We start from the raw sequence: 112,936 nt of genomic DNA, 5'->3' as shown, positions 1-112,936 counted from the left end.
TGCGCAGCGGCAAGACCTCGACCCAAGCCTTGGGCGCGGTTTGCGCCCAGGCCACACCGCCACCAGCCACCAGCAGGGCTGACCAAACCAGCGCTTTCTGAATGGAAACGCGGGGCATGGGGTCAGGGCTTCAATGCAAATTGCAAGCTAATCAGATTGGCTTTAGTGCATTCGTTGCCAACTGTGGATAAATTTGGAGTACCTCCTGAAGACTTGACTGATACGGAGGATGCGGTAATACCAGATCCGCTGGTGGGAGCTGGCGTCACGGTGTTGATGAAAACTTGATCAGCCAAAGTTGATAAACTTGTTATCAAGTCTGGACACGAAGCCTTGGGAATATTGGTTAACGTGTAAATTGCTCCAGTGTTTGCAGTAATGCCATGAGTTGTCGCGTCAGCGTTTGTCGACACGATTTCAGATCCACCGAAAGCATTTGCGACTACTTGACTCGGTTGAGTTCCTGTGACCCTTGTGCCAGTGAACAAACCCAAACCAACCCCTGCATTTGTATTCAGGCTCGGGGTACTTGCAGTTGAAGAAACAAAAGCTTGTAATTTCGCCAATGTTCTCCCAGAGTCTTCAATTTGGGAGTTGGCTTTGCTGCTGACAAGTAAAGAATTGACCCCTGCCAAGCCGGCAACAATCAAAATCCCGATGATGGTCAGGGCAATGCTCAGTTCGACGATGGTGTAACCGCCTTGGGTGTTGGATTGAGGGGATGCGGGGATGGTTTGCATGGATCACTCCTTTGGGTTGATAAAATTGAAAATCAACAAATTAGTGAAAACCAATTAATTAATTAATTGAAAATGTACACCAAAAAGTTTGATATTTCATGCATTTAGAACGCTTTGTTGTTATAAAAAAACAATTTGTAACCTCGTGATTGAGATAAATAGCGCTTTGATCAGAATTGATGGGTCCTGATTGACGTTTACGTCAACGTCAACTAAAGTCGCCGCTTTGACTTTGACGGCCTGATATGTCGGTTCTCACCTCTGCCTTGTCCCCCCGCGCTGCTGACTTTGTGGCCAATGCCCAGACCATGCAGGCGGCGGTGGCCGATTTGCGTGTGCAGTTGCAGGCCAGCGCCTTGGGTGGTGGCGAGGCGGCGCGGGCCAAGCAGCTGGCGCGGGGCAAGCTGCCGCCGCGTGAGCGGGTGGCTTTGTTGCTCGACCCTGGTACGCCTTTTCTGGAGTTATCGCCCCTGGCCGCACTGGCCATGTACCCAGACCGCGACGGCAGCGACAGCGCACCCTGCGCTGGCCTGATCGCCGGCATTGGCCGCGTGAGTGGTGTGGACTGCATGGTGGTGTGCAACGACGCCACGGTGAAGGGCGGCACCTATTACCCGATGACGGTGAAAAAACACCTGCGTGCCCAAGAGGTGGCCCAGCAAAACCAATTGCCCTGTATTTATTTGGTGGACTCGGGCGGCGCCAACCTGCCCAACCAAGACGATGTGTTCCCCGACAAAGAGCACTTTGGCCGCATCTTCTTCAACCAAGCCAATATGAGCGCCCAAGGCATTGCGCAAATCGCGGTGGTCATGGGCAGTTGCACCGCGGGCGGCGCGTATGTGCCGGCCATGAGCGACGAGACCATCATCGTGAAAAACCAAGGCACCATTTTCTTGGGCGGCCCGCCCTTGGTGAAGGCCGCCATTGGCGAAATCGTCAGCGCCGAAGACTTAGGGGGAGGCGATGTGCACACCCGCCTGTCGGGCGTGGCCGACCACTTGGCAGACAACGACGCCCATGCCATCGCGCTGGCGCGAGAAGCGGTGGCGCGGTTGAACCACCGCAAAGAGGTGCAACTGGCCGTGCGTGAAGCCCGTGCTCCCTTGTACGACCCGCAAGAGTTGTATGGCGTGATTCCCACCGACACCAAAAAGCCCTATGACGTGCGCGAAATCATCGCCCGCATCGTCGATGGCTCGGAGATGCATGAGTTCAAGCCGCGTTTTGGTGCCACCTTGGTCTGCGGTTTTGCCCATGTGGAAGGCATGCCGGTGGGCATCATCGCCAACAACGGCGTGCTGTTTTCCGAGTCGGCACAAAAGGGGGCGCACTTCATCGAGCTGTGTTGCCAGCGCAAAATTCCGCTGGTGTTTTTGCAAAACATCACCGGCTTCATGGTGGGGCGCAAGTATGAAAACGAGGGCATTGCCCGCCACGGCGCCAAGATGGTCACGGCTGTGGCCACCGCCTGTGTTCCGAAGTTCACCTTCATCATTGGCGGCAGCTACGGCGCGGGCAACTACGGCATGTGTGGCCGCGCTTTCAACCCACGGTTTTTGTGGATGTGGCCCAACGCCCGCATTTGCGTCATGGGCGGCGAGCAAGCCGCCAGCGTGCTGGCCACGGTGCGCCGCGACGGCATCGAGGCCAAAGGCGGCAGCTGGAGCGCCGATGAAGAGGCCAAGTTCAAGCAGCCGCTGCTGGACCAATTCGCCCACCAATCCCACCCCTATTACGCCAGTGCCCGCCTGTGGGACGACGGCGTGATCGACCCCGCCGACACCCGCCGTGTGCTGGCGCTGGGCTTGTCTGCAGCACTGAATGCGCCAATTCCCGAGACACGCTTTGGCGTGTTTCGCATGTAATTTTTTGAACCTTTGAGCAAACCATGAACCACATCTACCACCTCCCCGAACACCAAACCCTGCGCGACCAAATGCAGCGCTTTCTTGAGCGTGAGGTCGAGCCTTTCGGCATGGAATGGGAAAAGGCCGGCAAAGTGCCGCGTGAAGTGTTGCGCAAAATGGGCGAAGCTGGCTTTTTTGGCCTGATGTACAGCAGCGAATACGGCGGCGCCGAGGCCGATGCGTTGACCAACCTGGTGTTTGCCGAAGCGCTGTCGCAGTCCACGTTTGCCGGCTTCATCGTGAGCGTGTTGGTGCACACCGACATGGCCAGCCCGCATTTGCACCATGCGGGCACCGCCGCGCAAAAAGCCAAGTACATGCCCAGCATCATTGCTGGTGACACCATCAGTGCCGTCGCCATGACCGAGCCCGGTGCGGGTTCTGACCTGTCTGGCATGAAAAGCACCGCCAAGCGCGACGGCGACGGCTGGGTGCTCAACGGCACCAAGATGTTCATCACCAACGGCGTGCATGCCAATGTGTATTTCGTTGCCGCCAAAACCGGCCCTGGCAAACACCAAATGTCGATGTTCATTGTGGAAAAGGGCACGCCCGGTTTCAGCGTGGGCCGTTCTTTAGACAAAACCGGCTGGCTGTGTTCAGACACGGCCGAGTTGGTGCTCGACAACGTGCGTTTGGGCCCCGAGGCCTTGCTGGGCGAGCAAGACAAAGGCTTTTACGCGCTGATGCGCAACTTGCAAACCGAGCGCATCGCTTTGGCGGCCATGGCGGTGGGCCACTGCCAACGCGCCATTGAGCTGACCTTGGATTATGTGCGCCAACGCCAAGCCTTTGGCAAAGCGCTGTGGGACATGCAGCACATTCGCCAGCGCATCGCCATGCTCGACGCCAAAACCCGCGCAGCGCGGCAACTGATGTACCACTGCGCCTGGTCGGTCACGCAAGAGCACGACATCGTGCAAGAGGTGTCCATGCTCAAAGCCCTGACGGGCGATTTGGTCAACGAAGTGGTGGGCGGCTGCCTGCAGTTTTGGGGCGGCATGGGCTATATGCGTGAAGCGCCCATCGAGCGCCTGTGGCGCGACGCCCGGGTGCTCGCCATCGGTGGCGGCGCCACCGAGGTGATGTTGGAAGAAGTGGCCAAGCGCTACTGATCCCGCCCCTGTGCTGGCGGCCCTGTGTGGCTGCCAGACTTTTTCGCAACCACTGAAACAAGCCATTCATGAGCACCACCTGCATCGAAGTCCGTCACCCCAGCCCTGAGCGCACCGAGGTGTGGCTGAACCGGCCAGAGGTGCGCAATGCGTTCAACGACGCCATGATTGCCGAATTGACCCAGGCTTTTGCCGACATTGCGCGCGATACCCAGGTGCGGGTGGTGCTGCTAACCGGGCACGGCAAAGCGTTTTGTGCGGGCGCCGACCTCAACTGGATGCGCGCCATGGCCGATTACAGCTGGGACCAAAACCGCGCCGATGCCCAAGGCCTGGCCGACATGTTGTGGACGCTGGACCAATGCCCGGTGCCCATCGTCGGCCGCTTGCAGGGCGATTGCTATGCCGGTGGCATGGGTTTGGCGTCGGTGTGCGATGTGCGCTTGGCCAGCGCGTCCATGCAGTTTTGTTTGTCCGAAGCGCGCCTGGGTTTGATGCCGGCCACCATCAGCCCGTATGTGGTGCGGGCCATGGGCGCGTCGGCGGCGCGCCGCTACTTTGTCACCGCCGAGCGTTTCACGGCGACCCAGGCCCAAGCCATGGGCCTGGTGCACGAGGTGTGCGCGCCCGATGCGCTCGACGCCAGCGTGGAAGCCATGCTCGAGACAGTGGTGCAAAACGGCCCTGCCGCCGTGCGCCTGTGCAAGCAGTTGGTGCGCGATGTGGAAAGCCGCCCCATTGACGCCGACCTGCGCGCCGAAACCGCCCGCCGCATTGCCGACATCCGCGCCAGCGACGAGGGCAAAGAGGGTTTGCAATCGTTTTTGAACAAACGCCCGCCCAATTGGTTGATCCCCAGGGCATGACCCTGTTTCACCCAAACGACACCGCCGCCACAGCCGAGGAAGAGCCCATGTTTGCCAAAATTTTGATCGCCAACCGGGGTGAAATTGCCTGCCGTGTGGCCGCCACAGCGCGCCGCCTGGGTGTGGCCACGGTGGCGGTGTACTCCGACGCCGATGCCCATGCCGCCCATGTGCAGGCCTGCGACCAAGCGCTGCACATTGGTGGGGCCGAAGCCAAAGACAGTTACTTGCAATGGCAGCGCATCATCGACGCCGCGCGCCAAACCGGCGCTCAGGCCATCCACCCGGGCTATGGATTTTTGAGCGAGAACGCCGACTTCGCCCAGGCCTGCGCAGATGCGGGCTTGGTCTTCATTGGCCCGCCGCCCGCCGCCATTCGTGCCATGGGGTTGAAGGCCGCGTCCAAGCAGTTGATGGGCCAAGCCGGTGTGCCCCTGGTGCCCGGCTACCACGGGGTTGACCAAGACCCCGCTTTACTGGCCCGCGAGGCCGAAAAAATCGGTTACCCGGTGTTGATCAAGGCCAGCGCAGGCGGTGGCGGCAAGGGCATGCGCGTGGTGCGCAGCGCCGATGCCTTTGCCAGTGCCTTGGCCTCGTGCCAGCGCGAGGCGCAAAACAGTTTTGGCGATGCAGCGGTGCTGATTGAAAAGTATGTGCAGCGCCCGCGCCACATCGAGATGCAGGTGTTTGCCGACAGCCAGGGGCATTGCATCCATTTGTTCGAGCGCGATTGCTCGGTGCAGCGCCGTCACCAAAAGGTGTTGGAAGAAGCCCCCGCGCCGGGCATGACCTCAGAGCTGCGCCAACGCATGGGCCAAGCGGCGGTGGCCGCCGCCCAAGCCGTGGGCTATGTGGGGGCGGGCACGGTGGAGTTCATCGTTGAGCAAAGCGAGCGCGGCATGGACTTCTTCTTCATGGAGATGAACACCCGCTTGCAAGTGGAACACCCGGTCACCGAGGCCATCACCGGCCTGGACTTGGTCGAGTGGCAGTTGCGCGTGGCCTGTGGCGAGCCCTTGCCCATGTCGCAGGACCAGGTGCACATCCAAGGCCATGCCATCGAAGCGCGCATTTGCGCCGAAAACCCCGAGCGCGACTTTTTGCCCGCCACCGGCCCCTTGGCGGTGTACCGCACGCCGCCCGCGCAACTGTTCACCCCAGGGGCGGTGCGCATCGACAGCGGTGTGCGCGAGGGCGACACCATCAGCCCGTTTTACGACCCGATGATTGCCAAGCTCATCGTGCATGCGCCCACGCGCGCGGCCGCGCTGGCCCAACTCGACAGGGCTTTGGCGCAGTTGCACATCGTGGGCTTGAGCCACAACGTGGGGTTTTTGCGCCAAGTGGTGCGCAGCCCATCCTTTGCCAACGCGGTGCTTGACACCGCTTTGATCGAGCGCGAAAGCGCCGTTTTGTTTGGTCAAACGCCGGTGCCCGCTCAGGTGTGTGCGGCTTTTGCCCTGGCCCAACATGTCCATGCCTTGGCCCTGGCGGAGCAGCCCCAGGCCCATGCTTGGGTCGACCCCTGGGGCCGCCGCGATGCCTGGGCGCCCCATGGTGTGCGCCGCTGGCAAGCCCAAGGCGAGTGGCAGGGCCAAACCATGCAGGTCAGCAGCCTGGGCATGCCCGGCCAGGAGACGCAGTTGCGCGTTCAAGGCGAGGGTGTGGACTGGCAAGGCGCTTGGCGTTGGCAAGCCAGCGATGCCGGCCTCACCGTGTGGCTGGCCGGGCAACGCTGGACAGCCCAGGTGCACACCCATGGCGGCGTGATGCATGTGTTCACCCCCGAGGGCGCAGCCGCGTGGCGCTGGATCGACCCGCTGGCGCACCAAGCCGATGCCTCTGCCACCCAAGGCAATTTGAACGCGCCCATGCCGGGCAAGGTGCTTTCGTTTGCGGTGCAGGTCGGCCAGGTGGTGAGCGCGGGCCAGGCCTTGGCGGTGCTCGAAGCCATGAAGATGGAGCACACCATCGCCGCGCCCATCGACGGCACGGTGGCCGAGTTGCTGTACGCGCCGGGCGATCAGGTCAACGAAGGTGCGCCTTTGTTGCGCTTGGAAAGCACCGCCGCATGAAGATTCACGTCTACCTCACCCACACCCAGCCCGCGCCGTGGGTCGATGGCCTGCAAGCGGCCTTGCCCGAACACACCGTGGCTTTGTGGTCGCCCGGCGCGGGCCCAGCCGATGCCGCCGTGGTGTGGGCCCCGTCTCAAGACTTTTTGGATGCGCAACCGGGCCTGAAGGTGATCTTCAACACCGGTGCCGGGGTGGACGCCTTGTTGCCCTTGCGCTGGCCGGCGCAGTCGGTGTTGGTGCGGCTGGAAGACGCGGGCATGTCGGTGCAAATGGCCGAATACGTGCTGCATGCCCTGGTGCGCCACTTTCGCGAATTCGACGCCTATGACAAAGCCCAACCCGAAGCACGTTGGGCGTTTCGCAAACCGCGCCAGCGCAGCGACTTTCCGGTCGGTGTGATGGGCCTGGGCGTGCTGGGCGAGCGGGTGGCACGGGCGCTGCAAGGGTTTGAGTTTCCGGTCAATGGCTGGAGCCGCAGCCCCAAAAGTTTGCCTGGTGTGCGCTGCTTCAGCGGAGACGCGCAATGGGGCGAGTTTTTGGCGGCCTCCAAGGTGTTGGTGAATTTGCTGCCGCTCACCCCCCAAACCGAAAACATTTTGAACCGCGCCAACCTGTCGCAATTGCAAGCCGGTGGCTATGTGATCAATGTGGCACGGGGCGGCCATGTGGTGGATGCCGATTTGATCGACTTGCTCGACAGCGGCCACTTGGCCGGGGCCACCCTGGATGTGTTTCGCCAAGAGCCCTTGCCCCCAGAGCACCCGTTTTGGCGCCACCCCCAAATCACCGTCACGCCACACACCTCGGCGCGCACCTTGCGCGACGAGACCATTGCGCAAATCGCCCACAAGGTGCGCTTGTGGGCCAGCGGTACGCCACCGGCTCAACTGCCCGGCGCCATCGACCGCCAGCGGGGTTATTGACCATGAGCACCCCAGCGCCCATTGAGCATGTGCACCAAGCGCTGCGCGAGCGCTCTACCCAGGTGCTGGCCCAGCCTGCGGCGCAGGCCGTGCCTTCGCCGTGCGTGGCGGTGTGCCAAATGCAAGCCGACACCGCTTGGTGCTGGGGTTGTCGGCGCACGCTCAACGAGATTGGCCAGTGGTCCAACCTGGACAACGCGGGCAAGCGTGGGGTGTGGCAGGCCATCAGCGATCGACTGCACGGCTGAAAGAACACGATAAAAAATAATGCTGCCCGCCAGGGTGGCCGCAAAAAAAAACCCACCTTGCGGTGGGTTTAAAAAAGCTTTTCAGTTCAATCAGGTGGCATGCTGATGCGTATCACCGGGAATGTTCGGGTAGCGCACATGTTCAACCAATTGCTGGATTTCTTGGCGGGGTGGTGCCGTCAAGAGGCTGACAATGATGATCAGCGCAAAGCCCAGTGGCACACCAAAGACACCGGCTGAGATGGGCAGAATGCCCCACCACAACTCAATGGGTGATGTCACACCAAACACGCCCCGCAACCAAGGTTGCGTCGTCACCATGTAGTAGAAGGTGATGCCCAATCCACCCAACATGCCAATGACCGCTCCCCATTTGTTGGCGCGCTTCCAGAAAATACCCAGGCTCAGGGCCGGGAAGAAAGAAGCCGCAGCAAACGAGAAGGCCGCCGACACCAGGAACAAGATGTCCGCTGGTTTTTGGGCTGCCACATAGGCCGCTGCCAAGGCGACGACCAGCAACAAGACTTTGGAGATCGTCACCCGCCGTGAAGTTGAGGCATTGGGGTCAATCATCTTGTAGTACAGGTCATGTGACAAGGCGTTGGCAATGGTCAACAGCAGACCGTCTGCGGTTGACAAAGCGGCCGCCAAGCCACCCGCTGCCACCATGCCAGAGATGACATAGGGCAGTCCGCCAATTTCAGGGGTTGCCAAAACCACGATGTCGCCACCGATTTTGAGTTCGCCCAATTGCAGCAAGCCATCTTTGTTGATGTCAATGATGGACAGCAGGTTGGGGTCGACGACGGCCCATTGCGACACCCAGGCTGGTAGCTTGTCAAACGGAGTACCCACCAAGACGGTGAACACCTCGTACTTGACCAACACCGCCAAAGCGGGTGCCGTGAAATACAACAAGAAGATGAAGAACAGTGACCAGGTCACCGAACTGCGGGCTTGCTTGACCGAAGGTGTGGTGTAGTAGCGCATCAGGATGTGCGGCAATGCGGCGGTACCCACCATCAAACAAAACACCAGGGCCAAAAAGTTGCGCCGCGAGGTGTCAAAGGTGTCCTTGGCTTTGGCGTCACCGTTGGGGTCACCCGCAAATTGCGTCGCATGTCGAGGCATGCCACCCAAGGGCTTGGCCCTCGCTTCGTTGTCACTCTTGCCTTTGGTCCAAGCCTTTTTCGCGGCATCCTCATCTTTGGGAATGGCTGCCAGGGCTTTCTCTGCGGCAGCCATTTGGGCTGGCTCGGCATTGGCTTCCTTGAGCTCCGCAATCTTCTTCTCGGCAGCTTCTTTGTCAGCGGCCAGTGAGCCTTTCACATCCTTGAGCTTTTCAGCAAAGACGTCAGCTTGTGCCTTGAAGGCCGCGATGACTTCCTTCTCTTTGGGGTCATCGATCAGCTCTTTTTCCTTGGCGGTCACTTTTTCAAGTTGATAGCCATAGATCGCTTGCGGAATGGGAATGCCGGTTTGTTTGACCGACAACCACACCACAGGGATCAAATAAGCAATGATCAAGATGATGTACTGTGCCACTTGGGTCCAGGTCACAGCGCGCATGCCGCCCAGGAAAGAGCACACCAAAATGCCGCCCAGTCCCAAGAAGATGCCCAATTCAAACGCCACGCCGGTCAGTCGTGTGGTGATCAAGCCAACGCCATAAATTTGTGCGACAACATAAACAAATGAGCACAAGATGGCGGCCATGATGCCAATGAACCGGGGCAAATTGCCGCCGTATCGCGCACCCAAAAAGTCTGGCACCGTGAATTGACCGAACTTGCGCAAGTAAGGCGCCAAGAACAAGGCCACCAAGCAATAGCCACCGGTCCATCCCATGATGAAGGCCAAGCCGCCATAGCCAGTCAGGTACAGCGTGCCGGCCATGCCAATGAAGGATGCCGCCGACATCCAGTCAGCGCCAGTGGCCATGCCGTTGTAAATGGCGGGAACGCGTCGACCTGCCACGTAATACTCGGCCGCATCATTGGTTCGGCTCATGACCCCAATGCCGGCGTACAAGAAGACCGTTGCGGCCAAAAACAAATAACCGATCCAATTTCTTGGAAGGCCCATTTGCTCCAGGATGGCCAAAGCCACCACAAATAGCAGGAATCCGCCGGTGTACCAGGCGTACACCTTGTTCAGTTGCTGCTTGAAGGCAGCGTTGCTGGAAGCGCTGAAAACGCCGCCTGTGTTTTCTGATGTCATTCCGCTCATATCAGTCCTCCTCAACTTCGGCCAGGCCGTGTTCTTGGTCCAATTGGTTCATATAGCGGGCATAGAACCAAATGATGACCACATAGACGATCAATGAGCCTTGGGAGGCAGCCCAAAAGCTAAAAGGCCATCCAAAAAAAGTGAAATTCAAATCACGCGCAAAGTAGGCGATGACAAAAGTCACCACAAACCACACGCCCATCAAGATGGCGGTGATGTTGAGGTTTTTTTGCCAGTATGCCCGTTGGTTTTCGGTAACTTCCACAGGTGTCTCCTCTTCAAAATCCGCCTTTGACAGCGGTTGATCCACTACCCCTTGAGGACTTTCGTCCCCGCGTTACAACCGGGTGTGGGCGATGACCTCAGCTCAGCTTGATGCCCGTCTCGCGCTCGAGTTGAGCGGCGACTTTAGGCTCAAAGCTTTGCAGATGACGCATGATCTTCTCTGCTTGCTCTGCTTCGCTTCGGTCCATGTGTACGCGGGCCAGTTGGTACCAGCCATGCGGACTCATGGGTTGTAATTCCGTGTTGTGGCGCAAGGCCACGATGGCCTCATCACTGCGCCTGAGTTGGATCAGCACCAGACCCAGCCCATACCAAGCCCTGTCGAGTTGAGGGTCTAAATCGCACGCTTTTTGAAAGCATTCAAGCGCTTGATCCAGGCGACCCAATTGTTCAAGCACAAAACCTTTGTTGAACCACACGGAAGCGCTGGCTTGGCCAGTCGCCGTCAAACGATCGTAATCCGATAGGGCCGCCCACCAATCGCTCTGCGCCGCCAGGATGTGGGCCCGACTGGACAAGGCATAAATGTCATCTGGATAAGTGCGCAAGATTTGCTCAAAGCGGTTCATGGCTGCTTCTTTCAAGCCAAAAGCCAACTGAAGCACGGCCGACCATTTGAGGAAGTGGTAGTTCAAGTCCATCAGCGACAACCTTGCATGGCCACATCCACACAATGCTCGATCTTGGCCAAGGTGACGGCGAGGTAAGTCACGCCCATGGCGAAAAAAGCCACAAAAGGAACCTGGTGGTCTGCCACCTTTGAAGGCGAAATGCGCCGAGCCAACCAAACCCAAGGCTTATTCAGAATTTGAAACAACTGGTAGAACATATTCGAATCGCGACCTTGGCCACTGATCAAATACAAAAAGCCCTGACCGACCAGCGCAAGCAAGCCAATGTAGAGCAGGAGTTGGAGCACGTTCAGAAGTGTGAGCAAGATGAATCCAAAGTTCAAACCTCACTGTTGAATCGCCCCCTTACCGCTAACTTACTCGCCATCGGGTTGTAGGGGCTTGCAAGGGCAAACCCTAGTGCATAGATGCGATTCGATGGCAAGGGGTGAGCTATTTTCACTCGCAAAGAGCACTTGACCAGGGGCTCATGTGATGGTTGATGCGCGTGAGTTTGGCCTCCATGGATCGCTGGGTTCAGTAAGTTGGCCATAAGTTATGCGTCAGAGCAGGGTCAGTTGCGTGACGGATAGTTCGACAGTGCAAAACACATAACACCAACACTGGAGAAACACATCAAATGAGCACATTAGACGTCAACCGACCCATGTCGGGCGAGGAAAAGAAGGTCATCTTCGCTTCCTCACTCGGTACCGTTTTCGAGTGGTACGACTTTTACCTGTACGGTTCACTCGCAGCGATCATCGCCAAGCAGTTTTTCAGCGGATTGGACGCCGGTTCGGCCTTCATCTTCGCGCTGCTGGCGTTTGCGGCTGGTTTCATCGTTCGACCCTTTGGCGCCATCTTCTTTGGCCGCTTGGGCGACATGATTGGCCGCAAGTACACCTTCTTGGTGACCATCCTGATCATGGGCTTGTCGACCTTCATCGTCGGCATCCTGCCCAACTACGCCAGCATTGGCGTGGCCGCACCGATCATCTTGATCGGCTTGCGCTTGCTGCAAGGCTTGGCGTTGGGCGGTGAGTACGGTGGCGCTGCCACCTACGTGGCCGAGCATGCACCGCACGACAAGCGCGGCGCTTACACCTCGTGGATTCAAACCACCGCCACGCTGGGCCTGTTCCTGTCGCTGATGGTGATTTTGGGCACCCGCACCTGGGTCGGCGAAGAGGCCTTTGCCGATTGGGGCTGGCGCGTGCCGTTCATTGTGTCGATCGCTTTGTTGGCCGTGTCGGTCTACATCCGTTTGTCGATGAACGAGTCACCGGCTTTCGCCAAGATGAAGTCCGAGGGCAAAACCTCCAAAGCACCGCTGACCGAATCCTTCGGTCAATGGAAAAACCTGAAGATCGTGATCTTGGCCTTGATCGGCCTGACCGCCGGCCAAGCCGTGGTCTGGTATTCAGGCCAGTTCTATGCGCTGTTCTTCTTGACCCAGTCGCTCAAAGTGGATGGTGCCACCGCCAACTTGTTCGTGGCCGCATCGTTGATCATCGGCACCCCGTTCTTCATCATCTTCGGCTCGCTGTCCGACAAAATTGGCCGCAAGCCCATCATCATGGCCGGTTGCTTGTTGGCCGTGTTGACCTACTTCCCGGTGTTTGAGGCGCTGACCAAGGCCGCCAACCCTGACTTGCACGCTGCTCAGCAAAAGAGCCAAGTGGTGGTGGTGGCCGATCCTGGTGAGTGCTCGTTCCAGTTCAACCCCACCGGCACGGTCAAGTTCACCTCGTCTTGCGACGTAGGCAAACAACGTCTGGCCGCTGGCTCGGTGAGCTATGTCAACGAAGTGGCACCCAAGGGCACCCCTGCGGTGATCAAAGTGGGTGACAAGGTCATCAACGTGTTCCCCACACCGGAAGAAATCGCCGCAGCCAAAACCGCCGCTGAAACCAAGTTGGAAGGCCTCAAAGCCGCCAGCCCGGTGGACGAAAAAGCAGTGGCCGCCGCTGAGACCGCCATCAAGAACTTGTCTGACGAGAAGAAGAACAAGGACGCCGTGTTCAGCGCCAACTTGAGTGGCGCTTTGAAAGAGGCCGGATACCCCACCAAGGCCGATCCGGCCAAGGTGAACAAGGTGATGGTCATCATCATCCTCTCTTACTTGGTGTTGTTGGTGACCATGGTTTATGGCCCCATCGCCGCCATGTTGGTCGAGATGTTCCCCACCCGCATCCGTTACACATCCATGTCTTTGCCCTATCACATCGGCAACGGTTGGTTTGGCGGGTTGCTGCCCACCACTGCCTTTGCCATCGTGGCGCAGACGGGCAACATGTACAACGGCTTGTGGTATCCGATCATCGTGGCCGGCATGACGTTTGTCATCGGCATGTTGTTCGTGAAAGAAACCAAAGACGTGGACATTTACGCCAACGACTGATGGTTTTGTAAGCTGCCCGAGGGAACTCGGGTGCTACATTCAAGCCCTCCTCTGCGGAGGGCTTTTTCATTTGGAGACTCGAGTCATGTGGAAGATTTTTTTGGGCTTTGTGGTGTTTGCGGCGTTGGCCATGTATGTGATTTTCAAAGGCGGCGACAACCTGGACATGGGCGGCGAAAAGCATGGCGCTGAAGCGGTGCATGCCCCTGAGCCGGCCAAACCCGCCGACGCTGCGACGCCCGCTGCCGCACCAGCGGCGAGCGACGCCTCCGCACCGGCAGCCACCAGCAAGTGAGCCTGTTGGCCCCAGCCACCAGCCCTTGCGGAGGGTGGCGGGGGGCTTTCTATGCCTACGCAGGTGTGCCAACCTTGCGCTGGCTTGGGCGTGGTGAGGTCACCATGGGCAACAGCCCTGCTGACGGCCACTGATTTGCTGACCTTGCAAAGAGGGAAGCGGTACTCTCTCTAGAATGACGGCCCACCCCCCAACAAAGCCGTTATGTCCCAGGGTCTCATCCGCATCCGTGGTGCTCGTCAGCACAACCTCAAAAACCTCGACATCGACATCCGCACCGGCGAGCTGACGGTGGTCACCGGGCCCAGCGGTTCGGGCAAGTCCAGCTTGGTGTTTGACACCTTGTTTGCAGAAGGTCAGCGCCGTTATGTGGAGACCTTCAGCGCCTATGCGCGCCAGTTCCTGGACCGCATGGACCGCCCGGCGGTGGACAAGGTGGAGGGCGTGCCGCCAGCGATCGCCATCGACCAAACCAACCCAGTGCGCAGCTCGCGCTCCACCGTGGGCACGATGACCGAGCTCAACGACCACTTGAAGCTGATGTTTGCCCGCACGGCGCAGTTGTTTGACCGCCAAACCGCACAAGCGGTGCGCCACGACTCCCCCGAAACCATTTACGCCGAGATGCTGCGCCGCAGTGCTGAACTGCCCGGTCAGCCCCGGGTGGTGGTCACTTTCCCCATCGAATTGCCCGCCCACACCACGGCCGATGAGGTGCAGCAGTGGTTGCTGGCCAGTGGCTTCAGCCGCATCCACGCCGAGCGCGAGGTGGCCAGTGTGACGGGAACGCGCAAATTGCTCGACGTGGTGGCCGATCGCTTTCGCCTGGCCACGGTGGAAAAATCGCGTGCCATGGAGGCGCTGGAGACCGCGCTCAAACGCGGCGCCGGTCGCGTGCAAGTGCATGTGCAAGCCGAACCCGCAGCCCCATCCGCCACTGACGTCAGCACGGGCCAAACAGTGCCTGCGGTCGATGCCGCCGCTGAAACGGTATGGCGCTTTTCCAGCGGTTTGCATTGCCCCGACAGCGATTTGCGTTACAGCGAGCCCACGCCGTCGATGTTTTCTTTCAACTCGGCGCTGGGCGCGTGCGAAACCTGCCGGGGCTTTGGCCGCGTCATTGGCGTTGACTTTGGTTTGGTCATCCCCAACGACAAACTCACCCTGCGCGCCGGGGCCATCAAGCCGATGCAAACCCCGGCCTGGAAAGAGTGCCAAGACGATTTGATGCGCCACGCCGAGACGGCGGGCATCCCGCGCGACACCGCTTGGTACAAGCTCACCCCCGAGCAGCAGCACTGGGTGATCGAAGGTTCGCCGCAATGGAAGGGCGTCTGGAACAAGCAGTGGTATGGGGTGCGGCGCTTTTTTGCCTACCTGGAGACCAAGTCCTACAAGATGCACATCCGGGTGCTGCTTTCCAAGTACCGCAGCTACACCAGTTGCCCGAATTGTTTGGGTGCGCGCCTGAAAACCGACAGCTTGTTGTGGCGCGTGGGCAGCGCGGCCGATGCCGCGGGGGTGCTGCCGGCGGCGCAGCGCTTCATGCCGGCGGGCGTGGGTTGGACGCGCGCACAACTCGAGGCCTTGCCGGGTTTGAGCCTGCACGACTTGATGCTCATGCCGATTGACCGCTTGCGGGTGTTTTTTGACGGTGTGCAAGCCCAATCGGCGGGCGCCGACGCCCAGGCCTTGGCTTTGTTGCTGGGCGAGATCCGCACTCGCTTGCGCTACCTGTGCGATGTGGGCATTGGCTACCTCACGCTGGACCGGCAAAGCCGCAGCCTGAGCGGCGGCGAGGTGCAGCGCATCAACCTCACCACCGCCTTGGGCACCTCCTTGGTCAACACCTTGTTTGTGCTCGATGAGCCCAGCATTGGCCTGCACCCGCGCGACATGGGTCGCATCACCGAAGCCATGAAGCGCTTGCGCGACGCGGGCAACACCTTGGTGGTGGTCGAACACGACCCGGCGGTGATGTTGGCCGCTGATCGCATTTTGGACATGGGCCCGGGTCCCGGCGAGCGCGGTGGCCAAGTGGTGTTTGACGGCCCACCGGCCGCACTGCAACAGGCCGACACCATGACCGGCGCTTATTTGGGCGGTCGCAAGCAAGTGGGCTTGGGCCTCAAGCGCTTGGTCACCGATGCCACGCCGCGCTTGGTGCTCGAAGGCGCGCGCGAGCACAACCTGAAAAACGTCCACCTCGAGCTGCCCTTGCAACGCCTGGTGTGCGTCACCGGTGTCAGTGGTTCGGGCAAATCCACCCTGGTGCAAGACGTGTTGGCCCCGGCTTTGCTGCGCCACTTTGGCAAGGCCACCGAAACGCCGGGCGCGCACGACCGCTTGCTGGGCATGGACCACTTGAGCGATGTGGTGTTTGTCGACCAATCCCCGATTGGCAAAACCGCGCGCTCCAACCCCGCCAGTTATGTGGGCGCTTGGGACCCGCTGCGCGAGCTGTTGGCCACCGCCAGCTTGTCACGCCAGCGCGGCTACACCGCATCGAAGTTCAGCGCCAACAGCGGCGACGGGCGTTGCCCCACTTGCGGCGGCTCGGGCTTTGAGCATGTGGAGATGCAGTTTTTGAGCGACGTTTATTTGCGTTGCCCCGACTGCAATGGCGAGCGTTTTCGGCCCGAGGTGTTGGAGGTCAAGATCGAGCGCGGTGGGCGCTTTTTGAATGTGTCCGACCTCCTCAACCTGACGGTGAGTGAAGCCGTCGAGCTGTTCTCCCAAGACCGCGATGTGCTGCGCGCTTTGCAGCCGATCGTGGAAGTCGGTTTGGAATATGTGCGCTTGGGCCAACCCGTGCCCACCCTGAGCGGTGGCGAGGCGCAGCGCCTGAAGCTGGCTGGGTTTTTGGCCGAGGCCGCCAAATCGGCCAGCCAAAGCCGGCAAAGCCTGGCGCGCAAAGGCACCTTGTTTTTGTTTGACGAGCCCACCACCGGCTTGCACTTTGACGACATCGCCAAACTGATGCGCGCCTTGCGCCGCTTGCTAGAAGCCGGGCATTCGCTGATCGTCATCGAACACAACCTGGACGTGATCCGCGCCAGCGACTGGCTGATTGACCTGGGGCCCGAGGGCGGTGACGCTGGCGGTTGCGTGGTGGTCGAGGGCCACCCCGAAGAGGTGCGCCAGCATCCCAGCTCGCACACCGCGCGCGCCTTGCGCGAATACGCACAAGCCATGGGCGAGGTGTTCGCCCCTGGCGCAGATTCCCCCGTCTTGGCCAACCCCTACACCGCGCCCGCACCCCGCAGCTTGGCCCTGGGTTTGGTGCAAGAGCCATCGGCCAAATACCTGGGCCAAGCGTTGAAAGAAAGCATCCGCATCGTCAACGCCCGCGAGCACAACCTGCGCAACCTGAGCGTGGACATCCCGCGTGGGCAGTTCAACGTCATCACCGGCGTGAGTGGCTCGGGCAAATCCACTTTGGCGTTTGACATTTTGTTCAACGAAGGCCAGCGCCGCTATTTGGAAAGCCTGAACGCTTATGCGCGCAGCATCGTGCAACCCGCTGGCCGCCCCGAGGTGGACGCGGTGTATGGCATCCCGCCCACGGTGGCCATCGAGCAGCGCCTGTCGCGCGGCGGGCGCAAAAGCACGGTGGGCACCACCACCGAGGTGTGGCATTTCTTGCGCTTGCTCTACGTCAAGCTGGGCACCCAGCACTGCGTGCACGACGGCGCGGCGGTGCAGCCGCAAACGCCCGAGAGCATCGTTGCCCAGTTGATGAAAACCTACCGGGGTCAGCACATTGGCCTGCTCAGTCCCCTGGTGGTCAACCGCAAAGGCGTCTACACCGAGTTGGCCGATTGGGCGCGCCCGCGGGGCTACACCCATTTGCGGGTGGACGGCAACTTTTTGCCCACCACCGGTTTTCCGCGCATCGACCGCTTCAAAGAGCACACGATCGAGTTGCCCATCGCCAGCCTGGAGGTCAAGCCCAGCAACGAGGCCGCGTTGCGCCAACACCTGGCCTTGGCGTTGGAGCATGGCAAAGGCGTGGTGCATGTGCTCAGCGGTTTGGACGGTTTGCGCGAAGCCATGGCCAGCGCGGCCGCCACCCAAGGCATTGGCCAGGTGGAGGTGTTCTCCACCCAGCGCGCGTGCCCGGTGTGCGCCACGTCCTACAGCGAACTGGACCCGCGTTTGTTCTCGTACAACAGCAAGCACGGTTGGTGCCCCGACTGTGTCGGCACCGGCTTGAAGCTGACCCGTGACCAGCGCAAGGCGCTGGACGACTCGGTGCGCGACGACGACCAAAAAGGGCGCGAACAAAGTTTTGCCGAACCCGAGGTGGAAGACCTCACCGACACTGCTTGCCCGGCGTGCGCAGGCACCCGCTTGAACACCACGGCGCGTGCCGTGCGCTTCCAGGACCAAGCCATCACCGACATTGCCCGCCTGAGCGTGGGCCGCGTGCGTCAGTGGGTGGCGGGCTTGGCCCTGAGCGGCCGCTCGGCCGACATTGCCCGCGACCTGGTGCCTGAAATCGCAGGGCGTTTGGCGTTTTTGGAAGAGGTGGGCCTGGGTTACCTGACCTTGGACCGGGGCGCGCCCACTTTGAGTGGCGGCGAGGCCCAGCGCATCCGCTTGGCGGCCCAATTGGGCAGCCAGTTGCAAGGCGTTTGCTATGTGCTCGACGAACCCACCATTGGCCTGCATGCGCGCGACAACCAAATCTTGCTCAAGGCCCTCAAAACCCTGAGCGACAAGGGCAACACCTTGGTGGTGGTCGAGCACGACGAAGAAACCATTCGCCACGCCGACCACATCATCGACATTGGCCCCAGCGCCGGCAAGCGCGGTGGCCGTTTGGTCGCGCAAGGCACGGCCGCTGACATCAGCGCCCAGGCCGATTCGCAAACCGGGCGCTACCTCTTGCATGCCATGCGCCACCCGATGCAAGCGCGCCGCAGCGTGGGCGCGGCCGAGTTGGCGCTGCTGTCGGCGGCCAGCGCAGTGGCGGCCACCACCGAGAAACCCAAACGCCAAAGCGCGGCCAGCAAAAAAGCCCAAGCCGACGCTTTGCGCGCCGCCCACATGGGCACGCCCAGCGGGCCCGCCGCACCGGTGGCGTCAGGCAGTTTGCATGTGCACGGCGCTTTTTTGCACAACCTGCGCCAGGTCGATGTGCAAGTCCCCTTGCGCCGCTTGGTGGCCATCACTGGCGTCAGCGGTTCGGGCAAATCCACTTTGGCGCGCGACGTGCTGCTGCACAACGTGGCGGCGGCGGTGGGCCAACGATCCAGCCAGGCCGGGCGCAAGGCCGACGAAGCTGGCAAGCACCCGGCCTGGGTCGGTTGTGTGGGCGTGCAAGGCTATGCCAGCATCGACCGGGTGCTGGAGGTGGACCAAACCCCAATTGGCAAAACCCCACGCAGTTGCCCCGCCACCTACATTGGTTTTTGGGACACCATCCGCAAGCTGTTTGCCGACACCTTGGAGGCCAAGGCGCGCGGCTACGGCCCGGGGCGTTTTAGTTTCAACACCGGCGAGGGCCGCTGCCCCGGTTGCGAAGGCCAAGGCATGCGCACCATCGAAATGAACTTTTTGCCTGACGTGAAAGTGTTGTGCGAGGTCTGCCACGGCAGCCGCTTCAACCCTGAAACGCAGGCGGTGAGCTGGCGCGGCAAACACATTGGCGAGGTGTTGCACATGGAGGTGGACGAGGCGGTGGACTTCTTCGCCGCCATGCCGACCATCAGCCACCCCTTGCAACTGCTCAAAGACGTGGGCCTGGGTTATCTGACCCTGGGGCAACCCTCGCCCACGCTGAGTGGCGGCGAGGCGCAGCGCATCAAGCTGGTCACCGAGTTGTCCAAGGTGCGCGACGACGTCACCCGCCGCGGCAACAAAGCGCCACACACCTTGTATGTGCTGGACGAACCCACGGTGGGCTTGCACATGGCCGATGTGGACAAGCTCATCAGCGTGTTGCACCGCTTGGTCGATGCCGGGCACAGCGTGGTGGTGATCGAGCACGATTTGGACGTCATTGCCGAGGCCGATTGGGTCATCGACCTGGGGCCTGACGGTGGCGACGGCGGTGGCCAAGTGGTGGCCGCCAACACCCCCGAAGCCTTGGTGCGCCAAGGCACCCACACCGGGCGCGCTTTGGCCCCCGTGCTGGCGCGCGTGTGAGGGGCATCTGGCCCGCTAAAATCGCCGCCACGCACGCGGTTCGCCACGTCTCAGCCCAACCGCACCACTCCCCATGAACATCCGCACCCAACGCCTGATCGACGCCGTGGTCGGCCAGGCTTTATGCGCTGTGCTGTCGCTGTGGGCGCGCTGCTGGGCGCGGCCGCAACCGCCGGTGTCCGAGCAACCGCTGCGCCAGGTGCTGGTCATCATGCTCTCAGAGATGGGCTCGATGGTGCTGGCCGGTCCGATGTTTGCCCGCATCCGCCAGCAACACCCGCAAGCGCAAATCCACATCTTGCAGTTGGCCCGCAACCAACAGGTGGCGCGCATGCTGCAACTTGCCCCCAACACCCATTTGCATGGCTTGGACGACAGCTCCATGTTCCGGCTGCTGGCCGACATCTGGCGCGTGATGCGCCAGTTGCGCCATCTGCGCCTGGACGCGGTCATCGACTGCGAACTGTTCTCGCGCATCAGCGCCTTGCTGGCCTATGCCTGTGGGGCGCGTTGGCGCGCTGGTTTCACGCCGCACACCCAAGAGGGCTTGTACCGGGGCTCGTTCATGAACGCGGCCATACCCTACAACCCGTATCGCCACATCAGCCAGCAGTTTTTGGCCTTGGTCGATGCCATTGGCGCGTGCGATGCGCCGCGCAGCAAACGCGTGCCCATGCACCCGATGGCCACCGACAGCGGTTTGTCGCTGGTGTTTGCGCCCAGCCAGTTGAGCGACTATGCCCAAGCCCTGCGCCGCGACCACCCGGCCTTGATGGCCGCGCCGCAGCGGGTGCTGATGTACGCCGGTGGCGGCTTGCTGCCCATCCGCGCTTGGCCGGCGGCGCATTACGCCGAATTGGCCCGCGCTTTGTGCGACCAAGGCCACGCCGTGGCGGTGATTGGCCTGCCCGAAGACCAGCCGCTGGCCCAAGACATCTTGCGCATGTGCGGCCACCCGCTGTGCCACAGCCTGGTGGGCTATACACGCAGCTTGCAAGAGTTGCTGATGCTGTTTCACCACTGCGATGTGCTGGTCACCAACGACGGCGGGCCGGGCCACTTTGCCAGCTTGACGCCCATCCGCACCCTGATGTTTTTTGGCCCCGAAACCAGCCGCTTGTATGGCCCTTTGACGCCCCGCGCCACGGTGATCGAACTGGGCTTGCCTTGCTCCCCATGCTTGAGCGCTTACAACCACCGCGACACCCCCTGCAACGGCGACAACCAGTGCTTGAAGCAAATTGACGTGGCCCAGGTGCTGCGCCTGACCCAAACCCAACTGGCGCTGGCGGCCAGCCCTGGCCCCTGAGCATGCAGGCTTCACCCTTTTCTCACTGGCCGCTGATCGGGCCCTTGGCCGATCGCTTGTGGCCCTTGGTGATGTGGTTTTTGCGCTGGCGCTATGCCCGCTTTGCCGTGGTGGGTGCCAGCGGCACGGTGGTCAATATGCTGGTGTTGTATGTGTTGCAAGAGTGGTTGCTGCGCGGCATCGAGCCCGCTCAACAACGCTTGTATTTGTCGCTGGCCGGGGCGATTGCCTTGGCCACGGTGAACAACTTTTGCTGGAACAGTTGGTGGACGTGGTCGGACCGTTTGGACGCAGACCAAGCCGTGTTGGCACTGGACCGCGCCACCGCCACGCGCTTTGTCACCTATGCCTTGGCTTCGTGGTTGGGCATTGGCATTCAGTATGGGCTGACGCTGTGGCTGTCGGGCCACATGTACTACCTGTTGGCCAACCTGATCGCCATTGTGGTGGCCAGCATCAGCAACTTTGTGGCCAACGACCGGTGGACCTTCCGCCGCCGCCCACCGCCGTGAAATACCTGCCACGCCCCACCCCCATGCCCTGGCTGTGGGCGCTGTTGGTGTTGGCCGTGTTTTTGTACTTGTGGGGCCTGGGTGGCAACCACATGATGCGCAATGGCGATGAAATGGTTTACGCCCACATCGCCCGCATCACCGCCGAAGCCGGGCAGTGGCTGCCCTTGCAGTCTGAGTTGCCGGGCATGCGCAACACCAAGCCGCCGTTGTTGTTTTGGCAGGCCTTGGTGGCGGGCGATTGGGGCCGCGACTGGAGCTTGTGGCAACTGCGCTTGCCCAGCGTGATCTACACCTTGGCGGTGTGCGCCCTGATGGCCGCCACCCTGCGCCGTTTGCGTGTCAGCGCCGCCACCACGCTGTGGGCGGTGCTGATTTATCTGGCCTTCATCGGCACTTTTCGCTACGGCCGCCCCTACCTGACCAGCGCGGCCGAAACCTTTTGGTTTGGCTTGCCCATGTGGTGGCTGCTGTGGCACATCCAACCCGCCCAGCCCGGGGCCCCTCGTTTAGAGCAAGCTTGGGTGTTGCGCCAACCGGGTTCGGTGGCGGTGTGGGTGTTGTTGGGTGTGGCCGTGGGTTTGGGCTTGGCCTACAAATCGTTCGCCCTCATCGCGCCCGTGGCCGCCAGCGTGGCCGTGTGGTGCTTGTGGTGGTCGCCCACGCTGCATGCCGCTGCCTGGTGGTCGGCTGCTTGGCGCACCGCGCTGATGTCGGTGGTGGCGCTGGCCGTGATCGCCAGTTGGTTGTGGCTGGACCCCGACCCGCAAGCCGTGTGGCAAGAATTTGTTTTGGGCGAAAACGCCGGCAAGATGGCCAGCGCCCAGGGCTATTGGCAAAGCCTGTTCAGCTTTTCAGGCTTGGGCAGTTACGCTTTATCGCCTTTGCTGAATGCCGGGTTTTTGGCGCCCTGGGTGCTGGCCGCGCTGTGGTGGGGCACCCGTGCACCTTGGCGGCGCGGCAGTGTGGTGGGGGCTTTGGTGTTGTGGATGTTGGTGTGGTGGTGCGTGTTTTTGTTGCCCAGCCAGCGGTCGGCGCGCTACCTGATTCCCACCTTGCCGGCTTTGGCCATCTGCTTGGCTTTGGTGTTGCCGCGCTTGGGGCGTTGGGCCCATGCGGCCGTGGCGTTGCTGGTGCTGCCCGCCTTGCTGTGGTTGGGCCGGGTGGGCTGGGTGCTCGGCGACTTGGGCGTGGCCAATACCCTTGAGTGGTGCGTGGTGGCACTGGCGGTGTTGTCCGGCCTGGGCGCCGTTCTGTGGTTGGCTTGGCGCCGTGGCCACAGCCCGGCGGCTGCGCTGGCGGCGGTGTTGTTCACCTATGCCAGCTTGACGGCGGTGTTTGCACCCCTCAACGGGCCCAATGGGCAGTACCGTTCCGACGCGGCCCGTGCCCTGGCCCCCACCACGGTGGTGGTGCCCAGCGACTTCAATGCCACGTATGAGGCCTATGCGTTTTTCCTGCCCGGCCACCGTTACCGGCCCGACAACACCCTCAGCCAAGCCTGGGGCCGTGGCGAGGCACCTGCCGGTGCTGGTGTGTTCATTTGGATCGCGCCGACGCCCGATGCCACCCCCACATGCTGGCCTGCGCGCTGCGAGCGTTTGGACCAACGCTGGGACTTGAAGGGCCGTCACGCCCCGGGTGAAGTTCGCTTCGACAACCTGTGGCAACCGCAAGACTGGTTGCTGCAGCGCGAGTGGTTGTTGCGGGTGCGGTGAGGCGCAACTGGTCAATTTTCATGAGCGTTACAGTCATGTGGTGGACTCGTGGGCCCTGTTTGATAGTTATCACCGCCCACCCAAACTGATTGACTGGAGTAAAAAATGAACCCCAAAGACATTCGCACTTCATCTGACCCAGATTTGGCGGGCTCTTACGCGGCCATGCTTCGTGCCGCTAGATCAGCGGAAGACCTGGCCATCAAAACCAATACCAGCATCCTGGTGTCAGTGGATGGCAAAGATGTTGAGTTAAAGGCCGAAGATTTACTCAAATTGCGAGAGCAAGAATCCAGACCTTGAAGTTCGCTTCGACAACCTGTGGCAACCGCAAGACTGGTTGCTGCAGCGCGAGTGGTTGTTGCGGGTGCGGTGAGGCCCTGATCCTTGGGGTGTAATGCCCGGTAATAAAGGCTTGTGTGGGGTTTGTTAACCTCGCGCCCTTTCCACCAGAGCCATTCAGTCCGCATGCGTTTACCCCCTTGCTTCGCCCGTTTCCAAACCATGCTGTGTGTGGTTTGGTTGCTGTGTGTGTCGGCACCGGCTTGGGCCTTGGACCACATCACCGAGCGCAGTTATTGGGAGGACGCTTCGGGGCAGATGGCGTGGGCCGATGTTCAACAGCAAAGCTTTACCCCTTTCAACGGTGTGCTCAGCCGGGGCTACACACCCGCTGCGGTGTGGGTCAAATTGCGCATCACGCCGACTGAGCCACGCCAAGCCAACGACAAGCTGATATTGCGCATCCGACCGGTTTACCTGGACGAAATCCGCTTGTACGACCCACTCGATACCAGCGAGCGCCCACGGGTGGTGGGCGATCGCACCAATTACAGCGACGAAGAGTACAAGTCACTCACCTATACCTTTGTCATCCCCCCAGGCGACGCGCCGCGCGACGTGTGGTTGCGGTTCAAGACCACCAGCACCAGTTTGTTCAATATCGAGGCCTTGAGCACCGACGACATGATGGTTGCCGAGTACCGCATGCTCATGGCCTATTGCCTGGTGCTGGCCTTGATTGGTTTCTTCACCTTGTTTGTTTTCATCCATTGGCTCAACCAGCCCGACAGTTTGTATGGGGTGTTTGTGGTGCGCCATGGGGTGTATTGGGTCTATGCCGCTTCGTTTTTTGGCTTTCACCGCTTCTTCTTGGATGGGTTGATCGATGCCCAAAGCCTGGACTCGGGCTACAACTGGTTGGCCGTGGGTGCGACCGGGTTTTCCATTTGGTACGAAAAGAGGTTTTTGAGCGAATATCAACCGCCGTTCTGGGCACGCTGGATCATCCATGCCTTGTTGATGTGGTCTGGGGTGGCTTGTGTGTTGTTGGCCAGCGGCCATATTTTGTGGGCGCTCCAAACCAATATGCTGCTCAATGCCGCTTCGCCTTTGGTGTTGTTGGTTGTGGCCATGGTGTTCATTGATAAATCCCGCCACGATCCGCGCCGCCAAGCGGCCTTGCTGGACAAAAAAATTGTGGTCACCTACTACACCGCGGTCTCCGCTTTGCTGGTGTTCAGCGTCATGCCTTACTTGGGTGTGTTTTCGGGCAATGAGTTGCTGATCAACGGATTGCCTTTTTACGCCGTGGTGTCTGGCCTGATGGTCACGGTGCTGATGCAGTTGCGCGCCCGTCAGTTGCGTCTGGCCCATGTGCAATACGCCCAAGACCTTTTGCTGTCTCAGCAGCAAACGCAACTCGAAAAACTGCGCCGCGAAGAGCAAAGCTAAATGCTCACCATGCTCATGCACGAGCTGAAAAATCCATTGGCCGTGATCGACTTGGCCCAACAAGGCAGCACAGACATGGCCACCAAAGGCTATGTGGCGCGCCATGTGGGCATCATCAAAAATATTTTGGACCGCTGTCTGAGTGCCGACCAAATCGCTCTGGGCAAGCTCAATATCAACATGCAAGTCGTGCGCTTGGGCGACGCGCTGGCAGATCTGATCGACCAGCACGGGGATGCAGGCAAGCGCATCCACATGGATAACCCCATCGGCAAAGCCAAAGTGCAAACCGATTACCAGTGTCTACAAATCATCATCAATAACTTGATCGACAACGCACTGCGTTATGGCGACCCTGCGCAAGCTGTGACCTTGTCGGTGCGAGCCCAAGCCAACCCGTCTGGGGTGCCCGGTGTGACCCTGAGCGTGTCCAACAAACCTGGGTTGGCGTCTTGGCCCGACCCAACCCGGGTGTTTCAAAAATATTACCGCAGCTCAGGTGCGCAATCCATTTCAGGCACGGGCTTGGGCTTGTTTTTGGTGGCCAGTCTGGCCACCCTGTTGGGAGGCATTTGCCGCTATGCGCCCGACGACACCCATGTGAGGTTTGAGCTATGGCTACCCACCTGAACATTGTTGTTGTGGAGGACAACGACGACTTGCGCAGCTTGCTGTGTGCCGGCTTGCAAAACGCGGGTCATCGCGTCACGGGTTTGTCCTGCGCCGAGGAATTGGAAGACCAGTCGGGTGTCGACCATGTGGATGCTTTTTTGATCGACATCAACTTGCCTGGCGAAGACGGCTTGAGCCTGGCCCGCCGTGTGCGCCGCACCCACCCACTGGTGGGCATCATCATTTTGTCGGCGCGCTCGGCGCTGGACGACAAGCTGCAAGGCTATGACGATGGGGCCGACATTTACCTCACCAAACCCGTCGCCCTGCCCGAGTTGTTTGCCGCCTTGCGCAGTTTTGCTCGACGGCGAAGTGCTACGTTGTCGCACATGGCCAGCGACGCCTTGACCCTGAACAAACTCGATTTGCAAGGACCCTTGGCCGCCGTCAAACTCACCACCCAAGAGGCCTTGGTGCTCACCGCCATGGCCCGCGCCCCGGCCGGGCGTTTGGAGACTTGGCAACTCGCCGATTTGTTGGGCTCCGAAGCTGACGAGGCCTTCAAAGCCAGCTTGGCTGTGCGCATGGTGCGCTTGCGCAAAAAGCTCACCGATGCCGGGGCGCAAGACGCTTGCATCGAGTCTTTGCGCAACATCGGTTATCAATTAACCACACCCGTGACAGTTATGTAGCCCGTAAGTATGAGTTTGTAGTTTGCGGTAATAAAAGTTTTATCGATTTTTTAACAATTTCAGCTGGATCTTGTGTATCCCGCTGAATGACCTCCTCAACCCCCTATTTGCCCTGTCGTATTTTTCTGGTTCTGGCCATGCTCAGTGCTTCGGGCGTGGCCGTGCACGCCCAAGTCAACATCGATGCCGGTTCGATCCTGCGCCAAACCGAGCGCGACCTGGTGGCCCCGCTACCGGTGCCCGGTGTGCAACTGCGCCCCACCGGTCCCCAACGACAAGTCACCCCCAGCGACGCCACCGTGCAAGTGCGCGGCTTCAAGTTGCTTGGCAACACCTTGCTCAGCACCGAACAACTGCTCAATGCCTTGGCCCCTTTCACCGATCGGGTGATGTCGCTGAACCAACTCAAAGAGGCCACCGATGCGGTGACCACCACTTACCGCGAGGCCGGTTGGATGGTGCGGGCGTACTTGCCCCAGCAAGAAATCAAAGACGGCATCGTCACCATCCAAATCGTTGAGGCCATGTTCGGTGCCGTGTCTTTGCCGGGTGCACAACCCCTGCGCATCGAAGCCACCCGCTTGGTGCGCATGGCCCAGGGCCAGCTTGAAAATGGCAAGCCCTTGTACGCACGCCGCCTGGACCGCGTGCTTTTGTTGCTCGACGACCTGCCCGGTGTGGGTGTCACCGGTCATTTGGTCCCCGGCCAGCGCGATGGCGAAACCGATCTGGTGTTGGCGGCCACCGACGACAAGCTGCTCACGGGCAGCACCAGTGTGGACAACCAAGGCTCATTGCGCACCGGTGCTGACCGACTGAGTGTGAACCTGGCCGTCAACAGCCCGGCACGCATGGGCGACGCGCTGGCCATCAACGCCATGAAAACCCAGGGCGTGGACTATCAGCGTTTGGGCTACACCGTGCCTGCCGGTGGTGACGGTTGGCGCTGGGGTGTGCACATGTCCAACCTGAATTACCGCGTGATTTCCGATGAATTCGCCAGCCTCAACCCCAACGGCGCAGCCACCACCTTGGGCTTGGACATCAGCTACCCGCTGTTGCGCACCCTGGTGCAAAACATCAACCTGGCTTTCAGCTATGACGACAAGCGCTTTGACAACACGGTCAATGGCGTGACCACCTCGTATGGCATCAAGGTCTACAACGCCAGCCTGGGTTGGCAGCGCATGGACGGGTGGGGCGGTGGTGGCACCAGCAACGCCAGCACCGTGATGACCACCGGCCAAAAAACCAATGATGCTTCGTACACCAAACTCAACCTGAGCTTGGGCCGGTTGCAAAAACTCAGGCCCAATTTGAGCCTCCATGTCAGCGCCACTGCGCAGGCCAGCAATGTGAACCTGGACTCGTCCGAAAAAATCTACCTGGGTGGCGCCACCAGCGTGCGTGCCTACCCCACCGGCGAGGCCGGTGGCAGCATGGGCCACACCCTGAGTTTGGAGTTGCGCCAACGCTTTGACAGCCACCTCACCCTGGCCGCGTTTTACGACCATGGCCGGGTGCAGGCCAATGTGGACAACAACCTCACGGCAGCGGCCAGCCCTGCCGCTTGGTACTTGCAGGGGGCAGGCCTGTCCTTGGGGTGGCAAAGCCCCCAGGGCGTGGACATCAAGGCCAGCCTGGCCCAACGTGTGGGCAACAACCCCGCCGCGCAAAGCAACGGCAGCGACAACGACGGCACCCTGCGCCTGAACCGCGCTTGGCTCGTGGCGAGTGTGGCTTTTTAAGGAATAGCCGCATGAACCGCGTCCACAAAACCCGTTGGTCGGAGTCGGCACAGTGCTGGCAGGCCGTGCCCGAAACCGCCAAAGCGGCGGGCAAGCGTGCAGTCAAGTCGGCCAGTGGCGGTGTACTGGCCTCGGTGGTGATGGGCTTGGCCCTCACGGGCGGTGCGGGCGCACAGTCGCCACCGGCCACCACCCAGTTGCCCACAGGCGGCACGGTGGCACGCGGCAACGCCACCATCAGCCAAACTGCCACCGCCCAAGCTGCGGCCATGACAGTCAACCAAAGCAGCCAACGTGCGGTCATTAACTGGGACAGCTTCAATTTAGGCAGTGCGGCCAGCATCCACTTTGCGCAGCCCAACGCACAAGCCGTCACCCTGAACCGCGTCAACGACAGCAACCCCAGCCAAATTTTTGGCCGCATCACATCCAACGGCCAGGTGTTTTTGAGCAACCCCAATGGCGTGTACTTCTCGCCCACGGCATCGGTGGATGTGGGTGCGCTGGTGGCCACCACCCACGGCATCAGCGACGATCAGTTCATGGCGGGCAAATACCTGTTTGAGCGCAACGGTGCCACGGGCAAAGTGGTCAACGAAGGGCGCATCAGCGCGGCCTTGGGCGGCTATGTGGCCTTGTTGGCTCCCGAGGTGCAAAACGCCGGTGTGGTGGTGGCCCGTGCGGGCACGGTGGCCCTGGCAGCCGGCGAGGCCATCAGCTTGCAAGTGCAAGGCGGTGGTTTGGCGGGCATCACCACCACGCCCAGCACCATTGCCACGCTGATCGAGAACAAACTGGCCGTGCAAGCGCCCGATGGGCAAATCATTTTGTCTGCGGTGGCGCTGAACAAGCTGCAAGCGGGTGTGATCAAAAACAGCGGCAGCCTAGAAGCCAACAGCTTGGTGAGCAAAGGAGGAAAAATATTTTTGGAAGGTGATGACATCACCTTGGCCAGCACCAGCCAGATCGAAGCCAAAGGCCCCACAGGCGGCGGCACGGTGTTGGTGGGCGGCGACTGGCAAGGCAGCGGCGACATGCGCCAAGCCACCCAGGTGACGATGGCGGCGGGTGCCACCATCGATGCCAGTGCCACCGACAAGGGGGATGGCGGCAAGGTGGTGTTGTGGAGTGATGTGCACAACGCGAACAGCCACACATCCATCGCCGGCACGGTCGTCGCGCAAGGGCATGGCGAGCAAACCAAGGGTGGTCAGATCGAAACCTCTGGTTCAAAGCTTGACATTGCAGACAGCGCAACCATTCGCATGGGCGGCGCGGGTGCCTCGGGTGGTCGTTGGTTACTAGACCCTGTTGATTTCACGATTGCAGCCACTGGCGGCAACATCACTGGCGCAGCACTCGGCAGTTCAATCACGGCTGGAAACACCGTGGAAATCTTGAACACGTCGGGAACCACAGGCACACTTGGCAACATCAATGTCAACAACAACGTGAGCTGGAACAACACAGGTGTTCTTAAGTTAACGGCTTCAGGGGGTGTGACTGGCAGCGGCAATTTCAACATGGGTGTAGCAGGAAACGGCGGCTTAATTTTTAACCAGGCTGGTGCATCCACCTATAGCGGGGTCATTTCTGGCGTGGGTAAATTCACTAAAACAGGAATTGGCACACTTACGATTGGCAATGTCAACACCTACTCGCTTGGCACTTTAGTAGAACAAGGCACTTTGTCTCCATCAGTTCTTAATGCATTTTTTTCCACGAGCCGCATAACTGTCATGAGTGGTGCATCTTTGGACTTAAATGGAATAAATGTCGCTCGGCCAATCACTCTAAATGGTACTGGTTACAACGCTACAGGAGCGTTAAAAAATTCAAGCGTAACCGCAGCAAGCGTGACAGGCGCTGCTGCATCAATCACACTTGAAAGCGACACCACAATAATTGGAAATGGCAGTATCACAATAAATACTCCATCCCAAGTTATTGGCAATAATTATTCCTTGATATTGGGTGGGACTGGCACTTCAAGTAGTTTCAGCGGAACTGCAGTTCTGAACATTGGAACTGGCACCATTACAAAAGTTGGGACTGGTACTTGGTCGATACAGAGCTCAAATACTTTTACTGGCGACGTGTATGTCAACGAAGGGAAATTGACTGCATTTATGGCTAGCGCAAGCTCAACCCCTCTAGGTTCAAGTGTGGGAAGCACAACCGTTAGATCAGGGGCGTCACTGTCTTTTGCCGGCGGTGCCAACGGATTTACCAACACAGTTGCAGAACCGCTGAATTTAAATGGCTTTGGTGTGAACGACGCAACCGGCGCACTAGATAACAGCCAGAATAATGGCGCGACCCTCAATTACACAGGCTCAATCACACTTAGCGGAACAACACGAATCAATGTGACGCGTGCGGCGAATACATTAATTATAAAAAGCACTCTAAATAACGACGTATATGACATTGTTAAAACAGGCTTAGGGACTTTGAATCTTCAAGGTACGCCAACCATGACGACGGTTAGGTCAGTCAAAACAAGCTATGAATTTGTGTCTGCTTCAGATGCGTCATCATGTACCAGCGCATGCTCTAGCGTGTATGGCTCAACGCCAGCGATTTCATATCTTATTTACGATACCGCCGGTGCTTTAACGACAGATACGACCATCACTGGTACAGCAACATTTAACGGTGCCCCAACGAATACTTCTGCTGCTGGTAGTTACAGCTTGACATACAGTTCCGGCCTTTCATCAACTACACACGCTTTATTTCCTAAGACGAGCGCAGTGACATGGACAGTGACCAAAGCGCCCCTGACTGTCACACCAACGATTGACCAGTCAAAAATCTACGGATCTCTGGATCCAGTACTGAGTTATTCGACCTCAACATTGGCTGGGGCAGATACAACTATCGCAGGCCTATCTGGCGCGTTAAGTCGTTTGGCTGGTGAAGCTGCTAGCAATTACACATATTCAGTTGCGAATCTCAGCGCAACAAATTACACCTTCACATTGGCGCCAAGTGCTGGTCAATTCAGTATCACTCCCCGTCCCATCACGCTAACCGCAACACCGCTTAATAAAATCTACGGCAACGCAGATCTAACATTGGCCGCCACCATCACCGCTGGTTCTTTGGGTAGCACGACAGTCAGCGACACGTTGGCTGATGTCACGGGCACACTCACTCGCGCCGCGGGTGAAAACGTGGGTAGTTATAGCGTTGCGCTTGGCACTGGCATCAAAGCTGCCAACTACGCCATCACTTTTGATGCCAATAACCAAGCCTTCAGCATCACCAAGGCCCCGTTGACGGTGACCGCCAACAACGCCATCAAAACCTACGGCGATGCCAACCCGACCCTGAGCGCCACGGTCAGTGGCTTTGTCAACGGCGAAACCTGGGCCACATCGGGCGTGAGCGGCGCAGGCAGCACCACGGCCACGACCGCCACCGCAGTGGGCAATGCCACCATCACCGCGGGGGTGGGCACCTTGGCGGCTAGCAACTACGACTTCAGCAACTTGGTCAATGGCACGCTGACCATTAACAAAGCGCCACTCACCGTCACGGCCAACAACGCCATCAAAACCTACGGCGATGCCAACCCGACCCTGAGTGCCACGGTCAGTGGCTTTGTCAACGGCGAAAGCTTGGCCACATCGGGCGTGAGTGGCGCAGGCAGCGCCAGCACCACGGCCACGACCGCCACCGCAGTGGGCAACGCCACCATCACCGCGGGTGTGGGCACCTTGGCGGCGAGCAACTACGACTTCAGCAACTTGGTCAATGGCACGCTGACCATCCAAGCTGCCAAAGCCGCCGACAGTGAGGCTGTCTTGGTGGTTCAAAAGGTGGTTAAAGAGGTCGCGCCATTGGCCGCGCCGGTGGTCAACAGCCCGGTGATCAGCGTCACCACCAACCCGCCTGTGGCGTTGGTCGTGCCAGTGCCGCCAGGTCCTTCGCCTGAAATCAGCATAGCCCCTCAGTCGCCGGTCGTCGCTGAATTACCACCGCCACCGCCAGTGGTGGCCACCCTGGTGCCAAGCAGCTCACCTGCCAATGTGGACAACCCTGACAACCCAGATGACAAAGACAGACCTGCCACCAACGTGGGCCCGCGCCTTGCGGCCGCCACCAATTTGCAAGGGGAGCAGGTGGCCTATTTGCGGCCAGCCGAGGCGAGTGGCCCCAGCGTGCCCCCGGTCACGACCATCCGGGCTGAAACAGCGGCGCCACCCGCCAGCACAGCGCTGGTGGCCCCCGCATTGCCCCAGGCCCCTGTGCAGGCAAGCACGTCTGCACCCGCCACTGCCAGCGTTCAAGCGCCAACTGCATCTTCCGAAGCGCCGCGCCCCGCGCTCACGGTCTCCAGTGTCATCGCACCCGCTTCAGCACCATCGGGCACCGGGGTATTGGCCATCACCATCTTGCGGGGCAATAACGCCCAGCCCATTTCGGCAGGCGTGGCCTTTGAGCAAAACGCTGACACGGTGAGCTTGCGGGCTGCCGATGCGCCGCCTTTGCCGCCTTCATCGGAGCGTTTGGTGTTCAACGACAGGCTGACCACCTTCATGGTGGCCAACAGCAACGGCACGATGGTGGAGTTCCAAGGCAGTTTGGTGAACAACCGCATGGTCATCGTCGCGCCCAGCGCTGCCGCCAAATTGGTGGCGCAGTCGGACATGAACACCGTTTTGGCTGCTGCCGTGACCAGCCTGGGCCGAGAGTCGCGGGTGATGCTGGCCCAGCTCGATGGCGTGGTGATCGACTTGCGCTAAAGCGTTTGCGGGTGCCGCTGGGTCCAGCGCCAGGTGCCCACGGCCCTTTCCCCCCAAACGGCAACGCTGGAACAGCGGCGGCATAATGCGCAACCCGCCCATCCTAGGCTGGGCCGTTCAACCGCACTTTTGTATTGACCATGAGCACACCCAACCAGCCCCCATCTCCCGCTTTGTACCGCCGCATTGCCACCGAAGAGGCGTTTGCACCGCCCGAGTTGCTGGCGCTGTACCGCAAGGTGTTGGCCACCCCGCCGGTGGACCCGGGTTTTCAGCACCTGATGGGTTTTTACATGAGCAGCCCCAGCGAGCGGGCGCAGCACATCATGCGTTGTTTGCAAGACCTGGACCAAGTGCGTTTGCAACACATGGACGAGTCGGGCATTGACGTGCAGGTGATTGGCATGACCTCGCCGGGCGTACAAATTTTGGACCGCGACACCGCGGTGGGCTTCATGCCCCAGGCCAACGACATCTTGGCCGCTGCCGTGCGCCGCCATCCCACCCGTTTTGTCGGCATGCTTTCGGTGGCACCGCAAGACCCGCAGGCCTCGGCCAAAGAGATCGAGCGCGGTGTCAACCAATTGGGTATGCATTCGGTGATCATCAATTCGCACACCCACGGCGAGTACCTGTCGGACACCAAGTTCTGGCCGATTTTTGAGGCTGCCGAGGCGATGGGCACCCCCATTTACCTGCACCCCAATGCCATGCCGGCCAGCATGATTCAGCACTTCATCGAAGCGGGACTGGACGGTGCGATTTATGGCTTTGGTGTCGAGACCGGCTTGCACGCGCTGCGCCTGATGACATCGGGCGTGTTTGACCGCTTCCCTAAATTGCAAATTGTGCTTGGGCACATGGGCGAGGCGCTGCCGTTTTGGTCTTATCGCTTGGATTACATGCACCGCGCGACGGTCAACTCCAAGCGTTACCCATCGATGGGTCCGGTCAAGCGCAAACCCAGCGAGTACCTGCGCGAAAACTTTCACATCACCAACAGCGGTGTGGCATCGGAAGCGGCGATCAAGTTCACCCAAGACTTGGTGGGCGTGGACCGGGTGCTTTATGCCATGGACTACCCCTATCAGTACGCCGTGGACGAGGTGCGCATCCTGGACGCCATGGACATGTCCGACGATGTGAAGATGAAGTTCTTCCAAACCAATGCCGAGCGTTTGTTCAGCATTCCGCCCGCCAAGTGATGCAGGCCATAGTCATTTAGATTGCACAAGGAGTTACCCATGAAAACCTTTATCACCCGCGCCCTGTTGGCCAGCTTGGTCTGCTTCGGGTTGGCTGCACAAGCGCAAAACGCATCGCAGCCGATCCGCATCATCGTGCCGTTCACACCCGGCACCGGCATGGACACGATTGCCCGCACCATTCAGCCGCGCCTGAGCGAGCGCTTGGGTCAGCCGGTGGTGGTGGTCAACCAGCCCGGTGCCAGCGGCAACATTGGTGCCGAGGCAGTGGCCAAGTCGAACCCGGACGGCAACACCTTGCTGATGGGCGCCAACACCATGTTGATCGCCTCGCAGTTGTACAAAAATGCCAACTTCAATCCGATCAAGGATTTTGCGCCGGTGTCGATGGCCGCTTGGGGCACGCTGATGCTGGTGGCGCACCCCAAAACCGGCATCAAGTCGGTGTCTGAGTTGATTGCCCAGGCCAAGGCCAAACCCGGCTCCATCAGTTTTGGTTCGCCCGGTGTGGGTACGCCGCACCACATGGCCATGGAGTTGTTCAAACTCGAGACCAATTTGTTCATGCTGCACGTGCCTTACCGTGGCACAGCAGGCTATACCCAAGACATTTTGTCGGGTGAGTTGAACGTGGGCTTTTTGCCGGTGCACATTGCGCAAGGTTTTGTCAACGGCGGAAAGCTCAATGCGCTGGCCGTGGGCAGCCCCAAGCGCCACCCCGTGTCGCCCAATGTGCCGGCGTTTTCTGAGCTGGGTTTCAAGGGCATTGACGTCGAGATGTGGTACGCCTTTTACCTGCCCGCCAAAGCACCGCAGACGGTGGTGGACCGCTTGAACAAAGAACTGGTGGCCGTGATCAAAATGCCCGAAGTGCGCGATGTGCTGGGCCGTGCTGGCTTGGACGCGTCGTCTTCCACGCCTGAAGAGCTGGCCGCCGTGGCCGCCAAAGACTACCCGCGTTGGGGCCGGGTGATCCAGGTCAAGGGGATCGTGGGCGAATAAAGCGGGTGCGTGCGATGCGCCACAAAGGCGCAGCGCACATGGCATGGGCGATCAGCCATAACCAAGGGTCGCTGATGGCGTCCCAAGCGTTGCCACTCGGCGCACGGGTGAGCACAAACAAACCCATGGCCGCGGCCAAGCACCACAGCCAGTGCAATTGGTGCTGAGCTTGAGGGTGCCAAGCGGCCCAGGCCAAGCCTGCGGCACAGCCCAGCAGCACGGCCACCGGCACCGCTGGGCCAAAACCCCAGGCGTAAATAAAGGTGCCACCCCAGCCCAGGGTGTCGAGCAGCAGCACCCAACCCAGCAGTGCCAATATGGCCCAGGCCCCCGTGGGGGCGACTTGCGGTGTGTGCTCAGGTGCCAGCGCCTGCGTAGCGCGCCCGCGCAAGCCATGCCACAACACAGTGAGCAGCAAGGTTTGCGACAGCAGGCTGGGGGTTTGAAACGACAAGGCCAAAGCGCTGGTCACTTCGCCCACACCGGGCAGGTTGCTGGCCACGCCCAGCCCCAGGCCCCACCACCAGCGCTGACCCCAGCGCTTTGGCATCAGCTTGGCCAACACCACGGCCAAAGCCAGTGACCATCCCAGGTGGCGAAACACGGTTTGCCATGCCAAAGAGGGCAGGGCGAGGTCGGTGAACAAGTGGTTGTCCATCAGGGCGCCTTGGGCTCGGTTTGCCAACGCTGCCAGCGGATGTGGGTGCGTTGCTGGGTGTAGCTGATCCACAGGCTGTTGTCGGCCCAGGTCATGGCGGGGTATGAAAATTCGTTGCCCTCAGGCCCTTGGGCCACCGACATCGGCTCCGACCAATGTTGGCCATCGGTGCTGAGTTGCCACGCCAGGGCGTGACGACCCCGTGGGATGGGGTGTTGCACCACGGCAAAGTGTTGGGGCGCCAAGGCGAAGGTGGCCAGGGCAGCGTCGGGGTTGGGCAGGTTCAAGTCGGCATGGTTTTGCCAATGGGCACCAGCGTCCAAACTTTCCACCACCGCCACGCGGCGCACAGGCGATTGGGTGCGCATGAGGGCCAACCAGTGCGTGGGCGTCAGGGCCAACAAGCTGGGTTGCAGCAGGTCTTTGCGCGTGCTGATGCGGCGCAGGCCGACCAAATCGCCCTCACGGTTGAACCATGCAAACACCGGGTACTTCAGCCCCAACTCAAAGTGCAAAGGCAGCACCATGCCGCCATCGGCCAGGGGCATGGGCGGGTTGCGCACCAGGTGGCTGGTGTTCCACAACCACGACAGCGGCAATACGCGCACCACGTCGAGCTGAAGCGAAGACAGGTCGGTGCTGCCAGGGGCTTGGCGCAGGTGCAACACCCGGCTGGCCGCCCAGCCACCCAAGCCGGTGGCGACCACAAACAAATGGATGCGCTGCTGGGCGTCGATCCAGGCCACCGGGTTGCCCAGGCGGCGCAGGCCGTGGCCCAAGGCGGTGCCCATGGCATGGCGATCCACCACCCACTGTGCATCGCGCCAGGTTTGGGTTTGGCGATCGAGCAGACTCATGGCGATGCGCACATCGGGGGCGCTTTCGCGCTCACCGGCAAACCAAAATGCGGCGATGGCGTCAGGGCTTTGTTCGGGCAGCGTCAGCAGGTGGCTGGCATGGGCTGAGGGGGCGGTGCGGGGTTGGGGCAGATCGCCCTCGGACACCATGTGCCAGGACTTGCCGATGGTGTGCGCTGCGGGGGCAGCAACGGCAGCTGGGGGCATGGGCACATCGGTGCCGGTCCAGCGGCGTGCTTCCCAAGCCGACATGCCCAAACACACCAGCAAGCCCGCCAAGGCCCATGCGCGGGTGTGGCGTGGCGGCGGTGGCGTCTCGGGTGGGGGCATGGGTTGGATGGGGTGGCGTTGTGGCCTTCAGCCCGCGCTTTGCAAGGCCAAGCCCGCATGTTCGCGCAGCGGATGAAAGTGAATTTTGGGGAAACGCTCTTGCGCCAAGCGCACGTCGTAGGGCGAGGTGCACAAATAGGCCAGTGATTGAGCTGCGTCGGTGGCCATGCGTTGCGGGTAGGCGTTGATGAACTCTTTGAGTTCTGCCGGTGTATCTGCGCTGATCCAACGTGCACCGGTGTAGCTGCTGTTCTCCAAGCGCACATCGCAATCGTATTCGCCGCGCAAACGGTGCTGCACCACTTCAAACTGCAACTGCCCAATCGCGCCCAACAGCATGGCGCCGCCCATCTCGGGTTTGAACACTTGGATGGCACCTTCTTCACCCAGTTGTTCCAAGCCGGTTTGCAGTTGTTTGGTGCGCAGCGGGTTTTTCAAGATCACGGTCATGAACATCTCGGGGGAAAAAAACGGTAAACCCGTGAATTGCAGCGCCGCGCCGTCGGTGATGGTGTCGCCCAATTGCACGCCGCCGTGGGTGGTGAAGCCAATGATGTCGCCCGCATAGGCCTCGTCCACCGCTTCGCGGCGTTGGCTCAAGAAGGTCACGACGGATGTGGGGCGCAACTCTTTGCTGCTGCGTTGCACCTTCAGTTTCATGCCCGGCGCATACCGGCCCGAGGCCACGCGCACAAACGCAATGCGGTCGCGGTGGTTGGCGTCCATATTGGCTTGCACCTTGAACACCACGCCCGAAAAACCGGCGTCTTCGGGTTGCACGGTTTTGTCGACCACTTGCTTGTTCACCAGCAAATGGCTCTTGCGGGGACCGGGTGAGGGAGCTAAATCCACCAAGGCGTCGAGCACTTCCATCACCCCGAAGTTATTCACCCCCGAACCGAAAAACACGGGGGTTTGTTTGCCCGCCAAAAAAGCTTCGCGGTCAAACGTGGGTGATGCACCGGTGGCCAACTCCATGCTATCCATGGCGGTTTGCCATTCCAAACCGAAACGCTCGGCCAACTTGCCTTGCTCGCTCAGAGGGACGGTTTCAAAGTCTTGCGGCAAGCGCTCGCTGCCCGACTCGAACACCGTCATGGCTTGTGTGCGCAAATTGACGATGCCACCAAACGATTTGCCTTGGCCTACTGGCCAGGTCATGGGCACGCAGGGCATGCCCAGTTCGCGCTCCACCTCGTCCAAGATATCGAGAGGATCGCGTATCTCGCGGTCCATTTTGTTCACAAAAGTGATGATAGGCGTGTCGCGTTGTCGGCAAACTTCAATGAGTCGGCGGGTTTGCGCTTCCACACCGTTGGCCGCATCGATCACCATCAGCGCGGAGTCCACGGCGGTGAGCACGCGGTAGGTATCTTCCGAAAAATCTTTGTGGCCCGGTGTGTCGAGCAGGTTGATCACGTGATCGCGGTAGAGCATTTGCATCACCGAACTGGCGACCGAAATGCCACGCTGTTTTTCAATCTCCATCCAATCCGAGGTCGCGTGGCGCGATGCTTTGCGGGCTTTGACCGAACCGGCGATTTGAATCGCCCCCGAGAACAGCAACAGCTTTTCGGTGAGGGTGGTTTTGCCCGCGTCGGGGTGGGAGATGATGGCAAAAGTGCGCCGGCGGCGCACTTCTGATGGGTATGGGCTCATGGTGTGGTGCGGATAACAGCCCGCATCATAGACGGCTGCCCGCCGAGCATGGGTGGTTTTTCGGGTCAGTTCTGGGGCGCAGAGACGGTGCCGGTTTGTGAGCGGGTGCTGTGCCGGATCACGGTGTTGACCAAGGTCAGCCGGTCAAAGGGTTTGGGCATGACCTCGCTGATGCCCACGGCCAAGCAGGTCTTGAGGGCGTCTTCGGCCACATTGGCGGTCAAGGCCACCACGTCCACATCGCGGTAAGGCGGGGGGAAAGTGCCGCGCACCCGGCGCATCACTTCGATGCCGTCAATGTCGGGCATGACCAAGTCGAGCAAAACCAAATCGTACAAAGTGGTCGACATCTTCTCCAAGCCTTGGGTGCCGTTTTCGGCTTGGTCAATTTGCGCATTGGGCATGGAGCGTTGGATGGTGGCGGTGGCCACCATGCGGTTGACCGCATGGTCGTCCACGATGAGCAGTTTGACGGGGGTGTGATCGATCAGCTCCAAAGCGGGCACCGATTTCGGCGGCGCTGGGGCGATGGGCAGGGGGATGTCAACGCGAAACTCTGAGCCCACGCCCACCTCACTGTGCAAGCCAATGGTGCCGCCATGGCTGTTGACCAAGGTGCGGGTGATGCTCAGGCCCAAACCATTGCCGCGCAAGGCATCTCGCGGAGCTGATTGGCCATCGGCCTGGGTGAGTTGGACGAATGGGTCAAAGATTTTGTGCTGCGCCTCGACGGGTATGCCGCGCCCACTGTCTTTGACGCACACCACCAAATTGCCCTGGCTGGGGCCGGTGCTCTCGTAATCAACTTGCATGGTGACGTGGCCATGGTCGGTGAACTTGAGCGCATTGCCCAGCAGGTTGATGAAAATTTGGGTCAAGCGGTGTTGGTCGCCGCGCACCCATTCGGGCAGGCTGGGGCTGAGCAGCAGCTTGTAACTCAGGCCCAGGTCGCTGGCACGCGGTTTGAAAATGCTGTGGGTTTTGTGCAGCATCACATGCAGGTTGAATACCTGCGGGTTGAGTACCACACGGCCATTTTGAATTTGCGAGAAATCCAACAAGTCGTTGATCACGGTGAGCAAGTGGGCTGCGGAGTTTTGCGCCCCTTTGACAAAGTCGACGGCATCTTCGGGCAGGCGCTTGTCGGTGCTCATCAAGCTCAAATAGCCCATGACCGCGTTCAGGGGGGTGCGCATTTCATGGCTGACCATGGCCAAAAATTGATCCTTGTGCGAGTTGGCTTTTTGCAAGTCGATGGACAGCAGGTTGAGCCGATTGTTGGTGCGCGAGATATGGCGCAGGGTGGATTCGCTCAGCATGTCCACCGAATAGATCAAGCTCAACTGGGTGAGCAGCAGCATGGCGTACATCAGGGAGCGAAAAGCCAGCTCTTCTGGGGTTTCTTGCACCAACATGGGCAAAACGCCCTGGATCTGCAATATGTAAAAAACCCAAACGGATGAAAAGGACAAGAACATCCAGACGTAGACCCAAATGCGTGAGCGTGCCGTGAACAAGGGCAGTACCGGAACGATGCCCAGCCACACCAACACCGGCGAACTCAAACCGCCCATGTACCAAGCGTTGTACAAGATCACGGCCAACAAACTGGTTTGGTAGACGTTTTGCGCCCAGATCAGGGGCAGCTGGAGGAAGCGCCAACACAGCATGGTGATGGTGATGACCGTGGCCACCACGGCCACCGATGCCCCGGCCCGCTCTTGACCCAAGATAAAAAACCAGGGGCAGGTGGGAATGATGAATGCCAGCGCAGACAGCACAAAGACCACAAAGTAAACGTCCTGCGTGGATCGCATCCCCACCGGCAAGCGGTCTTTGATGAAAAAAATAATGTTCCGGTTGAGCATGGGCGGCATGTTAGTACCAAATGCGTCAACTGGACCCCGCCTGTGCTGGCACGACCAAGTGCTTTGGCGCGCATTGGCGTGGGTGGGTGTGGGGGCTCTGCGCCCACTGCGATGCTTTGATAGAATTCCGATACCGAGGAGCGCTGCAACCTGTTCGACCCAGAACAGGTGAGGCTCGGAACCTTTTCCAACTGCGCTCACCCACTGACAATGTGAGGTGAGCACCTCGGTACCCCCCAAGTGCTTGAAGAACCGCGTCAGTGGCCCTGAACCTTTATCGGAGCCTCGCATGAACGCATCACTCAAACCCACCCAAACCACTGATTTCCACGTCGCCGACATGAGCTTGGCCGACTGGGGTCGCAAAGAAATCAAAGTCGCCGAAACCGAAATGCCCGGTCTCATGGCCATTCGTCAAGAATTCGCCAAAGCCCAGCCCCTGAAAGGCGCTCGCATCACCGGTTCATTGCACATGACCATCCAAACCGCTGTGCTGGTCGAAACCCTGCAAGCCTTGGGCGCCCAAGTGCGCTGGGCCTCTTGCAACATCTTCTCGACCCAAGACCACGCCGCTGCCGCCTTGGTGGCCAATGGCACGCCGGTGTTTGCCTACAAAGGCGAAACCTTGGAAGACTACTGGGATTACACCCACCGCATTTTTGAGTTTGGTGCCAAGGGTGCCGAGGGCGAAGGCCCCAATATGATTTTGGACGACGGTGGCGACGCCACGCTGCTAATGCACTTGGGCAAGCGTGCTGAAACCGATGCGTCTTTGTTGAGCAACCCTGGCAGCGAAGAAGAAGTGTGTTTGTTCAACGCCATCAAAGCCAAATTGGCTGTGGACCCCACTTGGTACAGCCGCAAAGGTGCGCACATCATCGGCGTGACCGAAGAAACCACCACCGGCGTGTTGCGTTTGAACGAAATGGCCGCCAAAGGCACTTTGATGTTCCGCGCCATCAACGTGAACGATTCAGTGACCAAGAGCAAGTTCGACAACTTGTACGGTTGCCGCGAATCTTTGGTGGACGCCATCAAGCGCGCCACCGACGTGATGATTGCCGGCAAAGTGGCTGTGGTCGCCGGTTACGGCGACGTGGGCAAAGGTTCTGCCCAAGCCCTGCGCGCTTTGAGTGCCCAAGTGTGGGTGACCGAGATCGACCCCATTAACGCTTTGCAAGCTGCGATGGAAGGCTACAAAATCGTGACCATGGAATACGCCGCCGACAAGTGCGACATCTTTGTGTCTGCCACCGGCAACAAAAACGTGATCCGCTACGAACACATGGCCGCCATGAAAGACGAGGCCATTGTGTGCAACATCGGCCACTTCGACAACGAAATCGATGTCGCCGCTTTGGAAAAGTGCAAGTGGGACGAGATCAAGCCCCAAGTCGATCACGTCATCTTCCCCGACGGCAAAAAAATCACCTTGTTGGCCAAAGGCCGTTTGGTGAATTTGGGTTGCGCCACCGGCCACCCCAGCTTCGTCATGAGCGCGAGCTTTGCCAACCAAACGATCGCTCAGATCGAGTTGTTCACCAAGCAAGACCAATACGAGTCTGGCAAGGTCTATGTGTTGCCCAAGCATTTGGACGAAAAAGTGGCACGTTTGCACCTCGAAAAAGTTGGCGCCATGCTGACCGAACTCACCGAGGAGCAAGCCGCTTACATTGGTGTGAGCAAAGCCGGCCCCTACAAGGCCGACACTTACCGCTATTGATCGCGGGCTGTCGCTGGCACCTTCGCGGTGCCGGCAGGTCAGGTTCGCGCCGACCCGTGGTGGGTTGAGCGCGATTTGCCCTTGCCTTTTTCTCAGACCCGGCGGCTGACGCTGCTGGCTTAGGTCCGTCTGAGTGGTACGGAAGGGGGGCTCAGCCCCGTCTTTGAGGGCAACGGAGACCGAGAATTTTTGACTCACGCTTGGAGGGACGCATGAGCACCCCACAATCTTTCCCCATCAGTTTTGAATTTTTCCCACCCAAAACACCGGTGGGTGAAGAGAAATTAAAACAAGTGCGCCAGGATCTGTATGCGGCGCATCCGGCATTTTTCAGCGTCACTTATGGCGCGGGTGGCTCGACGCAGGACGGCACTTTGCAACAGGTGCAAGCCATCTTGGCCGATGGCCATGATGCAGCGCCCCATTTTTCATGCATCGGCGCCAGCCGTGACAGCGTACGCGCCCAATTGGCGCAGTTCAAAGCAGCGGGCATTCGGCGCATGGTGGCGCTGCGCGGCGATTTGCCCAGCGGGCACGGCACCTTTGGTGAGTTTCGTTATGCCAGTGACTTGGTCGCCTTCATCCGCGCTGAGACCGGCGACCATTTCCACATCGAGGTGGGCTGTTATCCCGAAGTGCATCCCCAGGCCAAGTCACCCGAGGCCGATTTGCAGGCCTATGTGACCAAGGTGCGGTCCGGGGCCAGTTCGGCGATCACCCAGTACTTTTACAACAGCGATGCTTACTTCCGGTTTTTGGAAGAGGTGCAAGGCCTGGGTGCCGACATCCCCGTGGTGCCAGGCATCATGCCCATCATCAGCTCCACCCAATTGATGCGTTTTTCAGACGCTTGCGGCGCAGAAATTCCCCGTTGGATTCGCCTGCGCTTGCAGGCCTTTGGCGATGACAGCGCGTCCATCAAGGCCTTTGGTTTGGATGTGGTGACCGACTTGTGTGAGCAGTTGCGCCAAGGCGGTGCCCCAGGTTTGCACTTTTACACCATGAACCAAAGCACCGCCGCTTTGGCGCTGGTGCAGCGCTTGGCTTGAGGGAATTGATGCCGGTCCCGATTTTTTAGCGCTCGTCGTAGCTCAGCACCAAGTCGTCGCTGGTGGGGTGTGCCTGACAGGTCAACACAAAACCCTGGGCGCATTCGGCTGCGGTGAGGGTGAAGTTTTTATCCATGTGCGCGCTGCCTTGCATCACCTTGGCGCGACAGGTGCAGCACACACCGGCTTTGCAGGCGAAGGGGACATCCAGACCCGCCTCGACGGCGGCGTCGAGCACCGCTTGGTGTGGGGGCACGATCAACACATGGGATTTGCCATCCAGCAGAACGGTGACTTGAGGGCCTGCAGGTGTCAAGTCCGTCTCGACCAAGACCGGCCGCGCAGGCGAGCTGCTGGTGAAGCGCTCGCTGTGGATGCGCTCAGGTTTCACACCGGCTTCGCGCAGCGCGGTTTCGGTGTCATCAATCATGCCTTCGGGGCCGCACACAAACACCTCTTCCATGCTGGGCACCGGCAAGAAGGCGTTGATCAAGGCCTTGACTTTGGGGCCGTCGATGCGGCCTTCGAGCAAGGGCACTTCTTGGGCTTGGCGTGACAGCACATGGATCAAGGTGAGGCGGTCCGTGTAGCGGTCTTTGAGGTCTTGCAAGGCCTCGTTGAACATCACGTTGCCCATGCGCCGATTGCCATACACCAAGGTGAAGCGGCTGTGTGCCGAGGTCTCTAAGTTGTGGCGCAAGATGGACAAGATGGGCGTGATGCCCGAGCCGGCGGCAAAGCCCACGCGGTGGATGGCGCGCGGTCGGCGCACCACAAAGCGACCGTCGGGTGGCATGCACGCCAGCACCGTGCCCGCTTGCAATTGGTTGTTGGCCCAGGTGGAGAACAGGCCACCTGGAACTTGGCGCACCCCCACGTCGATGAGACCGTTGTGGGTCAATTGCGCGGGCGTGCTGCAAATCGAGTAATTGCGCCGAATGTCTTGGCCGGCCAGGTTGGTGCGCAGGGTGAGAAATTGCCCAGGTTCAAAGGCAAACGTTGAACGCAAAGGTTCTGGGATGTGCAGGCTGATGCACACCGACCCTGGCGCATCGGGGGTGATGCGGGCCACAGTGAGGTCGTGAAAGCGCGGTGGGTTGCTCATGGTGGTGGCACGGCTTCAGTGCGGCTTGAAGTGGTCAAACGGCTCCAGGCAGGCCAGGCACTTGAACAAGGCTTTGCAAGCGGTGGAGCCAAAGTGGGAGACCTCGGTGGTTTGGGTGGATGCACAGCGAGGACACGCTACCGATGCGGGCGCGAGGGTGCGCACAAAGCGCAGGCTGTGCTGGTGGGTGGCAGTGGCGCTGGCGCATGGCGGGGCAATGCCATAAGCGCGCAGTTGGTCATGGGCTTGGGGGGTCATCCAGTCGGTGGTCCAAGCGGGGGCCAGCTGCGTCACCACTTGTGCGTCGTGGCCGTTGTCTCGCAAAGCTTGGCGCACATCGTCTTCGATTTGACCCATGGCCGGACAACCGCTGTAGGTGGGGGTGATGACCACTTGCCAGCCGGATCCGACGCGTCGCACATCGCGCAAGATGCCCATGTCGCGCAAGCTGACCACGGGGATTTCCGGGTCGGTGAGTCGGCTCAACACCGCCCAGATGGCCTCGGCCATGGCGTCTTGGGCGGCAGGCTGTGTCTGCGACGCATCGTGCGGGTCGAGGTGGTGTTCCATCAGGTCAGGCGGGTGGCTGGCACAGGGGTATACGGGGGATTTACCAAATGGCTTGCGGATGGGCACGGGCCAGCGACTGCATCTCACCCAGCAAGTAAGACAGGTGTTCCGAATGGATGCCGTTTTTGCCCCCTGACACAAAGCCAGTGGTCGGGCTGGCTTGCAACTGGGCCATCTGGAGGGTTGAGCTCAATTGCTCCTGCCATGGCGCTTGCAAAGCTGCCAGATCCAGCCCGATGCTGGCGTCCATGGCGGCTTGCTCTGCTTCGCTGGGGCACCAAAATTCTTGCGTGTAGGGCAGAAGGTGATTCAGCGCGGCCTGGGCGCGGGTATGCGATGTGTCGGTGCCGTCGCCCAGGCGCACCACCCAGTCGTGGGCATGGCGCAGGTGGTAACGGGTTTCCTTGATCGCCTTGGCCGCGATGGCGGCCAGCTGATCGTCGGGACTTCTTTCAAGTTGCGCCCACACACCCACCATCAGGTTGCTGAAAAGGAAGTTGCGCACCAGGGTGGTGGCAAAGTCGCGATCTTGTCGGGCGCTGGGTGCCATGGCGCCGTGGTGGGGCAGTTCGACCAAGGTGTAGTTGCGAAAAGCCTCGGGGCCGCGCCAATAGGCCAAATGGTCTTCGGTGCAAGCGGGGGTGGAGCGCTCGCCGGCCAAACTGTAGAGCATGCGCGATTGGCCGATCAGGTCCAAGCTGTTGTTGGCCAAGGCGATGTCTTCTTCCAGGGCCGGGCCGTGGCCACACCACTCTGCGTTGCGTTGGCCCAGCACCAGGGCGGTGTCGGCCAGTTGCAGCACATAGGCCAGCGGAGCCAGGGTGTTGGCGGTGGTGCTCACATGTGCCCCACGTCGTCGGGGATGGCGTAGAAGGTGGGGTGGCGGTAGATTTTGTCGCCCGAGGGGTCAAAAAATTCGGCTTTGTCGTTGGGTTCGCTGGCGGTGATGGCGCTGGATGGAACCACCCAAATGCTCACCCCCTCTTGGCGCCGGGTGTAGACATCGCGCGCCAAGCGCAAAGCATGGTCGGCATCACTGGCGTGCAAGCTGCCGCAGTGCTTGTGCTCCAAACCTTGTTTGCTGCGCACAAACACCTCCCACAGGGGCCATTCGCTCAAGGGTTTGAGGGAGCCGGGTGTTGGCGTGGCGCTGCTCATGCCGCCTCCTTCATTTGTCGGGCTTGTTGTTTCTTGGCGTGGGCCAAGGCCGCTTCGCGCACCCAAGCGCCGTCGTCCCAAGCTTTCACGCGGGTGGCCAAGCGTTCTTGGTTGCACGGCCCGTTGCCATTCACCGTGGCCCAAAATTCGTCCCAATCGATGGCGCCGTAGTCGTGGTGCTGGCGCGCTTCGTTCCATTTCAAATCGGGGTCGGGCAGGGTCACGCCCAAGACCTTGGCTTGTGGCACGGTGGCGTCCACAAAGCTTTGGCGCAGGTCGTCGTTGCTGATGCGCTTGATGCCCCAGCGTTGGCTTTGCGCCGAATTGGGGCTGTCGCTGTCGGGCGGACCAAACATGGCCAAGCACTTCCACCACCAACGGTTGACCGCGTCTTGCACCATGGCCTGTTGCTCGGGCGTGCCTTGCATCATCACCATCAGCGACTCAAAGCCTTGGCGTTGGTGAAACGACTCTTCTTTGCAAATGCGCACCATGGCGCGGGCATACGGCCCATAGGAGCAGCGGCACAGCGGGATTTGGTTCATGATGGCCGCGCCGTCGACCAGCCATCCGATCACACCCACATCGGCCCAGGTGAGAGTGGGGTAATTGAAGATCGAGCTGTATTTGGCTTTGCCCGTGTGCAGCGCATCGAGCATTTGGTCGCGGCTGGTGCCCAAGGTTTCGGCGGCGCTGTAAAGGTACAGACCATGGCCGCCCTCGTCTTGCACCTTGGCAATCAAGATGGCTTTGCGTTTCAAGCTCGGTGCGCGGCTGATCCAGTTGCCTTCGGGCAGCATGCCCACAATTTCGCTGTGCGCATGTTGGCTGATTTGCCGCACCAGCGTTTTGCGGTAGTGCTCGGGCATCCAGTCGCGGGGCTCGATTTTTTGTTCTTGCCCGATTTTTTCGTCAAAGTGCGTTTGCAAAGCGCTGTCGCTCAGCGCGGGGCGGGCCACAGCATCGCGCTGGGCATCGGGCAGATCCAAGGCTTGGGTGTACAAGGGCGTCTCCTGAGGGCCAATGCCCGGGCGGTGGGGCGCCAGTATAGCCAATTAACCAACCGGTCGGTTGGTTAATTGGCGCCTCTTCAGTGTGTCCCGCCAATTTCCAGGGTGTGGGTGGCATGGCCGTCTTGGCCCATCAGGTCCACCATGTCGGGCAAAGCCGCTTTGAGTTGCTCGTTCAGGGTGTACGGCGGGTTGATGACAAACATGCCGCTGGCAGCCAGGCCGGGGCGTTTGGGTTTACCGTCACTGCCCAGCGCATCACCGGCGCTGGCTTGCTGCCCAGATTTGATCGTCAAGGTGGCGTGCAGCCAGGGTTTTTGCGATTGCAAACTCAGGGTTTTCAGGCGCTTGGGCAAGTCGTGCGCTTCCATGCGCGGGATGATGGGGTACCACACGGCATAGGTTCCCGTGGAAAAGCGCTTGAGGCTGTCTTGGATGCATTCGCTGACCCGGGCGTAGTCGGTTTTGACCTCGTAGCTGGGGTCGATCAGCACCAAGCCACGGCGTGAGGGCGGGGGTAAAAATTTGCGCAAGCCGACAAAGCCGTCTTCGCGCAGCACCGCCACTTGCCGACCCACCCGCAACTGCTCCACATGGCCTGCCAGGGCCCGGGCATCGGTGGGGTGCCACTCGAACAGTTTGATTTTGTCGTTGCGCCGCATCAGGTGCTGCATCACAAAGGGCGAGCCCGGGTAGACCTTGTAAACATCATCCGGGTTGAAATGGGCCAGCACATCCAGGTAGTCACGCAACGCCGGAGCGGGCGCTCGCTGGCGCTGCACCAAGCGACCCACCAGGGCCAGCAGGCCTTCCAAAGACTCCCCACTGGTTTGCGCTGGGGCGCCATCCAGGCGGTACAGGCCGGCGCCGGCGTGGGTGTCGACGGCCCATAAATCTGTGTCTTTGGCGCACAAATGCTTGAGGATGGCAATCAATACCGTGTGCTTGAGCACGTCGGCATGGTTGCCTGCGTGATAAGCGTGGCGGTAACTGAACATGCGCCGATGGTAACTGCTGGTGCCGTGGCCACCGCACCAACCGGGGCGGATGTCGCCTGTGGGCCATCAAAAAACGCCTCCAACGGGCACCGCCACAGAAGGCACCGGTCCGGTTTTGCGCGGTCTTGGGCCGGGGCTGGGGCGGTCTGCCAAGGGGGAGTTGGGTTTTTGTATAATAGAGGGCTTTCGCAGCGCTTTGTGGCCCCGCGGCGAAACATTCAATCCCACCTAAGAGGTTCTCGTCAGAAGAACGCCGACCGTGGAAAAGGGCCCGCCAAACCGTTTCTATCAAGGAAAACCATGTCCACTTTCAGCGCAAAACCCGCTGATGTGAAGCATGAGTGGTTTGTGATTGACGCCACCGATAAGGTGCTCGGAAGGATTGCCAGCGAAGCAGCCCTCCGATTGCGCGGCAAGCACAAGGCCATTTATACGCCTCACGTCGATACCGGCGACTTCATTGTCGTCATCAACGCCTCCAAAATCCGTGTCACGGGCAACAAAGCCCTGGACAAGGTGTACTACCGCCACTCGGGCTATCCCGGCGGTATTTATGGCACCAACTTCCGCGACATGCAGGCCAAACACCCTGGCCGCGCGCTGGAAAAAGCGGTCAAGGGCATGCTGCCCAAAGGTCCTCTGGGTTACGCCATGATCAAAAAGCTCAAAGTCTATGGCGGTGCTGAACACCCCCACAGTGCCCAACAACCCAAACCGCTGGACATCTAAGGAGCCCCCATGATTGGTGATTGGAACAATGGCACCGGGCGACGCAAATCCAGCGTGGCCCGTGTGTTTCTGAAAAAAGGCTCCGGCAAGATCACGGTCAACGGCAAGGACATTTCCACGTTCTTTGGCCGCCAAACCTCGATCATGATCGCCAAGCAACCGCTGATGCTGACCAACCACGCCGAGACCTTTGACATCCAAGTCAATGTGCACGGCGGTGGTGAATCAGGCCAAGCGGGTGCTTTGCGCCACGGCATCACACGCGCTTTGATCGACTACGACGCCAGCCTCAAGCCGGCGCTGTCGGCCGCTGGTTTTGTCACCCGCGACGCACGTGAAGTCGAGCGTAAAAAGGTCGGTTTGCACGGCGCCCGTCGCCGCAAGCAGTTCAGCAAGCGCTGATCCGCTGGCAAGCTGCCCCCAAACCGCTGTGTGCTTTACCGCCGCAGCGGTTTTTTTTCGCCCCCATGCGGTGCCGGTTTGGTGGGGGCAGACCCTTTTCTCAGCAGGGTGGCCCAGGACGCTGGACGTGCTGGGTTAATTCCGACTAAACTACACCACTATTTGATCTCTGAGGAGTAAAGCCCATGAACGCCGTTGCCGAAGCCCTTCCCACCGAAATGCCTGCCCCCATTGTTTTCACCGACAGTGCCGCAGCCAAAGTGGCCGATTTGATCGCAGAAGAAGGCAACCCCGAGCTGAAGTTGCGCGTGTTTGTGCAAGGCGGTGGCTGTTCGGGCTTTCAATATGGCTTCACCTTTGACGAGGTGACCAACGAAGACGACACCACCATGAGCAAAAACGGCGTGTCCTTGTTGATTGACGCCATGAGCTACCAATACCTGTTGGGTGCTGAGATCGACTACAAAGAAGACCTGCAAGGCGCTCAGTTTGTCATCAAAAACCCCAATGCGACGACCACCTGTGGTTGCGGGTCGTCCTTTTCGGTCTGAGCCGGCGATATTCGCTGGCAAGTCTCAAGGCTTTTGAGACTTCAGGCCGGGTAAATGCCACCCAACACACGGGCGCCTCTGGCGCCCGTTGCTTTTGGCAAATTGCCTGGCAAGCCCAAACAGGTTTGGCGCGCCAACCACGCAAAAGCGGCGGCTTCTACCTGCGACGGCGGCAGTCCTGCGTTGTCGGTGCTGACCACAGCCATTTGTGGCAAGCGCGCTTGCAACATGCCCATCAGGCACTGGTTATAGGCGCCACCCCCGCACACCATCAATCGGCTGCTGCGCGGCGCGTGCTTGGAAACAGCCAAAGCAATAGATTCGGCCGTCAGTGCGCACAAACTGGCTTGCACGTCTTGCGATGCCAAAGCGGGCCCAGCTGCCAGGTGGCTGTCCAGCCATTCGGCGTGAAAGAGGTCTCTTCCCGTGCTTTTTGGGGGGGGCTTGTGAAAAAACGGCTCTTGCATCCAGCGCGTCAACAAGTCTGCCTGAACATGACCTGAAGCCGCCCAACGCCCCGCATCGTCATAGGCCTGCCCCGTGTGGCGCTGGCACCACAAGTCCATCAGCACATTGCCAGGTCCGCAGTCAAAGCCCAGGGCATCGCCTTGCGCTGACAAGACACTGAGATTGGCAATGCCACCCACGTTGAGCACCGCCAAGTCTTGGCCCGCCTGCCCAAAAACCGCTTGGTGAAAGGCCGGCACCAAGGGCGCACCCTGTCCACCGGCGGCGACATCTCGGCTGCGCCAATCGGCCACCACCGCAATACCGCTCAATTCGGCCAATAAACTGGGGTTTTGAATTTGCAGGCTGTAACCGATGCCGTCATGCAGTCCAGGTTGGTGGCGCACGGTTTGGCCATGGGCGCCAATGGCGCGGATCTGCTCGGCTTGCAGTTGGCTATCTATCAGAAGCGACTGAACCACTTGGGCATATAAGCCGCTCAGGGCATTGGCGGCCAGAGCGCTTCGGTGTAGTTCGTCAGGGCCGGATTGGTTCAAGGCCAGCAGTTGGCTGCGCAGTGGTGGGTCAAATGGCGCATGTTGGTGGGCCAACACTTTGAGGGGGCCGTTGGCAAAGTCAATCAGCACCCCATCCACCCCGTCCAGCGAGGTGCCGGACATGAGGCCGATGTACAACTCGGACATGCTTTATTGGATGTTGGCTGGCGTCAGGCTGGCGGCTGCCGCCATGTCTTTTTGCGCCAGCGCAGCATGCTGGCGAAACTGGGGCAGTGCCGCCTCTGACACGGGGATGGCTTCGCTTTGGCGCGCCAGTGTCAAGGGGTCTTGGTGCTTGCCATTGACCCGGAATTCAAAATGCAAATGCGGCCCAGTGGCCCAACCCGTGGCACCCACACCCCCCAAGGTTTGACCTTGCGAAACGTTTTGGCCCACGCGCACATCAATCCGACTCAAGTGGGCATAAACGGTTTTGTGTCCATTGCGGTGTGACACCGTGACCACATTGCCATAGCCGCCTTGTTGACCGGCCGCTTCGACCACGCCGTCGCCCACACTGCGCACGGGCGTACCCGTTGGGGCGGCGTAATCCACACCCAAATGGGCGCGCCAGGTTTGCAAAATGGGGTGAAAGCGCAATTTAAAACCGCTGGTCACCCTAGAAAAAGCCAGTGGCGAAGCCAGATACGCACGGCGCAGGCTTTGACCGCTCAAATTGAAGTAGCCGCCCTTGGGGGCCTGGGGTTCTTGGAACCAAACCGCGTGATAGGTTTTGCCGTTGTTCAAAAACTGAGCGGCCAGAACCTTGCCTGCGCGCAGTGGCTCGCCATCGGCTTCGAGGGACTCGTAAACCACCGAGAAACGGTCGCCTTTGCGCAAGGCGCGGTAAAAGTCAATGTCACCCGAAAAAATATCGGCCAGTTGGTTGGCCACGTTATCGGGGATGCGCGCGTCGTCCGTGGCAGCAAACAAAGAGCTTTGGATCACACCGCTCGCCATGTGGGTCGAGGCTTGCAAAGGCGCTTCTTGCAACTCGGCGGTGAATGCACCATTGGGTTGGCGGGTGATGCGCAGGCGTTTGAAGTGGCGACCGTCTTCAGTCGCCCAACGGGCCACCAACTCGGTGAGTTGCTGTTGGGCATTGGCCGTGGCTTGTAGGTTGCGCCCGGCACGGGCCAGCAAATGTTGTCTGACCAAGGGGTCTTGGCGCATGAATTGGGCTGCGGTGGCATCTGAGACGCCCAAGCGCGAGAGCAGACTGTCTGCGCTGTCATTGCCTCGGGTCACGTCCGAACGGTACAACTGCAGTTGAGCGATGTCAGTGACTTGGACGCTGGTTTGCAGGCTGGGCAAAGGCTTGTCAATCACCTGCCGGATGGGCAGATCAGATGCATCTGGCCCGAGCGACGCCACGGCCACAGCACCACCGCCGGCCAGCAGCAAAAAGGCGGTCACGCCAGCCGCCGCCGCATGCGGGTGTCGGCGGTGCCAGCTGTGCCATTCGGCCCACAGTGATAAGAGGATTGGTTTCAATTGAAGTTCCCGGGGGGAGCCCCCGCGCAGCCACTTAAAATGGCGAAAAACCGGTGCAGTATAAACGTTTGCGGGCCCGGTGTAAACCCAAATAGATATATGAATCAATCGCCTGTATCCGCTTCTTCTTTATCAGCCGAGGTTCAACACGCCTTGGCGGTGAGCTTGCGGGGCTGCGAAGAGTTACTGCCCCAAGACGAATGGGTTAAAAAATTGCAGCGCTCCCATGCCACGGGCACGCCCTTGCGCATCAAGCTGGGCCTGGACCCCACAGCGCCCGACATCCACATCGGTCATACCGTGGTGCTCAACAAAATGCGGCAATTGCAGGATTTGGGCCATCAGGTGATCTTTTTGATCGGTGACTTCACATCACTGATCGGCGACCCATCGGGGCGCAACAGCACCCGCCCGCCGTTGACGCCTGAGCAAATCAAGCTCAATGCCGACACCTATTACAAGCAGGCCAGCATGGTGCTGGACCCTGCCAAAACCGAGATCCGCTACAACAGCGAGTGGAGCGAGCCTTTGGGGGCCAGCGGCATGATCCAACTCGCTTCGCGCTACACCGTGGCGCGGATGATGGAGCGTGACGACTTTCACAAACGCTTCCATGGCGGCCAATCCATCAGCGTGCATGAGTTTTTGTACCCGCTGATGCAAGGCTATGACAGCGTGGCCCTGAAAAGCGACTTGGAGTTGGGCGGCACCGACCAAAAATTCAACCTGCTCATGGGCCGCCATTTGCAGCAGGAGTACGGACAAGAGCCGCAATGCATCTTGACCATGCCCTTGCTGGAAGGCTTGGACGGCGTGGACAAAATGTCCAAAAGCAAAAACAACTACATCGGCATCGCCGAAGACGCCAACACCATGTTTGCCAAGGTCTTGTCGATCAGCGACACCTTGATGTGGCGCTGGTTCACTTTGTTGAGCTTTCAAAGCTTAGAAGCCATCGCCGCATTGAAGGCCGAGGTCGATGGCGGTCGCAACCCGCGTGACGCCAAGGTCATGCTGGCCAAAGAAATCACCACCCGCTTTCACAGCGCGGCTTTGGCTGACGCTGCCGAGCAAGACTTTGTGAACCGCAGCAAGGGCGGCGTGCCCGACGTCATCCCCGAGGTGAATGTGAGCGGGGCGCCCTTGGGCATTGCCGCGCTGTTGAAGAGCGCAGGTTTGGCGCCATCGAGCAGCGAGGCCAGTCGCTTGATCGACGGCGGCGGTGTGCGCATCGACAGCAGCGTGGTCAGCGACAAAGGTTTGAAGCTCAACGCAGGAACATATGTGGTGCAAGTGGGCAAGCGCAAATTTGCCCGGGTGCATCTGAGCTGATCACCACTGTCGCTGGTGAAAGGGCGGCCTATCATCGGGCCATGAAAAGAACCTTGGCCCTTGACTTCACGCCACGGCAATTGCTGTGGGCCTCCATCATGGTGGCCTTGATCACCATTGGCCTCAAAACCTGGGCCTGGTACATCACCGACTCGGTGGGCTTGTTGTCCGATGCGATGGAGTCATTGGTCAATCTGGCCAGCGCCATGTTTGGTTTGACCATGGTCACCGTGGCAGCGCTCCCCCCGGATGAAGAACACCCCTATGGCCATCACAAGGCCGAGTATTTTTCTTCCGGCTTTGAGGGCATCCTCATCATCGTGGCTGCGCTGGGTATTGTGTGGACAGCGGCCCACCGCTTCACCGACCCTCAGCCTTTGCAAGAAGTGGGTTTGGGATTGGCCTTGTCGGTGGGCAGTTCTGTGCTCAATGGTGTGTTGGCCTGGGTCATGTTGGGTGCTGCCAAGCGACACCGATCCATGGCCTTGGAGGCCGATGCCAAGCACCTGGTCACCGATGTCTGGACGTCGGTGGGGGTGGTGTTGGGCATTGTGTTGGTGCAATGGAGCGGTTGGCTGTGGCTGGACGCGGTGGTCGCCATAGCAGTGGCCTTGAACATTTTGAAAGAGGGCGTGCATTTGATCTGGCGCTCATCCCAAGGCTTGATGGACGAGGCGGTCGAACCAGAGACCATGCAGCACATCCAGGAGGTCTTGGACAGTTTTTCCCACCAGCGTGGAGCGACTGCCATCATTCGATTCGATCATGTGAATACGCGCCGTGCCGGTCAACGGCGTTTTGTGGACGTGCACATGCACATGCCGGCAGCTTGGTCGCTGGGCCGCGCCGCTGCCCTGCGCACCAGTGTGGAACAAGCCCTGATGAGTGCCGTGCCCGGCTTGCGCGCCAGCATCCAGTTGCTGCCCAGCGATGTGGAAGCGCACTTTGATGATGTGCGCGACTTGAAGTGATGGGCATGGGGTTCAATTGAACCCATTGATAATGGCCGCATGACCCAAGCCTTCAGCGCACTGCCTCTTTCCCCCGACACCCTCGCCAACCTCGACCAACTCGGCTACACCGAGATGACCGCCATTCAAGCGGCGAGTTTGCCGCTGGCGCTGGCGGGCAAAGACTTGATCGCCCAAGCCAGCACGGGGAGCGGAAAAACAGCCGCCTTTGGCTTGCCACTGGTTGAAAAACTCACCGCCAACTTTCATGCGGTGCAAGCACTGGTGATGTGCCCCACCCGCGAATTGGCCGATCAAGTCACAACTGAAATTCGCCGCTTGGCCAGAGCAACTGCCAACATCAAGGTGGTGACGCTGTGCGGTGGCGTGGCCTTGCGCGGTCAGGAGCAAAGTTTGCAACACGGTGCGCATGTGGTGGTGGGGACCCCTGGGCGCATCTTGGACCACTTAACGCGGGGCAACCTGCGTTTGGATTCGGTCAAAACCTTGGTGCTCGATGAAGCCGATCGCATGCTCGATATGGGCTTTTATGACGACATGAAGCAACTCATTGCGCAGTGCCCCACGCAGCGACAAACCCTGTTGTTCTCGGCCACTTACCCCGAGGGCATTGCCAAGCTGTCGGCACAGTTCATGCGCGATCCGCAAACCGTGAAAGTGCAAACCGTGCATGCGGCCGACAAAATACGCCAAGTGTTTTACGAGGTGCGTGAAGACGAGCGCTTGCATGCGGTGTCTTTGCTGCTGAACCACTTCAGGCCTGAATCAACGCTGGCGTTTTGCAACACCAAGCAGCAATGCCGCGAATTGTTGGCGGTGCTGCAAGCCCAAGGTTTTGATGCGCTGGCGCTGTATGGCGAGTTGGAACAGCGCGAGCGAGATCAGGTGTTGGTGCAGTTTGCCAACCGTTCTTGCTCGGTGCTGGTGGCCACCGACGTGGCGGCGCGTGGCTTGGACATCAGCCAGTTGAACGCGGTCATCAACGTGGATGTCACCCCCGATGCTGAATTGCACATCCACCGCATTGGCCGCACCGGCCGTGCCGACGCCCAAGGCTTGGCGCTGACTTTGGCCAGCTTGGACGAGATGGGCGCGGTGGGGCGCATCGAGGTCTTGCAAGGCCAAGAATCGCAATGGGCGAAGTTGTCAGACTTAAGCCCTGCTGCCGGGGACAAGTTGCAAGCCCCCATGCGCACCTTGCAAATTGTGGGCGGTCGCAAAGAAAAAATCCGCGCTGGGGATGTGCTGGGTGCCATGACGGGCGAGGCGGGTTTCACAGCCGATCAAATTGGCAAGATCAATGTGAACGAGTTTTCCACCTATGTGGCGGTTGACAGGGCCATCGCCCACACAGCGCTAGAGCGGTTGTCGCTAGGGCGCATCAAAGGCAAAAGCGTCAAAGTTCGTGCGTTGGACTGAGGGCTTGGGCAATAGGCCGCCCAAGTTCAAGGCTTGTGACCTGCAGGCCTATAAGGGGTAGCGCCGCACCAGGTATTGGGCCACGCACACCGGCTTGTCTTGGCCTTCACATTCAATGCTCACCCGCCAAGTCAGTTGCAGTGCGCCGCCATCAATGTTTTCGACCGCAGCCAAATGCAGCAATGCGCGCAAGCGACTGTTGACACGCACCGGCGCCATGAAACGCACTTTGTTGAGGCCATAGTTGACACCCATGGAAGGTGTTAGCACGGTGTAGGTGGTGCTGAAAAAATGTGGCAGCAAGGACAGGGTTAAAAAGCCGTGCGCCACCGTGGCGCCAAAAGGGCCGGTGGCGGCCCGCGCGGGGTCCACATGAATCCATTGCGCGTCCCCCGTGGCTTGCGCAAACCCATCGATCTGCGCCTGGGTGATGGTGAGCCAATCGCTCCAGCCGATGTCTTGGCCCACGCAAGCGCTCAGTTCATCCCAAGTGGCAAAGCTTCTCATGGTCAGTGCGCCGATGGTTCAAGCATATGGATTGGACACGCCCAGCTTATGGAGGATGGCGACCTCGTGGGCTTCCATCGCCTTGGCGTCTTTCAAGGATGTTTCATGGTCCCAGCCTTGGGCGTGCAGTGTGCCGTGCACCAGCAAGTGCGCGTAATGCGCCGCCAGCGTTTTCCCTTGTGCTTTGGCCTCTTGGGCAATCACTGGGGCGCACAGCACCAAGTCGGCCATCACCACCGGTGACTGCGCGTAATCAAACGTCAGCACATTGGTGGCGTGATCTTTTTTTCGGTAACCGTGGTTCAGCGCTCGGCCTTCGTCCAAGCTGACAACGCGCACCGTGATTTCTGCATCGTTTGACAAGGCGTGGCGGATGCAGCGCGACACCACATGGCGCGCCAAAGCCTGGCGGTGTCGTTGGGCATAGGGGATGTCGCCAAACTGCAACGACAAAACAAGTTTTTTCAGTGGCATGGGTTCAGGGGGCGTCGTTTCTGCGTTGACCTTTTTGGTCGTAGGCATCGACGATGCGCGCGACCAAAGGGTGACGAACCACATCGGCACTGGTGAAGTGCGTCATGGCAATGCCTGGCACCCGTTTGAGCACCCGTTCGGCGTCCACCAGTCCACTGAGGTGGCCTTTGGGCAGGTCAATTTGGCTCACGTCGCCGGTGATCACCGCTTTGGCGCCAAAGCCAAGGCGGGTGAGAAACATCTTCATTTGCTCGGGCGTGGTGTTTTGCGCTTCGTCCAAGATCACAAAGGCATTGTTCAATGTGCGCCCACGCATGAAGGCCAGCGGGGCAATTTCCAGGGCATTGCGCTCGAAAGCTTTTTGCACCCGATCAAAACCCATCAGGTCGTACAAGGCGTCGTACAAGGGTCGCAAATAAGGGTCGACTTTTTGCCCCAGGTCGCCGGGCAAAAAGCCCAACTTCTCACCGGCCTCCACCGCAGGGCGTGTCAGCACGATGCGCTGCACCGCGCTGCGCTCCAAAGCGTCTACCGCACAGGCCACGGCCAAATAGGTTTTGCCCGTGCCTGCGGGTCCAATGCCAAAGGTGATGTCGTGTTGGGCAATGTGTTCCAAATACACGCCCTGGGTGGGCGTTCGCGCTTGCAATTGGCTGCGCCGGGTGAGCAGTTGCATGGCCCCGGTCTCGGTCTCTTGCAGCCCTTGGTCGCCCGCGAGCATCCATTGCACCTGTTCGGCGGGAATGGGTTTGGTGGCGCGCTCATACAAGGCTTGCAGCACTTCCAGGGCCTGGGTGGCTTTGGCCTTGGGGCCGTCGATCTTGAATTGCTCGTGTCGATGCGCGATTTTGACTTGCAGACCCAACTCGATGGTGCGCAAATGTTCATCCATGGCGCCACACAAGTGTCCCAGTCGGGTGTTGTTGGGCGGGCTGAATGTGTGGCGCAGAATCAAGTTGATAATCCGTTGAAATTTCCCCAATGATAGGCATTCAATGATCGGCAAGTTGAGCGGCACGCTGAGTGAGAAAAATCCTCCCCAGGTTTTGGTGGATTGCAATGGCGTGGGTTATGAGGTGGATGTGCCCATGAGCACCTTCTACAGCCTACCGGCGGTGGGCGAAAAAGTCTCGTTGTTGACCCATTTTGTGGTGCGAGAAGACGCCCAAATTTTGTATGGCTTTGGTTCTTCTGAGGAACGCACCGCCTTTCGCCAGCTGATCAAAATTTCGGGTGTGGGCCCACGCATGGCCTTGGGTGTGCTCAGTGGCATGAGCGTGGCCGAGCTGTCCCAAGCCATCACCTTGCAAGAGGCGGGGCGTTTGGTGAAGATACCCGGCATTGGCAAAAAAACCGCCGAGCGGCTGTTGCTGGAGCTCAAAGGCAAGATGGGCGCTGACTTGGGGCCGTCTTCGGCACCTGTGGGCGACAGCACGCAAAACGACATCTTGCAAGCCTTGGTGGCCCTGGGCTACAGCGACAAAGAAGCCGCCTTGAGCCTCAAAGCCTTGCCAGCTGACGTGGGTGTGAGCGAGGGCATCAAGTTCGCGCTCAAGGCCTTGGCCAGATAAGCAAAGCCATGAGCATTCAAACCGATAACTTTGGCGAAGACTTCAACCCCGCACCACGCGTGGTGTCAGCCGCGCCAGTCAGCCCACGCGAAGAGGCGATTGAGCGTGCCCTGCGCCCCAAGCTGCTGCAAGAGTATGTGGGCCAAGCCAAGGTGCGTGAGCAGTTGGAAATTTTCATAGGAGCAGCACGCAACCGCGATGAAGCCTTGGACCACGTGCTGTTGTTTGGCCCACCCGGTTTGGGCAAAACCACGCTCAGCCACATCATTGCCCAAGAGCTGGGTGTGAACCTGCGCCAAACCAGTGGCCCCGTATTGGAAAAGCCCAAAGACCTGGCAGCACTGTTGACCAACTTGGAAAAAAACGATGTGCTGTTCATCGATGAAATCCACCGTTTGTCGCCCGTGGTGGAAGAAATTTTGTACCCTGCGCTGGAGGACTATCAAATCGACATCATGATCGGCGAGGGGCCGGCTGCACGCAGCATCAAGCTCGATTTGCAGCCTTTCACTTTGGTGGGTGCCACCACCCGCGCTGGCATGTTGACCAACCCGCTGCGCGACCGCTTTGGCATCGTGGCGCGGTTGGAGTTTTACAGCGCCGAGGAGTTGCAGCGCATTGTGATGCGCAGCGGCGGCTTGCTCAAAGCGCAGCTCGACGAGCAAGGTGGTTTCGAGATTGCCCGTCGCTCACGCGGCACGCCGCGCATCGCCAATCGCTTGCTGCGGCGGGTGCGTGACTACGCCGAGGTCAAGGCCGATGGGCGCATCACCCAAGCGGTGGCGCAAGCGGCGTTGGCCATGCTCGATGTGGATCCGCAAGGCTTCGATTTGATGGACCGCAAGTTGTTGGAAGCTGTGATTCACCGCTTTGACGGCGGCCCCGTGGGTTTGGACAACATCGCCGCCAGCATCGGCGAAGAGCGCGACACCATCGAAGATGTGATCGAGCCGTTTTTGATTCAGCAAGGTTTTTTGCAGCGCACACCGCGTGGTCGCATCGCCACCTTGGCGGCGTATCGGCATTTGGGGGTGGCGGCACCCCAGCGGGCGAGCGGGTTGTTTGGCGAGTGAGCGCTCAGCCCCTCAGGCTTCGTCGAGCAAGGACCCGTGCAAATGGGCGTCGTCGCCCCAGCCCACCAACGTCAGGCTCTGAGGCGTCCACAGCAAACGGTTGATCGTGGCGTTGCCCAAGGTCCAGCTGCGCGGCGCTTGCAAGCTTTGTTGGGTGGCGGCGCGGTAGAGCAAATCCAGCACCCCCCCGTGGGCGACCACAGCGATCTGCTGCCCCAGGTGCTGCTGGGCCAAGGCGTTGACCGTGGTCATCACCCGCTGCTGCATGGCCAACAAGGACTCGCCCCCACCGGGCGGTTCCCATTCGGGCACCCGGGTGCGCCAAAGCTGGGCTTCATCGGGCATTTCTTGTTCAATTTGGGCAAAGCTGCGACCTTCAAAATCACCAAAAGCGCGCTCTCTGAGACCCACATGGGTGGTCAATGGGGCACCCGTTTGCCAGGCCACAGCTTGCGCCGTGGCCAATGCCCGCTGCAGGTCACTGCTGTAAATGGCGTCCATCGGGTCGGCTTGGGACAAGGCCTGTCCCAGCCAACGGGCTTGGCGCTGGCCGTGGTCATTAAGAGGGATGTCGGTATGCCCTTGGATGCGGGTGCTGGCGTTCCAGGCGGTTTCACCATGTCGAATGGCGACGATGCGGGTCGAAATCATGGCCGCAGTTTAAGTCCCCCCTCGGCACAGCCAAATGCCCAAAAAAACCAAGGATTTGGCCGGCCAGGTCAGAACGCCCCATTTTTGACGCAAAATAGCACGATCGTTCTTTTTTATGCGCAACGTCTTGAACCTCCACCACACCAACCCCCCGAGCTCGACCCGGGAGGGTCGCGCCATGCACAAAGGGCAGCAAACCAAAACCGCCATCGTTGACGTGGCGCTGAGCCTTGCCACCCAAATGGGCTTGGAAGGCTTGACCATTGGCGCGGTGGCCGAGATGGCCGGCATGAGCAAGTCCGGCGTTTTTGCCCATTTTGGTTCGCGCGAGGAGTTGCAGATCTCGGTCATCCGCGAATACCACCACCGCTTTGAACAAGAGGTGTTTTACCCCGTCTTGTTGTTGGCCAGGGGCTTGCCCCGTTTGCGGGCTTTGTTTGCCAACTGGATGCAGCGCACCAGTGCAGAAATCGATTCGGGCTGCCTGTACATCAGTGGTGCGGCGGAGTTTGATGACCGGCCGGGGCCGGTGCGCGATGCTTTGGCCAGCTCGGTACAAACCTGGATGGCGGCCTTGCACCGCGCGGTGCGCATAGCCGTTGAGCAAGGTGACTTGGCCCAACAAACCGACGCCGCCCAAATGGCCTTTGAAATCCATGGCCTGATCTTGGCTTGCCACTACGAAGCCCGATTTCTCAAAAGCAAAACGGCACTGGGCTTGGCCCAGCGCAGCTTTGAGAACATATTGCACCGCTACGGTGCCACACCATCGTCCCTGCCGGGCGGGGGCTGAAGGCCCCTGGCCGGCCTTTCAGAACAGCCCAGTTTTCACCCCACCATTCGTTTCTACCCCTTCAACGCCACCGAGGACACCATGCCCAGCTACACCCCCCCATTGCGCGACATGCAGTTTTTGTTGAACGAATTGCTTCAAGTGCCACAAGTCTTGAAAGAATTGCCAGCCCATTCTGAAACCGACGCCGACACCATCACAGCGGTGCTCGAAGAAGGTGGCAAGTTTGCGGCCCAGGTGCTGTTTCCCCTCAACGCCAGCGGCGATCAACAAGGTTGCCATTGGGACCGGGATACCCATGATGTCAAAACACCGGAAGGGTTCAAAGAGGCCTTTGCCCAATTTGTGGCGGGTGGTTGGCCGGCGTTGAGTTGCGACCCGCATTACGGCGGCCAGGGACTGCCGATTGTGGTGAACCAGTGCTTTTATGAAATGCTCAACAGCGCCAACCAGGCCTGGACCATGTACCCGGGCTTGACCCACGGCGCTTATGAATGCCTGCACGCCCACGGCACGCCCGAGCAGCAAGCATTGTTTTTGCCCAAACTCACCAGCGGCGAGTGGACGGCCACCATGTGTTTGACCGAGGCCCATTGCGGCACCGACTTGGGATTGCTGCGCACCAAGGCCGAGACCCAAGCCGATGGCTCATACAAACTCACCGGCAACAAAATTTTCATCAGCTCAGGCGACCACGACTTCGTGAGCAACATCGTTCACCTGGTGTTGGCGCGCTTGCCCGATGCACCCGCCGGCAGCAAAGGCATCAGCCTGTTTGTGGTCTCCAAGCACGTGCTCAATGCGCAGGGCCAGTTGGGCGCGCGCAATGGGATTTATTGCAGTGGCATTGAGCACAAAATGGGCATCAACGGCAGTGCCACCTGTCAAATGACATTGGACGGGGCGGTGGGCCATTTGGTCGGTCAGCCCCACAAAGGTTTGGCGGCCATGTTTGTGATGATGAACGCCGCACGCATTGGTGTGGGCATGCAATCTTTGGGATTGACCGAGGTGGCCTACCAAAATGCACTGGCCTATGCCAAAGAGCGCATCCAATCACGCAGTTTGTCAGGCGTGAAAACCCCCGAGAAACCCGCCGACAGCATTTTGGTTCACCCTGATGTTCGCAAGATGTTGCTCACCGCCAAGGCTTATGCCGAGGGCGGTCGGGCGTTGAGTTTGCATTGCGCCTTGTTGATCGACCAACAACTCAACCACCCCGACGAACAGGTGCGTGCCGATGCGTCGGAAGAGGTGGCCATGCTCACCCCCATCGTGAAAGCCTTTTTGACCGACAACGGTTGGACGGCCACCTCCGCTTGCTTGCAAGTGCTGGGCGGACATGGCTTTATCCGTGAATGGGGCATGGAGCAATACGTGCGCGATGCCCGAATCAACATGATTTACGAAGGCACCAACACCATCCAAAGCTTGGATTTGTTGGGCCGCAAGGTGCTGGGCAACCAAGGGGCCACGCTGAAAAAATGGGGCCAGCGCATCACCGCCTTGGTCGCCGAAGAAGCCGGCAATGAAGACATGGCCGCTTTTGTGCAGCCCTTGGCCAAACTGGGCCAGCAAATGACGGCATTCACCCAAGAAATTGGCATGAAGGCGCTGGGCAATGCCGATGAAGTCGGTGGCGCGGCGGTGGACTACATGCGTGTGGCGGGGCACCTGGTGTTTGCCTACTTTTGGGCCCGCATGGCGCAACTGGCCTTGCGCCAAATGGCAGCTGGCAACCGCGACCCCTTCTACCAAGCCAAGCTGCAAACCGCGCGCTTTTACTTCGCCAAATTGTTGCCAGAGACCGCCAGCCTGATGCAAACCGCGCGCAATGGGGTGGATGTGCTGATGGACACTGAGGCGGCATTGGCTTGATGGTGTGGGACACAGGAGTGAACATGACTTTGAAGATCAATTTACCTGCCGCCATGACCGCCTTGGTCGCTGCTGCATGGCTTTGCGCGGCACCTGTGCTGGCACAAGTCACCCCGGTGGGGGTGTGGCACACCATCGATGACCGCAGCAATGAACCCAAGGGGGAAGTCATCATCACCGAGGCCAATGGCGTGGTCACCGGTCGCGTGGGGCGAGCGCTCAAGCCAGACCCCAAGGCCAAACGAACCTGCGAAGATTGCAAAGACGATCGCAAGAACCAAACCATCATTGGGATGGAAATCATCCGTGGCGTCAAAAAAGAAGCCGGGGAGAATGTTTGGAGCGGCGGCAAAATCCTCGACCCCAATGAAGGCAAGGAATACAACGTGCGTTTCACACCCATCGAGGGCGGAAAGAAAATGCAAGTTCGTGGTTACATTGGGCCGTTTTACCGAACCCAAATTTGGCTGCGTGCCCCAGACACCGACACGGCCGAAAGCAAAAAGGATTGAGCATGAATGAGATATTGACCCATGTGGACGCAGGCGTCACCACATTGACCATCAACCGGGTAGAGAAAAAAAATTCCCTCACCGCAGCCATGTATGCGGACTTGGCCCAGGGCATTGCCCAAGCGGCCCAAGACAGCAGCCAGCGGGTGTTGGTCATTCAAGGCCATGAGACGGTGTTCAGCGCGGGCAATGATGTGGCGGATTTTTTGAACCAGCCCCCCACCGGCACCGACGCCCCCGTGTTTCATTTTTTGCAAGGCATTGCCACCTTTCCCAAACCCTTGCTGGCCGCCGTGTGTGGCCCAGCCGTGGGTGTGGGCACCACCATGCTGCTGCATTGCGACTTGGTCTATGCGGGCGACAACGCGGCTTTTTCCATGCCGTTTGTGAACTTGGGGCTGTGCCCTGAGGCGGCATCGAGCCTGTTGGTGCCGCGCCTGATGGGGCACCAGCGTGCAGCCGAGGCCTTGCTGCTGGGCGAGCCTTTCATGGCCGAAGCGGCTTTGGAGGTGGGCTTGGTCAACCGCGTGTTGCCGCCCACAGAAACCAACGCCTATGCCCAACAACAGGCGCGCAAACTCGCCGCCAAGCCCTTGAGCAGCTTGATCGAGACCAAGCGCTTGCTCAAAGGCGCACAAACGCCTGCCGTGCTCGAGCGCATGCAAGAAGAGGGCGGTATTTTCAGGCGCATGCTCACCGAGCCAGCGGCCAAAGAGGCCTTTGGTGCGTTCTTGCAAAAGCGCAAACCCGACTTTTCCAAGCTGTGAGCAACTGGCCTTTGGTTGTCACATCGCTGGACAAGCTGGGCCTGCAAAACCCAGCCCACGCATGAAAAAGACGCCCCCATCAGCGGTGGTTTATGAGCCCGAGTTCATAGAGGGATTGAGGCTTATCTTTGAAGAAAAAATCTGTTTCAATCGGGTGCTGGGTTTGCGCATCGACCGCGTGTCGCCCACGGAGGTGAGCTGCCACATGGCCATGCACCCCGACTTGATTGGCCACTACGGGCACCAGCGTTTGCACGGAGGGGTGATCGCTTCGTGTATGGACGGTGTGGCGGGTTTGGCGGTGATGGCCGCTTTGGGCGCCAAGCACCTGGAGGAACCCATCGCCAAACGCTTGCACCGCTTTGACCGCTTGGGCACGATTGACATGCGTGTGGATTATTTGCGCCAAGCCATCGGGGAGCGCTTTGAAGTGCGCGCTCAGGTGCTGCGCTTGGGCTCTCGGGTGGCCAATTTGCAAATGTCTTTTTGGGGCCAAGGCGAGGAACTCATCGCCACGGGGGCCGCCGCATTCATTGTGTCCTGACCAGACATGAAAAAACCCCGCTGTGCTGCAGCGGGGTTTTAGAGGTGGCGCGAGAACGACTTACTTGAAATAGTCGGTCGTGACCTTCCATTTGCCGTCTTGGATTTGAGACAAGCGGGAAGCATAGTTGCCCAGGCGCTTTTCAGGCCCAAAGGTCAGCTCTGGACCGCCAAACATGTCTTTGGGATAGACCATGGTGTCCATGGCTTTGATGAAGCTGTCGGTGGTCAGGTTGGTACCAGCTTTGCGTGCGGCAGTGGCGAAGTTGTTGATGGCGCTGTAGCCGTAGACCGAGAAAACGGTGGGGTCTTCGTTGAACTTGGTCTTGTATTTATTGGCCCAAAAACGAATGGGTTGTGAAGCCTCATCCAAGTAGGGGTGTTGTGAGGTCATGGCTGCGTACAGGCCATCCATGGCTTTGCCACCCAACTTGTGAATCAAGTCGGTATAGGCAGCCGACGAGCCCAAGAAAATAGGGTTGAAGCCCGTCTTGCGCGACTCGCCAATGGCGCCAATCGTTTCGCGGATGATGGTGCCCAATACCACCATCTCGCAGCCCGATGACTTGAGCTTGGCAATTTGTGACGAGAAGTCGGTGGATCCACGTTTGTAGGTGGTGCGCTCGGTCAATTCCATGTTGATGGACTTGAGGCCAGCCTCGGCCCCACGCACAACCTCCAGGCCAAACTCATCATCTTGGTACAAGGTGCAAATTTTCTTCACGCCTTTTTCTTTGACCAACATGGCGGTGGACACCCGCACTTGGTCGTAATAGGTGGCGGCAAAAGAATACTTCAGGCGGTGAAAGGGCTCAAACATTTCGCGCGCGGCGGTGACGGGAAAGAAGTTGACCACGTTCTTTTCAAACTGCACCGGCATGGCGGCCAAATTTTGAGCCGTACCAATGTGCCCCACCATGGCAAAAATCTTGTCTTGGTTGACCAGTTTTTGGGCAGCCAAAAATGCCTTTTTGGGGTCGTAGCCAGAGTCTTCGATTTTGATCGTGAGCTTGCGGCCATTGATGCCGCCTTGCTCGTTGAGTTCGTCCACGGCCAGCAACATGCCCAGGCGCACTTGCTTGCCAAAACCCGCCAAGGGGCCGGAGAGGTCTTGGATCGAGCCCAGATTGATTTCGGTCTTGCTCACGCCTTGTGATTGCGCCAAAGCCAAGGGTGCGCTCAAGCAAGCCATCAAGGCCATCCCAAGGCGGATGTGGGGGAGTGATTTCATGCGGATCTCCAGGGTTAAAAAAGTGGGTAGATTCTGCTGGCCTTTGCAGCCCTGTCAAGCCATGGTAAGCCCGTAGGCCCGTGGGCCATCAGGGGCGGTACATGGCTTCAATGTGGGGTGCGTATTTCTTTTGCACCAATTGGCGCTTGAGCTTCATGGTGGGGGTGAGTTCTTCGTCCTCTGCCGAGAGCTGGGTGTCTAGCAACCAAAACTTCTTGACTTGTTCGACCCGGGCAAACTGGGCATTGGCTTGGTCCACCACCGATTGGATCAAGTCCAGCACAGCCTGGCTTTGGGTCAGGCTGGCATAGTTGCTGAAAGGGACATCGTGATCCTGGGCGAATTTTTCGACATTGTCTTGGTCGATCATGATGATGGCGGTCAGGTAAGGCCGCTGGTCACCAATCAGCACCGCATCGGTGATGTAGGGTGAAAACTTCAACTCGTTTTCAAATTCGCTGGGGGTGATGTTCTTGCCGCCTGCGGTGATGATGATGTCTTTCATCCGGTCGGTGATGCGAAAGTAACCATCGGCGTCGACCTCGCCCACATCGCCGGTGTGCAGCCAGCCATCGGCATCCAGGGCTTCAGCGGTTTTGTCGGGCAAATTCAAATAGCCCATGAACACGTTGGGGCCACGCACCAGAATCTCGTTCGTGATTGGATCCAGCCGAACTTCGTTGAAGCCAGCTGCTGGCCCGATGGAGCCGGGCTTGATGCGGGCAGCGGTCATGGCCGTTGATGCGCCACAGGTTTCGGTCATGCCCCAAGCTTCCAGCATGGGCACGCCCAGAGACAAATACCATTTGATCAGGCTGGGCGAAATGGGGGCGGCGCCAGAGATCAGCATGCGGGCGCGGTGAATGCCAATGAGCTTGCGCACGTTGTTGAGCACCAACCAGCGGGCCAGCGTGAATTGACACTTCAATACCCAGGAAACCGCTTGTTGGGCCAGCACCCGCTCGGCGATCCGCTGGCCCACCCCAATGCCCCAGGCATACGTCATTTGTTGCAATGGGCTGGACTCTTTGAGGGCGATCATCACGCTGGAATAAAACTTCTCCCACACCCGGGGCACGGCCACAAACACCGTGGGCGCGATTTCGCGAACATTCTCGGGAATGGTTTCGGGGTTCTCCACAAAATTGAGCACCGCCCCGGTGTACAGCGCATGGTACTCACCGCCAATGCGCTCCACAATGTGACACAGTGGCAAAAAGCACATGCGATCGTCGCGCGCATCTTGGCGCGCCAAGGTGTTGAAGCCGCGGACCGCATACACCAGTCCGGCGTGGCTGTGCATGGCCCCCTTGGGTTTGCCAGTGGTGCCCGAGGTGTAAACCAGAATCGCCAGGTCCTGGGCTTGACAAGCGTCGCTGCGAGCGCGCAAAGCGCCAGGCTGATCTTGGCCCCAGGCGCGACCCCGCTCGACCAGCTCCTCCCAGCCCATGACCATGGGGTCATGGAGCTGCTGCAAGCCAGTCATGTCAAACACCACGATGTGGCGCAAGCGCGGCAATTGATCGCGCACCGCCAAGGCCTTGTCGAGCTGCTCGTCGTTTTCCACAAACAGCACCACGCTGTCCGAGTCTTGGCAAAGGTATTGCACTTGGGATGCGGCGTCGGTGGGGTAAATGCCGTTGGAGACGGCGCCACAGCACAAAATGGCCAAGTCGCTCAGCACCCATTCGCGCGAGGTGTTGGCCAAAATGGCGCAACGGTCGTGGGCTTGCACGCCCAGGCTCATCAAGCCTTGGCCCAGGTCTTGCACCGTGTTGGCGCAATCTTGCCAAGTCCAACTGCGCCAAATGCCCAGTTCCTTTTGCCGCAGCCACACCTGGTCGGCGCGCTGCGCCGCCGCTTGCCAAAACATGGCGGGGATGGTGTCACCCGCCACAATGATCTCAGTGTTGCCTTGCAGGTCTTGCAAGTTCCATAGATTGCTCATGCTCAGCGCCAGGTTTTCTTTTTCTTCCAGCGCCGCTCCGTGCGAACGCTGTCGTCTTTCATGCCCAAGTAAAACTCGCGGATATCGTCTTTCTCGCGCAAGCGCTCACAGCTGTCTTCCATGACGATGCGGCCGTTCTCCAGCACATAGCCCCGGTCGGCAGCGTTCAAGGCCATGTGGGCGTTTTGCTCGACCAGCAAAATCGTGGTGCCGCGCTCGCGGTTGATGCGCACCACGATTTCAAAAATTTCCAAGGTCAGCTTGGGGCTCAAGCCCAAGCTGGGCTCGTCGAGCAAGATCATGTCAGGCTCGGCCATCAAGGCCCGTGACAAGGCCAACATTTGTTGCTGGCCACCGGACAACAAGCCAGCCTGTTGGCTTGAGCGCTCTTGCAAGATGGGAAAGTAGGCATAGACCTGGGCCATGTCCCTGGCCACGCCGTCGCGGTCTTGGCGCGTGTAAGCGCCCATCAGCAAGTTGTCGTGCACGCTCAGCAAGGGGAACACCTCGCGCCCCTCGGGCACATGCGAGACACCGCGCTGAACGATGGCCGCAGGGTCTTGTCCAGTGATGTCTTGGCCTTGGTGCAGCACACTGCCTTTGCGCGGCTCAATGATGCCGGAGATGGTTTTCAAAATGGTGGATTTGCCGGCCCCATTGGAGCCCAACACCGTGACAATTTCACCGGCATTCACCTGCAAGCTCACCCCACGAATCGCTTTGATGGGCCCGTAGCTGCTCTCGACATTGAGCAGTTGCAAGATGGGGGTCTGGTCGCCGCTCATGTCCGACTCCGGCGCAAATGGCTCAAGTCTTCGGCGCTGCCCAAATAGGCCTCGACCACATCGGGGTGGCTTTGCACCTCAGCGGGGCTGCCCAGGGCCAGCACCTGGCCTTGGTTCATGGCCAGCACCCGGTCCGAGACCATGCTGACCAAGCGCATGTCATGCTCCACCATCAACACCGTGATGCCCAACTCGTGTTGGATGTCGCGGATCCAGTAGGCCATGTCGTCGGTTTCCTCGGCATTCAACCCGGAGGAGGGCTCGTCGAGCAGCAGCAATTGGGGCTCGGTGCACAAGGCACGGGCCAACTCGACCACCTTGCGCACCCCGTAAGGTAAACCGGCCACCATGGTGTCGCGGTGGTGTTGCAAGTCCAGCAGATCGATCACCTCTTCGACCCGCAGCCGAAAGGCGCGCTCGCTGCGGCGCACCGCGGGTGTGAAAAGCAGGTTTTGCCAAAACCCGGTTTGTTGGTGCACATGGCGACCAATGAGCAAATTTTGCAAAACACTGGCGTGTTCAAACAGTTCAATGTTTTGAAATGTGCGGGCGATGCCCAAAGCGGCCACCTTGTGCGCTGGGCAATCGGTCAAAGTCAGCTCGCCCGTTGGGGTGTGCCAGCGAATATGGCCACTGGTGGGGTTGTAGATGCGGCTGATCAGGTTGAACACCGTGGTTTTGCCCGCGCCGTTGGGCCCAATCAAGGTGAAAACTTCACCTTTGCGAACAGCAAAACTCACTTGGTTGACGGCCCGAACGCCGCCAAACTGGACACTCAAATCATGGGCTTGCAACAAGATGTCGGACATGGTCAGCGCAGCCGATCAGATTTTTGAAATGCCTTTTGCCGTTTGAACATGCCTTGGCGGTAAAACGGAAAAACCTGGAAATAGGTGCGTACCTTGAGCCAGCGCCCATACATGCCCATGGGCTCAAACAGGACAAATGCAATCAACACCGAGCCATAAACCAAAGACTGAAGACCGGGGGCCAAAGCAATCGCGTCGGGCAAACTGTCCTTGGTCAATGAAATCAACTGTGGCAGCACGATCAAAAATATTGCCCCCAAAAATGCACCGTGCACCGAGCCCAGGCCGCCCACCACAATCATCAGCAGCAGATCAATCGACTGCAGCACACTGAATTGATCAGGCGAGATGAACTGCATTTTGTGGCCGTACAAAGCCCCGCCAAGACCGGCCAAGGCGGCCGAAATGGCAAACGACAGGGTTTTGTAATAAGCCAAATGGATGCCCATGCTTTGGGCCGATATTTCCGAGTCGCGGATCGCCACAAATGCGCGCCCCGTGGGCGAGCGCAGTAAATTGAGCACGCCCAAGGTGCTCAACACCGTGAGAAATAAACACAGGAAATAAAAGCCTTCGGCGCTGCTCACCGACTGGCCCCACAGATCGGGGGCTTTGAGGTGAATGCCGGCGTTGCCGCCGGTGACGCTTTCCCAGCGCGCCAGCACCTCTTCCACAATGAATCCAAAGGACAGTGTGGCAATGCCCAAGTAAATGCCCTTGACGCGCAAGGCGGGCAAACCCACCACCACGCCCACAGCCGCCGATAAACCCGTGGCACACACCAGGGCGGGCACAAATGACATGCCGGCTTGGGTGCACACCGCCTGGGTATACGCACCCACCCCCAAAAACGCCGCATGGCCAATGGAGAACAAACCGGTGAAGCCTGCCAACAGCATCAAACCCAAACCGACAATGCTGTAGATCAACACAAAGGTCAGTTGCGCCAGCCAATACTCTTGCAACAGCCAAGGCGACAGCACCAGCACCAGCATCAACAGGCCATACCAAAACACATGGCCTTTGTGTTTGGCCAAGCCAATGTCTTGGTTGTAATCGGTTTTGAAAACAAAGCGCACGGTGTCAGACCTTTTTGCGGGTGGTTTCGCCAAACAAACCGTTGGGCATCACCATCAGCATGATCAGCACCACGATATAGGCGGCCGTGTCTTTGAAGCCATCTGGCAAATAAAAGCCCGACAAAGACTCGACCACACCAATCACCAAGCCCCCCACAATGGCGCCGGGCAAACTGCCAAATCCACCCACCACGGCTGCGGGAAAGGCTTTGAGGCCAATGAAGCCCATGTTGGCATGGACAAAGGTGATGGGCGCCAGCAACAAACCGGCGACGGCTGCCACCATGGCGGCCAATGCCCAGACCATGCTGTTGAGCCGCTTGACCGGGATGCCCATGTAATAGGCAGCCAGTTGGTTTTGTGACATCGCTTGCATGGCAATGCCCAGCTTGGTGTGCTTGAACAACAAATACAGGACCAAACACAAGGCTGAGGTGGCCCCAACCACCACCGCTTGTTCGGCGTTGATCATCAAGGCGCCCCATTGAAACCCCATGTCTTTGTAGGGAACCGCCAAGGTGTGGGTGTCGGTGCCAATGCCCGGGATCATGGTGACCAAGCCACGCAACACATAGCCGATGCCAATGGTGAGCATGACCACAGAAAACGCAGGCTGTCCGAGGATGGGTTGAATCACCGCGCGCTCAATCACATAGCCCACAGTGGCCATGGCGGCCATCGCCGCCAGCACCGAGACCCAAAAGGGAAAGCCCCAAAACCCCATTGCCAGCAAACCGGCAAAGGCGCCGAGCATCATCAGCTCGCCCTGGGCAAAGCTCACGGTTTCAGTGGCTTTGTAGATCAGCACAAAGCCCAGCGCAATCAGGCCGTAAATGCAACCTTGCGAAACCCCACCGATGACCAATTGTAAAAATTGCACGCACGCGCCTTGGCAAAATTAACTTCAACAAAAGTACCTACTATGCCTAAAAATGCTGCTGCTGCGTCAGCGGGGAAACCCCATGCGGATGGGGCTTTCCTGTTCGCAACGCCTGCGCAGAAGGCGGGAAATGGCCAATACCCTTGCGCAGCGTGGGGACGTTGGCGCGTGACCACTCAGACAGCGCTGCGCAAGCGAGAGAAGTGCTTGGCCATGATGGTCCAGCGACCATCGACTTTCATCAAGTTCAGGTGATCGACCATGATGTTGTCAAACAAGCGCAATTGCACTTTGGCCATGGCCATCTCTGGCGACAACAAGTCGATCATCAACACATGGTCATCGCGCGGACTGTTCTGGGACTGCGGTGAGGCACGCCCTTGAACCATTTCCCGATAAGCGGCAAAGGGGCGCACGACCACCTCACCATTTTGGGCAGAATAGAGCACGCATTGCGGGTGAAAAACCCGGTCAAACAATGCCAAGTCCTGGTTCTGCAACACATCAAAATAATCCCTCAAAAACAAACGAATGTCGTCAATGCACATGGTGGTTTTCCTTTCAAGTGGGGTGTGGTCAATGGGGCGTGTCTTTCATCAGCCCTGGGCTGCTTTAGACACCTGTCCATTGGAGAGCGAGTTCAAGCCCACGCATCGTTGTTCGATTCGCATCGCATGTGAATTTTTTTAACATGATCGAACGCATTCCACCGCTGACCGCCTTGCGTGCATTTGTCACTGTGGCGCGATTGGGCAGTTTGAGCGAAGCCGCCAAGGCCTTGCATTTGACCCATGGCGCGGTGAGCCATCAAATACGCGCCATCGAAGACATGCTGGGCCAAACCTTGTTGATCCGCCAAGGGCGCGGCATGGCTTTGACCGAGGCGGGCCGCAGCTACGCCTATCAAGTGCGGCCACTGCTCGAAGAATTGGCCGCGGCCAGCGCGCAGGTCGGCGACAAATCGGCGCAAAGCACCCTGGTGCTGTCGGTGCTGCCCTCTTGGGTGATGCATTGGTTGTTGCCACGCTTGCCCGATTGGCGCCATCAATTTCCGCACATCCATTTGAAATTGCGTGCGGGCTTGGCTTTCAGCGATTTGGAAGGCGATCACCTGGATGCCGCCATCCGCTTTGGCCATGGCCACTGGCCGCATGTGCAGGTTCAGCGTTTGATGGGTGAGGGCTTGGTGGTGGTGGCATCCCCCGATTTGTGGACGCCCGCATTGCAGCGCAAGCCGGTGGATTGGCGCCGATGGCCGTGCATGCACGTCGGCGAGAGCTGGGCCACTTGGATGGCCGCTGCGGGCCTGGATGGCGAGGTGACTGCGTCGGGCTTGCATTTCACCGATTCGACCCATTTGCTGGAAGCGGCCAGGCTGGGCCAGGGCGTGGCCCTGACCCGCCGCTCGATTGCCCAGGCCTTGTTGGTCCGTGGCGAGTTGGTGCTGGTCCATCCTGTGCAGGCGCCACACCCTGACGCCTACTACCTGGTGTCGCCTCACCGGGCCAAGGTCAAACCTGAGTTGGGCCTGTTCAAAGACTGGCTCAGCGTCCAAATCAAACAATACGAAAAAGAGTCATCGCTGTGGGATGCCCAGCAGGGTGTGCAGTCGGCATCGCAGCGTGTTGCACGCGCCAAGCGGCGCGCCTCAAGTTGATTCTGGGGCTTGTATGGGGCAGGGCTTGCCATCGTTGTCGATGGCCACATACGTCAAATTGGCCTGGGTGACTTTGACATACCGCCCTTGCTGGCGCATGCGCTCGGCATAGACCTCGACCTTGACCGTGACCGAGGTGCGGCCAATGCGCGCCACGCTGGCAAAAAAGCTGAGGATGTCCCCCACCCGCACAGGCTGCTTGAAGACAAACTCATTCACCGCCACCGTGGCGATGCGGCCTTGCACCAAACGGGCCGGCAGCACCGCACCGGCCAAGTCGACCTGCGCCATCACCCAGCCGCCAAAAATATCGCCGTTGGCATTGCAGTCGGCCGGCATGGGAATCACTTTGAGCACCAACTCCTGATCGGTCGGCAAAAGCACGGGTGCGTTGGGCGGGGTTTGAGACATGGGCACAATCGGCAAAAACAACATTGTCCTGCATGCGCCACCACGCCACCCCCGAGCTTCCCAACGATCCCCATGCCCCGCGCGGCGACTGGACCACTTTGCGCCGTTTGCTGCCGTATTTGTGGCATTACAAATGGCGTGTGGTCGCCGCCTTGTCATTCATGGTCGGGGCCAAGCTGGCGAATGTGGGCGTGCCGGTATTGCTCAAGCACCTGATCGACGCGATGACGCCCAACCTGTCACAGCCACAGACGTTGTTGGTGGTTCCGGTGGCCTTGCTGGTGGTGTATGGCGTGTTGCGGCTGTCGGTGTCGGCCTTCACCGAATTGCGCGAACTGGTGTTTGCCAAGGCCACCCAAGGTGCGGCGCGCCAAATTGCTTTGGAAACGTTTCAACATTTGCACAGCTTGAGTCTGCGTTTTCACTTGGAGCGGCAAACCGGTGGCATGACGCGCGACATCGAGCGCGGTGTGCGCGGTATCGAGTCGCTGATCTCCTATTCGCTCTACAGCATCGTTCCTACCTTGATCGAGGTGGTGTTGGTGTTGGCCATCTTGGGCTGGACCTTTGATGTGTGGTTTGCGCTCATCACTTTGGCGGCGTTGGTGATTTATATTTTTTTCACCGTCTATGTGACCGAGTGGCGCACCCAGTTTCGACGTGAGGCCAACGAATTTGACTCGGCTGCCCACACCAAAGCAGTGGATTCGCTGCTGAATTACGAAACCGTCAAGTACTTCAACAACGAGGGCTTCGAGGCCCAGCGCTATGACCGCAGCTTGGACCAATTGCGCCGCGCCAGATTAAAAGCCCAAACCAGCTTGAGCCTGCTCAACACCGGGCAGCAGCTGATCATTGCGGTGGCGCTGATTGCCATGCTGTGGCGCGCCACCCAAGGCGTGGTGGAAGGGCGCATGACTTTGGGCGACTTGGTGATGGTCAATGCCTTCATGATCCAGCTCTACATTCCGCTGAATTTTTTGGGCATGATTTACCGCGAAATCAAGCAAAGCCTGACCGACTTGGACCGGATGTTTCGCTTGTTGGAAAAAGAGCGCGAGGTGGATGACCAAGTGGGTGCGCTTGATTTGCAACTGGCCGAATCGCCCACAGTGCGTTTTGAAAATGTTCGCTTTGCCTACGAGGCAGATCGACCCATTTTGCAAGGCCTGAGCTTTGAAATACCGGCGGGGAAAACCGTGGCCGTGGTGGGCTCCTCGGGTGCGGGCAAGTCCACCTTGGCACGCTTGATGTACCGGTTTTACGATGTCCCCAACGATCAGGCCCTGAACGGGCGCATCACCATTGACGGTCACGACATTCGCAGCGTCACCCAATCCAGTTTGCGCCGCGCCATTGGCATCGTGCCCCAAGACACGGTGCTGTTCAACGACACCGTGGCCTACAACATCGCCTATGGACGCCCAGGGGCCACCCAGGCTGAGGTGGAAGAGGCCGCACGCCAAGCTCGCATCCACGACTTCATTTCTGCCACCCCCAAGGGCTACCTGACCATGGTGGGCGAGCGTGGCTTGAAGCTTTCTGGCGGCGAAAAGCAACGCGTGGCGATTGCCCGCACCTTGCTCAAAGACCCACCCATCTTGATTTTTGACGAGGCCACCTCGGCCTTGGACAGCGCCAATGAGCGCGCCATCCAAGCCGAGTTGCAAAGCGTTGCCCACAACAAAACCACCTTGGTGATCGCGCACCGCTTGTCCACTGTGGTGGATGCGCATGAAATTTTGGTGCTTGACGCGGGCCAAGTGGTCGAGCGCGGCACCCATGCGCAATTGCTGGCCCTGCAAGGCCACTATGCGCGCATGTGGTCTTTGCAGCAAAGCGCTGCTTGAGGTGTTGCCGTCCTTGATGGGGCATCTACCCTGAGCTGAGCGCACCCCTGTCAAGGCAAGTCGGCATCCTCTGGCGGCGCCAACGCTTCGCGCGGACCCACTTTGCCCAATCGCGCTTTGAGCGATTGGGGTTGGCCGCTGATCAATGCCGCGTAATTGGTGGTGTTGGCCAGCACCTTTTTCACATAGTCGCGGGTTTCATTGAACGGGATGTTCTCGGCCCAAATCGCAGCCTCCAGCACGGGGCCTTTGCCTTGATCGGGCGCACGCCAGCGGCGCGGGCGACTGGGCCCCGCGTTGTAAGCCGCTGCCGCCATGGCCATGGAGTTGTCCATGCTCTCGAGCACCAGCTTCAAATAGGCCGTTCCAATGGCGATATTGGTGTCGCGCTGATTGATTTGATCCAGGCTGAAATTTTTCATGCCAATTTTTTTGGCCGTCCATCGGGCGGTGGCCGGCATCACCTGCATCAAGCCAGAGGCCCCCACATGCGATCGCGCATCCATGATGAAGCGGCTTTCTTGGCGGATCAGCCCATACACAAACGCTGGGTCCAGGTTGATTTCCTTGGCCCGCTGCACCACAGCGGCCTGAAATGGCATGGGAAAGCGCAAGGCCGGATCCATTTGAGACATGCTGGTGCGCTCGCTGGTGTTGATGCAGCGATCCCAAATTTCTAGCTCGCAGGCCCAATGGGCAGCGGCCAACATCTCGCGGTCGGTCATGCGCCCGGACTGTCCTTGGGCGTTGACCAAGTTGGTGCCGTAGTTCCATTCCCGCACACCCTCAGCGCGCAGGCCCATGCCAATCGCCTTCACTGCGCGTTGCAAGGATGGATTGGCGCGGGTTTGAGCCATTTCTTCGGCAGTGGGCGGTAATGGGCGGGCGGGCATTTGGATCGAGCGGCCCAACTCTTCCAGGGCCAATTGCTCGTAAAAACCTTTGACGCTGGCAATCCCTTCCCACAGGGTTTGGGCCTGGTCTTTATGCCCTCTGGCATTCAAAGCGCGTCCCAACCAATACACCCACACCGGCTCTTGGCGCTGAGACACATCCATCGCCATGATGGCTGACTCCACCGCCTTCCAGGCGGGCGTGGCACCGGCACGCAGCGCAGCGCGCACCTTCCAGGCCAGCATGTCATCGGTCAAATCATGGTCGCTGCGCGCCAGTTCGAAGGCTTTGAGGGCGTCGCCATCCAAGCGCATGGCCAATTGGCGGCCAATGGCTCCCCACACCCAGTGCCGCTCTTCGGTGGTCAGGTGAATCGACCAGGTGCGCTGCATTTGTTTGTAGGCCTCGTCGGGGTCGCTGCTGGCCAACTTCACCAAAGCCAGCACCACCAACTCTTGCACCGCATTGCGCGGATGTGCATTGTGTTGGTTCAAAAACTTGGCAGGTTGGGCCTGCAAGTCTTTCAGGGTGTTCAACAGCTTGGGGGCCACCAATTGCACCGCGTTGCGAGCGGTCACAGGCCGGTTGTTTTCCACAGCTAGGCGCGCTTTGCGCCACACCTCCAGCGGTTTGATTTTGCGGTCTTCCAGCAAGCGCTCTGCGGCCAGCGTACAGCCATCATCGGCTTGCAACATTGAGCGCCAGAGGTTGAGAACTTCTTTGACGCTTTCAGGGCCAAAACCGGCGGGGTTTTTTTGGTGGTTCAGCACCAACTCATAGCAGCGCAACTCGCGGTCGTCACGCATGCGGTAATGCACTTGTTCGGTCTCAAAAGTGGCCCAATCGCGTCGGTTGCCCAGCACCATCAACCAATCATTGCGCAAACGGTCTTCCTGGTAGGTGCCTGCATAACGGCTGAGAAACTGGCGCACCTCGCTGGTGGACGCGTCGTCCAAGCGGGCGCGCAGCTCCCAATAAGCGGCCCAAGGTTCGAGCACATGGCCCCGCACTTGGGGCAGTAGGTTGGTCAAGCGCCGGCGGTCGTTGCGTTTGAAGGCATCGGCCATTTCCAGCAGGGCAACCTGTCCTGGGCCCTCATTCATGGCCGCAGCTTGGGCATGGGCTGCAGGGGTGAATGGGGTGGACAGGGCCAACCCCATAAACAATGACACAATGAAAGTCTTAAACATACTCGGATTATCGGTGGCTTGAGCAATCGGCATAGACCTTGTGGGCAAGGGATGCCGCTTCAGGGCTGCGCACAATGCAATGGATAAAAAATCTCTGCGCCAAACCTTGCTTGAGCAACGCTTGAACTTGCCCGATCGGCAGTTGCGCTGCGACCTGTTGCAGCAGGTCATGCGGATATGGCTGGTGGGGCGACCCGATGTGGTCATCGGTGCTTACTGGCCCATCAAAGGGGAGTTTGACCCTTTGCCGGCTTTGCACCGTTGGAAAGAAGACGGTGAATTGCTGGACCAACCCCAGCCTCGGCGCATTGGTTTGCCAGTGATTGACAAGCAGACCAAAACCCTGACCTTCCACGCTTGGTATCCGGGTTGTCCGATGGAAGAAGACGCCTACAACATTCCCAAGCCCAAAGACACCGAGGTGGTGGTGCCCACCTTGTTGTTTGTGCCTTGTGTGGGCTATGGCCCCGGAGGTTATCGCTTGGGTTATGGCGGCGGCTTTTACGACCGAACCTTGGCGCAACTCACGCCCAAACCCCACACCGTGGGCTTGGGCTTCACCCAAGGCTTTGTCGCCGACCTCGAACCCGAGGCCCACGATGTGCCACTCGACGCCATCCTCAACGACAACGGCGTGGTGTGGCCTGTGGGTTGAGGCGGTTGCATGGCCCGCCCCAAATCTGCCACACACGACCTCAAGCGCGAGGAGATTTTGGACATTGCTGCAAACTGCTTTGCCCAGTCGTCTTACCCGGCCGCCAGCATGAACGACATTGCCACCGCTGGGGGCACATCCAAGGCGCGCCTGTATCACTACTACGACAGCAAACAAGCCATTTTGTTTGACCTGCTGGACCGCTATACCCTGCGTTTATTGGGCCTGATTGGCGAGACCGAAGCGGCGGCCCAGCGGCGCAACCTCGATGAACGGGCTGCTTTGCACGAATTGGTGCGGCGCTTTTTGCAAGAGTATGAAACCTCTGCCACCCGCCATGTGGCCTTGGTCAATCACACCCAATTTTTGAGCGATGAGCAACGCGCGCTCATTGTGGGCCGCCAGCGCGATGTGGTGGCCGCATTCACCCGCTTCATCAAGCGCGCCTATCCGCAACGCATCAACACCCGCAACCAAACCGCTTTGACCATGATGTTGTTTGGCATGATCAATTGGACCTTCACTTGGTTGCGCCCCGGTGGGCCCATGAGCTACGCTGACTTTGCCAGTGAAGTGATTGCCACCTTGGAACATGGCTTTGAAGCTTCCGCCAAAACCGACTGAAGCCACAACGCTGGCTACAATTTTTTCAGACCCGATTCGCAACGACACACCCAAACCAGGAGACACCATGTCCAAAGCCTTTGCCAGCCAAGCCGATTTGGCCGATAAAAAAATCACCTTTGAGCAACTCAGTGCCCATTGCTGGGCCTATACCGCCGAAGGCGACCCCAATTCAGGCGTGGTGATCGGTGAGCGCAGCATTTTGGTCAGCGATGCCACCGCCACCCCGGCTATGGCGCGGGACTTGATCGCCAAAATCCGCACCGTCAGCGACAAGCCCATTCAGTATGTGTTGCTGACCCACTACCACGCGGTGCGGGTGCTGGGTGCCAGCGCCTTCAAGGCAGAAGGCGCCAGCGACATCATTGCCAGCCAGGGCACCTATGAGTTGATCGTTGAGCGCGGTGCCGCCGACATGAAAAGCGAGATGGAGCGCTTTCCCCGTTTGTTTCGCGGTGCCGACAGCGTGCCGGGGTTGACTTGGCCGACCCTGATCGTGGGTGACGGCAAGCCGGGGCGCCAAGGAAATTTGAAAATTGATTTGGGCGGTGTGGTGGTTGAAATTTGGCACCCGGGCCCCGGCCACACCCGGGGCGACACCATCGCCTGGGTCGAGTCAGAAAAGGTGTTGTTCAGTGGCGACCTGGTGGAGTACGAGGCCGGCGTCTACACCGGTGACGCTCAGTTGGAAGAGTGGCCCGCCACCTTGGAGGCCTTGCGTGCTTTGAAAGCCACCGCCATCGTGCCGGGGCGTGGCGAAGCCATGAAGGGTGCTGCCAACGTGGACAAGGCCTTGGACTACACCAAGCGTTGGGTGGAAACTTTGTACCGCTGTGGTCAAGAGGCCGTGGCCCAAAAGCTGGACCTCAAAGGTGCCATGGCCCACACCCGCACCCGCATGGACCCGATTTTTGGCCATGTGTTCATTTATGAGCACTGCCTTCCATTTGATGTGAGCCGCGCTTTTGACGAAGCCAGCGGCATCAAAAACCCGCGCATCTGGACCGCAGAGCGCGACCAAGAGATGTGGGCGTCATTGCAAACCTGAACAGGCCCTTCAGGGCTTGCGCTCCATCAAGGCGCGCAAATCGCGACCATAACTTTGCATTTGCTTGACCGCCCGCTCGCGTTGCACGGGGGTGGTGGCGTTGTGCAGGCTGGCCACCGCGGCGCAATTGGCTTTTCTCAAATCTTGGCTGTATTGGCGCAGCATGGGGTCGGGTGTGACCCGCGTGCGCTCAATGAGCTGGCGCCACTCCAGTGCAAAGGCTTCTGCATCTTTGGGCTGGGTGCTGAGTTTGCGCAAGGTGTCCACGCCATCGGCTTGTCGGCGCAAGCGCAGCAAGTAACTCATGCGCGGGTCAAAACCAGAGTTTTTGGCCAGGTTGCGCAGCAATTGTTTCTGGTTGGCGTCCAAGCGACCGTAAAACTTTTCGGCCTGCTCCACGCCTTTGTCGGTGCGCGTGTCCAGCAATTCATCGGGCGTGCCTTGCAGCCACTCCTTGCGCCAGTCGCGGTTCTTTTTGTTGTACTGTTTTTGCAGTTGCTCGACTTGGGCCGCATCGATGGTCAGCAGCAGGCGAACTGCCCGCGGCTCTAATTCTTTGGCCACGTTGTCCAGGCTGTCCAGGGCTTCATCAAACAGGGCACAAACTTCTTCTGCCTGAATGTTGCGGGCGGCCAAGGTTTGGGCCCGTTCCAGCCAGGTGATGTACAGCCCGAGTTGTTGGCTGCGGTGCCAGGCAAACATCGATTGGATATCGGCGCGCACTTGTGGTTTTTGCTCGGCGTTGAAATCCAGAAAGCCGTCCAACCACCAGTAGGTCAGCTCGGGGGCTGAGTTGTAGGCAAACTGCAAGGTGCTGCAACCCACCAGCATCCAGCATGCGCACAGGGCTACGCACAGGCGCTGGGCGATAATTCTCAAACGAACAAAGGCATGGAACATGGCAGCAATCGATGTGGTGATCATGGCAGCGGGCAAAGGCACGCGCATGAAGAGCAGTATGCCCAAAGTTTTGCACCGACTCGGTGGCAGGGCTTTGGTGCAGCATGTGATCGACAGCGCCAGGCAACTATCGGCGCGCCACATCATTGCGATCACCGGTCATGGGGCCGAGCAGGTCGAGGCCGCTTTGGCAGGCCAAGCGGGCCTGCGTTTTGCGCGCCAAATGCCGCAACTTGGCACCGGCCATGCGGTGCAACAAGCCATGCCATTGCTGGAGGACGATGGGGTCACCTTGGTGTTGTCGGGCGACGTGCCGCTCACGCAAGTGGACACCTTGCAAGCTTTGCTGCAAGCCAGCCAAGGCACGCAACTCGCGCTGTTGACCCTGCAAACAACTCAACCGAAGGGTTATGGTCGCATCGTGCGCAACGCCGCTGGCGAGGTGCAAGCCATCGTGGAAGAAAAGGACGCCACCCCTGAGCAGCGCGCCATCACTGAAATTTACAGCGGCATCATGGCCGTACCGACGCGTTGGCTGCGCGCATGGTTGGCGCGCTTGGACAACCACAACGCTCAGCAAGAGTACTACCTCACCGATGTGGTGAAGTTTGCTGTCGCTGATGGCTGTCAAGTGCTGGCACACACTATCACCGACGCGTGGCAAGTAGAAGGCGTTAACAACCCTGTGCAACTGGCCTCACTTGAATGCGCTTACCAGCACCTGCAAGCCGAGCAATTGATGCTGCAAGGTGTGCGTTTGGCCGACCCAGCTCGATTTGATGTGCGCGGTAGCCTCATCTGTGGCCAAGATGTCGAGATTGATGTGAATTGTGTGTTTGAAGGCGTGGTGCGTTTGGGCGATGGGGTGCGCATAGGCCCCCACTGCGTCATTGCCAATGCCGACATTGGTGCGGGCACTTTTGTCCAAGCTTTTTCTCACATCGATGGTGAAGCCGTGGGCGTCACAGTCGGCGCTGATGCGCGTATCGGTCCGTTTGCACGACTTCGCCCGGGTGCTGTGTTGGCGGATGAGGTTCATATTGGCAACTTCGTGGAGGTGAAAAACACCACCATGGCCCAAGGCTCAAAAGCCAATCATTTGGCTTATTTGGGCGACGCCACAGTGGGTGAGCGGGTCAACTATGGCGCGGGCAGCATCACCGCCAATTACGACGGCGTGAACAAGCACCGAACCGTGATCGAAGCCGACGTGCATGTGGGCAGCAACAGCGTGTTGGTGGCCCCGGTCACCATTGGCGCGGGCGGCACCATTGGCGGGGGCTCGACCATCACCAAAGACACCCCGCCCGGTGCCCTGACCGTGGCCCGTGGCAAACAAACCAGCATTGCCAACTGGAAGCGACCACAAAAGAAATAACATTCGGTGGTTGGTGCTGACGCTGTTTTGATGGCTTTTTATACCCAGGAGTTGATATGTTCAAGTGTCTCGCGTTGATGTTGAGTTTGTGTGTCGGTGCGGTGGGTGGTGCCCTGGCACAAGAGGTGGCTTACCCCACCAAGACCATTCGCCTGGTGGTGCCCTTTCCCCCTGGGGGCTCGGTGGACGTGGTGGCGCGCATGGTGTCACTGCACTTGCAAGAAAAATTTGGACAAACCATCGTGATTGAAAATCGCCCTGGCGCGGTGGGCACCATGGGCACGGCCCAAGTGGCCAAGGCAGCACCGGATGGCCATACCTTGGTGATGACCATTGGCGCACACACCATTGTTCCCGCATTGATGGCGCAAATGCCCTATGACGCAAGCCGCGATCTGGCGGCTGTGACCTTGATCGCCAGCGCGCCCAATGTCTTGGTGGTTCGGCCTGACTTCCCCGCCCGAAACCTGAAAGAGTTCGTGCAGCTGGCCAAAGAAAACCCCGGCAAGTTCAGCTATTCCACGGCTGGCAACGGCAGCACCACCCATGTCATGACGGCCATGCTGGCCCACAGCGCGGGCTTGTCGTTACTGCATGTGCCCTACCAAGGGGGCGCGCCCTCTTTACAGGCCATTTTGAGCGGTCAAACCGATTTGAATGCCGCCGTTTCGACCACCGCCTTGCCGATGGTCAAAGCGGGCAAATTGCGCGCCTTGGCCATCGTGGGCGACAAGCGCTCCAGCATGTTCCCGGATGTCCCCACATACGCTGAATCTGGTTATCCGGGCATTCGCGGTGACAGTTGGATTGGTTTGTTTGCACCTGCGGGCACGCCCAAACCCATCCTCAACAAAATCAATGCCGAGTTGCAAAAGGTTTTGGTCATGCCCGATATCCGGCAAAAGTTGCTGGCGCAGGCATTGGACCCCTTGGCGGTGGGGCCAGATGAGTTCGACAAAATTGTGCGCGACGAGCTGCGCGACTTTGCTGCCTTGGCCAAGGCAGTGGGTTTGAAGATCGAGTGACGCCCAGCTCAGTGGCGTGCTTGGGCCGCATGTTCGGCCGCCAGGCAGCCAAAAATGACCCCGCTGCCAATCGATGCGCCCCCTTGGTAACCCACACCTGTGTCGGTCGGGGCTGCGGTATTGCCGCAGGCATATAAGCCCGCAATGGGGTGGCCACGCACGTGCATGACTTGGGCGTGTTCGTTGGTCAACAGGCCTGTACCCACAATGCCGCCCACCCGCAGTGGGATGGCGTAGTACGGCGGTGTGTCCAAGGGGCCCAGCTGCGCATACTTGCCCTTGTTGGCGTCCCCCGCCGTGCTTTTGGAAAACGCGGACTTGCCTCGACCAAAGTCAAGGTCTTCGCCGTCCGTCGCAAAATGGTTAAAGCGCGCAACCGTTTTCAACAAGCCTGTGGCGTCCACACCGATTTGAGCGGCCAAGGCCTCTAGCGTTGGCGCTTGAGCCACCCAATCGGGTGCCGCTTGCCCAGGTGGCGCACCAGCGATGGCGTATTGCTGCCGATAACGGTCATCAAACACCATGTGTGCGGGTAGGTTGATGAAGCGGTGTTTTGCCCGGTCGAAATGGTGAAAGGCGTGCACCACTTCTTGGAACCGGGACTCATCACAAAAACGCTCCCCTTGTTGGTTGACGGCGATCGCACCGGGGTAGGGCATGCCATGCAGGCCAATCGAGAAAAATTCATTGTCTCGGGTGGGTATGGCGCAACCGACCAATAAGCCATGGTTGACCGCAGATCGGTAAATGGCGGCGCCGTGCTCTGTGGCCATCACCATGCCGTCGCCTTGGTTGGTGGGCGCAAAAGGGTTGAGCCAATTGGGCAGGCCCTCAAACCGTTGCACCAACTCGGCGTTGCCTTCATAGCCACCACATGCCAACACAACACCGTGTCGGGCCTCATAGGTGGTGTCGGTTGATGCGATGCGCACGCCGCCCACACGCTGCTGGGAAAAAACCAACTCTGTGGCCCCCGCATTCAACTGCAGGTGCCCCCCCAATTTGAGGAAAGCCACCAGCAGTTGCGCCACCAAGCCTTGACCGGCGGCCAGCCAACCTTCTTGCTCTCTGCGCGCCAACTCGTTGGCGTCCCAGTTGCGCCGGTTGGCAAAACCGCCCCACCGGGCCACATCGCCCCAACTGACCCCTGGCGGGCAATAGTAGGCGGGCCGCAAAGCATCGGCCCACTTCCCCATGGCGCTGCGTTGAATCGGGGCGGCTTGAATCATGCGCCGCCCATCGCCACAACTGCCTGGCCCATGGGGGTAAAAAGCGTCGGGCAATCCCAGCGCCAGCTCAAGCCCCACGCCCCAAGATATCAAGCGGTCCATCACCCGCGAGGCGTTGTTGACATAAGTGGCCAGGTTGGTGGCCAGTGCGGTGCCCCCGGCGCAAAACTCGGCGTAGGTCAAACCCTGCGCCACATCGTCGGCCAAACCCGCTTGCGCCGCCAATGCGTTGGCCGGTGCCCAAATGGTGCCGTAGGAGGTGGCTGTGCCGCCGCCAATGTGGGGGCCCTTTTCCAGCAGGCACACAGACATGCCTTCTCCTGCAGCGGCCAAGGCGGCACCCAATCCAGCGCCACCAGACCCCAAAACGATCAGATCAAAAACGCGATGGGCCATGGAAACACTCCAAGTGAAAGAACGGATGCGACGGATCGCGCACGATGGTCTGATTTTGAACCAGGTCGGCGCTGTCAAGCCGGGCTGGCGGGGCCCAAACTCAAAGCCGGCACCATCTTGCTGCGCTTGACGCTGAAAAACGCCTTCACATTGCGCACATTGGCGTCTTGGGTGAACAAGCGCTGCACCAGGGCCAGGTAGGCGGGCATGTCGTGCACATGCACCACCAGCACAAAGTCGGGCCCAGGGGCCACCCGCCAACACATGGCCACCTCGGCATCGGCCACCACGCGTTGTTCAAAGGCTTGCAGGTGTTCGTCGCCTTGGCGGTCCAGTGTGATCTCCACAATCGCTTGCAAACCATGCCCCACCACTTGGGCCACACGCTCGGGGTTGAGCAAGGCCACTTGGCCCTCGATCAGGCCCAAGTCCCACAGGCGTTTGGTCCTTCGCAGGCAAGTGGGTGCGGACATGTGCAGTTGCGCTGCCAATGCTTGGTTGCTCTGCGCCGTGTCTCGCTGAAGCACATCGAGCAAGCGCAAATCCATGTCGTCGAGTTGAATTTCTTTCATGAATGTTCACTTTTTGAAATAAATCGATAAACCATGTGATTATTGAAATTAAATTTCATTTTAAGCGTTTAATCAATCTATTTTTTCGAATCGATGGGGATAAAGTCGCTACAACAACAGGAGACACCCCATGTGCGGCATCGTCGGCGCGGTTTCCAACCGCAATATCGTTCCCATCTTGGTCCAAGGCTTGCAGCGCTTGGAATACCGGGGCTATGACTCCTGTGGCGTGGCAGTCAATGCGGCGCAAAGCCAAATGGGCCAAGCGGCTGGCTTGCAGCGGGCGCGCAGCACCGAGCGGGTGGCTGAGTTGGTGTCGCAGGTCAATGCGCCCACGGGTGGCTTGCAAGGCACGACGGGCATTGCCCACACCCGCTGGGCCACCCACGGCGCACCGGCGGTGCACAACGCCCATCCCCATTTCAGCCCCGGCCCCAGCGTGCCGGCGGGTGAGGGCAAAGGCCGCATCGGCTTGGTCCACAACGGCATCATCGAAAACCACGAAGAACTGCGCGCCCAGTTGCAGGCCAAAGGCTATGCCTTTGCCAGCCAAACCGACACCGAGGTCATTGCCCACTTGATCGATGCGCTCTACCAGGGCGATTTGTTCGAGGCGGTGCAAGCCGCTGTGCGTCAGTTGCGCGGTGCCTATGCCATTGCCGTCATGGCCAAGGACGAACCGCACCGGGTGGTGGGCGCGCGTGCAGGCTCGCCGTTGATTTTGGGCGTCGGCCAGGGCGAGAACTTTTTGGCCAGTGACGCCATGGCCCTGGCAGGCGTCACCGACCAAATTGTGTATTTGGCCGAGGGCGATGTGGTGGATGTGCAAATGGGCAAGCACTGGATCGTGGACGCCCAGCACCAAGCGGTGCAGCGCGAGGTGCACACCGTGCACGCCCACAGTGGCGCGGCCGAGTTGGGCCCATATCGCCACTACATGCAAAAAGAAATCTTCGAGCAACCCCGTGCCATTGCCGATACCTTGGAAGGCATCGAGGGCATCGTGCCCGAATTGTTTGACGGCCCCCAGCCCCAACCGGGGCACAACGCCCACCGCGTGTTCCAAGAGATCGACTCGGTGCTCATCTTGGCCTGTGGCACCAGTTATTACAGCGGTTGCACCGCCAAATATTGGCTGGAGAGCATGGCCCACATTCCCACCCAGGTGGAAGTGGCCAGCGAATACCGCTACCGCGACTCGGTGCCCAACCCGCGTTGCCTGGTGGTCACCATCAGCCAGTCGGGCGAAACCGCCGACACCTTGGCCGCCCTGCGCCATGCGCAAAGCTTAGGCATGCAGCACACCCTCACCATTTGCAATGTGGCCACCTCGGCCATGGTGCGCGAATGCGCGCTGGCCTACATCACCCGCGCTGGTGTGGAAATTGGCGTGGCCTCGACCAAGGCCTTCACCACCCAGCTGGCGGGTTTGTTTTTGCTCACCCTGGCGCTGGCGCAAGCCAAGGGCCGCTTGAGCGCCGCCGATGAGGCTCAACACCTCAAAGCCATGCGCCACCTGCCTGTCGCTTTGCAAAGCGTCTTAGCTTTGGAGCCGCAACTCATCGCTTGGGCGCAAGACTTTGCCAGCAAAGAAAACGCTTTGTTCTTGGGCCGTGGTTTGCATTACCCCATTGCTTTGGAAGGCGCCTTGAAGTTGAAGGAAATCAGCTACATCCATGCTGAGGCCTACCCGGCGGGCGAGCTCAAACACGGCCCGCTGGCGCTGGTCACCAGCGCCATGCCCGTGGTCACCGTGGCCCCCAACGATGCGTTGCTGGAAAAGCTCAAAAGCAATTTGCAAGAAGTGCGCGCCCGAGGCGGCGTGCTGTATGTGCTGGCCGATGCCGACACCCGCATCGAATCGGGCGAGGGCTTGCATGTGATCCGCATGCCCGAACACTATGGCGCTTTGTCGCCCCTGCTGCACGTGGTGCCCTTGCAGTTGCTGGCGTATCACACCGCTTGTGCCAGAGGCACGGATGTGGATAAGCCGAGGAATTTGGCGAAGTCGGTGACGGTGGAGTAGTTGGGCTGGTGGGTGATTTGTGAGCCGAAATCAGAGTCACAATGACCTGATGCCTGTATCCAAAGCCTTCGGTGATGTGACGCATCCAAGATGGGTTGTACAGCCCAGACCCGTCAATGCAAAGGTGCCTGAATGCTGACCCAAGAAACAAAAGGCATGTGGCTCGGCTTCATCGGGGTGCTGATGTTCAGCCTGACGCTCCCCTTCACCCGCATCGCTGTCGCTGAACTCAGCCCTTATTTCGTGACCTTTGGCCGGTCTTTGTTGGGCGGTGTTTGTGCCTTGCTGTTGTTCTTCATCACCAGGCCAAAGCTGCCCACCCAACGCCAGTTGATGCGCTTGGTCGTCATTGCCCTGGGCGTGGTGTATGGGTTTCCATTGTTTGTGTCCCTCGCCATGCAAACCTTGCCATCCGCCCATGGGGGCATTGTGCTGGGCGTGCTGCCACTGGCCACCGCCGTGGTGGGGGCCATTCGCTTCAAAGAGCGGCCATCACTGGCGTTTTGGGCCACCGCCATTTTGGGCAGTGTGTTGGTCATTGCATACGCAGCGCTGAACGGCAGTGGGGGCGTGGCCCCTGAAGATGGGCTCTTGTTTGTGGCCATCGCCAGCGCAGCGGTGGGCTACAGCGAAGGGGGCAAACTCAGCGAAGAAATGAGCGCGGTCGATGTCATCAGTTGGGCACTGGTGTTGACGCTACCGATTAACCTATTTCTGACATATCAGTTTCTGGATTTCGATGTGCATGCCGTGTCCACACCGGCCATCATGTCCTTCATTTATGTCGGCTTGGTATCGATGTACATCGGGTTCTTCTTTTGGTACCGAGGCCTCGCACTGGGAGGCGTGGCGCGCGTGGGGCAGGTGCAACTGCTGCAACCCTTTTTGACACTGGTGGGCGCGTATTTTTTATTGGGTGAGCCCATCACCGCCATGAATGTGGGGTTTGCTGTGAGCGTGCTGGCGGTCGTGGTTCTGGGCAAAAAAACCAGGGCCAAATAGAAAAGCCCTGGATCAGTCGTTTCACCGCCGTGATGCATTCAATCGTCTGTTCCTAAGGCCTAAGGCAATTGGAATGCAGTTCTGTCATGTCGCTCTTTCTTGTGGGCTTAACTCGATATCGCTTGTGCTGTGATGGTTTGGCGTACGACGTTTCTAATGCGGGCCCTTTATATGCATTATTATGCTCATACTTGCATTTATACGCTATAGAAAATCATAAAAAGCAATATATTGCATAATTGGGTTTGTCCATAAGCGTTTGGAATTGAAGGTGCCAAATGACAGAAGCTACTGATGTGAAGAACCCATTTTTGGTCGCACTGGGCGAACGGGTGCGTGTATTGCGCGCTCGACGCGGGATGACGCGCAAGGCGGTGGCCATGGCGGCCGATGTGTCCGAAAGGCATTTGGCCAGCCTTGAATATGGCGAAGGCAATGCTTCGATCTTGGTCTTGTTGCAAGTGGCCGGTGCCTTGCAGTGCACGCTGGCGGAGTTGTTGGGCGATGTCACCACCACCTCTCCTGAATGGTTGTTGCTGCGTGAAATGCTGGGCCCGCGCAGCGAGGCTGAATTGCGCCGCGTGCGCGTGAACATTGCAGAGATGTTTGGCGCCACCACCGACGCTGCGCGCACCCATCGAATCGCTTTAATTGGTTTGAGGGGTGCGGGTAAAACAACTTTGGGTGCCCGCTTGGCCGCCGATTTGGGCTACGCCTTTGTCGAGCTGAGTCGCGAGATCGAGAAGTTTGCCGGCTGCAGCATTTCTGAAATCCACAACCTCTACGGCACCCATGCGTACCGCAGATACGAGCGGCGTGCATTGGAGGAGACGATTCAAGTCTATCCAGAGGTGGTGATTGCCACCCCAGGGGGTTTGGTGTCTGACGCCGCGACCTTCAATGAAATGCTTTCCCACTGCTACACGGTTTGGTTACAAGCCAAGCCAGAGGACCATTTGTCACGCGTGGCCGCCCAAGGCGATATGCGCCCCATGGCGGGCAGTGCGCAGGCCATTGAAGACCTGAAGATGATCTTGCAAGGTCGCTCAGAGTTTTATGCCAAAGCGGACATGGTGCTGGACACCAGCGCCCAAGCCCTGGAGGAAAGCTTCCAAATCTTGCGTTCACGCTTGAGGTCGGTCATGAAAATGCCTTTCACATTCAACCGCATATGCCCCATTCAACTTGGAGACTGAGACATGAACCAAACGACCAGCGTCAATTACATGATCGAGCCCAGCCAATACCAACATTGGTCGGTGAAATACGAGGGTGAGACCGCCACCTTGCAACTCAACATCAACGAAGACGGCGGCATTCGCCCTGGGTACAAACTCAAGCTCAACAGTTACGACCTGGGGGTGGATATCGAGCTCTACGACGCCTTGAACCGGATTCGCTTTGAGCACCCCGAAGTCAAAAGTGTGGTCGTGACCAGTTTGAAGGACCGCATCTTTTGTTCCGGTGCCAACATCTTCATGCTCGGGGTATCGACCCATGCTTGGAAGGTGAACTTCTGCAAATTCACCAACGAGACGCGCAACGGCATCGAGGACACCAGCCGCCACAGCGGTTTGAAGTTTGTCGCAGCCGTCAACGGTGCATGCGCGGGGGGTGGCTACGAATTGGCTTTGGCGTGTGATGAGATCGTGTTGGTGGACGACCGCTCATCGGCGGTGTCCTTGCCCGAGGTGCCGCTTCTGGGGGTGTTGCCCGGAACGGGTGGTTTGACCCGCGTGACCGACAAGCGCAAAGTGCGTCACGATCACGCAGACATCTTCTGCACCAGTGTGGAAGGCGTGCGCGGCCAGCGTGCGGTGGATTGGCGCTTGGTCGATGAAGTCGCCAAGCCCGCACAGTTCCAAGCGGCGGTGATGGCGCGTGCCAACCAGCCGACTGCCCACTGCAAGCGACCCGGCTTATCAGCCGTGGGTCAAGGGGTGGCACTGACCCCGCTGCAACGGGTGATCGGCGCGGACAGCATCACCTATGAATACGTGAACGTGGCCATCGACCGCGCCAAACGCACCGCCACATTGACCGTGCATGCACCCAAAGCGGCATTGCCCCAAGACCTGAATGCCATCTTGGCCGCTGGTGCCCATTGGTACCCGCTGCAAATGGCGCGTGAATTGGATGACGCCATTTTGAATTTGCGCACCAATGAGCTCGACGTGGGCACTTGGCTGATCAAAACAGCCGGTGACGCCAATCTGGCTTTGCAAAACGATGCCATCTTGGCCCAGCACCAAGACCACTGGTTTGTCAACGAAACCATTGGCATGTTGCGCCGCACGCTGGCGCGTGTGGATGTGACATCGCGCTCCCTCTTCGCCTTGATCGATGAAGGTTCTTGCTTTGCAGGCACCTTGGCTGAGCTGGCATTGGCCGCAGACCGGGCCTACATGCTGGACTTGCCCGACAGCCCCGAAAAAGCACCGCATTTGGCATTGAGTGAAATGAACTTTGGCTTCTTTCCCATGGTCAACCACCAATCGCGTTTGCAACGCCGCTTTTACGAAGAGGTGGGGCCGCTTGAAAATGCACGCGGCGTGATTGGTCAATCCTTGGATGCCACCAAAGCCTTGGCTCTGGGCTTGGTGACCGCTGCGCCAGATGACATTGACTGGGCAGACGAAATCCGTTTGGCCGTGGAAGAGCGCGCGGCGATGTCACCCGACAGCTTGACGGGCTTGGAAGCCAACTTGCGTTTTGCCCAAAAAGAAAGCATGGAAACACGCATCTTTGGGCGCTTGTCCGCTTGGCAAAACTGGATCTTCAACCGCCCCAACGCGGTCGGTGAAAAAGGTGCCTTGAAGGTTTATGGCAAAGGCGAAAAAGCCGCTTTCGACATGAACCGCGTTTGATGTTTTGCGTTGTGCGGAAGGCTTCCCGGTGGTGCCTGCTGCAACCGAAATGTTCCCCCACCGTTGCGTCAATTTCTGGAGAACCGCATGTCTGCAATCAATTACAGCGAAAAAATTCCCAACAACGTCAACCTGGCCGAAGACCGCACGCTGCAGCGCGCGCTCGAACAGTGGCAGCCCAACTTCATCAACTGGTGGGACGACATGGGCCCCGAAGGCTCCACCGACATGGACGTGTACTTGCGCACTGCCGTCAGCGTGGACCCGCAAGGCTGGGCGCAGTTTGGCCACGTCAAGATGCGCGACTACCGCTGGGGCGTGTTTTTGAACCCAGGCGAGCAAGACCGCAAGATCCACTTCGGTGACCACATCGGTGAAAAGGCCTGGCAAGACGTGCCTGGCGAGCACCGCGCCAACCTGCGCCGCATCATCGTGACGCAAGGCGACACCGAGCCGGCATCGGTCGAGCAGCAGCGTCACCTGGGCCTCACCGCCCCCAGCATGTACGACCTGCGCAACCTGTTCCAAATCAACGTGGAAGAAGGCCGTCACCTGTGGGCCATGGTCTACCTGTTGCACAAATACTTCGGCAAAGACGGCCGCGAAGAAGCCGATGCCTTGCTCCAGCGCAACAGCGGCAATGAAGACAATCCGCGCATCTTGCAGGCGTTCAATGAGAAGACTCCCGACTGGTTGAGCTTTTTCATGTTCACCTACTTCACCGACCGGGACGGCAAGTTCCAGTTGTGTGCATTGGCCGAGTCCGCTTTTGACCCCTTGGCGCGCACCACCAAGTTCATGTTGACCGAAGAAGCGCACCACATGTTTGTGGGCGAGTCGGGCGTGAGCCGCACCATTCAGCGCACCGTGGATGTGATGAACCAGCTCAAAACCGACGACGTGGCCAAGCTGCGCGCCGCTGGTGTGATCGATTTGCCCACCATCCAGCGCTACATCAACTTCCATTTCTCGGTGACCATTGACTTGTTCGGTGCCGATCAGTCGTCCAACGCCGCCACCTTCTACAGCTCTGGTCTGAAAGGCCGCTACGAAGAAGGCAAGCGTGGGGACGACCACGTTTTGAAGGGCAACAGCTACAAAATTTTGTCGGTGGAAGACGGCAAGCTGGTTGAAAAAGAAGTGCCCATGCTCAACGCATTGAACGAAGTGCTGCGCGACGACTACATCACCGACTCCGTCAGTGGCATTGACCGTTGGAACCGCGTGATCACCAAGGCGGGCATCCCCTTCACATTGAAGGCACCGCACAAAGCCTTTCACCGCAACATCGGTTCTTTGTCGGGTTCCAACATCACGCCCGATGGCCAAGTGGTCACCAAAGCCGAATGGATGGCCAAGGTCGGCGAGTGGCTGCCCAGCAACGAAGACCGCGCTTTTGTCGCTAGCCTGATGGGCCGTGTGGTAGAACCCGGAAAATTCGCCAATTGGATTGCGCCGCCCGTCATGGGCATCAACCGTCAGCCCGTGAATTTTGACTATGTTCGTTTCAACTGAACCCCGATAAGGCACCTTGGCCATGAATGCACCTGCCGAACTGTTCAACCAGCATTTGATTGACCCGGAAATTTGCATCCGGTGCAACACCTGCGAGGCCACCTGTCCGGTGGGTGCCATCACGCATGACAGCCGCAACTACGTGGTGATGGCCGATAAATGCAATTTCTGCATGGCCTGTGTGCCACCGTGCCCCACCGGCTCGATTGACAACTGGCACATGCGGCCCAAATCTTCGGCGTACACCCTGGAGGAACAATTCTCTTGGGACGATTTGCCCCCTGCGCTGTCGGAGGCCGAGTTGTTGGCCATGGGTGCAGATGCGTCTGCGCTCGCCACAGCGGCGCAAGAGGTGAACGCCCAAAGCGCCTCATCCAACAGCCCAAGCGAAGTGTTCCAATCAGCCGCCTATGGCGCCACTGTTCCGCCTTGGTCTGCCGCCCATCCGTACACCAACTTGCATGGCCCCAAGGCGCCGATCAGCGCCAGCGTGGTGGGCAATGTGCAAGTGAACGAAGCCGGCACAACCAACGAAACCCACCACATCGTCTTGGACTTTGGCCCCATGCCATTCCCTGCTTTAGAAGGGCAATCCATCGGCATCGTTCCCCCTGGTGTCGATGCACAAGGCAAGCCGCACCATGCGCGCCAGTATTCAATTGCCAGCCCGCGCAACGGCGAGCGGCCCGGTTACAACAACCTGTCGATCACGGTGAAACGGGTGGTGGAGGACCACGCTGGCCAGCCGGTCAAGGGCGTGGCATCCAACTATTTGTGCGACCTCCAAACGGGCGATTCTGTTCAGGTGATTGGCCCCTTTGGCAGCAGCTTCTTGATGCCCAATCACCCCAAGTCCCACATCGTGATGATTTGCACAGGCACCGGCAGCGCGCCCATGCGTGCGATGACCGAGTGGCGTCGGCGCTTGCGCCAAAGCGGCAAGTTTGAAGGCGGAAAACTCATGCTCTTTTTTGGCGCGCGCACCCAAAAAGAGTTACCTTACTTTGGCCCCTTGCAAAAGCTGCCCAAAGACTTCATAGACATCAACTTCGCGTTCTCGCGCGAAGCGGGCCAAACCAAACGCTATGTGCAAGATCTGATGCGCGAACGCAGTGCCGACTTGGTGGCTTTGCTCAAAGATCCCAACACCTACATCTATGTGTGTGGCTTGAAGAGCATGGAAGAAGGCGTGGTGCTGGCCCTGCGCGATGTGGTCACCCAAGCGGGCCTGAATTGGGAAAGCCTGGGGTCATCCCTCAAGCAAGAAGGCCGTTTGCACTTGGAAACCTATTGACGCGGTGGCACCGGTGGTGCAAATCACGCTGACCCGCCCCCACTGGCGTGGGACGCAGCTGATCCCAAAGCCCGCTTTATGATGCTTGGGCAAGCCCAAGGGGCGGCTTGTCAGCGAAAGGCATTTATGAAAAATTCAGTTTTCGTGGTGGGTGTGGGCATGGTGCCCTTTGCCAAACCCAGTGCGGCGCAACCGTATCCGGTGATGGCTTCTGAGGCGGTGCGCTTGGCCTTGCACGATGCCGGCTTGGGCTACGCCGATGTGCAACAGGCCTATGTGGGTTATGTGTACGGCGACTCCACGGCCGGCCAGCGCGCTTTGTACGAGGTGGGCATGACGGGCATTCCCATCGTCAATGTCAACAACAACTGCTCCACGGGTTCTACAGCCCTGTATTTGGCCCGCCAAGCCGTGGCGTCGGGGGCCGTGGAATGCGCCTTGGCCTTGGGCTTTGAGCAAATGACCCCTGGTGCCTTGGGCGTGCAGTTTCCGGACCGCGCCAGCCCATTTGATCGGTTTGACGAAGCCACCCAAGCCCTGGTGGGGCATGCCGAAATTCCCTTGGCGCTGCGCTACTTTGGCGGGGCAGGCCTGGCCCATATGAATGAATTTGGCACGCCGCTGGAGACCTTTGCCAAGATCCGCGCCAAGGCCAGCCGGCATGCCGCGAACAACCCCTTGGCCTTGTTCCGTGATGAGGTGACGACCGAGCAGGTGATGGCCTCGCCCATGTTGTGGCCCGGGGTGATGACCCGCTTGATGGCCTGCCCGCCCACCTGCGGCGCGGCGGCTGCCATTGTCTGCACCGCAGCGTTTGCCCAACAGCATGGGCTGGCCCCCAGCGTGCGCATCCGCGCCCAGGCCATGACCACCGACCGCGCCCGCACCTTTGAAGCCCAGGACATGCGCGAAGTGGTGGGCTTTGGCATGGCCCAAGAAGCGGCCACGGCGGTGTACGAAGCGGCTGGCGTGGGCCCGCAAGACATTGACGTGGTGGAGCTGCACGACTGCTTTGCCCAAAACGAGTTGCTCTCTTACGAAGCCCTGGGTTTGTGCCCACGCGGCGGGGCGCAACAGTTTGTCGACGATGGCGACAACACCTACGGCGGCCAGGTGGTGACCAACCCCTCGGGCGGTTTGCTCAGCAAAGGCCATCCCTTGGGGGCCACCGGCTTGGCGCAATGCACAGAATTGGTCCAGCAGTTGCGCGGCACCGCAGAGCGCCGCCAGGTGGCCGGGGCTCGCCTGGCCTTGCAACACAACCTGGGCCTGGGTGGGGCTTGTGTGGTCACGCTATACGAACGGGTCTGATGGTGTTTGCGCCATGACCGATATCCGGCCCGAGGCCACCCCCACGCCGCCAGTGGCCAACCGCTATGCCGACATGGGGTTTTGGCAGTTCACCTTCATCACTATGTTGGTGACGGCGCTGTTTCCCTGGTACTTGATCTGGAATTCTTTGGCACGCGGACCCGATGACACCCGCTTGTTGATGCTGGCCATGGCCAAAGATTGGCTCATCACCGTGTTGACTATCTTGGTGGTTGTGGTGGTGTTGGTGGCCCTGGCGGTGTGGGCCGTGGTGCGCTACTTCAGCGCTTGAGCCAACTGGTTCAGCGCCGCACTTTGGCGCGGCAGGCGGCTTGCATGTCGCGGTCTTTGATGAAGCCACATTGGCCTGCACCACCGCCGGTTTCAGCGCGGCACAGGGCTTGCAAGTCCAGGTTGCGGATAAAGCCGCATTGGCCAGACCCGCCACCGGTGGTGGCGCGGCAATGCGCTTGTTGGTCGGCGTCTTGGATAAACCCGCATTGGCCGCTCGATGAGCCCACGGCGGGCCGTTGGCTTTGCAAGCTCGCGCGGCAAGCGGCCTGGGCGTCTTTGTCGCGAATGAAGCCACACTGTGAGGCGCCACCTCCGCTTTCAGCGCGGCAGCGCGCTTGCAAATCGCTGTCGCGGATAAACCCACATTGCGCTTCACTGCCGCCGTTCACAGCGCGGCAATAGGCTTGGCGGTCGGGGTCTTTGATGAAGCCGCATTCGCTGGGCTGGGCCAGGGCCCAGGGCATGGCGCACACCAAGGCGCAGATCGAGATGGCGCGGAAAAAAGCCTGTGCCCCAGAGCGGGATTGGGTGCAATGAAATTTTTCGCGCATGGCCCATCTTGCCATGGTGAGGTTTGACAGACTCAAAAAAACTTCAGCCAATAGCGCCGGGTCAGTGCCAGCGCCACCATGCCTTGCACCGCCATGGCCAGCGTGGCCATGGGGGGACTCAAGAGATCGGCCAACACCCCGATGTAGAAAAACCCAATCGGCCCCAAACCGATGCAGGCTGTCAACACACCCAGCAAGCGCGCGCGCTGCGCCACGGGTGAGTCGCGGTACATCAAGGTGGTTTGCATGACTGCAAACCCCACCGCACCCAGGCCATTGAGCAGCAACAGCAGGGCGGCCAAGGTCACGCTGTGGGCAAGGGCAAAACCCACCGCCGTGGTGAAGTACACGACCACGGCGCCCACATAAATGCGCCCATACCAAGCGGGTTTGGCAAAGCTGGCGAACAAGAGCGCGCCCACAAAGCCACCCACACCTTCACAACTGGCGAGCAGGCCCACGTCTTGGTTGCCCAAGTGCAAGGCGTCGCTGGCCAATACAGGGATCATGCTGGTGAAGGGCCAGCCAAACACATTGAAGATGGCGGTGACGGACAAAATGCCAATCAAGCGATCGTCTTGGCGCGCCAGGGCAAAGCCCTCGCGCATCGGCCCCAGAAGCGACAACGGGTGCTTGATCGGGTGTTTATGGTCTGGGGCAACGCCCCAGACCACCCATAAACTGACACTGTGCAGCACCAGCCCCAACCAAAACACACCGCCAATGTCAAATTGGGCCAACAGCAGTCCGGCCAATATGGGTCCCAAAACCCGGCTGACGTTGTTGACACCCACATCCACCGACAAGGCCGGGCCGATGCGCTGCGCACCCACGGAGTCCCCGATCATCATGCGCCGCACCGGGTTGTCAGCCGCCCAACAAATACCGTTGATAAAGCAACCCACCCCCAAATGCCAAATGCTCAGCCAACCCATGCTGGCCAGCAGTGCCAAAACCCCGCTGGTCAACAAAGAGGTGCCGACCATCAGCATCAAGGACAAGCGGGAATCAAAACGCTCGGCCAATGCCCCGATCAAGGCACCAAACAAGCCCATGGGCAACAAGCGCAACATGCTCAGCAGCGCCACGATGAAGGCCGACTCGGTGACGCGGTAGGCAAATAAGCCCATGGCCAGCATCTCTAGCCAACGCACGGTTGAAAACAAAAAGCCTGAAAACAGCAAGCGCCAAATGGCGTGAAGGGCTTGCCAACGGCCAGTGGGCGTGCTCAAGGGTGCTGGCCTTGCGGTCTGGGCATGGACATGGACAAATGGGTGGTGGGCATGTCTCTGTGGATGGTGTGTCCCCGTCGGCTTGTCTGCGACGCGGTAATTTGCTCTGGGGAAATCATGCCACAGTATGGGTTTTGACCTGGGTCGCTGGGGCGACCCCTTTTTTGGCAAAGGTACTCGATGAAATCTGAACCCTTGATCTTGGCCTTTGACGTCTTCGGCACGGTGGTCGATTGGCATGGTTCGATCAGCCGCGAGGTGGCCGCACTCATCCCCGGTGAAGACGGCGACGCCTTCGCCACGGCTTGGCGGGCGGGCTATAAACCGGCCATGGCCGAGGTGCGCTCGGGCCATTTGGGCTGGACCAAGATTGACGACCTGCACCGGCGCATTTTGGACCAGGTGCTGAAGGCCCGGGGTCACGACTTGGACGAGGGCCAGCGCCAACACCTCAACCGCGCCTGGCACCGCTTGGCACCGTGGCCAGACACCATCGCGGGTATGCAGCGATTGAAGGCGCACTTCACCTTGTGCACCTTGTCCAATGGCAACTTGAGCTTGCTGGCCCACATGGCCAAGCACGCTGGTTTGCCTTGGGACTTGATTTTGTCGGCCGAGGTGTTTCGCCATTACAAGCCCGACCCTGAAACTTATTTGGGCGTGGCCGAGGTGTTTGATGTCGCTCCCGGTCAAGTGATGTTGGTCGCCAGCCATGAGGACGATTTGGACGCGGCCGCTGCCTGTGGTTTGCAAACCGCCTATGTGTCTCGGCCCCTGGAGAATGGGCCAGGGGTGCGCATTCAACACGGCGATTTGTCGCGATTCACGGTGGCAGCGCAAGACTTCAATGACTTGGCGGATCGCTTGACACACCGCTCACGCCACTAAACTGCCAGCATGACCACCATCGCCCGCATTGATAGCCATGTGCTGCACGTCTCGAACAAAACCAATTGGTGGTTTTTGTCGGTGACCGACAGCAGCGGTGCCGTGGGCTGGGGAGAGGGTTCCTTGAACGGCTGGGAGCCGATGCTCGACACCGTGTGCCAGCAATGGCGCAGCGATTGGCAGGGGCTGAACTTGGACCAAGCCCAGCAACAGGTGCGCGCGGCCCCCGCTTCGCCAGGCGGCTTGGTGGGCAACACCGTGGTCAGCGCTTTTTTGCAAGCCGTGCTGGGCTTGCAAGCCCAACATGCGGGTTGCGCACCCCACAGCTTGTTGGGCCCGGTGCAGCGCCAGGTGGTGCCGCTGTACGCCAACATCAACCGCGCCACCACCGACCGCAGCCCTCAAGGTTTTGTGGACACCGCTTTGCGCGCTCGCGCTCAAGGCTTTGAGCGCTTCAAAGCCGCCCCCTTTGATGGCCTCACACCGGTCCTGTGTGGCACGGCCCAGGGCCAAGCCAAAATTCACCATGGGGTGGACTGCATGTTGGCGCTGCGCGATGTCCTGGGTCCGCAGGCCCTGCTGATGGTCGATTGCCATTGGCGCTTTGACGAGGCCCGTGCGCTGCAAACTTTGCGTGACTTGGCGCCCGCCAACTTGCACTGGTTTGAATGCCCCTTGGCCGAGACCCATGCCCATTGGCCCGCCATGCGCCGACTGCGCCTAGCGGCCAAGGACCAAGGGGTGTTGCTCGCAGCCGCAGAAACCCAGGTCGGCTTGGCCTCGTTCCAAACCTTGTTTGACGAAGCCTTGTACGACGTGGTGATGCCCGATGTGAAGTACTGCGGTGGCCCACCAGAAATGCTGCGCATTGCCCAGCGTGCCGCAGAGCATGGGGTGACTTTTTCACCGCACAACCCTTCCGGGCCCGTCTGCACCTGGCACAGCTGGCAAGTGGCATTGGCAGCACCCGAATGCGCCATGCTCGAGCTGCAATTTGACGAAAGCCCGATGTACGACAGCCTGACGCAGGGCGTGGACTTGCAGCCCCAGCGCGGCGCTTTGGGGGTGCCGCTACCCGGTCAGCATCACCTGAGAATGAACCTGGACTTGTTGCGTGCCCACCCCTATCAAGCCGTGCCCCCAGGCATTGAAACCCTGCTCAACCGATGAAGCCCCGGTCACCATCGATATTCGACGCCCCAGCCACTGCGGCGGCTTTGCCTTATCCAGCCTTGGCCTCGGCGATTGAGGATGTGCTGCACGACCCGACCGTGGCGGTGCCGCCACGCATGGTGCTGCCCGTGGGCGAGGGCAACAGCTTGTTTGTGATGCCCGCGCACGATGCGCGCATCGCCATCACCAAAATCATCACCGTGTTGCCCAGCAACCGACAACGCGGTCTGCCCCCTGTGCAAGGTGATATTTTGGTCTTCGACACCCAAACCGGTCAGCGTGTGGCACTGCTCGATGGCCCCACGGTGACGGCGCGGCGAACGGCCGCGGTGTCTTTGTTGGCAGCTCAAAAGCTGTCTCCCAGCCTGCGTGGACCCATGCTCATTGTGGGTGCGGGCGACCAAGGCCGCGCCCATTTGGAGGCCTTTCATGTGGGCATGGGCGTGCAACAGGTGATGGTGCATTCGCGCAGCCCGGCCAGTGCACAGGCCTTGGTGCAGCACGCGCTTAGCTTGGGCATGCAAGCGCAGACGGTGTCAGACCCCAACACCGTGGTGGGCGACTGCGCTTGGGTGATGACCACCACACCGGCCTTGGCCGTGGTGATGAACACCGCACCTGCCTCGGGCGCTTTTGTCTCGGCGGTGGGCGCGTTCACCCCCGAGATGGCCGAATGGTCTATTCCCGTGTGCCAAGCGCTGGCGCAGGACGCGCGCTTGGTGGTCGACACCCGCGACGCCGACCATGAAGCGGGCGATTTGTTGCAAGCCGGCATCGATGTGCGCGCACTGCCCACTTTGGGCGATGTGGTGCGCCAAAGCCCGCCTAACAGCAGGGGCGCGACAGCGGGGTCAACCGTGTTTTTCAAAAATTGCGGTTGGGCCGGTTGGGATTTGGCCGCGGCGCGTTGTGCAGTGGCTGAGCTGTTGGCATAAGGTGCAGCCCTTGGACGCATCCCCTGGCGGCACCACCCCTCGGTTTTTCACCGCATCGTTTTACAAGTTTGTGGGCTTGCCTGACCATGCTGCTTTGCAAGCGCCATTGCAGGCGGTGTGCTTGGCCCACCGCGTCAAAGGTTTGGTGTTGCTGGCCCCCGAGGGCATCAATGGGGGCTTGTCGGGTGCCGCCGCCGATGTGCAAGCGGTGCTGGACCATCTGCGGCAAGACCCGCGCCTGGCCGACCTGGTGCCACGAACATCATGGGCCGAGCATGCCCCCTACCACCGCATGAAGGTGCGCTTGAAAAAAGAAATCGTCACCATGGGGGTGCCGGGTGTGGACCCGGTCCAGATGGCGGGAACCTATGTGGCACCGCAGGATTGGAACGCCTTGATCGCCGACCCGGCTGTGGTGCTGATCGATACCCGCAACGAATATGAGGTGGCGCTGGGTACGTTTGAGGGGGCCATCAACCCCCACATCGACAACTTTTCCCAATTGCCCGATTGGTTGTCGCGGTCGCCTGCTGTGCAAGCCAAGGATGGTTCAAAACCCAAAGTGGCGATGTTTTGCACCGGTGGCATCCGCTGCGAAAAATCCACCGCCTTGCTGCGCCAAATGGGGTTTGGCGAGGTGTTTCATTTGCAAGGGGGCATCCTTCAATACTTGGCCCAAATACCGGCAGAACAAAGCCGCTGGCAAGGGCAATGTTTTGTGTTCGATGAGCGCGTGTCGGTTGGCCATGGCTTGCAGCCTGGTGGGCTGGGCTTGTGCCGCAGTTGTCGCGAGCCCCTGAGCGAACCAGACCAACGCTCCGACTTGTTTGAGTTGGGTGTGAGCTGCCCCAGCTGCCACGCCCACACCAGCGAAGACAAAAAAACCAAGGCCCGCGAGCGCCAGCGCCAATGGGCACTGCAGCAATGGCGGGCCCCATTGACTTTGGATTGATGCGGGTGGGTGAGGGCTGTTGCGGTTTAAAAAACAATCACCAAGCGCCCGCGCGTGCCACCGGCTTCCAGCCGGCGATGTGCCTCGGCGGCTTGCGCAGGGTCATAGGTGTCGGCCACGCGCAGGGTGATCACCCCGTCATGGACAGATTGGCGCAATTGGCGCAATAAATCAGCGCGGTGGTTGTATTGCCGCACCCAGGTGGCATGGCACACAATGCCGCGCTGCGCCATGGACCAGCCCCGCACCGAGGCATAACCACCGCCATCGCGCACCGCGCCCAGGGTCAACTCACATTGGAAAGAACCATCGGCCAATGCATCAACCCCATTGGGTACCACTTGGCGGATTTGCGCCGCGATGTCCTTGCCACGTGGCACCACGGTATCGGCTCCAAAAGAGCGCACCAGCGCCACATCTGCGGGGCTCGCGTCGGCGATGACATGCAGGCCCGCTTGCTTGGCCAGTTGAATCACATAGCCGCCATAACAGCCGGCCGCCCCCGTGACCGCCAAGGTCTGCCCGGGTTTCAAGGCCAATTGGTCGAGCGTTTGGCGCGCGGTGAGTCCATTCATGGGCAGCGTGGCGGCCTCGATCAGGCTGACGCCCTCGGGGATGCGCGCCACCGCATCGGCCGACAACACAATGCTTTCGCGATAACCGCCGTGGCTGCCCTGGTTGTCCACCATGGCCATCACCTTGTCGCCAATGGCCAAATCGGTGGGGTTGTCAGGGCCCACGGCGTCGATCACGCCCGCGACATCCATGCCGGGCACATGCGGCGGTGAAACCTCGCGCAAGGCCTGCGCGCGCGAGCCATTGCGCAGCAAGGTGTCGGTCGGGTTCACGGTGGCGGCATGCACGCGCACGCGCACCTGGCCCGGCCCGGGTTGGGTCTCGGGCAGATCTAGGAGTTGTAAAACCTCGGGGCCTCCAAATTCAAACAATCCAATGGCGCGCATGCGTTGCTCCTTGTGTACCTGTTGCAGGCGGTATGCCGATTTCAATGCGGGCAATTGTGGCGCAGTATGGCGTGGGCGCGCCAAGGCCAACGGGTGCGGGGCAAACCTATATGCGTCCGCAGCATATCGATCCAACTATTCAGTCGTTTGTGAAACCATTTGACGGAATTACAGTCCGCAACCATGAATGAAATCGGATATGTCAGTGCGGGTTTTGTGGTGGGCTGTGTGGTTGGCCTCACGGGGGTGGGCGGGGGCTCGTTGATGACCCCGATCTTGATCTTTTTCTTTGGCATCAAGCCCTATTTGGCGGTGGGAACCGACTTGCTTTTTGCGGCATTCACCAAAGGGGCTGGTACCTTGAGCTTGGCCCAGCAACGCTTGGTGCCTTGGCGTGTGGTCCTGAGCCTGAGCGCTGGCAGCTTGCCTGCCGCGGCGCTGACCTTGTGGGCCTTGCATGTGGTTGGCCCCGCACAGCCTGTGGTTCAACGAGTCATGACCCACACCTTGGGCGTGGCCTTGTTACTGACCGCGGTGGCCATGCTTTACAAGGTGGTTCGCAGCAAAAAGGTCCCAGTCGCTAAGAGCGATGTTGATGGGGACCGCGCTTGTCGCCCGCGCCATTGGGCTGGACCGCTGCTGTTTGGTGCCCTGATCGGGGTGCTGGTCACCTTGACATCGGTTGGGGCTGGCGCCATAGGTGTGATGGTGTTGTTGATGCTTTATCCGCAACTGCCTTTGCCACGCGTGGTGGCTGCTGACATTGCCTATGCCGTTCCCCTGACCTTGGTCGCGGGCTTGGGTCACGCCACTTTGGGGTCGGTGGATTGGTCCTTGTTGGGGTGGCTGTTGATCGGGTCTTTGCCAGGCATATGGATCGGCTCGCGCTGGGTTCACAAAACGCCTGAGCGTTTCATTCGCTCGGTGCTGTCTGTGTTGCTGGCTTGGGCTGGCACCAAACTGGTCATGGCTTGAAGCCGCGTTGCCCCCAGACCGCCAGCAGCTGCTGACGCGTTAATCGGCGCGGATGTTGCGCTCGCTGGCGAGTTTTTTCCAGCGCGCCACATCGGTGTTGACGCGTTGGGCAAATGCTTCGGGCGTGCCCGGTGCGGGGTCGCATGCCAGGGTGGCCAAACGCGCTTTCACATCGGCTTGATCCAGCGCTTGGTTGATCACGGCATTCATGCGATCCACCACCGCTTTGGGCGTGGCCGCTGGCGCCAGCACCCCAAACCAGGCCACGGTTTCAAAACCCGGCAAGGCCTCGGCCAAGGCGGGCACATCGGGCAGGCTGGGGTGGCGCTTGGCCGTGGTGACGGCCAAAGCCTGGATCTTGCCGGCTTTGATCTGTGCCGACCAAGGGGGCAAATTGCCAATCATCAATTGCGATTCGTCCGCCAACAAAGCGGCCACCGCTGGTGATGAACCTTTGTAGGGAATGTGGGTGATGTCGGTGCTGGTCATGCTTTTGAACAGCTCGGCCGACAAGTGGGCCGAGCTGCCCACGCCGCCCGAGGCATAGTTGAACTTGCCGGGGTTGGCCTTGGCCAGGGCGATGAATTCGGCCACGGTTTTGGCCTTGGTGTTGGGGCTGACCACCATCACATTCGGGGTGGTGCAAATCATGGCGACAGGCACAAAATCTTTCACCACATCGTAGGGTAGCTTGCTGTAGATGCCGGCGTTGACGCCATGCGAGCCGGCATTGCCCACAATCATGGTGTAGCCGTCGGCCGCTGACTTGGCCACCGCGTCAGAGCCCAGCACGCCGCCAGCGCCGGGCTTGTTGTCGATGACCACCGCTTGGCCCAGTTCGCGAGAAATTTTGTCGGCGATCAGGCGCCCGGTCACATCCGAGCCGTCGCCAGGCGTGCTCGGCACCACCCAGCGGATGGATTTGGTGGGATAGGTTTGGGCCCCAGCGCTGGCGCAAGCCAGGGTCAAGGCGGTGAGGGTGCAAAGCAGGCGCATGGTGGTCTTTCAAAAGGGTGCGCCAAGCTCGCCATCAGGAATGGCGCGAGCTACGCTGGGATGGGGCGGGAAACATTTTGGCATGCACAGCCACCGGGTCATCAGGCTTGCCACACCCCAAAGCCAGCTTCGCGCAGGCGAATGGCCAGATCGACCTCCATGAACTGCGCATCGGCATAGGGCATGGGGTTGAGAGATTGGTAAATGGCGGGCAGCAGTTGCAAGCCATATTGGTGGGCAAAGCGGTTGGATTTGATGTTGGCCTTGTGTTGGTCAAACCGGGTGTCGGGGTCGAGGCCGGTCATGCCCACATAGACACACGGCTTGCCAGGTTGCGGCGCGTAGTCGGGGTTGGCACGGCGAAATTTGGGCTCGCGCCACACATCGGGGTCCAACTCGATCACATACACATGGTGGTGCGCGCGCATGGTGGGCGTTGCGGCTCAGTCTTTGGCCGCCACCACCCAGGCACCCGACAGAACACCGCTTTGGTACAAGCCCACGAAATGGGCGTAAGCCGCGTCATAGCGGTCGAAATGCGCCTGCCCCAAGCGGGCCACGGTGGCGTCTTTCAAAGACCGGTACATGGCGTGGCGGTCGACCAAAATGCGCGTCCACTCGGCGCTCAGATCGATGGCGCGCACCCAGCGCATGCCCACTTGCTCAAACCATTGCTGGTAGTCGACCAAGGTGGCGATTTCTGAAAAACGCATGCCGTCGTACAGCTGCTGGGCGTCTGGCGCGGACAGGGTTTGGTGGCTCATGATGTCTGAAAACACCATGCGCCCTCCCGGCTTCAGCACCCGGGCGCACGCTGCGATGAGCTGGTTCTTGTGGGGGATGTGGGCAAAGGCCTCTTGACTGATGATGCAGGTGAACTGCGCGGGATCAAAGGGCATGTCCAGCGCATTGCCGTGGACAAAATCGACCTGTGCGCCCAATCTGGCGGCTTCGGTCAAGGCTTGGGCACCGACCACCCGTGAGGCGGTCAGATCCAAGCCGGTTACTTTGCAACCGGTTTTCCATGCGATGTAGCGCGCGGGCCCGCCCATGCCGGCGCACACATCGAGCACATGGTCATCAGCGGTGATGGCCGCCAGACCCATCAAGTGGTCCACCGCCTCGGTACCGCCGTAATGGTCTTGGTCGTGCGCGCTCAGCACGGCTTGGGTGATGTCCTCGCGGGCAATTTGACGGGCTGCCACCGCTTGGAATATTTGATCCGCGCTGATCGGGTGGAAGTCGTAGAAGTGCTCGACGGCTTGCAGGGGTGATGGGTTCATCATGGGTCTGACCTGGTCAACGGGGTGGCCTGATATTAGCCGCCTGACCGTTGCGCCCCAGGGACATGGCGCTGGGGGTAAGCTCTGGCTTGACCCAGCCACAGTGGGGGTCTAGATGGAGCACAAACAATGGCGATTTCATGGATGGCCGCCCTCAAGGTGGTGCCTTGGGGCAAAGTGATGGAGCACGCCCCCCAGGTGTTGGAAAAGGCGCGCGGTTTGATCGACAAACACCGCCCCGGCGCTGCGGTGGCCGAAGCCAATACCCCAGCACCCAGCGCCGAGACCGCTGAGGTGCCCAGCCTGGGTGAATTGAAAAATCGCTGCCTGGCGTTGCAGGTGCAAGCTGAGCAACTGCGCCAAACCCAAGCGCAAATGGCCCAAACCATGGCCGATCTGGCCGAACAAAATGCCAGCCTGATGGGGGTGGTCGATCGCTTGCAATCGCGAACGCGCTGGTTGGGATGGGGGCTGGGGCTGACCCTGCTGGTCAGCCTGGCCGTGGCGCTGTGGCTGGCGCTCAAGGGGTCGTGATCGATTCGATCAGCGTGGCCTGAGGCTTTAAAGTAAGGTCATTGGCCTCTGAGCCCCCCTTGTTTCTTTGACAACACCAGAAAGTCCGCCATGAATGGATTGCCGTTCGTTAAATTTCTCCAAACCACCTTGCGGCACTGTGCTTCAGCCATGGTGATGCTGGGTGCCATCAGCCTTGCAGTCCAAGCCCAAACGCCAGAGTGGGCGCCCACAAAGCCGGTGCGCATCATCGTTCCCATTGTGGGCAGCACCAATGATGTGTTGGCGCGCTTGCTGGCCCCCAAGCTGTCCGAGGTGTTGGGGCAACCGGTGCTGGTGGAGAACAAACCGGGCGCCGGTGGCAATTTGGGCGCCGACATGGTGGCCAAGGCAGCACCGGATGGCCACACCTTGTTGATTGGTTACAACGGGCCCATGGCCATCAATGTGTCGCTGTTTGACAAGATGCCTTATGACCCAGTGAAAGATTTGGCACCGATCACCTTGGCGGTCAAGTCGCCCCAGTATTTGGTGGCCCACCCGGGGTCGGGTTTGCAGTCGGTGCAAGACCTGGTCAACCAAGCGCGGGCCAACCCGACCAAGTTTTCTTATGGGTCGGTGGCGGTGGGCAGTGCCTCGCACCTGACCATGGAAATGCTCAAAATGGCGGCGGGCGTGCAAATCACCCATGTGCCTTACAAGGGCGCTGGCCCAGCGGTGACCGACCTGATTGCGGGCAATATCCAAGTGGCTTTTTTTGTGCCGGGCAATGTGCAGCAGTTTGCCAAAGACGGTCGGCTTCGCTTGCTGGGGGTCAGTGGCACCAAGCGCTTCAAAAGCACGCCCCAGGTACCGACCTTGATCGAGGCCGGCTTCAAAGACTTTGAGGCCACATCTTGGATTGGCCTGCTGACCACGGGCGGCACCCCCAAACCCATCATTGAGCGCTACCACCGTGAGTTGGTGAAAATTTTGCAATCCCCCGAGATTCGGCAAAAACTGGAAGAGATGGAGTTCGAGGTGATCGCCTCCAACCCCGATCAATTTGCCGCCTGGATCGCCACCGAAATCCCGCGCTGGGGCAAGGTGATCAAGGCCACTGGCGCCAAGGCCGACTGAGGTTTTTGCACCAGTTGCCGCCCATTCGGGCGGTGCGCGCCGACAATACCGCCCATGGCCCTGCGGGGCTTGTTTTATTCAGAGGAGTTTGTATGAGTCCCGAAATGTCCCAAACCTTGACCCAGACCGGCGCTGGCACGCCCATGGGCAATTTGATGCGCCGCTATTGGGTGCCGGTGGTCATGTCCAGCGAAATTGCTGAAGCCGATGGCCCGCAGGTGCGGGTGCAAATCATGGGTGAAAAGCTGCTGGCTTTTCGCGACTCCGATGGCTTGCCCGGTTTGATCAGCGAATTTTGTTCGCACCGCGGCGTGTCGCTGTTTTTTGGTCGCAACGAAGAAAAGGGCATCCGCTGCTCTTACCACGGCGTCAAATTCGACCGCCTGGGCAACTGCGTGGATGTGCCCTCTGCGCCGCAAATGTGCGAGAAGATGAAGATCGTGGGCTACCCCTGCATCGAGCGCGGTGGCGTGGTCTGGGCTTATATGGGGCCGGCCGAGCATCAACCCGCTGAGCCCGAGGTGGAGTGGTGCACCCTGCCGCCCAGCCATGTGTTTGTGTCCAAGCGCTGGCAGCGCTCCAATTACCTGCAAGCCATGGAGGGCGGCATTGACACCGCCCACGTGTCGTATGTGCACAGCATGGACGTGACCACCGACCCCATGCACCGGGGTGTCAAGGCCTTGGATTACATCAAGGCCGACGGCAACGTGGTGTTCAACATTGAAAAAACCGAATTTGGCATGACCTTGTTGGGCCGCCGAATGGGTGAGCCCGACAGCTACTACTGGCGCATCACGCAGTGGTTGTTCCCTTGGTACACCTTGATCCCACCGTTTGGCGACCACGCCTTGGGCGGCCATGTGTGGGTGCCCATCGATGACCACAATTGCTGGGCTTGGAGCATCAACTACCGGCCCGAAGCCCCGCTGGGTGAAGAGGAACTGCACCACATGCATGCAGGTCGTGGCATCCACAACGAATACGAAGCGCCTGGCAGCTTTGTTCCCAAGGCCAATTCAGACAACGATTACCTGATCGATCGCAAAGCCCAAAAAGAGCGTCGTTTGTACAGTGGCGTGGCCGGCATCGCCGCGCAAGACTATTCATTGCAAGAAAGCATGGGGCCGATCCAAAACCATGCCGAAGAAAAGATATTGCCCACCGACCGCGGAATCGTGATGGCGCGGCGCATGCTCTACGAGGCAGCCACCGATCTGGCCAAAGGTGCTACGCCGCCGGCGCTGAATGCCGTGGCCCATCGGGTGCGCGCCGCTGGTGTGTTGCTGGACAAAGCCCAAGACCCGGTGACCTGGGCCAAGGACCATTTGGCCAACGACTTGACCAAACCGGTCTATACCTTGTGAGCACCGCTGACCCTGTGGTGCGGCCACGGGTTTGGCGTGAGGCCTGTAAAGCTTGGTCATTGCGAGGCGCGCAGCAACGCGGCGGTTCATGGACCGCTTGAAAAACAAGGCCGCCTTGATCACGGGCGCGGGTGCGGGCATTGGCGCGGCCACGGCGCGTTTGTTTTGTGCCCAAGGCGCGCGGATGTGTTTGCTCGACGCCAACCCCCAGGCCTTGCGCGACACCCAAGCCAAACTGCTGGCCGAATTTCCCCAGGCCAGCGTGCACACGGCCCAAGCCGACATCGCCGATGAAGGGCAAGCGCAGGCGGCCGTGCAGACGGCTGTGGCGGCGCTGGGGGGCTTGGATGTGTTGGTCAACAACGCGGCCATGCGCAATTACTCGGCCTTGGCCGATGCCACCCCTGCTGAGTGGCAGGCGATGGTGGGCGTGAACTTGGTGGGCACGGCCACCATGAGCCGCTGGGCCTTGCCGCATTTGCGTGCCAGTGGACGCGGCAGCATTGTCAATGTCTCATCGGCCCATGCGCTGATCGGGCGCAAAGGCATGGGCTTGTACGACAGCACCAAGGCCGGGATGCTGGCCATGACCCGCACACTGGCTTTTGAAGAGGTGCAGCACGGCGTGCGTGTGAATGCCGTGTGTCCCGGTTCGACCTTCACCGACTTTCACATCGGCCGAGCCGTGGCGGCTGGCAAATCGCCCGAACAACTCAAAACCGAGCGCGCTGGCAATTCCTTGATGGGCCGCTGGGCCGAACCGCAAGAAATGGCTTGGCCGATTGTGTGGCTGGCCTCGGACGAAGCGTCCTTCATCACGGGTGCCACCTTGATGGCCGATGGCGGTTTGTCCATCATGTGAGTCCGCATGCCTGCGCGTGGTTTGAAGTCAGTCGGGTTTGGCACAATGACTTGGCAGAAATGCATTTCAGGAGGCAGCATGGCGCAACGCAACTTTTTTTCAGGCTTGGCCCTTTGGGGCTGTGTTCTGTCGTCAGCGGCTTGGGGCCAAGAGATGGCGCGGGTGGTCTCCACCACGCCAGTGATCCAAACGGTCACGGTCACCGAGCCCAGTTGCACCAGTGTGGGCATCGCACCGGCCCTGTGTGGGCAAGTCACCCAGTTGCAAAACCGCATCACCCATTACAACGTGGTTTATGAGTACGGTGGCAAGTCTTACAGTGCGGCTTTGGCCCAGGATCCGGGACCTTCGTTGCCCATCCAGGTCACCCCTGTGGTTGAAATGCCCCCGCCCATGGCACCCACCACCGTGTGGGTGAGCGCACCGGCGCCGCTGCCGCCCCCGCCCGTGGTCATGTTCCCCTATCCTTATGGGCATGCGCCGGTTTATCGGCCCTTTCCTTTTTCGGTTCATTTCGGTTTTTATGGCGGTCGCGGTTACCGCCATTGGCGTTGAGGTCGAACACCGCTGTCGCATGTGCGGTTGACCTGCCATTGGGGCTTGGCGATACTGCACTTGCCTTCATTTGCCGCTGTGGCGGTCACCGCCGCCACCTTTGAAACCTCTTTGTCGGGGCGCAGCGCTGCCCCAGGCGATGCACCTGACCTTGGGTTGACATCGCTGGAAAGTTTTTTTTGCCCCCAATTTTTCATGGATGGCGCATCGCTGGCGCGGCCAGCTCATTGCAGTTCATGCAATCGGCGCTGCTGACCCAATCCTTTGGCGCTTACGTGGCCTTGTTGGCCGAAGAGCGCGGCTGGAGCAAAACCTCTTTGGCCGGCGCGGCGGCAATGCAATCGCTGGAGGCGGCCATTTTGGGGCCCTTGCTGGGTTGGGTCATGGATCGCTTTGGCCCGCAGGCCATGATCCGCTGGGGGGTCGTTGTCTTCGCCATCGGGTTTGTGGCTTTGTCCCAAATCGAATCCATCTCTGGGTTTTATGTCAGTGCCCTCATCTTGGCGGTGGGGGCCAGCTTGTGTGGCTACTTTCCGCTCACCGTGGCCATCATCCATTGGTTTGAGCGCCAACGCGCACGCGCTTTGTCCTTGCTCAGCTTGGGGCTGGCGCTGGGCGGCTTGGCCGTGCCGTTGGTGGCGTGGTCCATGCACAGCTTTGGCTGGCGCGCCACGGCCATGGCATCGGCGGTGGTGGCTTTGGTGATTGGCATTCCCTTGGCCGCGGTGATCCGGGGTCGACCCGAGGACATGGGTTTGACGGTGGATGGCGTGCCCAAACCCCATCCCTTGACCGCCCAAGATGCCGTTCACCCGGGCAGCACCGGTGTGGAGTTCACCGCGCGGCAAGCCTTGCGCACCCAGGCGTTTTGGCTGCTGGGTTTGGGCCACGGCGTGGCCTTGTTGGTGGTCACCGCGGTCAATGTGCATGCCATCAGCCACATGAAAGAGGGCCTGGGCTATACCGTGGCCGAGGCCGCGTGGTTCATTTTGTTGATGACCGTGGGGCAGGTCATCGGTGTGCTGTCCGGAGCCTGGATGGGCGACAAATACGACAAGCGGCGCGTGGCGGCCACCTGCATGCTGATGCACGGCAGTGGTTTGCTGCTGCTGACCTATGCCACCCATTCGGCTGAGTTGGTGGCTTTTGCTTTGTTGCATGGCATCGCTTGGGGCTTGCGTGGGCCCTTCATGCAGGCCTTGCGTGCCGATTACTTCGGGCGCAATGCGATTGGCATGATTTTGGGTTTGTCCGCGGTGATCATTGCCCTGGGGCAAGTGGCCGGCCCCTTGGTGGCTGGTTTTTTTGCCGATCTGACGGGCAATTACCGGCTTGGTTTCACCGTGCTGGCTGTGACGGCCTGCGCCGGGTCGGTGCTTTTTTTGATGGCCAAACCGCCGCAATTGCCTAAGGACGGCTGAGGACAACGCTTTTCAAATTTGGCATCAACCCGCACAAACCCATGCATTAAGATGGCACGAGCGCTGGGCGCTCCCCGCAGTTTGAAACCCACACGAGCAACACCCCATGGGCCTGACCCTGTACGAAAAAATCTGGCATGCACACAAAGTGCTTGATGGCGACGATGGCCAAAGCCTGTTGCATGTGGCCCGCCATTTGGTGCATGACGGGTCGGTCCATGCATTTCAATTTTTGAAAGAAAAGAGCCTGAGCGTGCGCCGCCCCGATCAGGTGGCGGCCACCCCCGATCACGGCATCTCCACCCGCAGCCATGTGATGGCGGCGATCACTGACCCTGAACAGCGCCGGGTGGTCGAACGCTTGGTGGAAAACACCCAAGCCCATGGCATCTTGCATTTCCCCCTGGGCGACCCGCGCCAAGGCATCGTGCATGTGGTCGGCCCCGAACAAGGCCTGACCCAACCCGGCATGGTGTTGGTGTGTGGTGACTCCCACACCTCCACCCACGGGGCTTTGGGTGCTTTGGCTTTTGGTGCGGGCGCGAGTGAAATCACCCATGTGCTGGCCACCCAGTCCACCTGGCAGCGGCGCTCCAAAACCCTGCGTGTGCGGGTCGAGGGTGAGCGGGGTGCGCACGTCAGCGCCAAAGATGTGATCTTGGCCATCATTGCCAAGCTCGGCTCCAATGGCGCTGCGGGCCATGTCATCGAATATGCCGGCTCCGTCATCCGCGCCATGAGCATTGAGGAGCGTTTGACGGTGTGCAACATGTCCATCGAGGCTGGTGCCCGCGCCGGCATGGTGGCGCCCGATGACATCACATTTGCATACCTGCAAGGTCGTGCCTACGCACCCAAGGGCGCGATGTGGGAGCAGGCCTTGGACCACTGGCGCACACTGCCCTCTGACCTGGATGCCCGTTTTGATGTGGACATCCAACTCGACGCCAGCGCGCTCGCACCCATGGTGACCTGGGGCAACAGCCCGCAAGACGGCTTGCCCATCACCGCCTGTGTGCCCAACCCCCAAGACGAGCCCGACAGCGAAAAGCGCGCCGGCATGGAGCGTGCATTGGCCTACATGGGCTTGCAAGCTGGCATGGCGCTGCAAGACATTGCGGTCGATCAGGTGTTCATTGGCTCGTGCACCAATGGCCGCATCGAAGACCTGCGCGCTGCGGCTGCGGTGGCGCGCTTGGGACAGGCCAAGGTGCCGGTGCTGGTTTCGCCAGGATCGACCCGGGTCAAGCTTGAGGCCGAGCGTGAGGGCTTGGACCAGATTTTCAAACAGGCTGGGTTTGAGTGGCGCGAATCGGGCTGCTCGATGTGCGTGGGCATGAACGGCGATTTGGTGGCCTCGGGCAAGCGCTGCGCCTCAACCTCCAACCGCAATTTTGTAGGTCGCCAAGGACCGGGCAGCCGCACCCATTTGATGGGACCGGCGATGGCCGCTGCGGCCGCCTTGACCGGCCGATTGACCGAT

General features: G+C 59.7%; 102 protein-coding genes and 1 riboswitch (2 of these 103 only partly in view). Of the genes, 62 read left to right on the top strand and 40 right to left on the bottom strand.

Features of this window, described 5'->3' with window-relative positions:
* Positions 1 to 118, bottom strand: partial view of a TcpQ domain-containing protein gene (locus tag AC8GFZ_RS07965; protein WP_506644073.1) — the 5' portion only. It extends 845 nt beyond the left edge of the window; the window shows 118 of its 963 coding nt (coding positions 1-118); its start codon is at positions 116 to 118; its stop codon lies off the left edge, out of view.
* A 4-nt stretch (positions 119 to 122) separates the two neighbouring features.
* On the bottom strand, positions 123 to 740 hold the full coding sequence (locus AC8GFZ_RS07960; RefSeq protein ID WP_506644071.1) for a type II secretion system protein: 618 nt from the start codon (positions 738 to 740) through the stop codon (positions 123 to 125).
* A gap of 245 nt (positions 741 to 985) precedes the next feature.
* Between AC8GFZ_RS07960 and AC8GFZ_RS07955 the strand changes: the two genes are divergently transcribed.
* The 6 genes from AC8GFZ_RS07955 (at position 986) to AC8GFZ_RS07930 (ending at position 7,880) form a co-directional block, all read left to right on the top strand.
* Positions 986 to 2,608 (top strand): carboxyl transferase domain-containing protein, encoded by a 1,623-nt coding sequence (locus tag AC8GFZ_RS07955; protein WP_506644069.1) that lies wholly within the window; start codon positions 986 to 988, stop codon positions 2,606 to 2,608.
* A gap of 23 nt (positions 2,609 to 2,631) precedes the next feature.
* Positions 2,632 to 3,765, top strand: coding sequence for an acyl-CoA dehydrogenase family protein (locus tag AC8GFZ_RS07950; RefSeq protein ID WP_506644067.1), 1,134 nt, complete (start codon positions 2,632 to 2,634; stop codon positions 3,763 to 3,765).
* Positions 3,766 to 3,833: 68 nt separating this feature from the next.
* Positions 3,834 to 4,631 (top strand): enoyl-CoA hydratase/isomerase family protein, encoded by a 798-nt coding sequence (locus tag AC8GFZ_RS07945; RefSeq protein ID WP_506644065.1) that lies wholly within the window; start codon positions 3,834 to 3,836, stop codon positions 4,629 to 4,631.
* Positions 4,632 to 4,678: 47 nt separating this feature from the next.
* Positions 4,679 to 6,706: an acetyl/propionyl/methylcrotonyl-CoA carboxylase subunit alpha gene (locus AC8GFZ_RS07940; RefSeq protein WP_506644266.1), complete on the top strand. Its 2,028-nt coding sequence runs from the start codon at positions 4,679 to 4,681 to the stop codon at positions 6,704 to 6,706.
* Complete coding sequence (locus AC8GFZ_RS07935) at positions 6,703 to 7,632, top strand: 2-hydroxyacid dehydrogenase (RefSeq protein WP_506644064.1); 930 nt, start codon at positions 6,703 to 6,705, stop codon at positions 7,630 to 7,632. Before AC8GFZ_RS07940 ends, AC8GFZ_RS07935 begins: the two co-directional genes overlap by 4 nt.
* A 2-nt stretch (positions 7,633 to 7,634) precedes the next feature.
* A complete protein-coding gene (locus AC8GFZ_RS07930) occupies positions 7,635 to 7,880 on the top strand; it encodes a DUF1289 domain-containing protein (protein ID WP_506644063.1) in 246 nt (81 codons plus the stop codon).
* Positions 7,881 to 7,970: 90 nt separating this feature from the next.
* On the opposite strand, the gene AC8GFZ_RS07925 is transcribed toward AC8GFZ_RS07930, so the two are convergent.
* The 4 genes from AC8GFZ_RS07925 to AC8GFZ_RS07910 all read right to left on the bottom strand — a co-directional run bounded on the left by AC8GFZ_RS07925 (position 7,971) and on the right by AC8GFZ_RS07910 (position 11,331).
* The gene (locus AC8GFZ_RS07925) at positions 7,971 to 10,100 is read right to left on the bottom strand and encodes a VC_2705 family sodium/solute symporter (RefSeq protein ID WP_506644264.1); all 2,130 of its coding nucleotides are present in this window, start codon (positions 10,098 to 10,100) and stop codon (positions 7,971 to 7,973) included.
* Between the two features lie 10 nt (positions 10,101 to 10,110).
* Positions 10,111 to 10,374, bottom strand: coding sequence for a DUF4212 domain-containing protein (locus AC8GFZ_RS07920; RefSeq protein WP_506644061.1), 264 nt, complete (start codon positions 10,372 to 10,374; stop codon positions 10,111 to 10,113).
* A 97-nt stretch (positions 10,375 to 10,471) separates the two neighbouring features.
* Positions 10,472 to 11,035, bottom strand: coding sequence for a tetratricopeptide repeat protein (locus tag AC8GFZ_RS07915; protein WP_506644059.1), 564 nt, complete (start codon positions 11,033 to 11,035; stop codon positions 10,472 to 10,474).
* Positions 11,035 to 11,331 (bottom strand): hypothetical protein, encoded by a 297-nt coding sequence (locus AC8GFZ_RS07910; protein ID WP_506644057.1) that lies wholly within the window; start codon positions 11,329 to 11,331, stop codon positions 11,035 to 11,037. Before AC8GFZ_RS07910 ends, AC8GFZ_RS07915 begins: the two co-directional genes overlap by 1 nt.
* Before the next feature lie 314 nt (positions 11,332 to 11,645).
* Here AC8GFZ_RS07910 and AC8GFZ_RS07905 point away from each other — a divergent pair, with 314 nt between their 5' ends.
* The 14 genes from AC8GFZ_RS07905 (at position 11,646) to AC8GFZ_RS07840 (ending at position 35,143) form a co-directional block, all read left to right on the top strand.
* Positions 11,646 to 13,409 (top strand): MFS transporter, encoded by a 1,764-nt coding sequence (locus tag AC8GFZ_RS07905; protein WP_506644055.1) that lies wholly within the window; start codon positions 11,646 to 11,648, stop codon positions 13,407 to 13,409.
* Positions 13,410 to 13,494: 85 nt separating this feature from the next.
* A complete protein-coding gene (locus AC8GFZ_RS07900; protein ID WP_506644053.1) occupies positions 13,495 to 13,704 on the top strand; it encodes a hypothetical protein in 210 nt (69 codons plus the stop codon).
* 204 nt (positions 13,705 to 13,908) lie between these two features.
* A complete protein-coding gene (gene uvrA, locus AC8GFZ_RS07895; RefSeq protein WP_506644051.1) occupies positions 13,909 to 19,857 on the top strand; it encodes an excinuclease ABC subunit UvrA in 5,949 nt (1,982 codons plus the stop codon).
* 73 nt (positions 19,858 to 19,930) lie between these two features.
* A complete protein-coding gene (locus AC8GFZ_RS07890; protein WP_506644049.1) occupies positions 19,931 to 21,166 on the top strand; it encodes a glycosyltransferase family 9 protein in 1,236 nt (411 codons plus the stop codon).
* A gap of 2 nt (positions 21,167 to 21,168) precedes the next feature.
* Positions 21,169 to 21,678, top strand: coding sequence for a GtrA family protein (locus AC8GFZ_RS07885; protein WP_506644047.1), 510 nt, complete (start codon positions 21,169 to 21,171; stop codon positions 21,676 to 21,678).
* Complete coding sequence (locus tag AC8GFZ_RS07880) at positions 21,675 to 23,396, top strand: ArnT family glycosyltransferase (protein ID WP_506644045.1); 1,722 nt, start codon at positions 21,675 to 21,677, stop codon at positions 23,394 to 23,396. The genes AC8GFZ_RS07885 and AC8GFZ_RS07880 overlap by 4 nt, the downstream gene beginning before the upstream one ends.
* Before the next feature lie 105 nt (positions 23,397 to 23,501).
* Complete coding sequence (locus AC8GFZ_RS07875; RefSeq protein WP_506644043.1) at positions 23,502 to 23,699, top strand: hypothetical protein; 198 nt, start codon at positions 23,502 to 23,504, stop codon at positions 23,697 to 23,699.
* 165 nt (positions 23,700 to 23,864) lie between these two features.
* Entirely contained in the window at positions 23,865 to 25,130 is a 1,266-nt protein-coding gene (locus AC8GFZ_RS07870) for a 7TMR-DISMED2 domain-containing protein (RefSeq protein WP_506644041.1), read from the top strand.
* Complete coding sequence (locus AC8GFZ_RS07865) at positions 25,131 to 25,760, top strand: sensor histidine kinase (protein WP_506644039.1); 630 nt, start codon at positions 25,131 to 25,133, stop codon at positions 25,758 to 25,760.
* Positions 25,745 to 26,434: a response regulator transcription factor gene (locus AC8GFZ_RS07860; protein ID WP_506644037.1), complete on the top strand. Its 690-nt coding sequence runs from the start codon at positions 25,745 to 25,747 to the stop codon at positions 26,432 to 26,434. The genes AC8GFZ_RS07865 and AC8GFZ_RS07860 overlap by 16 nt, the downstream gene beginning before the upstream one ends.
* An 86-nt stretch (positions 26,435 to 26,520) precedes the next feature.
* Positions 26,521 to 28,182 (top strand): ShlB/FhaC/HecB family hemolysin secretion/activation protein, encoded by a 1,662-nt coding sequence (locus tag AC8GFZ_RS07855; RefSeq protein WP_506644035.1) that lies wholly within the window; start codon positions 26,521 to 26,523, stop codon positions 28,180 to 28,182.
* 11 nt (positions 28,183 to 28,193) lie between these two features.
* Entirely contained in the window at positions 28,194 to 32,936 is a 4,743-nt protein-coding gene (locus AC8GFZ_RS07850; protein WP_506644033.1) for an MBG domain-containing protein, read from the top strand.
* Between the two features lie 140 nt (positions 32,937 to 33,076).
* Positions 33,077 to 34,141 (top strand): amidohydrolase family protein, encoded by a 1,065-nt coding sequence (locus AC8GFZ_RS07845; protein ID WP_506644031.1) that lies wholly within the window; start codon positions 33,077 to 33,079, stop codon positions 34,139 to 34,141.
* A 39-nt stretch (positions 34,142 to 34,180) separates the two neighbouring features.
* Positions 34,181 to 35,143 carry a Bug family tripartite tricarboxylate transporter substrate binding protein gene (locus AC8GFZ_RS07840; protein ID WP_506644029.1) on the top strand — a complete coding sequence of 321 codons (963 nt, stop codon included), beginning with the start codon at positions 34,181 to 34,183 and terminating at the stop codon, positions 35,141 to 35,143.
* Here AC8GFZ_RS07840 and AC8GFZ_RS07835 read toward each other — a convergent pair.
* The 4 genes from AC8GFZ_RS07835 to AC8GFZ_RS07820 form a co-directional block, all read right to left on the bottom strand.
* Positions 35,121 to 35,801, bottom strand: a complete 681-nt coding sequence (locus AC8GFZ_RS07835) for a hypothetical protein (RefSeq protein ID WP_506644027.1) — start codon at positions 35,799 to 35,801, stop codon at positions 35,121 to 35,123. The two genes, AC8GFZ_RS07840 and AC8GFZ_RS07835, sit on opposite strands and share 23 nt — an antisense overlap.
* A complete protein-coding gene (locus AC8GFZ_RS07830) occupies positions 35,801 to 36,988 on the bottom strand; it encodes an exo-alpha-sialidase (protein WP_506644025.1) in 1,188 nt (395 codons plus the stop codon). Before AC8GFZ_RS07830 ends, AC8GFZ_RS07835 begins: the two co-directional genes overlap by 1 nt.
* 27 nt (positions 36,989 to 37,015) lie before the next feature.
* Positions 37,016 to 38,647, bottom strand: a complete 1,632-nt coding sequence (locus AC8GFZ_RS07825) for a peptide chain release factor 3 (protein WP_506644023.1) — start codon at positions 38,645 to 38,647, stop codon at positions 37,016 to 37,018.
* A 65-nt stretch (positions 38,648 to 38,712) separates the two neighbouring features.
* Complete coding sequence (locus AC8GFZ_RS07820) at positions 38,713 to 40,515, bottom strand: hybrid sensor histidine kinase/response regulator (RefSeq protein WP_506644021.1); 1,803 nt, start codon at positions 40,513 to 40,515, stop codon at positions 38,713 to 38,715.
* Positions 40,516 to 40,644: 129 nt separating this feature from the next.
* A riboswitch (S-adenosyl-L-homocysteine riboswitch) is annotated at positions 40,645 to 40,721 on the top strand.
* A gap of 83 nt (positions 40,722 to 40,804) precedes the next feature.
* On the opposite strand from AC8GFZ_RS07820, the gene ahcY reads away from it, so the two are divergent.
* On the top strand, positions 40,805 to 42,238 hold the full coding sequence (ahcY, locus tag AC8GFZ_RS07815) for an adenosylhomocysteinase (RefSeq protein WP_506644019.1): 1,434 nt from the start codon (positions 40,805 to 40,807) through the stop codon (positions 42,236 to 42,238).
* 212 nt (positions 42,239 to 42,450) lie between these two features.
* Positions 42,451 to 43,287: a methylenetetrahydrofolate reductase [NAD(P)H] gene (metF, locus tag AC8GFZ_RS07810; protein WP_506644017.1), complete on the top strand. Its 837-nt coding sequence runs from the start codon at positions 42,451 to 42,453 to the stop codon at positions 43,285 to 43,287.
* A gap of 25 nt (positions 43,288 to 43,312) precedes the next feature.
* Here metF and AC8GFZ_RS07805 read toward each other — a convergent pair whose 3' ends face one another.
* The 6 genes from AC8GFZ_RS07805 to AC8GFZ_RS07780 form a co-directional block, all read right to left on the bottom strand.
* The gene (locus AC8GFZ_RS07805; protein WP_506644015.1) at positions 43,313 to 44,392 is read right to left on the bottom strand and encodes a 2Fe-2S iron-sulfur cluster-binding protein; all 1,080 of its coding nucleotides are present in this window, start codon (positions 44,390 to 44,392) and stop codon (positions 43,313 to 43,315) included.
* A gap of 15 nt (positions 44,393 to 44,407) precedes the next feature.
* A complete protein-coding gene (gene paaD / locus AC8GFZ_RS07800) occupies positions 44,408 to 44,962 on the bottom strand; it encodes a 1,2-phenylacetyl-CoA epoxidase subunit PaaD (protein ID WP_506644013.1) in 555 nt (184 codons plus the stop codon).
* A 40-nt stretch (positions 44,963 to 45,002) separates the two neighbouring features.
* Entirely contained in the window at positions 45,003 to 45,803 is an 801-nt protein-coding gene (gene paaC, locus AC8GFZ_RS07795; protein ID WP_506644011.1) for a 1,2-phenylacetyl-CoA epoxidase subunit PaaC, read from the bottom strand.
* A complete protein-coding gene (gene paaB, locus AC8GFZ_RS07790) occupies positions 45,800 to 46,120 on the bottom strand; it encodes a 1,2-phenylacetyl-CoA epoxidase subunit PaaB (protein WP_506644009.1) in 321 nt (106 codons plus the stop codon). The genes paaC and paaB overlap by 4 nt, the downstream gene beginning before the upstream one ends.
* Complete coding sequence (paaA, locus tag AC8GFZ_RS07785; protein ID WP_506644007.1) at positions 46,117 to 47,124, bottom strand: 1,2-phenylacetyl-CoA epoxidase subunit PaaA; 1,008 nt, start codon at positions 47,122 to 47,124, stop codon at positions 46,117 to 46,119. The genes paaB and paaA overlap by 4 nt, the downstream gene beginning before the upstream one ends.
* An 86-nt stretch (positions 47,125 to 47,210) precedes the next feature.
* A complete protein-coding gene (locus AC8GFZ_RS07780) occupies positions 47,211 to 48,128 on the bottom strand; it encodes a 23S rRNA (adenine(2030)-N(6))-methyltransferase RlmJ (protein ID WP_506644005.1) in 918 nt (305 codons plus the stop codon).
* Positions 48,129 to 48,428: 300 nt separating this feature from the next.
* Between AC8GFZ_RS07780 and rplM the strand changes: the two genes are divergently transcribed.
* The 3 genes from rplM (at position 48,429) to erpA (ending at position 49,810) form a co-directional block, all read left to right on the top strand.
* Positions 48,429 to 48,857: a 50S ribosomal protein L13 gene (rplM, locus tag AC8GFZ_RS07775; RefSeq protein WP_506644003.1), complete on the top strand. Its 429-nt coding sequence runs from the start codon at positions 48,429 to 48,431 to the stop codon at positions 48,855 to 48,857.
* A 9-nt stretch (positions 48,858 to 48,866) separates the two neighbouring features.
* Complete coding sequence (gene rpsI / locus AC8GFZ_RS07770; protein ID WP_506644001.1) at positions 48,867 to 49,259, top strand: 30S ribosomal protein S9; 393 nt, start codon at positions 48,867 to 48,869, stop codon at positions 49,257 to 49,259.
* 185 nt (positions 49,260 to 49,444) lie between these two features.
* The gene (gene erpA / locus AC8GFZ_RS07765) at positions 49,445 to 49,810 is read left to right on the top strand and encodes an iron-sulfur cluster insertion protein ErpA (protein WP_506643999.1); all 366 of its coding nucleotides are present in this window, start codon (positions 49,445 to 49,447) and stop codon (positions 49,808 to 49,810) included.
* A gap of 41 nt (positions 49,811 to 49,851) precedes the next feature.
* Here the strand turns inward: erpA and AC8GFZ_RS07760 are convergent, their stop codons facing one another.
* Positions 49,852 to 50,961 (bottom strand): anhydro-N-acetylmuramic acid kinase, encoded by a 1,110-nt coding sequence (locus AC8GFZ_RS07760; protein WP_506643997.1) that lies wholly within the window; start codon positions 50,959 to 50,961, stop codon positions 49,852 to 49,854.
* Between the two features lie 3 nt (positions 50,962 to 50,964).
* Positions 50,965 to 52,308, bottom strand: a complete 1,344-nt coding sequence (locus AC8GFZ_RS07755; protein WP_506643995.1) for a M23 family metallopeptidase — start codon at positions 52,306 to 52,308, stop codon at positions 50,965 to 50,967.
* A 99-nt stretch (positions 52,309 to 52,407) separates the two neighbouring features.
* On the opposite strand from AC8GFZ_RS07755, the gene tyrS reads away from it, so the two are divergent.
* The 3 genes from tyrS to dbpA are packed head-to-tail and all read left to right on the top strand — an operon-like array spanning position 52,408 to position 56,030.
* Positions 52,408 to 53,640 carry a tyrosine--tRNA ligase gene (gene tyrS, locus AC8GFZ_RS07750; RefSeq protein WP_506643993.1) on the top strand — a complete coding sequence of 411 codons (1,233 nt, stop codon included), beginning with the start codon at positions 52,408 to 52,410 and terminating at the stop codon, positions 53,638 to 53,640.
* A gap of 41 nt (positions 53,641 to 53,681) precedes the next feature.
* Complete coding sequence (locus AC8GFZ_RS07745) at positions 53,682 to 54,611, top strand: cation diffusion facilitator family transporter (RefSeq protein ID WP_506643991.1); 930 nt, start codon at positions 53,682 to 53,684, stop codon at positions 54,609 to 54,611.
* 39 nt (positions 54,612 to 54,650) lie between these two features.
* Positions 54,651 to 56,030: an ATP-dependent RNA helicase DbpA gene (gene dbpA / locus AC8GFZ_RS07740; RefSeq protein WP_506643989.1), complete on the top strand. Its 1,380-nt coding sequence runs from the start codon at positions 54,651 to 54,653 to the stop codon at positions 56,028 to 56,030.
* 48 nt (positions 56,031 to 56,078) lie between these two features.
* Here the strand turns inward: dbpA and AC8GFZ_RS07735 are convergent, their stop codons facing one another.
* From AC8GFZ_RS07735 to AC8GFZ_RS07725, 3 genes are read right to left on the bottom strand one after another with little or no spacing between them, the layout of a single operon-like run.
* Positions 56,079 to 56,537, bottom strand: coding sequence for a MaoC family dehydratase (locus AC8GFZ_RS07735; protein ID WP_506643987.1), 459 nt, complete (start codon positions 56,535 to 56,537; stop codon positions 56,079 to 56,081).
* Positions 56,538 to 56,555: 18 nt separating this feature from the next.
* Positions 56,556 to 57,011, bottom strand: a complete 456-nt coding sequence (gene ybeY / locus AC8GFZ_RS07730; protein WP_506643985.1) for an rRNA maturation RNase YbeY — start codon at positions 57,009 to 57,011, stop codon at positions 56,556 to 56,558.
* A gap of 4 nt (positions 57,012 to 57,015) precedes the next feature.
* The gene (locus AC8GFZ_RS07725; protein WP_506643983.1) at positions 57,016 to 57,966 is read right to left on the bottom strand and encodes a PhoH family protein; all 951 of its coding nucleotides are present in this window, start codon (positions 57,964 to 57,966) and stop codon (positions 57,016 to 57,018) included.
* Between the two features lie 40 nt (positions 57,967 to 58,006).
* Between AC8GFZ_RS07725 and ruvA the strand changes: the two genes are divergently transcribed.
* Both ruvA and ruvB read left to right on the top strand, forming a co-directional pair.
* Positions 58,007 to 58,582, top strand: coding sequence for a Holliday junction branch migration protein RuvA (gene ruvA, locus AC8GFZ_RS07720; protein WP_506643981.1), 576 nt, complete (start codon positions 58,007 to 58,009; stop codon positions 58,580 to 58,582).
* Between the two features lie 8 nt (positions 58,583 to 58,590).
* On the top strand, positions 58,591 to 59,655 hold the full coding sequence (gene ruvB, locus AC8GFZ_RS07715) for a Holliday junction branch migration DNA helicase RuvB (protein ID WP_506643979.1): 1,065 nt from the start codon (positions 58,591 to 58,593) through the stop codon (positions 59,653 to 59,655).
* A gap of 12 nt (positions 59,656 to 59,667) precedes the next feature.
* Here ruvB and AC8GFZ_RS07710 read toward each other — a convergent pair whose 3' ends face one another.
* Positions 59,668 to 60,306: a histidine phosphatase family protein gene (locus AC8GFZ_RS07710; protein WP_506643977.1), complete on the bottom strand. Its 639-nt coding sequence runs from the start codon at positions 60,304 to 60,306 to the stop codon at positions 59,668 to 59,670.
* Between the two features lie 178 nt (positions 60,307 to 60,484).
* On the opposite strand from AC8GFZ_RS07710, the gene AC8GFZ_RS07705 reads away from it, so the two are divergent.
* From AC8GFZ_RS07705 to AC8GFZ_RS07685, 5 genes are all read left to right on the top strand, one after another.
* Positions 60,485 to 61,099, top strand: a complete 615-nt coding sequence (locus AC8GFZ_RS07705; RefSeq protein ID WP_506643975.1) for a TetR/AcrR family transcriptional regulator — start codon at positions 60,485 to 60,487, stop codon at positions 61,097 to 61,099.
* An 81-nt stretch (positions 61,100 to 61,180) separates the two neighbouring features.
* Positions 61,181 to 62,977: an acyl-CoA dehydrogenase C-terminal domain-containing protein gene (locus AC8GFZ_RS07700; protein ID WP_506643973.1), complete on the top strand. Its 1,797-nt coding sequence runs from the start codon at positions 61,181 to 61,183 to the stop codon at positions 62,975 to 62,977.
* Between the two features lie 23 nt (positions 62,978 to 63,000).
* Positions 63,001 to 63,489, top strand: coding sequence for a DUF2147 domain-containing protein (locus AC8GFZ_RS07695; protein WP_506643971.1), 489 nt, complete (start codon positions 63,001 to 63,003; stop codon positions 63,487 to 63,489).
* Positions 63,490 to 63,491: 2 nt separating this feature from the next.
* Positions 63,492 to 64,256 carry an enoyl-CoA hydratase gene (locus tag AC8GFZ_RS07690; protein WP_506643969.1) on the top strand — a complete coding sequence of 255 codons (765 nt, stop codon included), beginning with the start codon at positions 63,492 to 63,494 and terminating at the stop codon, positions 64,254 to 64,256.
* A 61-nt stretch (positions 64,257 to 64,317) separates the two neighbouring features.
* Positions 64,318 to 64,800 (top strand): thioesterase family protein, encoded by a 483-nt coding sequence (locus AC8GFZ_RS07685; protein WP_506643967.1) that lies wholly within the window; start codon positions 64,318 to 64,320, stop codon positions 64,798 to 64,800.
* A gap of 60 nt (positions 64,801 to 64,860) precedes the next feature.
* On the opposite strand, the gene AC8GFZ_RS07680 is transcribed toward AC8GFZ_RS07685, so the two are convergent.
* From AC8GFZ_RS07680 to AC8GFZ_RS07650, 7 genes are all read right to left on the bottom strand, one after another.
* The gene (locus AC8GFZ_RS07680) at positions 64,861 to 66,000 is read right to left on the bottom strand and encodes an ABC transporter substrate-binding protein (protein ID WP_506644262.1); all 1,140 of its coding nucleotides are present in this window, start codon (positions 65,998 to 66,000) and stop codon (positions 64,861 to 64,863) included.
* A gap of 118 nt (positions 66,001 to 66,118) precedes the next feature.
* The gene (locus AC8GFZ_RS07675; RefSeq protein ID WP_506643965.1) at positions 66,119 to 67,978 is read right to left on the bottom strand and encodes an AMP-dependent synthetase/ligase; all 1,860 of its coding nucleotides are present in this window, start codon (positions 67,976 to 67,978) and stop codon (positions 66,119 to 66,121) included.
* A gap of 2 nt (positions 67,979 to 67,980) precedes the next feature.
* Positions 67,981 to 68,763, bottom strand: a complete 783-nt coding sequence (locus AC8GFZ_RS07670; protein WP_506643963.1) for an ABC transporter ATP-binding protein — start codon at positions 68,761 to 68,763, stop codon at positions 67,981 to 67,983.
* Positions 68,760 to 69,572 (bottom strand): ABC transporter ATP-binding protein, encoded by an 813-nt coding sequence (locus AC8GFZ_RS07665; protein ID WP_506643961.1) that lies wholly within the window; start codon positions 69,570 to 69,572, stop codon positions 68,760 to 68,762. Before AC8GFZ_RS07665 ends, AC8GFZ_RS07670 begins: the two co-directional genes overlap by 4 nt.
* 2 nt (positions 69,573 to 69,574) lie before the next feature.
* Positions 69,575 to 70,651 carry a branched-chain amino acid ABC transporter permease gene (locus tag AC8GFZ_RS07660; RefSeq protein ID WP_506643959.1) on the bottom strand — a complete coding sequence of 359 codons (1,077 nt, stop codon included), beginning with the start codon at positions 70,649 to 70,651 and terminating at the stop codon, positions 69,575 to 69,577.
* Between the two features lie 4 nt (positions 70,652 to 70,655).
* Positions 70,656 to 71,531, bottom strand: a complete 876-nt coding sequence (locus tag AC8GFZ_RS07655; protein ID WP_506643957.1) for a branched-chain amino acid ABC transporter permease — start codon at positions 71,529 to 71,531, stop codon at positions 70,656 to 70,658.
* Between the two features lie 176 nt (positions 71,532 to 71,707).
* Positions 71,708 to 72,079 carry a nuclear transport factor 2 family protein gene (locus AC8GFZ_RS07650; protein WP_506643955.1) on the bottom strand — a complete coding sequence of 124 codons (372 nt, stop codon included), beginning with the start codon at positions 72,077 to 72,079 and terminating at the stop codon, positions 71,708 to 71,710.
* Between the two features lie 143 nt (positions 72,080 to 72,222).
* Between AC8GFZ_RS07650 and AC8GFZ_RS07645 the strand changes: the two genes are divergently transcribed.
* Positions 72,223 to 73,188, top strand: a complete 966-nt coding sequence (locus AC8GFZ_RS07645) for a LysR substrate-binding domain-containing protein (protein ID WP_506643953.1) — start codon at positions 72,223 to 72,225, stop codon at positions 73,186 to 73,188.
* Here the strand turns inward: AC8GFZ_RS07645 and AC8GFZ_RS07640 are convergent.
* Positions 73,180 to 73,599 (bottom strand): acyl-CoA thioesterase, encoded by a 420-nt coding sequence (locus AC8GFZ_RS07640; RefSeq protein ID WP_506643951.1) that lies wholly within the window; start codon positions 73,597 to 73,599, stop codon positions 73,180 to 73,182. The two genes, AC8GFZ_RS07645 and AC8GFZ_RS07640, sit on opposite strands and share 9 nt — an antisense overlap.
* Positions 73,600 to 73,631: 32 nt before the next feature.
* Here AC8GFZ_RS07640 and AC8GFZ_RS07635 point away from each other — a divergent pair, with 32 nt between their 5' ends.
* Entirely contained in the window at positions 73,632 to 75,449 is a 1,818-nt protein-coding gene (locus AC8GFZ_RS07635; RefSeq protein WP_506643949.1) for an ABCB family ABC transporter ATP-binding protein/permease, read from the top strand.
* A gap of 50 nt (positions 75,450 to 75,499) precedes the next feature.
* Here AC8GFZ_RS07635 and AC8GFZ_RS07630 read toward each other — a convergent pair whose 3' ends face one another.
* A complete protein-coding gene (locus tag AC8GFZ_RS07630; protein WP_506643947.1) occupies positions 75,500 to 77,533 on the bottom strand; it encodes a lytic transglycosylase domain-containing protein in 2,034 nt (677 codons plus the stop codon).
* 79 nt (positions 77,534 to 77,612) lie between these two features.
* On the opposite strand from AC8GFZ_RS07630, the gene AC8GFZ_RS07625 reads away from it, so the two are divergent.
* The 3 genes from AC8GFZ_RS07625 (at position 77,613) to AC8GFZ_RS07615 (ending at position 79,860) form a co-directional block, all read left to right on the top strand.
* Positions 77,613 to 78,188, top strand: coding sequence for a 5-formyltetrahydrofolate cyclo-ligase (locus AC8GFZ_RS07625; RefSeq protein ID WP_506643945.1), 576 nt, complete (start codon positions 77,613 to 77,615; stop codon positions 78,186 to 78,188).
* 9 nt (positions 78,189 to 78,197) lie between these two features.
* Positions 78,198 to 78,812, top strand: a complete 615-nt coding sequence (locus AC8GFZ_RS07620) for a TetR/AcrR family transcriptional regulator (RefSeq protein WP_506643943.1) — start codon at positions 78,198 to 78,200, stop codon at positions 78,810 to 78,812.
* A gap of 67 nt (positions 78,813 to 78,879) precedes the next feature.
* A complete protein-coding gene (locus tag AC8GFZ_RS07615) occupies positions 78,880 to 79,860 on the top strand; it encodes an MBL fold metallo-hydrolase (protein WP_506643941.1) in 981 nt (326 codons plus the stop codon).
* Positions 79,861 to 79,869: 9 nt separating this feature from the next.
* On the opposite strand, the gene AC8GFZ_RS07610 is transcribed toward AC8GFZ_RS07615, so the two are convergent.
* Complete coding sequence (locus AC8GFZ_RS07610; protein ID WP_506643939.1) at positions 79,870 to 80,784, bottom strand: DUF6279 family lipoprotein; 915 nt, start codon at positions 80,782 to 80,784, stop codon at positions 79,870 to 79,872.
* Between AC8GFZ_RS07610 and glmU the strand changes: the two genes are divergently transcribed.
* Positions 80,759 to 82,138, top strand: a complete 1,380-nt coding sequence (glmU, locus tag AC8GFZ_RS07605; protein WP_506643937.1) for a bifunctional UDP-N-acetylglucosamine diphosphorylase/glucosamine-1-phosphate N-acetyltransferase GlmU — start codon at positions 80,759 to 80,761, stop codon at positions 82,136 to 82,138. The two genes, AC8GFZ_RS07610 and glmU, sit on opposite strands and share 26 nt — an antisense overlap.
* A gap of 56 nt (positions 82,139 to 82,194) precedes the next feature.
* Positions 82,195 to 83,163 carry a Bug family tripartite tricarboxylate transporter substrate binding protein gene (locus AC8GFZ_RS07600; protein ID WP_506643935.1) on the top strand — a complete coding sequence of 323 codons (969 nt, stop codon included), beginning with the start codon at positions 82,195 to 82,197 and terminating at the stop codon, positions 83,161 to 83,163.
* An 8-nt stretch (positions 83,164 to 83,171) separates the two neighbouring features.
* Here AC8GFZ_RS07600 and AC8GFZ_RS07595 read toward each other — a convergent pair whose 3' ends face one another.
* Complete coding sequence (locus AC8GFZ_RS07595) at positions 83,172 to 84,788, bottom strand: FAD-dependent oxidoreductase (protein WP_506643933.1); 1,617 nt, start codon at positions 84,786 to 84,788, stop codon at positions 83,172 to 83,174.
* 74 nt (positions 84,789 to 84,862) lie between these two features.
* A complete protein-coding gene (locus AC8GFZ_RS07590; protein WP_506643931.1) occupies positions 84,863 to 85,360 on the bottom strand; it encodes an Lrp/AsnC family transcriptional regulator in 498 nt (165 codons plus the stop codon).
* A 130-nt stretch (positions 85,361 to 85,490) separates the two neighbouring features.
* Between AC8GFZ_RS07590 and glmS the strand changes: the two genes are divergently transcribed.
* From glmS to AC8GFZ_RS07550, 8 genes are all read left to right on the top strand, one after another.
* On the top strand, positions 85,491 to 87,386 hold the full coding sequence (gene glmS, locus AC8GFZ_RS07585) for a glutamine--fructose-6-phosphate transaminase (isomerizing) (protein ID WP_506643928.1): 1,896 nt from the start codon (positions 85,491 to 85,493) through the stop codon (positions 87,384 to 87,386).
* A 132-nt stretch (positions 87,387 to 87,518) separates the two neighbouring features.
* Positions 87,519 to 88,388 carry a DMT family transporter gene (locus tag AC8GFZ_RS07580; protein WP_506643926.1) on the top strand — a complete coding sequence of 290 codons (870 nt, stop codon included), beginning with the start codon at positions 87,519 to 87,521 and terminating at the stop codon, positions 88,386 to 88,388.
* 278 nt (positions 88,389 to 88,666) lie between these two features.
* Positions 88,667 to 89,584: a helix-turn-helix transcriptional regulator gene (locus AC8GFZ_RS07575; protein ID WP_506643925.1), complete on the top strand. Its 918-nt coding sequence runs from the start codon at positions 88,667 to 88,669 to the stop codon at positions 89,582 to 89,584.
* 3 nt (positions 89,585 to 89,587) lie between these two features.
* Positions 89,588 to 91,255 carry a 2,3-epoxybenzoyl-CoA dihydrolase gene (boxC, locus tag AC8GFZ_RS07570; protein ID WP_506643923.1) on the top strand — a complete coding sequence of 556 codons (1,668 nt, stop codon included), beginning with the start codon at positions 89,588 to 89,590 and terminating at the stop codon, positions 91,253 to 91,255.
* A gap of 87 nt (positions 91,256 to 91,342) precedes the next feature.
* The gene (boxB, locus tag AC8GFZ_RS07565; protein ID WP_506643921.1) at positions 91,343 to 92,770 is read left to right on the top strand and encodes a benzoyl-CoA 2,3-epoxidase subunit BoxB; all 1,428 of its coding nucleotides are present in this window, start codon (positions 91,343 to 91,345) and stop codon (positions 92,768 to 92,770) included.
* Between the two features lie 22 nt (positions 92,771 to 92,792).
* A complete protein-coding gene (boxA, locus tag AC8GFZ_RS07560; RefSeq protein ID WP_506643919.1) occupies positions 92,793 to 94,064 on the top strand; it encodes a benzoyl-CoA 2,3-epoxidase subunit BoxA in 1,272 nt (423 codons plus the stop codon).
* A 126-nt stretch (positions 94,065 to 94,190) separates the two neighbouring features.
* The gene (locus AC8GFZ_RS07555; RefSeq protein ID WP_506643917.1) at positions 94,191 to 95,375 is read left to right on the top strand and encodes a lipid-transfer protein; all 1,185 of its coding nucleotides are present in this window, start codon (positions 94,191 to 94,193) and stop codon (positions 95,373 to 95,375) included.
* Between the two features lie 13 nt (positions 95,376 to 95,388).
* Positions 95,389 to 95,667 (top strand): hypothetical protein, encoded by a 279-nt coding sequence (locus AC8GFZ_RS07550; protein ID WP_506643915.1) that lies wholly within the window; start codon positions 95,389 to 95,391, stop codon positions 95,665 to 95,667.
* A 10-nt stretch (positions 95,668 to 95,677) separates the two neighbouring features.
* Here AC8GFZ_RS07550 and AC8GFZ_RS07545 read toward each other — a convergent pair whose 3' ends face one another.
* Together AC8GFZ_RS07545 and AC8GFZ_RS07540 are read right to left on the bottom strand one after the other, a co-directional pair.
* Entirely contained in the window at positions 95,678 to 96,220 is a 543-nt protein-coding gene (locus tag AC8GFZ_RS07545) for a hypothetical protein (RefSeq protein ID WP_506643913.1), read from the bottom strand.
* 32 nt (positions 96,221 to 96,252) lie between these two features.
* A complete protein-coding gene (locus AC8GFZ_RS07540; RefSeq protein ID WP_506643911.1) occupies positions 96,253 to 97,452 on the bottom strand; it encodes an MFS transporter in 1,200 nt (399 codons plus the stop codon).
* Between the two features lie 180 nt (positions 97,453 to 97,632).
* Between AC8GFZ_RS07540 and AC8GFZ_RS07535 the strand changes: the two genes are divergently transcribed.
* Genes AC8GFZ_RS07535 through trhO form a run of 4 tightly spaced genes read left to right on the top strand, consistent with a single transcriptional unit; the run spans position 97,633 to position 101,400 of the window.
* A complete protein-coding gene (locus tag AC8GFZ_RS07535) occupies positions 97,633 to 98,340 on the top strand; it encodes a haloacid dehalogenase type II (protein WP_506643909.1) in 708 nt (235 codons plus the stop codon).
* A gap of 9 nt (positions 98,341 to 98,349) precedes the next feature.
* The gene (locus tag AC8GFZ_RS07530; protein ID WP_506643907.1) at positions 98,350 to 99,510 is read left to right on the top strand and encodes an enolase C-terminal domain-like protein; all 1,161 of its coding nucleotides are present in this window, start codon (positions 98,350 to 98,352) and stop codon (positions 99,508 to 99,510) included.
* Positions 99,507 to 100,448, top strand: coding sequence for a delta(1)-pyrroline-2-carboxylate reductase family protein (locus AC8GFZ_RS07525; RefSeq protein WP_506643905.1), 942 nt, complete (start codon positions 99,507 to 99,509; stop codon positions 100,446 to 100,448). The genes AC8GFZ_RS07530 and AC8GFZ_RS07525 overlap by 4 nt, the downstream gene beginning before the upstream one ends.
* A 10-nt stretch (positions 100,449 to 100,458) precedes the next feature.
* The gene (gene trhO / locus AC8GFZ_RS07520; RefSeq protein ID WP_506643903.1) at positions 100,459 to 101,400 is read left to right on the top strand and encodes an oxygen-dependent tRNA uridine(34) hydroxylase TrhO; all 942 of its coding nucleotides are present in this window, start codon (positions 100,459 to 100,461) and stop codon (positions 101,398 to 101,400) included.
* A 26-nt stretch (positions 101,401 to 101,426) separates the two neighbouring features.
* On the opposite strand, the gene AC8GFZ_RS07515 is transcribed toward trhO, so the two are convergent.
* Positions 101,427 to 102,362: an NADP-dependent oxidoreductase gene (locus AC8GFZ_RS07515; RefSeq protein ID WP_506643901.1), complete on the bottom strand. Its 936-nt coding sequence runs from the start codon at positions 102,360 to 102,362 to the stop codon at positions 101,427 to 101,429.
* A gap of 183 nt (positions 102,363 to 102,545) precedes the next feature.
* Between AC8GFZ_RS07515 and AC8GFZ_RS07510 the strand changes: the two genes are divergently transcribed.
* Positions 102,546 to 103,337 (top strand): sulfite exporter TauE/SafE family protein, encoded by a 792-nt coding sequence (locus AC8GFZ_RS07510; RefSeq protein WP_506643899.1) that lies wholly within the window; start codon positions 102,546 to 102,548, stop codon positions 103,335 to 103,337.
* A 39-nt stretch (positions 103,338 to 103,376) separates the two neighbouring features.
* Here AC8GFZ_RS07510 and AC8GFZ_RS07505 read toward each other — a convergent pair whose 3' ends face one another.
* The 3 genes from AC8GFZ_RS07505 to AC8GFZ_RS07495 form a co-directional block, all read right to left on the bottom strand.
* Positions 103,377 to 104,333 (bottom strand): Bug family tripartite tricarboxylate transporter substrate binding protein, encoded by a 957-nt coding sequence (locus AC8GFZ_RS07505; RefSeq protein ID WP_506643897.1) that lies wholly within the window; start codon positions 104,331 to 104,333, stop codon positions 103,377 to 103,379.
* A gap of 101 nt (positions 104,334 to 104,434) precedes the next feature.
* Complete coding sequence (locus AC8GFZ_RS07500; protein ID WP_506643895.1) at positions 104,435 to 104,761, bottom strand: hypothetical protein; 327 nt, start codon at positions 104,759 to 104,761, stop codon at positions 104,435 to 104,437.
* A 15-nt stretch (positions 104,762 to 104,776) separates the two neighbouring features.
* Positions 104,777 to 105,619 (bottom strand): class I SAM-dependent methyltransferase, encoded by an 843-nt coding sequence (locus tag AC8GFZ_RS07495; RefSeq protein WP_506643893.1) that lies wholly within the window; start codon positions 105,617 to 105,619, stop codon positions 104,777 to 104,779.
* 126 nt (positions 105,620 to 105,745) lie between these two features.
* Between AC8GFZ_RS07495 and AC8GFZ_RS07490 the strand changes: the two genes are divergently transcribed.
* The 7 genes from AC8GFZ_RS07490 to leuC form a co-directional block, all read left to right on the top strand.
* Positions 105,746 to 106,150, top strand: a complete 405-nt coding sequence (locus AC8GFZ_RS07490) for a hypothetical protein (protein WP_506643891.1) — start codon at positions 105,746 to 105,748, stop codon at positions 106,148 to 106,150.
* A gap of 90 nt (positions 106,151 to 106,240) precedes the next feature.
* Positions 106,241 to 107,248 carry a Bug family tripartite tricarboxylate transporter substrate binding protein gene (locus AC8GFZ_RS07485; RefSeq protein ID WP_506643889.1) on the top strand — a complete coding sequence of 336 codons (1,008 nt, stop codon included), beginning with the start codon at positions 106,241 to 106,243 and terminating at the stop codon, positions 107,246 to 107,248.
* A 92-nt stretch (positions 107,249 to 107,340) separates the two neighbouring features.
* The gene (locus tag AC8GFZ_RS07480) at positions 107,341 to 108,615 is read left to right on the top strand and encodes a Rieske 2Fe-2S domain-containing protein (RefSeq protein ID WP_506643887.1); all 1,275 of its coding nucleotides are present in this window, start codon (positions 107,341 to 107,343) and stop codon (positions 108,613 to 108,615) included.
* Positions 108,616 to 108,703: 88 nt separating this feature from the next.
* The gene (locus AC8GFZ_RS07475; RefSeq protein ID WP_506643885.1) at positions 108,704 to 109,477 is read left to right on the top strand and encodes an SDR family NAD(P)-dependent oxidoreductase; all 774 of its coding nucleotides are present in this window, start codon (positions 108,704 to 108,706) and stop codon (positions 109,475 to 109,477) included.
* Between the two features lie 78 nt (positions 109,478 to 109,555).
* A complete protein-coding gene (locus AC8GFZ_RS07470) occupies positions 109,556 to 110,032 on the top strand; it encodes a hypothetical protein (RefSeq protein WP_506643883.1) in 477 nt (158 codons plus the stop codon).
* A gap of 179 nt (positions 110,033 to 110,211) precedes the next feature.
* A complete protein-coding gene (locus tag AC8GFZ_RS07465; RefSeq protein WP_506643881.1) occupies positions 110,212 to 111,453 on the top strand; it encodes an MFS transporter in 1,242 nt (413 codons plus the stop codon).
* 106 nt (positions 111,454 to 111,559) lie between these two features.
* Positions 111,560 to 112,936 carry the 5' portion of a 3-isopropylmalate dehydratase large subunit gene (leuC, locus tag AC8GFZ_RS07460; RefSeq protein ID WP_506643879.1) on the top strand. 21 nt of this gene lie beyond the right edge of the window, so the window shows 1,377 of its 1,398 coding nt (coding positions 1-1,377); the start codon lies at positions 111,560 to 111,562; its stop codon lies off the right edge, out of view.

This window comes from Limnohabitans rimovensis (SeqCode) (genome assembly GCF_965234775.1).
In the GTDB taxonomy this organism is placed as follows: Bacteria; Pseudomonadota; Gammaproteobacteria; order Burkholderiales; family Burkholderiaceae_C; genus Limnohabitans; species Limnohabitans rimovensis.
The sequence above is the reverse complement of the archived record's forward strand: the minus strand, read 5'-3'. Positions and strand labels throughout refer to the sequence as shown.

What these genes read in the sequence shown, in the direction of transcription:
- ruvA (WP_506643981.1), top strand. Translation starts at nt 58,007, where the DNA reads ATGATCGGCAAGTTGAGCGGCACGCTGAGTGAGAAAAATCCTCCCCAG.
- AC8GFZ_RS07485 (WP_506643889.1), top strand. Translation starts at nt 106,241, where the DNA reads ATGAATGGATTGCCGTTCGTTAAATTTCTCCAAACCACCTTGCGGCAC.
- AC8GFZ_RS07495 (WP_506643893.1), bottom strand. Translation starts at nt 105,619, where the DNA reads ATGATGAACCCATCACCCCTGCAAGCCGTCGAGCACTTCTACGACTTC.
- tyrS (WP_506643993.1), top strand. Translation starts at nt 52,408, where the DNA reads ATGAATCAATCGCCTGTATCCGCTTCTTCTTTATCAGCCGAGGTTCAA.
- AC8GFZ_RS07805 (WP_506644015.1), bottom strand. Translation starts at nt 44,392, where the DNA reads ATGAGCAACCCACCGCGCTTTCACGACCTCACTGTGGCCCGCATCACC.
- AC8GFZ_RS07915 (WP_506644059.1), bottom strand. Translation starts at nt 11,035, where the DNA reads ATGGACTTGAACTACCACTTCCTCAAATGGTCGGCCGTGCTTCAGTTG.
- AC8GFZ_RS07710 (WP_506643977.1), bottom strand. Translation starts at nt 60,306, where the DNA reads ATGATTTCGACCCGCATCGTCGCCATTCGACATGGTGAAACCGCCTGG.
- AC8GFZ_RS07645 (WP_506643953.1), top strand. Translation starts at nt 72,223, where the DNA reads ATGATCGAACGCATTCCACCGCTGACCGCCTTGCGTGCATTTGTCACT.
- AC8GFZ_RS07690 (WP_506643969.1), top strand. Translation starts at nt 63,492, where the DNA reads ATGAATGAGATATTGACCCATGTGGACGCAGGCGTCACCACATTGACC.
- AC8GFZ_RS07535 (WP_506643909.1), top strand. Translation starts at nt 97,633, where the DNA reads ATGAAATCTGAACCCTTGATCTTGGCCTTTGACGTCTTCGGCACGGTG.
- erpA (WP_506643999.1), top strand. Translation starts at nt 49,445, where the DNA reads ATGAACGCCGTTGCCGAAGCCCTTCCCACCGAAATGCCTGCCCCCATT.
- AC8GFZ_RS07865 (WP_506644039.1), top strand. Translation starts at nt 25,131, where the DNA reads ATGCTCACCATGCTCATGCACGAGCTGAAAAATCCATTGGCCGTGATC.
- paaB (WP_506644009.1), bottom strand. Translation starts at nt 46,120, where the DNA reads ATGAGCAGCGCCACGCCAACACCCGGCTCCCTCAAACCCTTGAGCGAA.
- boxC (WP_506643923.1), top strand. Translation starts at nt 89,588, where the DNA reads ATGAACCAAACGACCAGCGTCAATTACATGATCGAGCCCAGCCAATAC.
- AC8GFZ_RS07780 (WP_506644005.1), bottom strand. Translation starts at nt 48,128, where the DNA reads ATGTTCAGTTACCGCCACGCTTATCACGCAGGCAACCATGCCGACGTG.
- AC8GFZ_RS07675 (WP_506643965.1), bottom strand. Translation starts at nt 67,978, where the DNA reads ATGAGCAATCTATGGAACTTGCAAGACCTGCAAGGCAACACTGAGATC.
- AC8GFZ_RS07845 (WP_506644031.1), top strand. Translation starts at nt 33,077, where the DNA reads ATGAGCACACCCAACCAGCCCCCATCTCCCGCTTTGTACCGCCGCATT.
- AC8GFZ_RS07635 (WP_506643949.1), top strand. Translation starts at nt 73,632, where the DNA reads ATGCGCCACCACGCCACCCCCGAGCTTCCCAACGATCCCCATGCCCCG.
- AC8GFZ_RS07905 (WP_506644055.1), top strand. Translation starts at nt 11,646, where the DNA reads ATGAGCACATTAGACGTCAACCGACCCATGTCGGGCGAGGAAAAGAAG.
- AC8GFZ_RS07500 (WP_506643895.1), bottom strand. Translation starts at nt 104,761, where the DNA reads ATGCGCGCGCACCACCATGTGTATGTGATCGAGTTGGACCCCGATGTG.
- AC8GFZ_RS07875 (WP_506644043.1), top strand. Translation starts at nt 23,502, where the DNA reads ATGAACCCCAAAGACATTCGCACTTCATCTGACCCAGATTTGGCGGGC.
- AC8GFZ_RS07630 (WP_506643947.1), bottom strand. Translation starts at nt 77,533, where the DNA reads ATGTTTAAGACTTTCATTGTGTCATTGTTTATGGGGTTGGCCCTGTCC.
- AC8GFZ_RS07620 (WP_506643943.1), top strand. Translation starts at nt 78,198, where the DNA reads ATGGCCCGCCCCAAATCTGCCACACACGACCTCAAGCGCGAGGAGATT.
- AC8GFZ_RS07870 (WP_506644041.1), top strand. Translation starts at nt 23,865, where the DNA reads ATGCGTTTACCCCCTTGCTTCGCCCGTTTCCAAACCATGCTGTGTGTG.
- AC8GFZ_RS07855 (WP_506644035.1), top strand. Translation starts at nt 26,521, where the DNA reads ATGACCTCCTCAACCCCCTATTTGCCCTGTCGTATTTTTCTGGTTCTG.
- AC8GFZ_RS07685 (WP_506643967.1), top strand. Translation starts at nt 64,318, where the DNA reads ATGAAAAAGACGCCCCCATCAGCGGTGGTTTATGAGCCCGAGTTCATA.
- AC8GFZ_RS07470 (WP_506643883.1), top strand. Translation starts at nt 109,556, where the DNA reads ATGGCGCAACGCAACTTTTTTTCAGGCTTGGCCCTTTGGGGCTGTGTT.
- AC8GFZ_RS07955 (WP_506644069.1), top strand. Translation starts at nt 986, where the DNA reads ATGTCGGTTCTCACCTCTGCCTTGTCCCCCCGCGCTGCTGACTTTGTG.
- AC8GFZ_RS07590 (WP_506643931.1), bottom strand. Translation starts at nt 85,360, where the DNA reads ATGAAAGAAATTCAACTCGACGACATGGATTTGCGCTTGCTCGATGTG.
- ahcY (WP_506644019.1), top strand. Translation starts at nt 40,805, where the DNA reads ATGAACGCATCACTCAAACCCACCCAAACCACTGATTTCCACGTCGCC.
- AC8GFZ_RS07615 (WP_506643941.1), top strand. Translation starts at nt 78,880, where the DNA reads ATGTCCAAAGCCTTTGCCAGCCAAGCCGATTTGGCCGATAAAAAAATC.
- AC8GFZ_RS07580 (WP_506643926.1), top strand. Translation starts at nt 87,519, where the DNA reads ATGCTGACCCAAGAAACAAAAGGCATGTGGCTCGGCTTCATCGGGGTG.
- AC8GFZ_RS07490 (WP_506643891.1), top strand. Translation starts at nt 105,746, where the DNA reads ATGGCGATTTCATGGATGGCCGCCCTCAAGGTGGTGCCTTGGGGCAAA.
- AC8GFZ_RS07820 (WP_506644021.1), bottom strand. Translation starts at nt 40,515, where the DNA reads ATGCTCAACCGGAACATTATTTTTTTCATCAAAGACCGCTTGCCGGTG.
- AC8GFZ_RS07930 (WP_506644063.1), top strand. Translation starts at nt 7,635, where the DNA reads ATGAGCACCCCAGCGCCCATTGAGCATGTGCACCAAGCGCTGCGCGAG.
- paaD (WP_506644013.1), bottom strand. Translation starts at nt 44,962, where the DNA reads ATGGAACACCACCTCGACCCGCACGATGCGTCGCAGACACAGCCTGCC.
- AC8GFZ_RS07515 (WP_506643901.1), bottom strand. Translation starts at nt 102,362, where the DNA reads ATGCGCGCCATTGGATTGTTTGAATTTGGAGGCCCCGAGGTTTTACAA.
- AC8GFZ_RS07735 (WP_506643987.1), bottom strand. Translation starts at nt 56,537, where the DNA reads ATGAGAAGCTTTGCCACTTGGGATGAACTGAGCGCTTGCGTGGGCCAA.
- AC8GFZ_RS07510 (WP_506643899.1), top strand. Translation starts at nt 102,546, where the DNA reads ATGAATGAAATCGGATATGTCAGTGCGGGTTTTGTGGTGGGCTGTGTG.
- boxB (WP_506643921.1), top strand. Translation starts at nt 91,343, where the DNA reads ATGTCTGCAATCAATTACAGCGAAAAAATTCCCAACAACGTCAACCTG.
- AC8GFZ_RS07900 (WP_506644053.1), top strand. Translation starts at nt 13,495, where the DNA reads ATGTGGAAGATTTTTTTGGGCTTTGTGGTGTTTGCGGCGTTGGCCATG.
- AC8GFZ_RS07835 (WP_506644027.1), bottom strand. Translation starts at nt 35,801, where the DNA reads ATGGACAACCACTTGTTCACCGACCTCGCCCTGCCCTCTTTGGCATGG.
- AC8GFZ_RS07640 (WP_506643951.1), bottom strand. Translation starts at nt 73,599, where the DNA reads ATGTCTCAAACCCCGCCCAACGCACCCGTGCTTTTGCCGACCGATCAG.
- AC8GFZ_RS07695 (WP_506643971.1), top strand. Translation starts at nt 63,001, where the DNA reads ATGACTTTGAAGATCAATTTACCTGCCGCCATGACCGCCTTGGTCGCT.
- AC8GFZ_RS07480 (WP_506643887.1), top strand. Translation starts at nt 107,341, where the DNA reads ATGAGTCCCGAAATGTCCCAAACCTTGACCCAGACCGGCGCTGGCACG.
- glmS (WP_506643928.1), top strand. Translation starts at nt 85,491, where the DNA reads ATGTGCGGCATCGTCGGCGCGGTTTCCAACCGCAATATCGTTCCCATC.
- AC8GFZ_RS07475 (WP_506643885.1), top strand. Translation starts at nt 108,704, where the DNA reads ATGGACCGCTTGAAAAACAAGGCCGCCTTGATCACGGGCGCGGGTGCG.
- metF (WP_506644017.1), top strand. Translation starts at nt 42,451, where the DNA reads ATGAGCACCCCACAATCTTTCCCCATCAGTTTTGAATTTTTCCCACCC.
- AC8GFZ_RS07950 (WP_506644067.1), top strand. Translation starts at nt 2,632, where the DNA reads ATGAACCACATCTACCACCTCCCCGAACACCAAACCCTGCGCGACCAA.
- AC8GFZ_RS07760 (WP_506643997.1), bottom strand. Translation starts at nt 50,961, where the DNA reads ATGTCCGAGTTGTACATCGGCCTCATGTCCGGCACCTCGCTGGACGGG.
- AC8GFZ_RS07700 (WP_506643973.1), top strand. Translation starts at nt 61,181, where the DNA reads ATGCCCAGCTACACCCCCCCATTGCGCGACATGCAGTTTTTGTTGAAC.
- AC8GFZ_RS07670 (WP_506643963.1), bottom strand. Translation starts at nt 68,763, where the DNA reads ATGAGCGGCGACCAGACCCCCATCTTGCAACTGCTCAATGTCGAGAGC.
- AC8GFZ_RS07960 (WP_506644071.1), bottom strand. Translation starts at nt 740, where the DNA reads ATGCAAACCATCCCCGCATCCCCTCAATCCAACACCCAAGGCGGTTAC.
- AC8GFZ_RS07935 (WP_506644064.1), top strand. Translation starts at nt 6,703, where the DNA reads ATGAAGATTCACGTCTACCTCACCCACACCCAGCCCGCGCCGTGGGTC.
- AC8GFZ_RS07595 (WP_506643933.1), bottom strand. Translation starts at nt 84,788, where the DNA reads ATGGCCCATCGCGTTTTTGATCTGATCGTTTTGGGGTCTGGTGGCGCT.
- AC8GFZ_RS07575 (WP_506643925.1), top strand. Translation starts at nt 88,667, where the DNA reads ATGACAGAAGCTACTGATGTGAAGAACCCATTTTTGGTCGCACTGGGC.
- AC8GFZ_RS07745 (WP_506643991.1), top strand. Translation starts at nt 53,682, where the DNA reads ATGAAAAGAACCTTGGCCCTTGACTTCACGCCACGGCAATTGCTGTGG.
- AC8GFZ_RS07610 (WP_506643939.1), bottom strand. Translation starts at nt 80,784, where the DNA reads ATGATCACCACATCGATTGCTGCCATGTTCCATGCCTTTGTTCGTTTG.
- AC8GFZ_RS07860 (WP_506644037.1), top strand. Translation starts at nt 25,745, where the DNA reads ATGGCTACCCACCTGAACATTGTTGTTGTGGAGGACAACGACGACTTG.
- AC8GFZ_RS07885 (WP_506644047.1), top strand. Translation starts at nt 21,169, where the DNA reads ATGCAGGCTTCACCCTTTTCTCACTGGCCGCTGATCGGGCCCTTGGCC.
- AC8GFZ_RS07625 (WP_506643945.1), top strand. Translation starts at nt 77,613, where the DNA reads ATGGATAAAAAATCTCTGCGCCAAACCTTGCTTGAGCAACGCTTGAAC.
- rpsI (WP_506644001.1), top strand. Translation starts at nt 48,867, where the DNA reads ATGATTGGTGATTGGAACAATGGCACCGGGCGACGCAAATCCAGCGTG.
- dbpA (WP_506643989.1), top strand. Translation starts at nt 54,651, where the DNA reads ATGACCCAAGCCTTCAGCGCACTGCCTCTTTCCCCCGACACCCTCGCC.
- AC8GFZ_RS07825 (WP_506644023.1), bottom strand. Translation starts at nt 38,647, where the DNA reads ATGAGCCCATACCCATCAGAAGTGCGCCGCCGGCGCACTTTTGCCATC.
- ybeY (WP_506643985.1), bottom strand. Translation starts at nt 57,011, where the DNA reads ATGCCACTGAAAAAACTTGTTTTGTCGTTGCAGTTTGGCGACATCCCC.
- AC8GFZ_RS07545 (WP_506643913.1), bottom strand. Translation starts at nt 96,220, where the DNA reads ATGCGCGAAAAATTTCATTGCACCCAATCCCGCTCTGGGGCACAGGCT.
- AC8GFZ_RS07940 (WP_506644266.1), top strand. Translation starts at nt 4,679, where the DNA reads ATGTTTGCCAAAATTTTGATCGCCAACCGGGGTGAAATTGCCTGCCGT.
- AC8GFZ_RS07555 (WP_506643917.1), top strand. Translation starts at nt 94,191, where the DNA reads ATGAAAAATTCAGTTTTCGTGGTGGGTGTGGGCATGGTGCCCTTTGCC.
- glmU (WP_506643937.1), top strand. Translation starts at nt 80,759, where the DNA reads ATGGCAGCAATCGATGTGGTGATCATGGCAGCGGGCAAAGGCACGCGC.
- AC8GFZ_RS07705 (WP_506643975.1), top strand. Translation starts at nt 60,485, where the DNA reads ATGCACAAAGGGCAGCAAACCAAAACCGCCATCGTTGACGTGGCGCTG.
- ruvB (WP_506643979.1), top strand. Translation starts at nt 58,591, where the DNA reads ATGAGCATTCAAACCGATAACTTTGGCGAAGACTTCAACCCCGCACCA.
- AC8GFZ_RS07550 (WP_506643915.1), top strand. Translation starts at nt 95,389, where the DNA reads ATGACCGATATCCGGCCCGAGGCCACCCCCACGCCGCCAGTGGCCAAC.
- AC8GFZ_RS07850 (WP_506644033.1), top strand. Translation starts at nt 28,194, where the DNA reads ATGAACCGCGTCCACAAAACCCGTTGGTCGGAGTCGGCACAGTGCTGG.
- AC8GFZ_RS07925 (WP_506644264.1), bottom strand. Translation starts at nt 10,100, where the DNA reads ATGACATCAGAAAACACAGGCGGCGTTTTCAGCGCTTCCAGCAACGCT.
- AC8GFZ_RS07830 (WP_506644025.1), bottom strand. Translation starts at nt 36,988, where the DNA reads ATGCCCCCACCCGAGACGCCACCGCCGCCACGCCACACCCGCGCATGG.
- AC8GFZ_RS07600 (WP_506643935.1), top strand. Translation starts at nt 82,195, where the DNA reads ATGTTCAAGTGTCTCGCGTTGATGTTGAGTTTGTGTGTCGGTGCGGTG.
- AC8GFZ_RS07530 (WP_506643907.1), top strand. Translation starts at nt 98,350, where the DNA reads ATGACCACCATCGCCCGCATTGATAGCCATGTGCTGCACGTCTCGAAC.
- boxA (WP_506643919.1), top strand. Translation starts at nt 92,793, where the DNA reads ATGAATGCACCTGCCGAACTGTTCAACCAGCATTTGATTGACCCGGAA.
- AC8GFZ_RS07945 (WP_506644065.1), top strand. Translation starts at nt 3,834, where the DNA reads ATGAGCACCACCTGCATCGAAGTCCGTCACCCCAGCCCTGAGCGCACC.
- uvrA (WP_506644051.1), top strand. Translation starts at nt 13,909, where the DNA reads ATGTCCCAGGGTCTCATCCGCATCCGTGGTGCTCGTCAGCACAACCTC.
- AC8GFZ_RS07650 (WP_506643955.1), bottom strand. Translation starts at nt 72,079, where the DNA reads ATGTGCATTGACGACATTCGTTTGTTTTTGAGGGATTATTTTGATGTG.
- AC8GFZ_RS07505 (WP_506643897.1), bottom strand. Translation starts at nt 104,333, where the DNA reads ATGCGCCTGCTTTGCACCCTCACCGCCTTGACCCTGGCTTGCGCCAGC.
- AC8GFZ_RS07665 (WP_506643961.1), bottom strand. Translation starts at nt 69,572, where the DNA reads ATGTCCGACATCTTGTTGCAAGCCCATGATTTGAGTGTCCAGTTTGGC.
- AC8GFZ_RS07680 (WP_506644262.1), bottom strand. Translation starts at nt 66,000, where the DNA reads ATGGCCTTGATGGCTTGCTTGAGCGCACCCTTGGCTTTGGCGCAATCA.
- AC8GFZ_RS07525 (WP_506643905.1), top strand. Translation starts at nt 99,507, where the DNA reads ATGAAGCCCCGGTCACCATCGATATTCGACGCCCCAGCCACTGCGGCG.
- AC8GFZ_RS07840 (WP_506644029.1), top strand. Translation starts at nt 34,181, where the DNA reads ATGAAAACCTTTATCACCCGCGCCCTGTTGGCCAGCTTGGTCTGCTTC.
- rplM (WP_506644003.1), top strand. Translation starts at nt 48,429, where the DNA reads ATGTCCACTTTCAGCGCAAAACCCGCTGATGTGAAGCATGAGTGGTTT.
- AC8GFZ_RS07890 (WP_506644049.1), top strand. Translation starts at nt 19,931, where the DNA reads ATGAACATCCGCACCCAACGCCTGATCGACGCCGTGGTCGGCCAGGCT.